Here is a 115343-nt window from a genome sequence, read left to right as displayed (position 1 = left end):
GTGGCCTCCTCTACTCTGCCCTGCTGCAGATAAGCATAGTGTAACCAGGCATATGAATGATATCCTCTGGCTTCATCGGTCAGTCCTAAACGCTCCATTCTTCTGACACTTGCAGCATATGACTCCTCATTAGAGGCTACAACATCAGGCCACATTCCCTGAGCCAGAAAAATGTGTGATGGCATATGTAAAGCATGTGAAGCATCTGGTGCAACTTTAGAATAATCCCTCGCCTGATCCATCGCCTTATGGGCATTAATCGGATTATCGTATGCATGTATGGTGTAGTGGAGAGCACCAGGGTGCAATGGATTTTCCTCCAGAATTCCTTGAGCTACAGCTGCTGCTCTTTTTCCTTTTTCAATGTCCTTCTCTTCTGAATCGTCATCCCACATGGTACTCAAAGCAAAGAAAGCTCTCGCCTCCTGATTTCCAGGGTATTTTTTACTAAGCATTTCCATATGATCATTGAATGCAGCATTTCTGTATTTCAAACTTCCATCACCATAGAGAATTTCTACACCTTCCCAAAAATCCTTCTCCAATGGATCCTCAATACTAGCCATACGCTCTTCCCTACTCAGACCCAATTGTTCTATTACAGCATAGCCAGCCCTCTTGTCCTGTAATCCCCACAAAGCTTTATAATGGGACATGGCCTCACCCCAATAGGCCATAACTTCTGTAGAATCTTTTTCTTTCGCAGCTTGAAAAGCCGTCAACGCATCATCATATTCAAAGCTATGGATCAACAGTAACCCTTTTTCAAAATCCTCTTGAGCTGCTGCACTGATATCAAAATCATGCTCCAGGACGCCAAGAGAGGAATCCGAGTTTTCCAGTGCTTTCTGATTTTGCTGGTTGCAAGCGCTGAATGTGAATGCAATGATGGTCAGGAGTAGAAGATGTTTCATAACAAAAATTTCTCCTAAATTACAAAAATTTAAACAGTTGCTAGGATTGATTTAAAGCTTCCTTGTATACTTTAAGACATCGTTCTCTGGCCGCTTTGTGCTCAACGATCTCCTTCGGGTAATCATCAGTATCATGTTCAGGCACCCACTGATTCACGTATTCCAGGTTCTTATCAAACTTCTTGATTTGAGTATAAGGATTAAAAATCCTAAAATACGGCGCAGCATCGGTGCCACTTCCCGCTGCCCACTGCCAACCTCCATTATTACTCGCGAGATCATAGTCCAATAGCTTTTTAGCAAAATAGGCCTCGCCCCATCTCCAATCAATCAGTAGATGTTTTGTCAAAAAACTGGCCGTAATCATTCTGACCCTGTTATGCATATATCCAGTTTCATTTAACTCTCTCATTCCCGCATCCACGATCTTATAACCTGTTCTCCCTTCGCACCATGCAGCAAATTCCTCCTCATTATTTCTCCATTCAATGCGATCATATTTTTTTCGAAAAGCTTCCTCTTCTACGTGCGGGAATTCATTCAGAATCTGCGAATAAAAGTCCCTCCAGATTAATTCACTCAGGTAAACTTCATTGAGGTCCCAGGCCTTTCGCGCCTTATCCCGAATACTTATCGTACCAAACCGATAGTGTATTCCAAGACGTGAAGTACCATCGATTGCAGGGAAGTTTCTTTTCTTGTCATATTCCTTGATGGTGGACTGATTTACAGTTTTGGGTGGTATGTCAATGTTGCTTTTTTGAAAACCCATTTCTTCGAGAGTGATCATTTTGAAATCAATGTTCTTTTTAAAACCGTCATAGTATTTTTCACAAGGATAAGACTTTAGAAAAAAATCATCTTTTCCATTGTCAATTTTAGAAAGCCAGGTTTTCTTGTAGGGAGAAAAAACAATGTAAGGATCACCGTCATCCTTCCTGACTTCAGTGCTTTCAAATAGTACATGATCTTTATAATCGTTGAAAATACCACCTTTAGACTCAATAAGCTCTTTTACCTGCTTGTCCCTATCTTTAGCATAGGTTTCATAATCTCTATTGGTATAAATAGAATGGACATCAAATTCTTCTAACAGGTCTTTCCAAATTTCAAGCGGGTAACCGTATTTTACAATAATATCTGAGTTTAGCTCCCTTAATTCCGCTTTAATTTGGGAAATGGTATTGTAGATAAATTCTACTCTTGCATCCCTCTTGTCTTCCAGTTTGTCCAGAATTTCCTTGTCAAAAATGAATACAGGGATGACCTCTTTTTCCATTTTTAAAATACGGTATAATCCTGCATTGTCTTGAAGTCTGAGATCCCTTCGAAACCAGAAAAAATTCACTTTGGCCATCTATTAATTTTAGTATTATTATTCAATGGAAGCATTACTTGTTCGTAATATATGAGTAAAATGAAAAATGTATTGGATAGTTGAGTAACTAAGTCTATTTTTGCGGCTTGAATATAAATTTAAGGATGAAAAGGATAATTTATCAATGTTTGTTTTTTGCATTATTGGGTTTGTTCAGCTGTAATTCTGACTCAAATACCAAGGGGAGTGATTTTGATGAGCTGTATGCCATGGCTCAGGATCTGGAAAATAGGAATAAGCCACAAGTTGCAAATGTGATCTACGGTAATCTGCTCAAAAATTATCCCGATCACGCTAAGGCTGATGAATTAAAATCTAAAATGGGTACACAAAGCCCAGCTCAAATCATTGAAAATTTAAAGCAAACAAGGCTGGAGAACCCTGATCAATACGGAATTAATAGAACCGAAGCTTTTAAATTTGTCGATGCTTGTGAAGCATATGCGGCATCAGCCCCTGATGATCCAAAGACGCCCGAATATCTATTTGATGCTGCTGAGATTGCCAAGTTGCTAAAGACTTATGATAAAGCTTTGAGTATTTATGATAAGCTTATTACCGACTATCCTGACTATCAAAAAACTCCATCTGCTCTCTTTATCAAAGCATTTACACTAGAAAATGAATTGGGAAGAATGGAAGAAGCAAAAGAAGCTTACGAGTTGTTTTTGGAAAGATATCCCAACAATGATTTTGCAGATGATGCCCAATTTTCTTTGGAAAACCTAGGCAAAAGTCCAGAAGAAGTATTGAAAGCCATCGAGGAAAAAAACAAGTTGAATCAATAAAAATTGATCTCCTTTCTGGCTATTGGATTTAGTGCGGTACCGGGCACTTTAGCTTCTACCTCTAGTCGATACTGTGATTTTGCTCCTTTGATAAGTTTGGCTAAAGCTACAGGGCCCTTAAGCAAAAGATTCCTACCCATGTCATCCATTTCAGATGTTTTAGGAGCAAATAAGAGCTTAAAGTCTAATCTTAACTGACCATTGGCCTTGATTTCTAATTCATCATTGACCTCCAGTGAGCCGAGATGATACTCGTTTATCAATTTACTTTTTCCTCTTCCCCGGGTATATTTTTCGATGAGTTCAATTTTCACTTTGGTGACCTTTTTATCAGTCATGCTCTGAAACAAAATAGCCCCTTTCACAACGCCATCTCTGAGCTTTATCCTCTCAGGTGTTTCGATTTCCATCTTGACACCTTCTATACCTAACCAGTTCTTTACTTTACCTAACATATACTATTAAACTCCGCGAAAGTATAATCTGTTCCATTGGGAAGATAAAAATCGATTAAACCATTCTTTTCATCCAGCTATCTCCGAGTGGAACCAACCAATGATCTATAAACTCACCTTTATTTTTCACCAGAGGATTAAAAAAAAGCGTCTGGTCGTTAATATTGCCGTTATCGTACAAAGACTTTAATTCCAGTCGCCTTGCGGTATGTACTTCATCATTCTTAATATAAGAGAAAATCATGCGATCGAAAAAATCGACCTTGTAGTGTTCCCCCAAATTCTTGATAAACCTAACTGAACTATCAATGCTACAACCGCTTGCACCTGCTTGTGTTTCATCTACAAATAAGCAAAGAAAACGATTGTGAAATATGTTTCCGTAGGCCTTTAATGCCTGGTTATGACTGACCCATTGACTTACGAAATTAAAGATGTACTTCTTCATTTCAGGAATCTTTTCATCCGGAATGATATCAGAGCAATGGTAAACCCAAACTTTCGATGATTCGTCAAGTGCTATCAGATCGGTCATATCTCTACCAATTATTGTTTTGTACGATTAGTTCAGCAAGATCGTAAACCATGATTTCTTCCTCTTTGTCTTTGGCAGTCACTCCATCTTGAAGCATGGTCAGGCAAAATGGGCAGTTGGCCGCAACAATACTTGCACCCGATTCAATAATTTCCTCCGTCCTTTCCATATTGATCCGCTTTTCTCCCGGTTCATCTTCCTTGAACATCTGAGCACCTCCAGCACCACAACATAGCCCTTTTGTTTTGCATCTTTTCAGCTCTACCAGGTCCGTATCCAATGCCTCAATGACTTCGCGAGGCGCCGTATATTCGCCATTGACTCTTCCCATGTAGCACGAATCATGATAAGTGATTTTTTTTCCTTTGAAGCTACCTCCTTCCACTTTCAATTTTCCAGCCTCTATCAATTCCTGAAGAAGTTGGGAATGGTGAATCACCTTGTAATTTCCTCCTAAGGCTGGATATTCATTCTTCAAGGTGTTAAAGCAATGAGGACAGGCCGTCACGATTCTCTCAACACCATACATATTTAGCGTTTCAATGTTTTGAAGGGCAGACATCTGAAAGACAAATTCATTTCCCGCTCTTCTAGCCGGATCTCCTGTACATGATTCTTCGTTGCCAAGGATAGCAAAGTCAACCCCTACATTATTCAGTATAGTGGCCAATGATTTTGTCACTTTTTGAGCCCTTGCATCAAAGCTGCCAGCGCATCCCACCCAGAACAGAATTTCTGGTTTCTTTCCCTCGGCGGCCAAATCGGCCATAATCGGTACGTTCATTTACTTTTTTTCTTGTTTTTGATCCTTTTCAACTACGAAAATACTTTTTCGCTTTTAGTAATCTGTCCGCTTGATCTGGCAAATGGAAGTTGCCAGTCCCAACTCCGAACCTCCAGCCGTGAATCCCTCACCCCTCTCTCGTCCATGCATCCCTATCATCCGGCACCTGCCACACCGCTCCCCCATTTTCAATAGCCGTAAACATCGGCGTCCACTCCGCAGGTCCAGCAGATTCCGTCAATATCTCATATCTCCTCATCTTTAGAATCGGCTCAAGCGGGTCTATTAAAATAGGACACGCTTCCACACATGCGTTACAAGTAGTACAAGCATGTAATTCCTCCCTGGTAATGTAGTCAAATAATGACTTACCATCATCATAATTCTCCGGCGCCAACTTGACCCCTTCTCCCCTCTTTTCCTCAGCAATATATTTGATATCTCCGGTTTCCAAATTGTTTCTCACTTCAGTTACCCTATCCCGGATATCCATCAATATCTTTCTAGGTGACAATTTTTTTCCCGTAATGTTTGCCGGACATTCCGCCGTGCATCTTCCGCATTCCGTACACGAATAAGCGCCCAGAATATTCTTCCATGAAAAATCAAAAATATCGTTAGCCCCAAATTCCGGAATCTCTTCAGAAATTTCTCCCTCGGGAGCTAATCCCATCATCGATTTAACCTCATTCATAATCTCCGGCATGTTTTCCATTTCTCCTCTCGGCTTTAGCTTTGCGTAGTAGGTATTGGGGAATGCAAACATAATGTGCAGATGCTTAGACTTAGGCAAATAGTTCAAAAAAGCGTATACTGTTAATATATGTAACCACCAACCTGCGCGCTCAAGGGTGACCAAAAGTCCCTTAGGCAGTCCGTCAAATATAAAAGAAGAGAAAGTACTGCTGATCGCAAGATAACCGGTATCGGGATAGTGTTCCGGGTCAATTTTCTGTAGTGCAACATCCGCTCCATTCATTGTAAAAATCCCAATCAAAAGTACCAACTCGCCTATCAAGATCAAATTGGCGTCGAGCTTCGGCCACCAGGTCATTTCAGATTTTACAAATCTTGGTATCTTTAGTAAGTTTCTTCTTGCTAGAAAAACAATGGTTGCAACAAAGGCCAGGACAGATAGGATCTCAATAAAATTAATAATAAACGTATAAAGTCCGCCGAGGATAGGAGCAAAGAAGCGGTGCACCCCAAAGATCCCATCAATCAAAATTTCGATCAGTTCAACCTGGGTAAATAGAAAGGCGACATAGATAAACAAATGCATAACCGCCGGAATCAGCCTCTTAAACATCTTCTTTTGTCCAAAAGCCACCAATAAAACATTTTTCCAGCGCTGACCAGTCGGCCCTTCAGTAGCATCTGGCTTTCCAAGAAAAACATTGGCACGCAACTTTGAAAATTGCTTGTAAGCAAAGTAAAAAGCTACCAGGGTGATCATTACAAATATAACCTGCTCTAGTCCCATAGTGTAAATCTAAAATTTGACTCAAAGTCAAAAATGCACATTAAATCTTTCATTAAGAAAATTTTCATATTAAAGTTAAAAGAATTTTTCTACATTCACCCACGCTGAATATTCGACAGACTAAGAATAGCAAAGTCACATGAAAGTACTAAATCACGATCAGATAAAGCAGAAAATAACCAGATTGGCCATTGAAATTCTGGAGCATAACTTCGATGAAAAAGAGATCGTTTTGTTGGGAATGAACAATACCGGCTATTCATTTGCCACACTTTTGGAATCAGAACTAAAGAAAATTTATGATCAAAAACTGACCATCAAACGCATTTCGATCAACCCTAAATCACCTTTGAAGAATGATGCGACCATCGAGGATGGCGAGGATTATCTAAAAGGTAAAACTGTGATTATCGTCGATGATGTTGCCAATACTGGAAGAACGATATTTTACGCATTCAAGCCTATCTTAAATGTATTGCCTAAAAAAGTAGAAGTAGCCGTTCTAGTTAACAGAAAGCATAAAAACTTCCCTGTTAAAGTTGACTACATGGGGCTGGAATTGGCTACGACGGTAAAGGAAAGCATCAAAGTGGACATCTCTGAAGAGGGCAATTTCGAGGTTAATCTGGTGTAAAAAATGCGGGTCCACCATATAAAGCAGACCCGCATATAGGCCCTATAATTTAATAAATTCTTTGATCACGACACCTTCTTCAGCAATGAAGTGAGCAATGTAAGTTCCTGGAGCCAATTGAGCCATGTTGATTCTAGGAGAAGGTTGGGTAACAAATTCCAATCTTCTGCCTTCAGCATTGTAAATCGAAATACTTTTTAACTTCAATTCGGTATCGATCATCAAATAGTCCTGCACTGGATTTGGAAAAATGCGCAGTGATTGACCATCAAGGTAAGTATCCTTAACATCACTCACCATCACTACATCTCCTTCAAAACTTGGTAAAATCTGATATCCTTCGAAATATGGCTCAGAATTATCAAACTGACCGCCGATTCCCGTAATCATTACCGTTGTACCAGGCAGTGGTTGGTCTGAAAGTTCTGTGTCTGAGTCAATTCTCATATCGAAAATCGCACCAGAAGCAGTTTCTATCTGAACATTGAAACTACTGCCATCTCCTGCCCACTGACTTGGGTCTATAATTTTAGCAGACTCTATTTTAATATACTTGGATTCTGTTTCTTCACCCAATACTTCGACTACCAGCGGATCCTGAAGCTCAATACCACTACTTATGACATTGATTGAATCCGGATTAATCTGTGTTAATCCATTAAACTGACTGATGGTGCCCTTTATGCTGATCAAGTCACCTTCTGCATAACTGTATTCAAATGGGTTATCGGAAGAAAATAATCCGATTCCATCTCCTGTGTCATCTATGATGGTAAATTGCAATCCCGAAGGTCTGAAGTTAGTTCCATGAGTCACTCCAATGATTTCTACCTGCTCACCTTCGGATATGGCATTGCCCATGTCATCTTCTTCAATGACATCAGCGATATCTACCAAAGGATAAGCCTCTACAAACGGGACATAAGGTTCAATATCAGCAGCATATCTCGGTAACAACTGGTACCCATCCAGGTAAGGTTCAGAGTTATCAAACTGACCTCCTATTCCAGTAACATTGAAAACACCTGTTGGATAAGCACCGTCATACAAATCTTCAACGTCAGCATCTATCCGCAATTGGAAAGTATCACTGCCATTACTAACAGAGACATTGAACCCAGAACCCGATCCGGTCCATTCAGAAGGATCTAGCAATACCACATCTTTGAGTGTGACCAAACTTGATTCAGTAGCCTCTCCGAGCGTTGTCACCGTATCAGCTGCTATTAAATTATTATTAGTACTTAACAATTCTACACTATCCGCATAAATCTGAGTCAAACCATTAAATTGTCCAATTTCTCCCATCAACCTGACTTCATCACCCTCATTGACCTCGTAGCCTAAATCATCAGATGCACTAAAGACCGCAATGCCCTCATTTTCATCATCAATCACTGTAAACTGCAGACCGCCCGGTCGAAGATTGACCCCATATACAATTCCGTCGAGAATGACATTCTGTCCGTCATTTACAGCAGTTCCGTTCTCGTCGACTTCACTGGCATCTGCAATAGAAATCAGGCAGGCATTCAAGGCACCGGGATTTGCAAAAATAAACATGCCCTCTTCGTACTCTCTTTCTGTAATGGTACTGCTGGCCTGCCAATTGCTTCCTATGTTGTTATCAGCTGTAATATCACATAGGGATATAGAACTACCTTGCCCATCTCCTTCTTCCGGCCATTCATCACCGTCCATATAGATGACCTGATCTATAATTGAACCATTCTGGGATTTTAAAGTCACAGAATCAGAGTTATTGCCTAATCCACCATTTTGAAAAGCTACAGTCATCACATCAGATTGAGCAAAAAACGCCGTCTCAAATTTGCTGACGATCAAAAAATCACCAGCAGGTAGCGTCATATCAGGTAGAGTGAAATTGATCACATTAGTGGTCAGCGTCACGTCTCCTAGGAAGACATCATCTCCATTATTATATATTTCTATGAACTCAAGACTATCGACATCATCACTAGATGGATCATTGTACATGATCTCTGTAATGACCAATTGAGGAATATCATTAATAACCGTTACCGTTCCATTCATGCCCAGCGAAGCATGTGGATCACACTGATAGTTATAGACACCCTCCTGGGTAAATGTGAATTCGTACTCCCATGGAGCCGAAGAAGCGGCACCATTTCCAAAGCCCTCAGGATTTTGTGGAAAGGTTGCAATGCTGCCATTTACATTGTGAAAGCCTTGCTCATTTCGCCATAAAACTTTCTCACCTATATTGATCGTGACGTCCGAAGGTGTGAAAACATTGCTTGTGGCAATTACAGTTGCAGCTGGGGGAACCGTACACACCGCACTATTTGCAGTTCCCGGAGTTCCTTTCACTTCAGCTGAATTAATGGTCACACCTGAACCCGTAGTTGCTGCCATCCAATTCGCACCATCAGCGTTGTCTTCCTGATCAATGCAAAGCTCTATGGAAGCACCTCCACCTGCAGCACCATCCGAAAATAAAGGCCATGGCGAAGTTGTACCGTATTCCAGGGAATCTACAATATTTCCATCTGCATCCGCCAGACGAATAAGCTCACCACTGTTATTCAATGCCCCTGCAGCCCATTGAAGCGAAGCGACACCCATAACCGACCTTAATGCTACGGAATCTATTGACAATACCAAATAGGCATCGGCCTCCAATTCCATCATACTGAAAGTATGATTTATACCGCTTACAAAAGCATAACCATCGAGATTGACGGCTGCCTCAGACTGATTGTATATTTCAATATATTCTAAGGAGTCTCCGCCACTTTCCGGGGGGTTATACATAATTTCTGTGATGACAATTTGGGATTGTGCCAATGTAATCGCAGTAAAAACAAAGGCAATCATGGTAATCATTCTATTCATAGTACAATAATTTTATAGAAGTGCTAAAGATAAAAATTCATTGAAAGGAGTGAATCAATCATTACAGCTTTAAATAAAAAAGTCCGTCAAACACAAAGACTTGACGGACTTTTCTTCAGTACTTAATACTAGAAGATATATTTTAAGCTCAAATTCCAAGTTCTACCATTACCATTTAAAAATCCAAATGGATCCGTTTGATTGATATAGAAACTATCCAGAACATTATATACGTTGGCTCTTAATTCTAAACCGCTTTCGCCAATGTTAAATCTGTATCCCACACCAGCGTCTATCAAGCTGTATGGATCAAGAGTTCCAATTTCTTCTCTAAGGAAAGTTTCAGAACTGTTAAAGTTATTTCTCTGAAACAATCTATCATAATAGTTATAATCAGCGAAGAATGAAATTCCATTCCATCTATAAGAAGCACCTATACCAAATGATGTCTGAGGTGCATTGGGAACATGTACGTCTGACAAATCTGAACCGTCTTCTTCTCCAATCAAGGCACCTGTATCGTCATTAAACACAGTGACTCTATCAATGGCTGTGTATTTCCAGTCTCCGAAGGAAGCATATCCTTTTAATAGAAATCCATTTAGGAAATCATATCTCATATCGATTTCAATTCCTCTGTGAACTTGTGAAATACCTCTCTCGATGTTCCTTTGAGCAAAATCATCTGATTCATCATCAGGCGTTCCTGCATCATTATTGAAAGTACTAACATTCGTTCTATTACCCCAGTTCGTATTATAGAGATTAATGTTAGCTGCAAAGCTTTCCAGGAACAACTTGTAACCTAACTCTAGTCCTATCACATTTTCATTTTCGATTTCAGGTTCAATGAAGTCATTAGAGTATCTGATATTTTCAAAAATGTTATCCAGGAAAGGTTGTCTTGAATAAAACCCTGCATTGAAGAAAATAATGTTAGACAGATCGAAAGAGTAAGAAGCTCCCGCTTTAACATTATATCCCAACTTGTTTACGCTGTCTGATTTCCCAATGTCAGACCATCTTCCCTCTCTTTGATAGAACTGGTTTGAAACAGAACCCTGAATGAACGTTGAAGCATTTCCAGGTGTATATTCCAACTGACCAAATGCCCCTTGGTAATTGATATTCTCTGAATAGTCATAAGCGATTCTTTGACCTTCAGGTGCAAAGTTTGTCAATGCAGCCCAAGGATTAACGGAATAGCTTTCATTAACCACATAGTCACTAGGTCTGGTTGCATGTCTAAACGATTCATTCCAACCTGACAGACCAAAGTAGTTAACGATTTGTCTGAAGTGATCTCCTCTGTAAAATCTGACATCAGCTCCAACACTTACATCAACATCTGGTGACAAATTTTTCTTAAATGTAGTTACATTACCATACCACTGGTGGTTATTTACAGAAGCTCTTCTTGCGTAGTTATCTCCAAAGCTACCGATACCGGACTGAGATGCTTCAATTGCAGCAAAATCAACCTGTCCTTCCTCCGTTCTGATTCTTCCTCTTCCGTAATCTCCAGTTCCCCCACCTCTACCGAAAGAAGCATACAAAACTGAGGATAAAGTGGTCCTTTCATCAATATCAAAATCCCAAATCAGGTTCATCACCGGCTTGTGATAGTAATTGTATCTTTCAGATAGGATATTACCGTCACTATCCAGTCCCCAATGTTGATTAAACTTAGGATCTTCCTCTAGAGTTTCAAGGCTTTGAGACCATCTCTGACCATGATTCTGAGGTGCTCCAGTTACGAGAAAGTTAAAAGTGTTTCTCTCATTTGGCTTAAATCCAACTGAAAGAAAATAAGATTGACCTTGACCAAAAGTACCTTCAGCCCACTTTCTATCCGCTTGCCAATGGTCTACTAAAGCGGAAACTGCCCATTTGCCTACAAGACCTGAATTATATGCCAAAGTTCCTTTCAAATAGCCATCGTTACCAACCATAAATCTTGCAAATCCTCCTTGTTGATTCTCAACAGTTTTTGTTACTATGTTAACGGTTCCACCAACAGAAGAAATGGCCAGCTTAGAAGAACCAAGACCTCTTTGTACCTGAACAGCTGTAGCTACATCAGACATACCTGACCAGTTTGACCAGTACATTCTTCCATCCTCCATACCATTAATAGGTTGGCCATTTAAAAGAAATGCAGTGTTGATCTGATCAAAACCTCTCATCCACATTTGAGAATCTCCAAAACCGGTTTGGCTTGAAACATATACCGAAGGCGTATTTTTCATCACTTCAGGAAACTCCACGTTTCCAACAGCCTTCGCCTGAATTTCACGAACTCCAATGGTTGAAACTGCCACAGGCGTTTTACGATCTCTGACGATGTCCATCGTTCCAGTAATGACTACTTCATCAAGACCTAGACCATCTGGCGCTAATTCGATGTTACCCAAACTAACATTACCGTCACCCATTACGGAAACTTCTTGTGGGTTGTATCCCAAAAAAGACACCAATAAAACAGGCTCACCTGGTTCGGTAATGACGATTGAAAATTTTCCATCAATGTCAGTGATGGTTCCATTAGTAGTCCCCTTTTCAATTACAGTTGCTCCAATAAGCGGATCACCAGAAGATGGATCGACCACCACTCCTGTTACCGTCTGGGCACTGACGAAAAGCGTCATACATGCTAAAATAGTAAGTGTAAATAATTTTTTCATTTTAATTACTTTGGTTAAATTTTCTGCAAAAGTACTTTTATTTTCCCGACATATCGAGAAAACTTATATTAATAAATTGTAAATCTTTAAGGATGAGATATGTTCGTTTTTGAAAATCCTATACACCACCTATCAGGCTGATAGATAGTACACTAAAAATGTAAAATTACTATAATCTTATGCAAATATCTCTGCAATCATGCATCTGGCACTACCACCTCCATACTTTTCAATGGTGTATAATGGAGAATGCAAAATTTGTGCGTAGTGCTCGATTTTGGTAATTTGATCCTGATTCAATGATTTGTAGGCTTGTTCAGACATGACCATATACCGATAACCATCTTTATTTTTGACCTCTAACATATTACCAGCGAAGTGATTCATTTGCTCGATGCTGATTTCAATAATTTCTTTACCACTTTGTTCCAATGAGTCAATCACCTCAGCCCTTTCCTTTTCATCCGTGATGCTGTCCTTACAAAGAATGCATAATTCTTCCCCTAAAGCCATCATGACATTAGTATGGTATATCGGTATTCCATCAGCATCTTCGGCGTGGAAAAAGATTTTATTATAATTCATTAGGATGGAAAACTTTTCCAAGATCTCTACATCTGTCCTATCACTCAAACACGCATATATAATTCTGTTGTCTCGATCCAGAATCATACTGCCTGTTCCTTCTAGAAATTTAGATTCTCCCTCGTAGTGCTCAAAAAAATACTGCCTTTCAAAACCAAACCGTTCTTTCAGATCATCGACAATGTCTTCTCTTCTCTCCATTCTTCTGCTTTCCGCAAATATGGGATAAGTAATGATGACATTGTTTTGATGCGTTGTTATCCAATTATTGGGAAAAACAGAATCCTTTACCATTCGATCAGGCAAGTCTTCGTAAACAATCACCTCGATGCCTTTATCTCTTAAATTTTCAACCATCCCATCAAATTCCACCTTGGCCATTTCACTTATCTGCTCCTTGGTCTCATTACCAGAATTGTCCTGAAAAGCATTGTTTTCTGCTGTTTCATGATTGTAGCCAAAATTGGATGGTCTCACCATGAATATTGTATCCGTTGTCGTCGCCATTGATCTGAAATTTTTGCAAAAGTAAGCTTTTCTTTTAATTACCCATGGCTTGTTTTTTCAGCCGATGCGCTGTTTTTCCTCCTAGGTAACTGTCAATGGCATAGTGTGCGAAATATATGGCGGGTGTCAATGCAATCGCCATGATAAATTTGTATATATAGTTAACAGTACCAATCGCTAAAACTCTTACCAGATCCCAATCGCTACCGATATAAAAGGCGATCAACAAAACCACAAAGCTGTCAATAAATTGAGATACAAGCGTAGAACCGGTCGCCCTCAGCCAAACTTTTTTTTCTCCTGTCCACTTCTTAATGCGATGAAAGACGAGCACATCAACAATTTGACCCACTAAAAAAGCTACAAGAGATCCTACGATGATCCACAGGCCCTGGCCAAAAACTTTACTAAAAGCCAAATCCATATCAGCAATATCTCCACCACTTAAATTTTGCCACCAATCATCGGGACTAATCCATATCGCAAGAAAAACCATGACAAAAGCGTAGCTGATCAAACCTACCGTGAGATAAGAGAGAAAGCGAACCCCTTTGGAGCCGTAATATTCATTAATGACATCGGTCATCACAAAAACCACAGGCCAGAGCAATACACCTGCCGTCAAACTAAAACCCAGACCTTCCACACCAAAAAACGTAAAATTCATGGGATCAAACCCCAGTGTCCTTTCCAATGAGAAGATCTTAATACCGATAAATTCTGCAACCAGGGCATTGGCCACAAAAAAACCACCAAGGATTAAGAATAATTTGTTGACTTTATTACTAAGAAAATGTGACATAGTGAAGCAATATAAAAAGAAAAGGGACAATCAATACTGACCATCCCTTCGTATATTTTAGGCCGTTACTTATCCTGCAATGATCACTTTGCGGGTTGCAATTTCATGGTCAGTGACTACATTTAAAAAATAAGTGCCAGCAGAATAGTTGCGTACGTCAATTTGTTCTGTAGCTTAAAAAAATATTTAAATGTCATTCAAACAATATTAGGTTTATATATTCTATTTTCTCTAATTATGTCTGAATATTATAGTTTAAATCTATTTCTAAGACATAAACCTGTCGAATCTTAATCACATGGTAGAGCTACCAACTGGTGTAATGACACAAGTACTTCCACTTTGGTAAAAATTTTCATCAAACCAACCTAATCCGCCAGTTTGCCAGTTATAAATATGTGTGTATGAACCTCCAGTACCAGGATTTGCATAATCACACCAAATCTTTACCCAAAATCCACCAGCGGGATAAGTTGGATGTGGTTCATATGCAGCCTCCAGATCGATTGCATTATCTGGATTAAATGAGACTTGCTGTGGCTCACCAAATGTATTGCCTGGTAAACCTAATAATCTTATTTGCGTATTTCCATTTTGCTTATATCTAACAAGAACTAAAGCGTAGTCATACTCTGGATTACTATTAAGTGAAGTTGTTACTCTGGTTATGGCTACGTTACAAGTACAAGATCTATTTAAAACTTCGTATTCATCAGCAACTTCAATGGAATCTCTAAGTATTGGATCTTTAAGGATGTCCTTGGCTGATATTTTGTAATTTGAATCTTGCTCAACAATTTTCTTTTCATTGGTGTGTTCTATTTTTGAACAGGAAGTTAACAAAAATATAAAAAGCAAAGTAATGTGAAAGGCATAGTTCCAAAAATTAAAATTTTTCATAATTATGATATTTTTTTTCAACTTAATCATATTCTATAAAATCCACATAATTCAATATAAATATTCCATCAAAAATGTCGTAAAAAATTACTAATACTTATTTAATTTTGAATTATAAACTTCCTACAAATATATCCACTACTAAAAGATGCTTTTATGAAATATAGTCCTGAATCAAATTCATGCACGTCAATCATATAGTTTTGATAATAATTATTTTTTATAGAAATCTTTTTTAACAATTCACCATTAGAATTGAATAGACAGAATTTTGCATTGTCTACAAAATTTAAATCATTGACACTAAAATTTAGAATACCGTTTAACACTGGATTATTGATCAAATCTAGTGAGAATTCAGAATTATGATATTCATCGGTATTAACAACATGGCCTTTAGTGTGCAATCGCGTAATCATAGTTGATGATCTATCCCAACCATTAAATAATTGTCCATTTGTCTGTAGAGGAGTAATAAGACTGTTGTTATAATCAACATGTTTAGAAACTGAGAATCTTGGCGCTATTCCAGTTCCTGCATCTTCACCACTATATGCAACAGTAGCGTAATATAAACGATCCTTTTCAAGCAAAACTGGGTTTTCTAGCTCAACTGTTACCAATTTATCAAAGACTTCAGTCCCATCTATCTGGTAAATACCTATCTCTAGTGGTTGACCCAAATCTTCAAAAGTTGAAATTATGTCAAGATCAAGAATATTGTTTCCATCTTGATCTGCATTATAAACTGCTACAACGACAATATCTGAATTCTCATCTCTTGTATACAATTCCTCTCCATTTGCCAATCCAAAAGTGATATGAGTAGCCATTTCATCGGCGCCAGCAATCACCAGTGAACCACTTTGTTGAAAAAAATCTGATGTGGCAAAATCATCATTTGTTAGTCCTCTAGAGCCTACAGGAATCCCATCGTCAGTAGCGAAGGTATTCTCAGTAATTTCAAATTTGCGTTCGATGGTTGCTACATCATGATCACTTGAATAAACCATGGTATACTCGCCCAATTCCTTGGGAAGATAATGTTCGAAGTGATAAGTAATTACTTCATTGACAGGAAGATCATTGGTTGCTATTAAAGTAGTAGTCTCACCTAAGGGAGAGATTATTTCTACCCGACCTTCAACATTTGACATGGCTTGTCCCGTTCTATTGATCAATTGAACACTGATATTCTCCAAAGGTACAATTTGTGCCCGTGGAGTCGAATAGGAATATGGACCGAAAGAATTTTGGATCGTAGGTAGGCGAAAACAGACTTCTACCGTTCCGCTATTTACAGCCGGGACGATTATTTCGCTGGTAAGGAATGAAAGGATAATTGCAGGTATATTTACTTCATCAGCCATATCACCTCCCAACATATCGACAGGCTCATTCACTGCATTTTGTCCTTGTCCATGGTCAACAATCACTACTGCTATGGCACCTGCTTCTTGAGCATGCCAGATTTTAAGGCTGAAATCACAGGTACCTCGTCTGATCAACGCAATTTTACCCGTAAGGTCTGCACTTATCGGTTCACACGAGAGATTTTCTGCGGGACCTCCCCATACCAGCTCTCCACAAAAATTCTCAGTGATATCGGGTCCGAAATTAGAGGTTCCTCCATAATCATATTCTCCTGCCGCTTCCGGCGGTGATTCAACGACAAAATCAAAATCTCCGCCAATCGTCTGTCCTGATAGGGATACTGTTACCAGTAATAATAATGCTATTAAATGAAATGATTTCGTGTTCATAATTCTTTTCAAATTCAAATTCAAAGGGCTCAAGATAGAACAAAGTCAGCTTCTCACAAAGTATTCTAAAAATCTTACCTATTTTTGTCGACATGGAGTGGAAAGTTCTCAAGTCGAGATATATATCAAGAGATAAGCCCTGGTTTACAGCGAGAGTAGACACGGTCAAGTTACCCAATGGGGAGGTGCTGGAGAATTATTACGTACTGGAATATCCCGACTGGGTGACTGTTATTGCCATTACAGAAGAAGATCAATTTGTATTCATTGAGCAATATCGTCATGCTTATGGAGTGACGGCCTTCGAGCTCTCAGCGGGAGTGATCGATGAGGACGACGAAAGTCCCTTAGTGGCGGGTCAAAGAGAATTGTTGGAAGAAACAGGTTTTGGCGGGGGCCAATGGTCACATCTAACTAATCTATGCGCTAATCCGGGAACGCACACCAATACGGTCCATACCTACGTGGCTAAGGGTGTGCAGAAAATAGAGGAGCAAAGTTTGGACCGAACCGAAGATATTAATGTCAGATTATTCAGCAGAGAAGAAGTACTTCAAATGATCAAGAAAGATGAGTTGGTGCAAGCCCTGCACGTCGCAGCCTTGCTCAAGTATTTCCACTTCTCCGCTTAGCTCTGATGATCAGACTTTTCTTCGAGCTTCAAACTGCCCTAGGACTGGCAAATTCCATTTGCCAGCTTCGCCACTACTCTAATCATTGCATTACTCTAGTGCCTTGGAACTTGCAACTTCCATTTGCCTGCACTCAATCAACAAACTTTACTTTCCTACCTAGCTTGCCACTAAAGTGACAAGTCCTAAAGCAGTGTAAAGTTCCAAACTGCCCTGGGACCAGTAACTTGCCCTGAGACTCGCAAATTCCATTTGCCAGATATCACCACTACAAACTCTTCAAACTCTCCTCAATGATCCTGATCCGCTCTTTACCATCCAGTAGCTTCTTCCTTTCCAGCGCCACCACTTGCTCAGGCGCGTTACTCACAAACCGCTCATTTGCTAATTTTTTCTCTACAGACCTCACAAAACCTCTCGCATGATCCAAATCCTTCTCCAATTTTTCACGCTCAGCCTCCACATCGATCTCCAGCTCTAACTCTACATAGTATTTCTCCGTTCCCGATAAAAATCCGATCGTCCCCTCCGGCTCAGTCGTGGTCCAGATCAGATCCTCCAAAACACCAATCTTCAAAATCATCGCTCTTATTCCCTCCACCGAAAGCAGCTCCCTGGCGCCTTCACTTTCTTCAACATATACTTTTAATGGCTCACTTTTTTTCAATCCATACTTGTTCCTAACATCTCTGATCTTCGAAACGACATCTTTAGCCTTCTCAACTGACTTGACAAAACCTTTATCGAACTGTCCTGCCTCCGGCCAACTACCAGCCATACAATCTTCACCCTTTCCTCTTTTCTTCAATTTGTGCCATATTTCCTCTGTGATAAATGGCATGAAAGGATGCAAAATCAAACACAATTCCTCAAAGAGATCCATGGACTTTTGATACGTGTGTGGGTCAATGGGTTGCTCATAATCTGGCTTGACAATTTCCAGGTACCAGCTGCAGAAATCACCCCAAATAAAACTGTAGATCGTAACTAGCGCTTCTGACAGACGATAAGCCTTAAAATTTCCTTCTAATTCCTCTAGCATCATGGACTTCTTTTGCTCTAACCAGCTGATAGCCAATTTATTTTCCTGAGGCGTCTCAAGCGATGAATCAATCTCCAGATTTTTGAACATCCGCAAGGCATTCCACAGTTTATTGCAGAACTTTTTACCCTGGTCTACCAATTTTTCGTCAAACAAGAGGTCTCCTCCCGCAGGCGAGCTGGACAGCATACCATATCTGACACCATCCGCTCCAAATTCCTCCATCAGTTTGATGGCATCTGGTGAATTGCCCAATTGCTTACTCATCTTCCTCCTCTGCTTGTCCCTGACCATACCTGTAAAATATACATGCTCGAATGGTTTTTCATCCTTCCATTCGTATCCTGACATGATCATTCTGGCCACCCACAGAAATATAATATCCCAGCCCGTGACTAAAACACTGGTCGGATAGTAATAGTCGATCTCTTCCTGATCACCAAACTCGTCAAAAACAGACATTGGCCACAACCAGGAAGAAAACCAGGTATCTAATACGTCTTCATCCTGGCGAAGATCATCCAATTCTAAATCATGATCTCCCGTATGAGCCCTTGCCTGATACAATGCTTCTTCAGCTGTCTCAGCTACATAAACATCATCTTTATAATACCAGGCCGGTATCTGATGTCCCCACCATAATTGTCTGGAAATACACCAATCACGTATATTCTCCATCCAGTGCTTGTAGACGTTTTTTTGATTCTTTGGAAAGAATTCGACCTCGTCTGTCATGACCGCTTTCAATGCCGGCTCTGCTAACTTCTTCATATCCACGTACCACTGCAAACTGAGCTTGGGTTCGACTACAGCATTGGTCCGCTCCGATCTTCCAACATTATGGGTGTAGGGTTTTACTTCGACCAGGTTGGCTGAGGCTTCTAATTCTTTTACAATTTCCGTTCTGACTTTGAATCTCGACTGTCCAACATAATGGTTCACTTCACCCTTTTCATTCAGCGTTCCATCATCGTTTAAGACCTCTATAACCTCTAAATCATGTCTTTTTCCTATTTCATAGTCATTCACATCATGAGCCGGTGTTACTTTGAGCGCTCCTGTTCCAAACTCCCGATCTACATAATCATCGAATATGATCGGGATAGATCTATTAATTAAAGGAACCAAGGCTCGTTTACCTTTTAAATGCTGATATCTTGGATCCTCAGGATGAACTGCGATGGCTGAATCACCCAAAATCGTTTCTGGTCTCGTAGTTGCAATCGTGACAAACTCCTCAGAACCCTCTATTTGATATCTGACATGATAAATATGGCTTGACTCATCTTTATAAATCACTTCTTCATTAGACAAAACGGTCAGGGCTTCAGGATCCCAATTTACCATTCTGAGCCCACGATACAATTTACCCTTATGATAGAGGTCCACGAAAGTTTTGTATACCGCCGCTGATCGCTCTTCGTCCATAGTGAAAGCGGTTCTTTCCCAGTCACATGCAGCACCTAGCTTCCTCAATTGCTTTAAGATGATTCCACCGTATTTTTCCTTCCATTCCCATGCATAAGCCAGAAACTCATCTCGGGTGAGGTCCGATTTTTTGATCCCTTTCTCCCTGAGCATTTTGACCACTTTGGCCTCAGTAGCAATCGAAGCGTGATCCATGCCCGGCACCCAACAAGCATTTTTGCCATCTAAAAGCGCTTTACGGATCAATATATCCTGGATGGTATTGTTGAGCATATGGCCCATGTGCAATACACCCGTAACATTGGGTGGCGGAATAACGATGGAAAATGCTTCACGCTCATCAGGTTCAGAGTGAAAATATCCTTTTGATTCCCAGTGTGCATACCACTTTTCTTCAACTTCAGCCGGATTGTATGTGGGTGAGATCATTCTTTGTCTGTATTTTATAATTTAACCTGCAAAGGTAAGTCTTTCAGATGAAACAAATCCAATTGACAAAAGGATTAATCTCGATGTTGAAATCAATCATAATTAATTTCTCTACGATTTTTGACTTCAATTGCATTTACTTAATTTGCTGAAAACTAATTTTTATGAGAATACACTTCACTTTACTATTTGCACTAACTCTTTTTTTATATGACTTTAACAGCCTTTATGCACAACAGCTGAGCAACGTTGATGAAGAAGCAATCAACACGGTTCAATGGAGGCAAGTCGGTCCTTTTCGCGGCGGGCGGGCTGGAACAATTGTAGGTAATCCGAAAAAGACCAATGAATATATCATGGGTACGGCCGGCGGCGGAGTATGGAGGACTAAGGATGGCGGAAATACGTGGTCATGCATTTCTGATGGTTTTTTTGGGGGATCTATAGGCGCTGTAGCCATGGCTCCTTCGGACCCTAATGTTTTATATGTAGGTGAGGGAGAGCAAACCCTCAGAGGAAATGTTTCGTCAGGTAATGGCATGTGGAAATCCACAGATGGCGGAACGACCTGGACACACATTGGCCTGAAAGGAACAGAGCACATTGCCAGGGTCAGGGTCCATCCCACCAATCCGGATATTGTATATGTTGCTGCCATTGGCAATTTGTGGAAACCCAACAAAGAGAGAGGTGTATATAAAACGACTGATGGAGGGACCACCTGGGAAAAGATTCTCTATGAAAGCGATAAAGCAGGAGCCGGTGATTTGATTCTCGATCCTAACAATCCGAGGATCATCTACGCCTCTACCTGGGAAATGAAAAGAAATGGCTACCGCATGGACAGCGGTGGACCAGGAAGCAAACTTTGGAAAAGTACTGATTCCGGAGAAAGCTGGACAGATATCACCGCAAGCGAAGGTCTTCCTAAAGGTACACTCGGCATCATTGGAATCACTGTCTCGCCTTTGAATTCTGACAGAATATGGACCATTATCGAAGCCAACGATGGTGGTGTATTTAGGAGTGACGATGCTGGTAAAACCTGGACTAAGACCAGTGCCAACCGAGAGCTAAGACAAAGGGCCTGGTACTATTCAAGAATATATGCAGATACGCAATTGGAAGATCGGGTGTATGTTTTGAATGTGGGCTTTTGGCGATCTAATGATGGTGGAAAGACTTATGAAAGAATTCAAACACCACATGGTGATCATCACGACCTATGGATCAATCCGGGAGATAATGAAATTATGGCTATCGCAGATGATGGTGGCGGTCAGGTAAGTTATGATGCCGGTGAAAATTGGACTACCTATCACAATCAGCCAACCGCTCAATTCTATCGGGTCACAACAGACAATCACTTTCCCTTCCGGATATATGGAGCGCAGCAAGATAACAGTGCTATTCGAATCAGCCACAGATCGTCCGAAAATGCGATCACAGAGCAAGACTGGGAATCTACCGCTGGTGGTGAAAGTGCGCACCTGGCACCGGACCCGGATGACCCTGACATCGTTTATGGTGGCACGTACAAAGGTTATATGATGCGAAAAGATCATTCCAATGGCCAAACGAGATCGACTAATGTATGGCCAGATAATCCAGCAGGGTCTGGTGCAGAAATCATGAAATACCGGTTCAACTGGAATTTTCCGGTCATGTTTAGCCCTCATAATTCTGAAAAGTTATACGCTGGTTCTAATTACTTGCATGTTTCAACAAATGAAGGCCAATCCTGGAAGACCATTAGTCCGGATTTGACTCGCAATGACCCCGAAACCATTAAATCCTCAGGCGGTCCGATTACGCAGGACAATACGGGAGCTGAATTTTATGCTAACATATTTGCAATGGCCGAATCTCCTCTTGAAGAAGGTGTGATTTGGGTTGGAAGTGATGATGGCCTGGTTCATATAACACGAGACGGAGGTGAAAACTGGGAGGAGGTCACACCTAAAGGGTCACCCAAGCTCAACATGATGAATTGTATTGATGTTCATCCATTTAAGAAAGGAGCGGCTTACCTCGCTGCTACACATTATAAATTTGGTGATTATACACCTTATCTTTACAAAACAGAGGATTACGGTAAAAATTGGACCTTAATAACAGATGGCATTCCTTCGAATTACTATACCAGAGCCATACGGGCTGATCAGGTCAGAGAAGGACTGTTGTATGCAGGAACAGAATGGGGGATGTTTGTGAGTTGGGATGATGGAGAAAACTGGCAACCTTTACAACTTAATTTGCCCATTACCTCCATTCGGGATCTGCACGTAAAAGACAATATGCTAATTGCTGCTACCCATGGCAGGAGCTTCTGGATGATTGATGACCTTGGTCCCCTCCAACAAATTGATGAAAAAATCTTACAATCCTCGCACCATTTGTATCAACCAAAGCCTGCTTACAGAATGGCACAAGGAGGTTGGGGAAGTCCTAATAGTAAATTGGAAGGCACAAATCATCCAAATGGTGTATTGTTCAATTATTTTATTCAAGACTATAATGATTCTATGGATGTGGAACTTCGAATTGAGGAGGTTGATGGTCAATTGATCCGTAGCTTCACCAATCATGCTAAGGATAAGGACAATAAATTGGAAGTTGATGGTCGATTTATTTGGGATATGAGATATGAAGGATTTAAGGAATTTGATGGCATGGTACTTTATTCCTCTCCTAATAACGGTCCGAAAGCTGTACCAGGTCAATATGTCGCGAAATTGATCGTAGACGATATGGCTAAAGACCAGGAATTTGAAATTACAAAGGATCCAAGACTTGAAAGTACTCAGGAGGATTTGGAGGAGCAGTTTGAGTACCTGAGTAATGTTCGAGATAAAGTAAGTGAGGCACATCAAGCGATCATCGACATCAGAAGTATCAAAAGTGATATTGATTACTTTGAGAAGAAATTGGCTGATAATCCAGATTATAAGGAATTTCTTGAAACTGCTGACCGACTAGTAGATGAGTTAGAAGTCATTGAAAACAACATTCATATGACGAAGAATCAAGCCCGACAAGATCCCTTGAATTACGGAATCAGAATCAATAACAGGCTGGCATTTTTACTTGCAGATCAGCAGCGAGGTGACTATAAACCTACAGATCAGGCAGTCGCTTTTTATAAAGAAGTCAGTGCAGAACTAGATAAAGAACTCTCTGATCTTGACCAATTAATCAATGAAGGATTAGTAGAATTAAACAAAATAGGTCAACCACTGGGAGTGCGTATCATGAGCGATCGAATTCATGTAAGACCATAAAAATCAATCATAATGATAAAATACATAAGCTTTTTAGTTTGTTTACTAACGCTGTTGATGGAGATCAATGGGCAGGAAATTAACCTGGCATACATGCAGGAAATTGCCATTGTGGATCAAAAGGTCATGATGCCTATGCGAGACGGAATCAGATTGGCCACCGACATTTATCGGCCTAAAACTGACGATCCTGTCCCCATTATATTCTCCAGAACACCTTACAATTTCAATACCTGGAGAGACGGAGAGGAATCTACGAGAACCCTTCAACGAGCTTATGAAGCTGTAAAAAGGGGCTATGCTTATGTAGTGCAAAATGAAAGAGGCAGATTCTTTTCAGAAGGGGAATGGGACATTTTAGGTACTCCGCTGACTGATGGCTATGATGCCTTTCAATGGATGGCGGATCAATCGTGGTCAAATGGGAAGATAGGTACATTGGGATGTTCTTCCACTGCGGAATGGCAAATGGCGGTGGCTGCCCTCGACCACCCTTCGCACGCGGCTATGGTTCCTCAGGGTTTTGGAGCCGGAGTAGGAACAGTGGGCCGGTTTTACGAGCAGGGTAATTGGTATCGAGGCGGAGCAGAGCAAATGTTATTTTTTGCATGGCTTTACGGAGTTCAGCACGATCCAAAAGCTCCGAGACTTGAGCAAGGTATTTCTCAGGAAGATCTTTTAAGGTTACAGCGCTTTTATGATATGGCTCCGGAGTATCCAAGGGTGGATTGGTCTGAAAAGCTTTGGCACCTTCCCGTTCAGGATCTCATCAAAAATGTCAATGGTCCTCAAGGGATATTTGAGGAAATGATTACCCGAAAGCCCAATGATCCAAAATGGTTTGAAGGGGGTTTGTATCATGAAGATATGGAAATCGAAATACCCGGGTACTGGTTTGTCTCGTGGTATGACGTATCTACTGCCCCTAATATTGAGTTGTACAACCATGTTAGTAAAGGCAGAGATGACCAGTACCTGGTCATTGCACCTACTCTTCATTGCAGGTATACACGCGCTACTGAAAATACCATTGTAGGAGAAAGAAGTGTCGGAGACGCACGCCTGGATTATGACGAATTGGTGTACGGATGGTTCGATTACTGGCTGAAAGATCAATCTAATGCTATTTTACAAAAACCGAAGGTTCACTATTATCTGATGGGCAAAAATATCTGGAAAACGAGTGAAGTTTTTCCTCCGGCCGCCGCTGAAATGACTACCTATTTTCTGGATAGTGAGGGAGATGCTAACAGCCTATTTGGAGGTGGTAAGCTGGTCGGTGAAGCACCAGACGATAATCAAGCCGATGAGTTTGTCTATGATCCTATGAACCCTGTAACCAGCTATGGGGGCAATGTTTGTTGCACTGGTAATGCCATCGAAGGTGGAGCCTTCGATCAACGACAAATGGAGACCAGAAATGATATCCTGGTATATACTAGTGAACCGCTTAGCAAAGGTATGGAAGTGAGTGGATTTATCGAATCCACCCTTTATGTTTCATCAGATGCGAGGGACACGGATTTTACCATCAAATTGATCGATGTCTATCCAGATGGAACCGCGTATAACTTAGATGAAACGATACAGCGCGCCAGATATCGAGAGGGCTACGATCAGGAGGTTTTTATGGAAGATGGGGAGGTGTATAAAATCGAAATGAGTCCAATGTCGACCAGCAATTATTTTGAAAAAGGACATAGGATCAGGATCGAGGTATCAAGTAGCAACTTTCCAAGATTTGTCAGAAACCTCAATACAGGTGGCAATAATTATGATGAATCTGAAGGAGTGATTGCGAGGAATAAGATTCATCATTCTAAAGAATACCCTAGTAATATAACTCTGCCGATCGTAAAAGAGGAAGGAGAATAACTTTAGGGTCCTTTGAATACCGTTACACGACATTGAATAGGTTACAGAATGAGAAAGTGTAGCACATATATCGCTGTTTAGATATACAAATTGGTATTTTCATTCGTTATTTGTCTAGAGTCTAAAAATGAAAGTAACCCTTTGCTATGAAAACAACTTTATTGATTTGCATTTGTCTTCTTCCATTATTTACTTTAGCACAAATAGATGAAACTCGAAATCATGAATTGAGAATCTCTTTTTTGGGGAATGTCACCGGCCTTCCCAATATTGCGCCTGAAATTCAACATCTTGGTAAAAACTCTAAATTGTCCTTAACCTACTTAAAAAGACACAAGGAAACCAGGTTCTTTTACGTGGGTGAAGTCAATGGCTTAGTCAACAGAATGAATCATTCCTGGTATGATAATAATATTGGCAACACATTGTGGTACAACCTAGGGGGATTTCTTGGTGTAGAACATCAGTATCAATTCAAACACTTTGGTACTTTTCTTTCTGCGGGACTGGTAGGTAGCTTTCTAAACTACAAAGGAGATTTCACACTTCCTGATCGTCCTGTGATTAGAGATTTCTCTTATCGTAATTTTCAGGTAGGACCTTCAGGCAGATTAGTGTTATATACCAACATTTTATCCAATGCGTATATTTTTCTAAATACATCTTTAGATTTTATTTTAGAATCTTCCACTGCTAACCAATCCATTAATGAGATTCCTCTAGATGAAACCTTTATCAATACTAGAATGAATCTTAACGCTTTGGGAGTCGCATTTAAGTTTTAAAGGATCAAAGTGGCCTGATAGTGTTTGTCTGACACCTTATTTTTCATATTTTTAAGGATGAAAAGATTTGTACTATTTATCCTGATTTGCACACCCCTATTTTCCTTTACCCAATCCTTGGAAAGAGTGGAGCCCCCTAATTGGTGGGTAGACATGAAACATCATGAAATCGAAATCATGATGTATGGGAAAGATCTCGCGACTTTGACACCTAAAATCAAGTATGAAGGTGTGAAATTGTTGTCGCACAAAGCCTATGAGAATCCCAATTATCTTTTCATTACCATTGATATATTAGAAAATGCTGCAGCAGGAAATGTCGATATCATGTTGTACAGTGGTGATGACCTTGTCATCACTCACTCCTACCCCATTCTGGAAAGAAATCCTCAACGTGCTAATATCCAAGGTTTTAACAGTTCTGATGTCATGTATTTGATTACACCCGACCGTTTCTCGAACGGTAACCCTGAAAATGACAATGTGCCGGGTTTGAAAGAAGAAGTCGATCGAGAGTTGTTAGGTGGCAGACATGGCGGAGATATCCAGGGAATCATCAATCATCTGGATTACATCAAAGACATGGGTTTTACGTCCATTTGGCTCAATCCCATATTGGAAAATGACATGGAAACGTATTCCTATCACGGCTATTCCACCACGGATTACTACAAAGTAGATCCACGCTATGGCACCAATGAAGATTACCTGAAGCTTTGTGATCTCGCTCGTGATAAAGGGATCAAAGTGATTATGGATATGATTGCCAATCATTGTGGCCTAGAACATTGGTGGATGAAAGATTTGCCATCGGAAGACTGGATCAATCAATGGCCGGAGTATACCAACACCAATCATCGAAAAACCGTCATATTGGACCCCTATGCTACCGAAGAGGACAGACGTCAGTTTTTCAAAGGGTGGTTTGTGCCTTCTATGCCGGATCTCAATCAGGAAAACCCCAGCATGGCCAAATACCTAATTCAAAATACCATATGGTGGATTGAATTTGCGGGAATTTCAGGGATCAGACAAGATACTTACCCCTATCCCAATATGTATTTCATGGCGGACTGGACCAAGGCTGTAATGACTGAATACCCCAATTTTAATATCGTTGCTGAAGAATGGTATCTCAATCCTGTAGTAGTCAGTTATTGGCAAAAAGGTAAGGATAACCCCAATGATTATACCTCTGATTTGAAGAGTCTCATGGACTTTCCGATTCAAAATGCACTCGTTAAGTCATTGACAGAAGAAGAAAATTGGCACTCATCCTGGAACCATGTCTATGAAAAATTAGGACTGGATTATCTCTACCCTGACCCTATGAACATGGTCATATTTCCTGACAATCATGATATGAGCAGAATTCATGCACAACTGGGAGAGGATGTTGCTAAAACCAGAATGGCCATCGCCTATTTTGCCACGATGAGGGGAATTCCACAATTTTACTATGGAACGGAGGTCTTGATGGCAGATAGCACTGGAGATCACGGCGAAATTAGGTCTGATTTTCCAGGTGGATGGCCGAATGAAGATCCTGAGCTGACACAGGAAGAGGAAGATTTCCGGTCCTATATGCGAAAAATTCTACGATGGCGCAGAGATAATGAAGTCATTCACAACGGTGAACTGGTACATTTTGCACCAGAAATCAATGACGTTTATGTTTACATAAGACACAGCGGTGACGATCGGGTCATGGTGGTTCTCAATAAAAATGAAGAGACAGTATCACTATCCCTCGATCGCTATAAAAAGTATTTTCCACAACAAACCGCCAGAGATGTCATCAGCGGCACCGAGATGGATCTGAGAAATACCATCACATTAATGCCTAAGACGGCCTATATTCTTGAATAGAACAAAAAACGCTTTACCGACATTAGGCTTGTAAAAATTAGTCTATGTTACGAAATCTGCGCTCGAAAATCAACAAGAAAGATCCTTTAATGATTCAACCCTACTATGGTTACGCATCACCTAATAGTTTGTGGATCAAAGGCAGGGTATTGGAGAATGAAGGCATTTTCGAAGGAGAAACGGAAGGTGCCATCCGAAACCTGATTCAAAATTTCAAACGTTTCGAGACCGATGAAGTACCAGGTGTCAAAGTTAACATAGAAATCAAAGGCAGAGAGTATGAAGTAGTAACCGATCGAGAGGGGTATTTTACCTTGGATGTAGAATGGGATTATCAACACAATTACAAATCGAATTGGATTCAGGCCATTGTGACATCACATGGAATAGAATCAGCTGTTGCAGAAGTTTTCTTCGCGGCTAAGGATGCTCAATATGGAATCATTACCGATATCGATGATACAGTTCTGAAAACCAATGTGACCTCAATTTTCAAATTGAAAATGCTGTATGCCACTTTTTTCAAAGATGCACATCAAAGGTTACCGATGGAGGGAATAGTGGAACTCTTCAGCAAGTTTGCAGATGATCAGCATCCCATATTTTACATCTCACACAGTCCCTGGAATATTTTTGATACCCTAAGTGAGTTTATGGATCTTCAGGGACTTCCGAAAGGACCTATCTTGTTGCGTGACTATGGTTTAAATCCCGTTGGAAATTTTCATGATCACAAATTGGTCTCCATCAAGCGTGTACTGGACAATCATCCAAATCTTAAATTTATCATGCTAGGAGATACAGCAGCAGAGGATGCGGATTTTTACACCGAACTTGCCCATGAATATGAAGGTCAAATTGCCGCCATTTATATTAGACAAACCAGAAGAAATAAGAATGCAAAAAGAGTCGAAAAATTAGTGGAAGAACACTCTGATCATGAAACTGAAGTGATATTAACAGATTCTTCATCAGTCATGTTGGAACATGCTAAGGCAAATGGTTACATCTCTTAATCCGCTTTAATCTACGAATAGTATTCTATCAGTTATCAGTTGACCATTGGCTTATCCAAACGGAGCCTCATTTTTAATCACTAATGTGAGCTTATGAATTGCTTTAAAGTCTTTAGAAGTTGATTTCCTTCATTAATACTGATTACTACATACTGAGGCTGCTTAAGATCGATCGGTATATACTGAAGCTGACTGGAGATCCTTCCTTGCAGCAAAAGTCTTCCCGTGAGATCTGTGATTCTATATGCATAAGAATCTCTAGGTTCCGATGGAAGTGATACTACCAAGTTATGGTTGATGGTGTCATAGCTGATCTGGATAGAAGTTCCAACTACTTTTTCCTCGATAGATACACTGTTTTCCTTCATCCATTCAACACCCCCCGGAATGAGTAAATTAGAATTGAAATCAAAAAAAGTCGCATGCTCCTGATGCGAACCTTTACCCCAAAGAGTCCGACACTCCGAAGACACCCATGAAGGCTCCCAATAGATCATCCCTAAACCTCCTGAGTTCTGAACTTCATTTTTCAAATCTATCAGCCAAGCCTTTTGACTTGCCGGAGAAGCTGCACCATAATTTTCATCAATTTCCGAAATAATATTATTGGCTGAATCATTAGATGCTGTGGTCCAAATATAACCCGTTTCTACTACCATAACTTCCTTGTCGTATTTTGTTCTGAACATGTCAATGATGTCGCCTGCCCGCTTTATGGTAGTAGGTTTATGCCATGCCCAGTAGTAGGACAGACCAATGATATCAAAATCTTGCACGCCATTGCTCCAAAACTGCTCCATCAACCAAATGGCATCTTCAGGTCCGGCGAAATGAACCATGACTTGTATCTCTTTACCCAGATCTCGCGCTATATCTCTTACCGCCTTAATGCCATGATTGAATAGCTCAGCATTTCTTGGCCATTCCAGTTTCCACTCCTGATTGTCCTCTTTAGTTTGCAAAATTCCTTTATTCGTTTCATTGCCCACCTGCACCATGTCAGGCAGCAATCCATCATTATGCAGACTGCTAAGTGTACTGTAAATATAGTTGTACAAGGAATCCTTTAATACTTCAAGGTCATTCGCAACTCCTTCCCACGCTTTCGGAATGATTTGCTTTCCCGGATCGGCCCATTCATCGGAAAGGTGAAAATCCAATAAGACCGACATGTCATGCTCCTTAGCTCTCTGAATTGATTTCTTGACATCTTGAAGATCGGAATATCGCTTGCCATCGTTTAACTGGTCATACCATTCCGGTGTGTGCCACAATCGCAATCGAACGAGATTACTCCCGTAATCCTGAAAAATATCGTAGACATCCTTGGTTTCGCCATTTTCTTTGTAGACGACACCACAATCTTCCATTTCATTGACGTAGGACTGATCGGCGCCGTAGTAAAATTCCTGTGCCTGCCCAAAGATGCAAAACATTAAACATAAATAACTTAAAATCAGATATTTCCAGATCACCATTTTTTTTAGTATCCCGGATTTTGCTCCAGATTTGGATTGCCACTGATGTCAGACGCCGGGATTGGAAATATCGCGCGATAAGGCTCGACTTTCTTTCCTTCCTTAACGCCACCTTTCCATGCCCACAAATAATCACCATCCGTAAACTGTCCGAATCTAATCAAGTCTGTTCTTCTGTGACACTCCCAATATAATTCTCTTGCTCTCTCATCCAGAATAAAGTCTAAAGTCAGCTCAGCATCTGAAATATTAGAGGACTCACCTTGAAAGGCTCTTGTCCTGACCCTATTGACATAATCTAACGCCAGGGACCTGTCTCTACCCGTTTTCAATATCGATTCAGCCGCCATTAAATAAATGTCTGCCAGCCTGAATACAGGGAAGTCCGTGTCCGGATGCGAATTATCAGAACCAGGTGTACCGTCTCGGTTGATGTTTTTGAACTTTCGAATGGCATAACCATCTGTAAATAGTCCGACGTCTTCTATCTCTAAGGATTGACCTTGCGTGTAAAACAGCTTCCTTCGATCAAAGTCAAGAAAGTTGATCTGATAAGTATAGTCTGGTTTATCTAAATAGAGTATGATTTCATAATTACCGCCTTTTTCGATCACAATATCATCACCATCTAATTCAAGAATGGCGTCCGCACCTGTATCGCCATAATTGATATCCCAGGCATCATTTGCTCTGAATTTCATTCCACCCGCAGATAGATTAACACTGATTTTTAAGGCTTCCAAGTCAGCATCCCACTCCAGATCTAAATCCTCGCCTTCCCATCCTGCAGATGTCGCATCTCCAATTACTCCAAATTCCTGCTTCTCAATGACATAAGTATTGTCGTTCAGATTCACCCTGATATAATAAAAGCCAGATTCTGGTACTACGATATTGGCACCATTTGATTCCAGAACTCCATCGCCTTCGTTATCACCTAATTTAAGTGCTAATGAGGGAATGGTTGTAACTACAAACTCTGTATTGTCTTCAGCAAAATATCGGTAACCTTCAAATATCTTATTGCTATTCTTAGAGGAAAGTGAGTTTTCTGTATCAGAAGCATTGAAATCATTAAAAGATCCCGGTATATAGACTTTCGGATACTGCCTGGTACTACCTTGGCTAGGTTCAACAAGCACTTGATCTTCATTAGGAAATTTTTGGACAAACTCCTTAGTTGTTCTTACACCGCCCCAACCATTGGCCACGCCAGAAGCCCTTGGGTCCATAGAACCTCCGATACCTGCACTGACGATAAACGTTGTTCCTCCCCAGGTTCTGGTATTGATTCCATCAAAAGTGATCGGGAAAATTACCTCAGAAGATAAATGATTATCCGCAAGGAAGAGGTGCTGGTATTGATCATCCAATTCATAACCTGCATTGATCAATTTCGTACAATATTCCAGGCAGTCTGCATATCTTTCAGTTCCGGTATAGATTTCTGCATTTAAATACAGCTTGGCCAGGAGTGCCCAAACCGCTCCCTGATCTGCACGACCATAAGGATTGGTCCTAACAGTAGCGATCTCTGTTTCAATTTCTTTCAGATCAGCCTCTATAAAATTAAAGAGTTCAGGTCCTTGGATCTGCTCAGGAAAGAATGAACCCACAATATCATTTTCAGTAACGAAAGGCACATTCCTGAACAAGTCAAGGGCATGGTAATAACTCAGTGCCCTCAAAAATCTGGCTTCCGCTCTATACCCTTGAATGTCAGATTCTAGTGCAGGATCAACGCCTCTTTCTGCCAATTTTTCATCTGTAGTTTCCCTCAGGTATTCATTAGCCAGGGCAATTTGATAAAATATCCTGGAGTAATGTGCGAAAATAAATCCATCAGAAGAAGTCCACGATTGTGCATGAAAATCTGCGATGGTTTGATCATTCCAACCTATAAGCGCTTCGTCCGTGGTCAGTTCCTGATGATACCAGTAGCCACGTAAATATTGCCCAAAACCTTCATCAATTCCTTCTATATCAGCTTGACCCGCTGGACCTTGTTGACCTGATACTGCTAATCCAGCATACAACTTGGCCAAGACTCTAAGATAGGATTCCGGGTCTTCGAAAACCACATTGGCAGTCACCACATCCTCATCCAATGGCACTGTATCCAGGTCCTTAAAACAACCTACACTCACCATTAATAAGCCTAATGAAAAAATTATCTTTATATATTTCATGATCTTTTTTTAAAAATTAGCACTAATTCCAAACAAAATGGTCCTTGGTCTAGGATAGACATTATTGTCAATTCCATTTCCTAGCTCCGGGTCTAGTCCTTCGTAATTGGTTAACACAAATGGATTCTGTACAGTTGAGTAAATTCTGATATTTTGGCCAATAATCTTATCTAGATTGTAACCTGCGGTGATGTGATCCAGTCTGAAAAATGAAGCATCCACCACATAAGCATCGCTAAAAGTGACACTGGATTGTTTGACAATATTATTGTCAATAGCAGCCTGATGAATATTCCATATCACATTGTTCGAATTATATAGACGATCCAGCCATCCCTGATCCGTGGCAACATTGTTATAAACGTAGTTGCCTATATTAGCCCGGCCTGCAAATGACAGATCAAAATCACCAATAGTCAGATTACTGGTCAGTCCTATCGCATAATCCGGAGCAGCTTTCTCAAACCTGTACTTATCGTCATCATTGACCACTCCATCTTCATTTCGATCTGCAAACTGACCTTCTAAAATGTTCCCGTCTTCATCGTATAATTGCTCATAAACATAAAACGAACTAGGAGCAAAACCCACGCTGTGAATTTGAATATTACTTCCTACACCACCGGCAATTCCTCCTGTCAAAATCCCAACATAGGTCGGATCTTCAGTGGCCGTCAATTTCGTAATTTCGTTTCTATTGATCGCCAAATTAGCTGCAAAATCCCATACCACTTTATCTGTCAAAATGGGAGTGGTATTTAAGGCTATTTCTATTCCTCTGTTTTGCATATTTCCCACATTGGTGGTGATGAAGTTCGTGAGATTTGTGCCAGCAGGAACTGGAATCCGGTTCAAAAGATCTTTAGTATCTCTTTGATAGACGTCAATGGAACCTGTAAGTCGATCGCGAATCACAGAAAAATCAACTCCTATGTTATAAGTAGACGTTTCCTCCCATCGGATTCCGCCGTCATACCCATTTGGCCGTAAAGTGGTCACAAATTGATCCCCAAATTGATAGGCTGCATTGCTCAGACCTACCTGATATCTTGCTAGATAAGCATAGTAATCACCGATTTCCTGCTGACCTGTAACACCCCAACCTGCTCTGGCTTTTACCGTATTTAAATAAGTATTGTCATTCTCTATGACCTTCACTGCCAATGCTGCCGCAGGGAAGAGTCCCCATCGCTCCTCAGGAGAGAATCTGGAAGTCCCATCTCTTCTCAAAGTTCCGGTCACCAAAACCCTGTCATTGTAATTATAATTGATTCTACCATACAATGACACCAGGTAAAATTCACCAGGGTCGCTACCCGTCTGAGTCTCTGAAGGCGTCCCGGCCGCGTCTGAAGTTGTAAAGCTATTATTGACAAAAAAGTGCTGCCATGAGTATCCTCCCAGAACATCGAAAGTATGTCGATCAAGGCTCTTCTTATAATTCAAGTAAAATTCCAAGAGTTCATTCTCCTTGGTTTGCTCATAAATATTTTCCACACCCCCGCCAGTAATGGCATTGAAGGCGAAGGAAGCAAAGGTGGGCACGGAGACACTTCCGCTTCCCAGTGAATAATCATAAGCCAGGTTTAGATTCGCCCTGAGATCAGGCAAAAATGGAATTCTATAGTCTGCACTTACATTGGTCAGATATCGTCTTACGGTGGATTGGTCATCCCTTAATTCCAGTAGTGCCAAGGGGTTAGTAGGTGCAATTGCATTGGGTTCTCCATTGACATTGGTCCAGGTGGTAAAGCCGCCATATGGGCTGTCCGGATCCAATGGATCTCTTGTAGGATCAAAGCCCAATGCATTTCCTATCGCACCCCGGTCCGCAAATTGATTTTGGGTCAACATCCCCTTGAAATGTAATTTAAGTTGAAGGGCATTATTCAGCAAGCCTGGAGTTAAATTTACTCCGGCTGTATATCTGTTAAAATGATCTGTTTTAAGGAGACCCTGCATATCCGTATAACCAATGGAAACTCTGTAAGGCACCACTCCTATTCCACCTGAAACGTTGAGGTTGTGGTCTGTTCCAATGGCTTGTTGGTATACCTCATCTTGCCAATTGGTCGAAGCCTCTCCGGTTAAGCCCGTAGCTGGATGAGGCTCAGGGTATCTTTCTGAAAGTATGGCCCTGAATTCGTCTGCGGTCAACACATCCACCTGATTGACTGCGTTACCAAAAGAAACATTACCATTGTATCCTACTCGTACTTTCTTGCCCAACTCTCCTTGCTTTGTCGTGATAAGAATGACACCGCCTGCCGCTCTGTTACCATAAATGGCTGACGCAGAAGCATCTTTCAGAACAGTCATCGATTCGATATCGTTGGGATTGATGATATTAAGAGGGTTTCGATTTCCTGACACCCCGCCGTTGTCAAGTGGCACGCCATCTATAACAATCAGAGGGTCATTAGAGGCAGAAAGTGAAGATTCCCCTCTAATCCTTATTTTCGATCCACCTCCTGGTGAACCATCAGTAGTAATTGCAACACCTGCTACCTTACCTGACAACAATTGCTGAGGTCCAGTGATAGCTCCTTTGTTAAAGTCCTTTGAGCTTACGGACTGAATAGATCCTGTCGCATCCTCTCTTTTAACCGTACCATATCCCACCACGACTACCTCGTCCAGTAATTCACCAAATGCAAGAGTAATACTTCCAAGTTCATTTGAGGTCAATGCTACTTCCTTGTCCCTGTATCCGGTATAAGAAATAATTATGGCATCTTCTGCTTCATCCACCTGTAGTTGAAAACTGCCATCGATATCTGTGGTTGTCCCATTACCGATATCGTTTTTAGCAACGACGGTAGCACCGATTAAGGGATCTTGAGTTTCCTCATCAACGACAATTCCGGTAATCATTTTCTGGCTGTATGCGAAGAAAATGGAGCAGATGGCCAGGAGTATGGCGAGACTGCTTCTGAGCAAATATAATTTAGTCAACCTCATTGAAAATAATTTAATGTTTTTTGTGATGAAGTACCGCGAAAATATAAAACTTTTAGTACTTTGTGTCAAATTGACATTAAGAACTTTAAAATTTAAAATTTAAATTAAAGAATTATGAAATTACGATTACTGTATGCTTTTATTTTATGCATGATGGCATTAGGAGTGAGTGCACAGGATACCGTGGGTATTGTGGGAAGTGCGACTCCGAATGGCTGGGAGGGTCCGGACATTATAATGGAAGAAGTAGCCGATACGATGGGCTTATTTTACGTAAATACAGATCTAACAGATGGCCTTGTAAAGTTTAGATTGAATAATGATCCCGATTGGACAGTAAACTGGGGTTCTCCAGATTTCCCAACTGGGACAGGCACTCAGGGCGGGGCTGACATTCCCGTTTTTGCTGGAAACTACGATATTTATTTAGATACAGTCACTGGTAACTATTCTTTTGAGATACAATCTCGTGTTGGATTGATAGGAAATGCAGTCCCTGGTACAGGTTGGGCTGAGGATGTAAATATGTATGAAGATACTAATGGACTCTTTTTCTTAGACATTGAATTACTTGATTCTTTAGTGAAATTCAGACTTGATGATGACTGGGCAGTAAATTGGGGCGCGGATAGCTTTCCTAGTGGAATTGGATCACAAGGTGGAGCTGATATTCCTGTTTCTACTGCGGGAACATATCATGTAACTTTTGACACCACCACTGGTTTTTATAATTTCGAAGAATTAGTGTTGTTTGAGACCATAAGTTTGATAGGTGAAGCAACCCCAGGTGGATGGGATGAGGCTTCTGAAACTTTTTTAACAAGACAATCAGATGGAGTAACTTGGGTTGGTGAAATTGAAATGACAGATGGTGCTTTCTTATTCCGAGCGAATAGTGACTGGAACATGAAGTATGGTAGTGGTGAATTCCCTATGGACACTGCTGTTCTTGGTGGTGCTGATATGATAGCTACAGCTGGACTCTACTACGTTACCTTCAATACAGAAACCTTAATTTTTAATTTTAGAGCGTTTGAAAATCTTGAAACAGCTGGGATCATTGGAAATGCCACAGAAGGACTATTTGAAACAGTAACTCCACTTAATAGAAGTTCTAGTGATACCACTTTATGGACATTGAGAACAATACTAGATGATGGTGAACTATATTTTGTACATAATGGAGATATTGGAAGTCCCTACAGCGCAGGTGAATTTCCTTCTGGAACAGCTGAATTAGGTGGAGCACTAGTACCTATTACTGCTGGTGAATACTTCATTACCTATAACAATAAGACTGGTGAGTATAATTTTGAGGAATTGGTAATATTTGATAGAGTTGGTATCGTAGGAACAGCTACCGGTGTAGAAGATGGTTGGAATGTAGACATTTTCTTAACTAAGGATGAAACTGATGAGCAGTTGTGGACCATTTCTCCATTGACATTACAGGATGGTGAGGCTAAATTCCGCGCGGATAGTATGTGGACAGTGAATTGGGGTGCAGATTCTTGGCCAACTGGTATTGGTACGCAAGACGGACCTAACATCCCTGTTACAGCGGGAACGTACATGATTTCTATTAGAACGGACAATGGAGCTTATGGTTTCCAGCCTCCTTCTTCAGTATATAATGAGTCGATCTTGAATGAGATCAAGGTGTATCCGAATCCGACAGATGGCATCATCAATATTGAACTAGATTCAGAATTAATTACTGGAAGAGTAAATATTGAGGTCATTGATATAACTGGCAGAACTTTGATGACTAAAGTTCAGCAGGGAAACGGATTTGTGACGTTAGATGTATCTGGTTTGAATCAAGGCAATTACTTTGTAAAACTTTACAATAAGTCGTTTTTGGTTGCAAAGCCAATAGTGGTAAAATAATCGAGAAATTTGAAATAGAAAAAGCCGGTGAGTACTCTCATCGGCTTTTTTAATGTCTGATGCAAATCAACCATTGCTTGCAGGGTGCAATCTACCACAGGCCCGGCAATTCCATTGGCCCGGCATATTTATTCACCGATAATTTTTGCTAACCATTGGCCCGCAAATTCATTTGCCGTCTATCCTCTATTCATTAAATACTCACTCAACTATTTCCACAAAACTGATCACATTAGCACTTCCATTGGCCCGGCAAATTCATTTGCCGTCTCCTCTCAACAGTTTTATCACTTTATATCCAACTCCCCTATCCAGATCTAATTCTCTATAAAATTTCAAAAAGAACACAGTAAATGGTAACGCAAATCACTTGCGACACACTAATACATAAAACAAAGTGTATGCAAGAGCTTAAACAATACTACAAACAGCGTCTACCTCACATTCAACCTATCGGAGCGACTTTCTTCGTAACCTTTCGCCTACACGGAAGCATCCACAATTCAGTTATCAGGGAACTAAGTCGAAATTACCAACAAGCTATCAGCAAAGCCATGATCAAATATTCCAATCCTCGCGATACTAATAGCAGAAAGTATTATTTAAAAAGAAGACTTGTGGTAAGTTATGATCGCATATTGGACAATAGAGAAGCGGGGCCAAGATATTTACAAGAACACAAAATTGCCAAAATCTGCATGCGTGAAATCCTTAAACACAATGATCAGCTCTATCATCTGATCGCCTGCACGATTATGAGTAATCATATTCACCTGTTGATAGACACCAGTGTTCAAATACCGCCAGATGGTCAAATATCTGCAAATGCAGAAAACTTTACTACACTGGACCAAATAATGAAGAAAATCAAAGGTTCCTCAGCCTTTTATGCGAATAAACAGTTGAGCCGGTCTGGCAAATTTTGGGGTAAAGAAAGTTTTGATATATACATTCGCAATGAAAAAATGCTGAGCAATGTCATTCGCTATATCCTTCAAAATCCGGTCAAGGCAGGAATTGTAGAAAAAGCGAGTGATTTTGAACATAGCTATTTAAGTCCGGAGTATGGAGAGATGGAATCGTATTAGAGCTACGGATTGAAATCCGTGGTTCTGTTAGTCATAAAGGCAAGGATTAAAATCCGTGGTTCTGCTAGTCATAAAAGCACGGATTAAAATCCGTGGTCCTATATTCTCGGGTTGAAACCCGAGGTCCTGTGCAATCTACTCCACCACCAACCGACTCACTCCTACCCTTTCTCCATCTGAAATTCTAAGATAGTAGACACCACTCGGCATATCCGTAGGCACTCTAAATCCACTCACATGGTCACTGTACAACACATTCCGTCCCAACTGATCAACCATCCACAATTCTTGTACATCGATATCACCAGAAATGTACAATCGCTGACCAGCTCTAGCCGGATTAGGCCAAATCTCAATATTGGCCTCAGCCAAATCCTCAACTGAAGATGTAAAACCTCTCACAGGAGTTATCCTCTCAGAAGTATAAATCCGATATTCTCCAGATTGCAATGGTATTTTCTCCTGTGTATCTTCTACAACCAATGAATCTCCACTGAAATACTCATACCAAACTCCTTCATATTGAAATTTGGGATTCAGGTTTCCGGTCACATCTCGAAAGTTAGCCATGACCACAGCATCCATTTCCTCGTGATTAAAATGAATGGTCTTCAAGTACAGATTTCCATCATTGAACTCATAATCATCGCTCGAAAAAGTGGGATAGTTCTTTTTCAGATCAAGAATATTAGCTACAACATCACGTAATTCCAATCGCTCCTCATCTTCTAAATAATTCCAAACCACCGGCTTTGGATCTAATCGACAGTTGTTATTCACCGATCCATTGACACACCAATTGATGCTGTAGTCAAAACCTAATTCTCCAAACTGCCAAAACATCTTCGGTCCTGGTACCAGGTAAAGAATCGTGGACGCCGTTTCTACTTTCTCCAATGCCTCATCCAGCGAAAATCCAGTATTCTCAAGATCTACGACGATCCTCTCTTCATCATGACTTTCCATGTATCCTACCACATGCGGATGGTCCCATTCCCTTACTTTATAATCCAACCATTCAAGGTCAGAAGATTGCTCTTTGGTTGCTCTGAGAAATTGAAAATGCATATTGCCCCACAGCATCATGCCGTAATTGGCCAATTCTTTTTCCTCGTCATTATCTGCAAAGTGCTCCAGAATCACATACACATCAGGGTTTATGCTCCATATGTAATCCGCATAATCTTTCAAGATTGCAATCCTGCCGGCATCATACCTTGACATCAATCCAGCATCGTTGCCCGAATTAGTTTGAGTAAATCCCTTAGATAAATCAAAGCGGAAACCATCGATATGAAACTCTGTCATCCAATAACCCAGGGTTTGCTTGACCCAGGCTTTCGTAGCAGCACTCTCATGATTGACATCATAACCCACATTAAAAGGATGTCTGGCAGTGACATTCAAATAAGGACTATCTTCGGTTGGTCTGAAATTCGCACCATCCCAGTACATCTGAGCAAGAGGGCTCTGGCTGAATACATGATTATAAACGACATCCAGAATCACTGCAATCCCTCTGGAATGAGCTTCATTGACCACCATCTTGAGCTGGCGTCTGCTGCCATAATATTTATCTAAGGCCATGTGATAGGAGGGATTGTAACCCCAACTTTGATTTCCTTCAAACTCATTGACAGGCATCAGTTCAATAGCTGTAACGCCCAAATCTTCAAGATAATCCAGGGTATCCAGCAAGGAAGCGTAGTTTTTGTCATCCAAAAAATCTCTCATTAACAGCTCATATACCACAATGTTAGTCTGTTCGGGTATTTCATACATTGCAAAATCTGTCCAAGGAAAATCATCATTATCAAGGTCGAAAGCTGTCACAATTCCATTCGTCTTGCCTTCAGGGTAAGGTGGTAGCTCTCTTAACACTTCTTCGGGCACAAATGGGTCGTTTGCTGGATCAAGCACAACGGTCGAAAAAGGGTCAGCAATTTTAATTCTGCCATCAATCAGATACTGATAGGTATTTCTGCCTCCTGTAAATAAAGAGGTATCCAATTCAATCCAGAAAGTTGAGCGATCACTCGATCTGTTCATCTTGTATTCCAGATCTACATTATAGCTGTTCGAAGGTGTCAGTAAGAATACATGTTCCTTTTCAGGTGCGAAAAGTTGGAAGTAGTAAGTGCTGTCTGTAAAATAGCTCAGTCCCATTGGCATTTCAAGAGGAGGGTCGATGGCCTCCTCGTTTCTTTGCAAAACGAAATAGTTTCTAAATAGAGATAGACTATCTATTTCATTCGTCACGATAAATTCAAGTTGATGGGCGCCTGCCAATGGTTCCTTTATGAAAAAGCTGACACTTTCGGTGCTGTCACTATAGACCACTATGTCATTGTCCAGTACAGAAACCATCGCCTTAGTATTGAGCGCAAACTGAACAAAGAGACTATCATCTTCGTAGATGATGGCTCCCGCTTGTTCTGGTGAAAAAACAGTCAGTAGTAATCCTTCATCCGGCGGGTAGACTGGCGTAAAAATATCACCTCCTCCTTCAGCTCTACCTGTCACGCTGCCATCTACATTTCTAAACACAAAAGCCAGTTGTTCCACGGTTGTGCCATCTGAAATACCATAAAAATCCATAATGTTAAAAGAGATGGAATAAATATCATTTCCTTCCGCCGTCATCAGTGTTTTTGGAAACTCAATACCCCATTGACCCTGTACATTCTTCCAGTCGGTAGGGCTGTTGCTTTCGTTGGTGATCACACCGGTATGGGCGTAGACATCACCCGTGAAACCGGCTAGTCCTCCGTCCCCTTTGCTGGCATCAAAATATACGGTCACATCATCAAATTGTGAAGGGAAGGCAGGTTCCGTTCTGATCAATTGCGCTTCCGCTTTCCAAATAACGAAGGTTAATAACAGTATTAGTAGTTTATTCATATTTCAAATTTCAATCCATTCGATCGCTTCTTTTCAAAACTCTTATCGTCAAATTTGTAAAGCTTGGCAGGTCGATGATTCACTTCTCGCTGCTGTTCTTCCAGATCAATAAGAATATTTAATGAGCGCAGTTTTCGTCTAAAATTTCTTTTATCCAATTCAATGTCAAGTACTACTTCATATAGAGTCTGAAGTTGTTTAAGGCTGAATTTCTTGGGTAGTAAATTGAAGCCAATCGGCTTTTCTCTCAGGCTGTGTCGTAGCTGTTTGAGGCAAGTATCCAAAATTTCCTTATGGTCAAATGCCATACAAGTTATCTCATCCACCGAACGCCAGTTCAAATGTTTGCCAGCAGCATCCGTCAAAATGGTCTGGGGAATAGACACTAGTGAATAATAGGCAATGGTGATCACTCTGCCGAATGGATGTCGATCCGGTTTACTAAAACATTTTACTTCTTCGAGATAGATTTCATCATTGCCGGTGCAATACTTCAAAATCCTCTTAGCAGCAGAGTCAGCGTCCTCGTCTTGCGCGACAAAATCACCTAGAAGTGATGGCATGCCTCTGAAAGGCTCCATGTTACATTCTATGGTCAATACCTTTAGGTCTTCCTGGTCATAGCCAAAAATGACACAATCTACTGTACACCGAAGTTTTACTTCCTCATCTAATGGCCCTAACGCCTGAACTATTCTACTTGTGCTTTCCATCTTTCAACAAAAATTGGGATAGGGAACAAGATAGTGTTAATTTAACACTTTCTATAAAATTACCTGATCATATTAAATTTCTCCTGCATACAAACTGTCCCTAAAATGCAGATTTTACCCTATCTTTCGACCTGATAATGAAGAATTGACCAACCATTTAAAGTTAGTGAGCGTAAAAAATAAAAATGAAGTTTGAGTTTTGGGTAATCGGTAAAACAAAGGAAAAATACTTTAATGCTGCAGAGCAAGAGTACCTCAAGCGATTAAAGCGGTATACAAAGCTCAAATACCAGATTATACCTGAAATTAAAAAGTTCGGCGGAGATCCTGAGGTTTTGAAACTGCTGGAGGCTGATTTAATTTTAGGCCAATGTGAACCTACTGATTATATGATTCTTCTCGATGAAAAGGGAACGCAATACACATCTGTACAATTTTCTGAAAAGATGAATAAACTACAAATTTCAACCTATAAAAGAGTGCTTTTTATCATCGGTGGTGCGTTCGGATTTCACGAAACTGTATACGAGCGAGCTCAGGAGAAAGTCTCACTTTCAGAAATGACCTTTTCTCATCAAATGATCAGGACTTTTTTCCTGGAACAAATGTACCGGGCATTTACCATCTTGAGGGGAGAAAACTATCACAATGAAAAGAAATAATATATTTATTTAAACTGACGTATCTTTACACCATGAATGATATTCAAATCAATCTAACACTCGGCATCATCGTTTTAACCGCATTGATATCTTACAAAGGATTTTCAGATAGAGGTTTTTTCGAAAAATTTAAGCACTACCCATACGCAGAATATAAAAACAAGGAGTATTACAGAATGCTCAGTTCAGGCTTCCTACACGGAGGTTGGGCACACCTGATTTTCAATGTCTATGTTTTGCTGATGTTTGGAAATATTGTAGAAGAATACTTTGTGTTCCAATTTGGAATATTGCCTGGCAGATTGCTATATCTGGCCATGTACCTGACATGCATTATCGCGGCTAATTTGCCTTCCTTTTTTAAACACCGTGACAACCCGGGATACGGCGCCATAGGAGCATCCGGTGCAGTGTCAGGAGTCATTTTTATCAGTATTTTGTTTAGGCCAATGTCGGGTATTGGGATCATATTTATTCCGGTATATATTCCGGCTTTCATATTCGGAATTTTGTATTTGGCTTATTCCTCCTGGGCAGCAAGGAAACAGGACACCAGGATTGGGCATGATGCTCACTTCTACGGTGCACTTTATGGCATGCTGTTTATTATCTTATTTAATCCAGGGATTGTACCCGAATTTATCAGTAAAATAGCTTCTGCTTTCTGATCATTTAAAATCATATATTTTACTGGATTTGCCTGCGAAAACACCCAACCCACTATTGATGTTCGTATAAACTGACACCGGTTCGCCGAAAATATTGAAATCACTGGCCGAGTCGTAAGCGTTGACTGAGGTGACATATAAGAAGGAATCCTCAGAATGTGTGGTGAACCTGAAATTTAATGACTTTTTAATCAATTCCTCAAAATTGTCAGAACTGGTCCAGTAATTCAAAACAAATCGGAGTTTTATTTCTTTCTTTTGGCCATCAAATGTGTCATCACTGATGATGAATGCATTAGAGAAGCCTGATGTACTCACACTAGGGTCCAACTGTGTTGGAGCCGGATAGACGCCAAAAAACCTTTCTTCTATGATGGTATCTATACCGTTAAAAAAAGTATCCTGGCCCAAAAAAATATCATTGACCTCTACGGTGTAATAGTCTTTGCCTTCAGGATCATCAATGGTAAAACTTATCTCACTGATCGGACTCATATCTAAGGGATCGGTCCCAGCCTGAAACTTAAACTTGAGATTACTAATGACAACGTCTTCAGGTACTATGGTCATAGCACTTGCATCTTCAAATGGCGTATCTGACACCCTGATTTCGTATGCACCTCTATCCGTAATGGGTTGGCCTAAAAAAACATAATATCTGCCGTCGGCCTCCTGCGATAATTTGGCAAATTCTTGCCCATCATGAAAAATACGTACATCTGCATTCTCTAAATATTTTATATCGTCTATTGGTGTTAGTATGGATTCGTTCTCTGAGATCAAAGCTACTATAGAGTCCGTATTGGCTTCGATAAAAGATTGCACAACCAATTGCTTTTCGAAACCGGTATCTTCTACTTCAAGATCCTTAATGATAAGGCTTTCGCATGAGTATAGAAATAAAATTGCCAGTAGTAATATAATGGTGTTTTTCATCTTAAAAATCTAGTTTTAAACTTAACGATGGGATGATGGGGAACAAACTATATTGCCTTAAAACCTCTTCTGTTTCAAAACTTCCATCGGGGTTATCGATAAACTTGGTTTCTCTATTGATAAAGAAAGGATTTCTTCTACTATAGGCATTGTACGCCCCTACGGACCAGGTTCTGGTATATCTTTTCCGCTCTCTTGTAAAATCAAATCCGATATCCAACCGATGGTAATCACCCATTCGAAAATTATTTCTCTCTTTAAAGTATTCGATGAATCTGGTAGAATTGCCACCAAACCTCGACATATTGAAAGAAGGCACCAGTGACTCGGCAAAAGTTATGGCATTTCCTGTTCCATAAACCCAGGTGGCAGCAAAGCTTATCCTTTTTGTAATCTCATATATTCCTACGATGGAAATATCGTGTCTTCTATCAAACTTGAAAGGATACCATTTGCCAAAATTCTTATCATCAAATTGCCTGTTGGACCATGAAAGTGTATATCCCAGCCATCCGGTCAGTCGTCCTTTTTTCTTTTGAACAAATACTTCAGCACCATAGGAATTTCCCTGACCTTGGGTGACCTGATCCTGCCAATCTCCAAGATTAAAAAGGGACGCACCTTCTTTATATCCAATCAGGTTCTTCATTTCTTTATAATACCCTTCGACGCTAAATTCATATTGAGCGCCAAAGGTCTTGGCGATCCCAAGGGCCACCTGCCATGAATCCTGAGGCTTGATTCTGTCGGTTGTCGGCAACCACTGGTCCGATGGCAACCCCAGATTTTCATTGGTCAAATACTGCACATATTGTCGCATGGTAGCAAAGGACGCTTTTAAAGCATAGGAATCGGGTAATCTGAAATTAAGGGAAATTCTGGGTTGCAAAGAGGTATAATGTGTGTTGGCCAATGAAAATCCACTAAAATGCAAACCACCATTGACCTTCATAAAATCATTGACCTTGTAATCATCCTCTACAAATAGATTATATTCCGTAGACCTTACAATTTCTTGACCGAATGCTGTATCTATGGCAATACCCTGTGTGCCTTCTGAGACAAAAGATGCATCTATATCAAAGATTCCCGGATTGAATTGATGCCAAATCCCTTGAGCTCCAAACTTGACAAAGTGATTCGGAAGAGGTATAAAGTCAAAATCGTACCTCAACGATATGTCGTCAATACCTGAATCGTAACCTGCACTTAAGCTTTCTCCATTCCACACGTCACCCTCGCTATTAATATCTTCAGACCTATTGCCAATCAAGGTGTTGAAATTGTACCTGGTATAAGTTGCTGTTAGGTTGCTAAATAACTTATTGGTCCACCTGTGGTTCCACCTGGCTGCAGTCGTGATATTCCCCCATCCCAGATTGAATCTGGTCTCTTGTTCACTGGAAAAATCTTGCCCTAATTCAAAATCTTCCAAAGTCGAAACATAAAAACGATCATCGCCTGTATATGCGCTTAGAAAAACACGATCGCGATCTGATATCCTATAATTTAATTTTGCATTTAAGTCATAAAAGTAGTATCCGAATTTTCCTTTTACTCCTTCCTGGCTGAGGGCATATGTTATTAAAGGTCTTGCTAAAATATCGATATAAGTCCTTCTGCCTGAAATGATAAATGAAGCCTTATTTTTGACAATGGGTCCTTCGAATGTGAATTTAGACGAAATGATACCAGCTGTAACAGAACCATGATATTCTTTGTCATTACCTTCTTTCATATTGATTTCAAGTACTGACGACAATCTGCCACCGTACCTTGCCGGAAATCCACCTTTGGTCAGTTTGACATCCTTAATGGCATCTGCGTTGAAAACCGAAAAGAAGCCAAAAAGGTGATTGGCATTGTAGACCGGTACTCCATCCAGTAAGATCAAATTCTGATCCGGGCTGCCACCTCTGACATATAATCCGGACTGCCCTTCCCCACCCGACTGAACACCAGGCAACAATTGAAGGGTTTTCAGCACATCAACTTCACCCAATAAAGCAGGAATTTTTTTGATTTGAGCTATGGGTACATCTATGACACTCATCTCCGTCTTATCTTCAATTTTCTGCGCATTCTCAGCTACAATTTCCACGGTTTCAAGTGCTATGGACTCACCTAATTCGATATTCAGGTCAATGTCCTGATTCAGATACACTCCAATGGTTTGAGGTTGATAACCTATATAGGAGAAAGTTAGGTAGACCGAATCTTCAGGCAGTGTAATACTATAGAATCCGTAAAGATTTGAAACCGTTCCTACTTGATTGCCGGACTCATATAGGTTTGCTGAAATCAGTTCTTCACCGGTGGAGGCATCTCTTATGTATCCTGAAATGGTGTGTTTTTCCTGAGCGTCAAGACCAAAGGAAATGGTAATGCTCAGAAATAAAAGTAGTTTTTTAAGCATTCGGAAAGATTTTCTGAACGTTAGAACGAATATTATTGTGAGATGTTACCTGGTTTAAGCATTTCTTAACCTAATTTTATCAGTACTGGGAACGAACTGGTCCGCTGAATAACTTTTAAGCTATCTTTTAATGTAAAGCAATGTGGAATCCAAACATTAATTATCTAGAATCTGTTATAAGGTCAAATAATTTAAAGATGAAAATTTATAGAATACTTCTTCCATTCATTCTTACGATGGGTTTATTGAGTTGCAATACACAAACGGCGGTAAAATCAGCTAAGCAGGAGAAATCTTCCATAGAAAAACCGGAAGATTTGGAAACAGCATACTTTGCGAGCGGTTGTTTCTGGTGTGTGGAGGCCATATTTGAATCTGTGAAAGGTGTAGGAGAGGTGGTTTCAGGATACTCTGGAGGTGAAGCAAGCAATGCTACTTATCCGGAAGTAAGTGCCGGTAGAACAGATCATGCTGAAGCAGTGGAGGTTTTTTACGATCCGGAAGTGGTCAGCTATGAAACCTTACTAAAAGTGTTTTTTGGTTCTCATGACCCTACTACACTTAATCAACAAGGTCCTGACAAAGGTAGACAGTATCGATCAGCTATTTTCTACCAAAATGAAGAAGAAAAAGCAGCCATCGATCAATATATTGCCATGTTAAAAGAGAAAAATGTCTTTGATGGGCCAATCACAACTGAAGTGGTACCATTTGAAGCATTCTATGATGCCGAAGAGTATCATCAGGATTTTGAACGCAAGAATCCCAATCAGTCTTATATCAGGGCTGTCAGCATACCACGATTGAAACGCTTTCAAAGTAAGTATCCAGAATTGCTAAAAGAAAACCATCAATAATTTTCCAGGCTCGATGAATTTCGGGCCTTTTTTTAATAACTTTTATTATGTCGGATTTTGAGACCATAACCCGGATTATACAAGAGAGAAGATCAGTATTTCCTCCAATGTACGAGGACAAAGAAATTGAAGACGAAGTGATTCGTGATATTCTAAATAATGCCAATTGGGCACCCACACATAGAAAAACAGAACCTTGGAGATTTAAAATACTGAAAGGACAGAAGAAGTCAGAACTTGCAGAGTTTTTAGTCGATCACTATAAAAGCCATACACCTTCCGAGGACTTTTCATCCATGAAGCTGAAGAAAACAAAAAAGAAAGTTCTAAAATCCGCTGCTGTGATTGCGATTTGCATGAAAAGAGATCCTAATGAATCGGTACCGGAATGGGAAGAAATCGCCGCAGTGGCTTGCGCCGTACAAAATATGTGGCTGACTTGCACAACTCTTGGAATTGGATCTTATTGGTCAACACCAAAATCTATTGAGGACCTGGGTGGTTTTTTAAATTTAAAAGAAGGAGAAAAATGTCTGGGTTTATTTTATATGGGTTTCATGAAGGATGCGGTTTATACCTCTGAAAGAACATCAATTGAAAATAAGGTGGAGTGGCTGTAGAGAGAAAAAGATGCGGTTGGGTATCGGAGGATCCATTATACATCGAGTATCACGATAAGGAATGGGGCGTTCCTGTCCACGATGATCGGCTTCTATTCGAAATGCTTAATCTGGAAGGAGCACAAGCAGGATTAAGTTGGATTACCGTCTTGAAAAAAAGGAAACGGTATCAAGAAGTTTTTGACCATTTTGATGCTGAAAAAATCATCACTTATGACGATGAAAAAATTGGCCAACTTCTAAATGATCCCGGAATCATAAGAAACAAGCTCAAAGTCAACGCTGTGATCAGCAATGCACTTGCTTTTCTTGATGTTCAAAAAGAGTTTGGAAGTTTTGATGCTTACATTTGGCAGTTTGTAGATCATAAACCTATTCTTAATCAGTGGATTTGCCTTTCACAAGTTCCTGCAAAAACTGAAATAAGCGATCAAATGTCTAAAGATTTGAAAAAAAGAGGATTCAAATTTGTAGGTAGCACCATCTGTTATGCATACATGCAGGCTTGTGGCATGGTAAACGATCACACCACCAACTGCTTTCGCCATTAAATTTTGATAAACTTAATGGTTTGCCTAAAGTCACCGTCCGCAATATTCAGAAAGTATGTTCCACTTCTTAGATCACTAACGTTCACATGTTTGTAGCTGTCAGTTCTCAAAACTACCCTTCCACTTAAATCTATTATGCTGACCATTGGTTGCAGAAGCTTCTGCTGGACCTCCAAATTTAAAACAGTTGAAACAGGATTGGGAAAAATGGATACTTTCTTCACTGTATAAACATCACTGACATTTGAGGTTACATCGCCAATCTCAAGGTCGTCAATCGCCCATCCCCATCCGGTTAAAAACTGATCTGCATGCAAACGAAAACGCACTAGAATGGTATCGCCAATCTCATAAGTGTTTTCTAATCTAATGTTCCGAATTCTGTAAAGATCATCTGTGATCGCTTCTTCATTATTAAATGCTGATAACCAGGCCTCATCGGCTCTGGAATCATATCCGCGTGAAAGCGCAGTCCACTGTTGACCGTCCTGGCTGCCTTCTACAACCACGTAATCCCAAAAATCAGTATCCCCGAAAACTGAACCTTCTTCACCGGGTTCAATAATGGCAACCTCTCTGAATTGTAATTCATTGTTGGTTTCAGAAGATAGCAGGAAAGGGATGGTTAATGTATGAATATAATCTGTGGCATTCACATAGGGATGGTCAGAATGTAGTGCTGGTTCAGCAAAACCGTCAATAAGGGCAAACCTAAAATTACCTCCAACAAATTCATCAGCTCTATTCAGATTAGAAAAATCATTTTCATATTGTTTTGTCACTTCGCCGGGGATGAAAACTTGAATGATATATGGCATTGAGCTTCTTACCTCGTCACCTATAAATGACTCGATTTCAATAACGACTTCGCCTTCTAATCCACTAATAAGTACTCTTTCTTCAAAGCCCCCTTTCTCATTAGGCCCGACCGTTTTCACCAAACTTTCATTGACTATAATTCTTGACGAATCATATTCAGTAGGTAAATAGTAATCTATGGTCAGCCCTTCTGTCAGGTCCTGTGTAGCTCTGGTCACGGAAGGATCTAAGATATAATTTTGTTCAATTCCATCTATTTCCACTGTCCAGATGCCTCTTCCATAAGTAGCCATCACTATCTGGTCATCCTGTATTTTAAACTCGTGGACATATACAGGAGGCATATTGCTTTGTAGTAGATTCCAACTCAGGCCATCATCCAATGATTCAATGATTCCGATCTCTGAACCCACCCAAATGCGGTTTGTATCATTAGGGAAGACCAGCAAAGATTGAATTGCCACATCCGGAAAGCCTCTGCTTGAGACACCGTCATTCTCTGCAAAACCTGAAATATCGGTCCATGTCTCACCAAAGTCGGAAGTCTTTAAAACTTTGGGTCTACCTGAAAATGAAAAAAGCAAATAGGCTATAGAGGGATCGCTTGCGTGTGTCCCTATTCCTGAGACCGAACCCAATGTAACCCCATCATAGTTACTGACCGGGTTAAAACTCAGGCCATTATCGCGGGATACAAAAACCCTGCGTTCCTCACCTAAGAAACCTCCGGCCCATATGACACTCGAATCCGCATGAGAAACTTCAACATCCGCAGAATTACTAAAACTCCATCCCTCCGGTATTTCTGTCAATTGCCACTCTCCTCCAAAGTTTTCACTTCTCCACACACCAGATGGTCCTACTGTAAACAGTCGATTAGGATATCTCTTTGAGTTTGCAAGTCTGGAAATGAAAGGTCCACCCTCAGTTAAACTGTCCAGTGCTCTGATCCAAGTTTTACCGTTATCCAATGATCGTTGAAAACTATTGAATTGTGCCCCACCTATAATCAGATTTGGATTGGCATTATTCCATATCGATTCAAATCCATCACCACCAAAAGCCAATAGATATTTACTTGTGGTATTAGCTTCCACACCCTGAGGTGTGAACCATGTGGAATTGTCCTGCATACCTCCGATGTAACGATTTTCTCCCGGAGCTTTATCTGCCCCGTAAAACTGGGAAGTAATGTATCCGAAACTTCCATAAATAAAGTCACCCTCATTGGATCCCGGATCTTCACTCACTTTTGTTATGTATACACCACCATCGTTCGCGGATAACAATCTAAAGGTTTGCTCTTCCTCACTTTCAATTATGATTAAGAGGTTATGGTGATCTGGATGTAAACCCTCATGATTGATAAAATTTTCTGCTGAAAAATTATTGATGCCATTAAAGCTCCCATAAGCGTCGGCCAGCACGGTTGTTGCTGATTCAAAAGCAGTAGCTTCGAAAACTGTAATTTTAAGTTCGGATTCAGGGTAATTGTTTTGTTCAATGTCAGCATCATCTTGCAACGCAGGCCAAATAAAGTACATCAAACGAAACTCCGTTCCTCCAACCTGTGCTATTTCTGGAATGGGGTCCTCCGTATATGGAGCATCGTGGATAAAAATATAATCTCTTGAATCATCAGAGGGATCATCAGAAGTGTTGGATGGAAGCAAGTTCCATTCACCATCGTCTTGTTGGTCCCTGAAAGAAACGGCAAGTTGCTCTCCACTCTCCGTATCAAAAACCGTAAATGGTACGTCAACATAATCTTCATAAACATAATTACCGAATGGAACTCCAGCACCTTGACCACCAACGGTAAATCGATAAGCTTTTTGGCTACCCTGTCCAAATCTGACCTCGACTGATTTCCATTCTTCTTCCGGAATGCGAGCTTCTGATTGAAAATTGGTCCCAGTAATAAAGGTCAAAAAAGACCTGGTTCCATCTTGTTCTACCCTCAAGTCCGTATAGACATCACCTGTACCAGTCACCGAGACTTTGAATAAATTGACACCACCTACATAAGCTTCTTCCTTTTTAAAAGGATGCGCTGTAATGATATTATCATACCAACCCTGACCTCCCAGGTAATTAATTTCTTCATTTTCAGCGTTTAACGGTGAATACGTCTGACCACCATCGATACTCAGAAAGACGGTTGAACCAGCAGCTGAGGGTCCACCTTCCGCTGAAGCCCAAACTCTTGAGGTATCCACATGAGAAACATCTATTTCTACTCGTCCAACTCCAGGTAATGGTGGACCAGGCTCAAACCATGTCTCACCACCATTCAAACTCTTAATAACCCCATAACCTCGTAGAGCGGCATAGATGGTATTAAAATTTTCCGGATTAGCATTAAGATCATCCACCCGGCCTAGCTCAGAAGTGTATTTTCGGGTAAAACTTTCACCACCATCTACGCTTTTCCAAATGGCATAATCATTGGTTTCCACCCACCAGCTATTGGAAGTAGCCACGAGGACGACATCATCATCAGAAGGATCGATCACGATTCGGGCAACATTCTTAAATCCATCATACTGTTCTGGCGAGGCAATTTGGCGCCAACTTTGACCACCATCTTCTGACTTCCAAAGGCCGTTTCCATCTGTATCATCAACGAAATGTTCTCCGGTACCTGCATAAATAATATCCGGGTTATTCTGAGACATTGCTAAAGTATTTGTAGATAAGGATGTAAAATCCGAACTGATATTGCTCCAACTTTTGCCGGCATCTTTCGTTTTCCAGGCACCTCCACTTGCAGATCCGGCAATCCATGTATTTTTGGTCTCATCTCTAGGGTCAACCAATATGGCGCGTGTTCTACCACCTATATTAGCGGGTCCTCTAGAAATAAAATTGAGTTCGTTTCTTAAATATTTCTTAGAAGCATTTTTCTTCGCTTTTCTGTATTCTTTGGCTAAGTAATTTTCAGGATACTCCGGCACAACAACGTCAAGTGGTGTTCTCAGTTGTCGATCAATAATACCATACATTTCAGGTGCATCAGCTTTCGGTTGATGGAAATTTTCACCCTTTTTGCCCCTGTTTTTTTTCTCCGTTTCTGTGAGCTCTTGAGTCTCCAATGCTTCAGCATAATGAAAGTCTATGATTTGGTATCCTATCCACAAATTGACGGCTAAAAAGATGATATGAGTCCAATTCTTCATCGTGATGACTGCTTTATGATGTTCAATGTTATTATTATTTACGTCCATATCTTTCCTTTGGTTTTGATCAGGTTAAATTCTGCAAACATTTCTTCCTTGTACCAGCCTTTCTCACGTGTTTCCCTGATCATATTGATGTGGGAGTCATTTTGATAGGCATAAGCATGCATAGATGCCTTGTTTTTCCAAACGGAAATCGTAGCCTGATGGAGCAACGGAACTTCACCCACTCCCTTGGAAAAAACATGTCCTGCAGTATCACGAACATCAGCACTGGCCTTCGGTACTTTCGACCAAAAATAGGGTATGTAATGCTTCTTGATCGTGGCTCGTGTAAGTACTACTAATTCTCCCTTAAGATCCTCCGACATCTCAAAAGGTTGTTTCGCGTCCCAGGTTCCCATTACTTTGACGGCTTTCAAATACAAAGTAAAATTTTGATCACTGCGATTTCGATAGGCCCGCCAATTTTCACTTTTGTCAAAAAACCGGTCACACTCCTGCTCAGAATTCCATTTCATAAGCAAGCAGTATGTGCTTAAATCAGGGATAATGCTGAAACCATTTCCACCTCCGCTGCCCATCAACTTATAAAAGTCACAACCCGTTACCTCACTTAACCACCTATGAGCCCTACCCATTTGAGTCATCGCGAACCACTTATTCCTTCCGGAAAACTTTAAAAAACTGACGGTAACCATGTGATCATTTAAACATTGAGTTGTCCGCTTTGTTTGATTTTAATACAGATTTAAATGACACGGAAGGCAGTAGTGATTGGTTCAGGTATTGGTGGATTATCGTCTGCTATCAGATTAGCTGTAAAAGGTTATGAGGTAGAGGTTTTCGAAAAAAATCAAGAACCCGGTGGAAAATTGGTCGAATTCAAATTGGGACCATATCGCTTTGACTTTGGGCCATCGTTATTTACCATGCCGCAATATGTAGATGAACTATTTGCCATTGCTGGTAGAAATCCGAAAGACTATTTCAGATATAAATCTTTGGATGAGGCTTGTAGATACTTTTATCCAGATGGCTTAGAATTTATAGCGCCAACAGACCCGCAAAAATTCGCAGAAAAGGCTTCAGAGATATTTGATGTTTCTGAAAAACAAATCACAAAATACTTCGACTACAACGAAAAAATTTTAAAAAAATCAGGGCATATTTTCCTGAATGAACCTGTTCATAAACTCAAGACCTTTCTTAACAGTAAAGCCTTAAATGCCGCAGCTCAGTCCTATGTTATCGAATTGTTTCGATCTATGAATACTGCTAATAAGAAAGCATTAAAAGATCCCAAGTTGGTCAAGTTGTTTAACAGATATGCCACTTATAATGGGTCCTCTCCTTTTCAGGCACCTGCCATTTTAAATAGCATTAGTGTTTTAGAACACTTGCATGGAACTTACTATCCAACCGGAGGCATGTCTTCGATTACACAAGCTCTCTACCAATTGGCTTTGAGCTTACAGGTAAAGTTTACGTTTAACGAAAAGGTCGATGAAATTCTTTATGAAAAATCGATTGTTAAAGGTATTAGAATAGGCGACAAGCAAGTAGATGCCAACGTGGTTGTATCCAATATGGATGTAGGTTTAGCCTATAATCAATTACTTCCAAAAATGAACCCGCCTTCTTTTTACGCTAATAGGGAAAAGTCCAGTAGCGCCGTTATTTTTTATTGGGGTGTACGAACTCAGGTCAAAAAGTTAGGACTACACAATATCTTTTTCGCTCAAGACTACTCTGAGGAGTTTGAAGATATCTTTAATCGTAAGCAAATTCATGCTGATCCGACCATCTACATTAACAATACTTCTTTTTACGATTCAGGAGATGCACCGGAAGGTTGTTCGAATTGGTTCGTGATGGTCAATGCTCCAGCTGTGAGGAATATTAATATTGATGCACTTAGAAACAATGTTATTCTCAAATTGGAAAGACTTCTTAAAATTGATCTGGCAGACTTAATCGAGGAGGAACGAGTCGTGACACCACAAATCATTGAGAGTCAGACACTATCGCATCAGGGTGCGCTTTATGGATCCAGTTCTAATTCCTGGATCAATGCCTTTATAAGACACCCGAATTTTTCTGGCAAACTAAAGGGATTGTATTTTGTTGGAGGAAGTGTGCATCCAGGAGGAGGAATTCCTTTATGTTTACTTTCTGCAAAAATTGCAACTGAATTAATAGATGAATAGAAAGAGCTGGGCAATCCTTGTATTAATTGTTCTTCATGTTGTAGGCATATTCGGTATATTGAGTCCTGTTGGAGAATATTTCCTGATACTTACGCCACTCAATCTATTGATCAGTCTAGGTATCCTGGTTTCCTTTCACCATAAAAAGACTAACACCTTTTACTTGTCCATGGCCATTATAATGCTAGCGGGATACGCAATAGAGGTAATCGGCGTTAACACTGGTTGGCCATTTGGAAATTATCAATATGGTGATCCGCTAGGTCCCAAATGGTTGGGGACACCTTTTATGATAGGAGTAAATTGGTTCATCTTGTCTTACTGTGCTGCCATAGTATTTAGAAAAGTAACACCATCAGCATTAATAAATGCTATTTTAGCTGGGCTTTCCATTACTGCCTTCGACATGATATTAGAACCCGTTGCTATTTATTTGGATTTCTGGACCTGGTCTTCAGAGCAGGTTCCTATACAAAACTATATCACCTGGGCAGTTTGTATCACCGCATTTGTTTATTTATATTATAAAATGCAATCAAAGGCTAGTAACCCATTGGCCAAATGGGTTCTCGCTGTCCAATTGGTATTTTTCTCTGGACTTTTAATCGGTTCTCAATTATGATTCTAGGAGCTTTGTATTTAATTCTTGATTTCTTAGCTATTTCGTTTCCATTACTGAGAAGCTGGGACAAACGACTTAATTACTATCAGAAATGGTATGCTTTGTTTCCCGCCATTGCCATTGTTGATGTGATCTATATCATTTGGGATGTTCTCTTTACTAAAGCAGGCATCTGGAGCTTCAATCCCCGATATCTGGTTGGCTGGGACATCATCAATCTGCCGGTCGAAGAGTGGTTGTTCTTCATATTTATACCTTTCTCTTGCATTTTCATTTACGAAGCCACCCTTTTTTACATCAAAAAGAGGCCTTTAAAAAAAATTGCCCGGCCTTTATTTGCTGTAATGGGGGTTTTCTTGTTGATCATTGGATTACTCAATCTTGATAAAACCTATACATCGCTCACCTTCATTCTGACCGCTTGCTATTTGTTTGTTCATCTTCTGTTCTTCAAAAGGGATTTTTTGGACCGATTCATTTTTGGATATCTCTTTTCGCTGATACCCTTTATTTTGTTCAATGGTATATTGACTGGTTCATTTATAGAAGACCAAATTGTTTGGTATAATAACGATGAAAACCTTGGAATAAGGCTTGGGACTATTCCGATTGAAGATTCTGTATACCTCCTACTATACTTATTAAGTATAACCACAATATATGAAGCTATTCTGAAGAGATTTCCGCTAATTGGTATCGATAATAATTAGATCACCATCTTTCACTCCCATACCACTTAAGGTATCATCTCCTCCAACTGCTTCGCCGCTCCGTTTAATGTTAATCGCAAAATTCATATTCTCGTTAAGAACCCCGGCATCAATTAGTTCAGAAATGATATCCATTCCTGTTATATCACCTGGCACTTCAAGTTCAAATTCGTCTCCTTGCGGAATAATAGAAACATTGATGGTCAAACTTTCAGAATCTTCAACGACTGAACTTTCTCGAACGCCTTCCTGAGAGTAGTCATTTTGATGCTCAGAGCTATCAATGTGCTTTGCAGCTGGATTGGTAGGTGATTCGGATGAAACGCTTGCTGCGGCAAGCTTTGTGGCTGTCTGGATTAGTTGTTTGTTCACTTGAGCAAGCTCTAAATTAAGGTCGGCCTTTTCAGTCTTCAATTTATTGATCTCAGCTGCAGAAGTTTCCAGTTGAGCATTAAGTTCCTTCAGTCTTTGATCGTTGCTTTTGACCTTAACTTCTAATGCCTCATTCTCTTTGGCTAAGATTTCTTTCTCTTTAATATTCTTTGCCGCCAACTCTCCTAATTCTTTGGTCTGTTTGGCCAGGTTATCCTTAAATTCTTTCCCTGTATTTAAAGCTTTATCTAATTCTTCCTTCAGGGTATTCAACTGATCTGTATGGAGATGCTTTGCAGTGTTTGATTCGTCTAGCTGTTTCTCTAAATCCTCTATTTTCTTCTTTAATTCTTTTTCCTTTTTCTTAAAGGCTTCAATTTCTGCCTTGGCATCTATATTCTCTTTTATAGACTCTTTGTTAGTAGCTTTAATTTCTGCCAACTTTGACTTAAGCTCCTGATTTACAGTTTCTCGCTTCTCTATTTCTTTATTAAGTTCATCCACTTGTTTGGCAAAAAAGTCAATTTTTTTAACTTCTACTTCCAGCTTACTTACAGTTTCTTTTTGAGCAATACCCTCCTCTTTTTGTTTTTCTAACTGCCCTTTGACTTTTTCAAGTAAAGAACTAGCTGACTGAAGTTCTTTGTCTTTCTTCTCCACCTCTTTTTCTAGCTTTCTGACTTCATTCTGAACTTCCGCTTTGTTCTTTTGCTCCTCTTTTACCTGGCTCAAAATTTCTTTTATTCTGCTGTCCTTTTTCCTTATACTTTCCTTTAAATGTTCAATTTCATTTTGGGCATGCTCCACCAAAGATTGGTCACTATTTTTACCCGCTTCCAGGTCCTTTAACGATTTAAACAAAGCATCTTTTTCTGACTTTAATTGCTTAAGCTCATTAGAAAGGTCTTCAAGCTTCTTTGTCTTAAGATTAGCTTGTTTTTCGATGGCTACTTTTTCGACCATCATATTTTGAAGTTGATCTTCTAACTTCTCTATATTCGCACTGTGTTGATTGGCTTCCTCGAGTGCTTTTTGATATTCAAGCTCTAAGTCATTTAATTTATCTTTGTATGTTGATTCTATATCGGCTTGCTCTCCTTCCAGTCGCTTTACCATGGCCTGGAGAATTTGAATTTCAGACTCAGCCTCCTTCTTTTCCTTATCGACATCCTGACTGGAATCCTTCAGGTGATTGACTTTCTGATCAAGTTCACTTTTCTTTTTCTTCAGTATTTCAACTTCGTCAAGCGCTAGATTGCGCTCTTTCTTCAGTTGATCTATGACCTTAATTTTTTCGCTGAGTTTTTGCGTTAATTCCTCTGTAGTATTTTTTTGATCTTCATTTTCAATTGCCTTGAGTTCATTTGTCAGTTTTTCGTTCTTACTAGACAGTTCACTATTCTCATTATCTTTTTCAGCCAATTGAAGTCTTAGGTCCTGAATGACTTTTTGTGCACTAACCAGTTCAGAATTGAGCTGTTCTTTTTCTGCATCTAGTGTTCCTAATTGTTGCTCTAAATCATTGATATCGTTCAACATAGTAGGATCCTCCTCAACCTCAACTTTCTGAATATTGCCGGGCATAGTGTTTCCACTATCTGAATCCTCTTGACTATCGCTATATTCTGCCCTTGACCCACTGAATTCCTGCGGATCAAATTCCTCAATGTCTGTTTCTACAAATCGCTGCTCTCTTGGATCGAAAGGCTCAGTGGAGGGAACAAAATTCGTTTGTATCTTGGATGGAGTTCTCTTCTTTATGACAATCTTGCCGCTGGGTTTTGGCGACGCGGACTCATTTGGTGCATCAGTTTCTTCCTCTTTCTTTTTTTTATTAGAAAAAAACTTCTTTAACATAAATTTCCAGATTTATATGTACTCAAAGGCAAAAACTATACCCTTAAATAGCCTATTCCAACATACAATATAAGAGAACTATTACAAAGATGCTTGAATATTATAGATTTTACATAAGTTTTACTATTTGAGTATGACCTCTGTTGCGCCGTCATTATTGATCAGATGAAATGCATTGACTTCGTCCATAGTATTAAGATAACTGTGAATATGTGCTCTCAGCACACCCGTACCTTTTCCATGTATAATGGTGATAAATTTGAAATGACTTCTTAAAATTTCATCCATATATTCTTCGAATGCCTTCACTTGAAAATCTGCAATTCTTTCAGGTAGGGCATTTACCAGAGAAGGGTTCAACTTTTCGATGTGCAGGTCTATCTGGGGCACTAAAGATCGACCGCTTAATTTAACTTCTAATTCATTCTGTTTGAGTTGTTTAAGTTTTTCATCATGCTCACTTTCCTTCACACTTTCGAGGTTTTGGGGCCTCACTAAAATCATCTTTTCTCCAACTTTAACCCTAAGTCTTCCATCATCACTTTCTCCCTGATAGCGACCTATTCGTCCACTACGTTTTAACCTAAGAAGATCTCCTATCCACAAATCATTGATATCTATCATTCGAAATACTAAAATTCTATTAATTTAGGAACATATAAAATCATATCATGAGGTCATTAATCTGGTTTTGCCTTTTCACTTTCTTTGTATTTTATGCCAATGGGCAGATAATCTTACAATTAGATGTACCGGAAAATCACCTTCCTAAAGATGGTAGGGTTCTCCTTCTTATTTCTAAAACAGCTGAAATCGAGCCAAGGTTTCAAATCAAGGACAATGACGAGACACAATTGGTTTTTGGCTTAGACCTTGAAGACAATTCAGAATTTGAACTCAACCTTAAACTTGAAGATTTTTATGGGTACCCTATTGCAGAAATCAAGGATGTACCACCTGGCGAGTACTTTGTCCAATTTCTAATTCACAAGTATGAAACATTCTCCCGTTCTGATGGTCATACTGTAAAACTGCCAATGGACAGAGGCGAGGGCCAGCAATGGAATAGGGCACCGGGCAATATCTACTCTGTTCCGGTTAAAATTAATCTCAAGGAATTGACAACACATACATTTGAAATTACGGAAGTAATTCCAGAAATAATAGGGCCTGAAGATAGCAAGTATATAAAGCACATTCAGATTCAAAGTAAATTACTCAGCGATTTCTGGGGCAGGCCTATGTATCTGGGAGCACACGTTTTACTTCCGGAGGGCTATGACGAGCATCCTGAGGTGAAATATCCACTGGCTATTATGCATGGACACTTTCCCAGTGATTTTGGAGGTTTCAGAACGGACCCACCGGACCCGGATTTAAAGCCCATTTATAGTGAAAGATTTGGAATAAATGGTTACAATAATATTGTTCAGGAAGAAGAATATAGATTTTACATGCTATGGACAGGCCCTGACTTCCCAAGGGTGATTGCCATTAAGATTCAACATGCTAATCCTTATTATGACGATTCATATGCTGTTAATTCAGAAAATCTTGGACCGTATGGCGATGCTATCACTTATGAGTTGATACCTTATATCGAAGAGCAATTTAGGGGAATCGGAGAAGGTTGGGCCAGATTTCTATATGGTGGATCCACAGGAGGTTGGGAGGCCCTGGCGGCTCAGGTTCTATATCCCGAAGAGTACAATGGTACTTATGCTGCCTGCCCCGACCCGATAGATTTCAGAGCTTATTGTCTGGTCAATCTTTATGAAGATAACAATGCCTACTATATGCCCGGAGATTTCAAACGCACATTGGTCCCTGGTCATCGAGACTCACTGGGTCAGGTTTCAGCTACACTTCGTGATATGAATTTGAAGGAGTTAGCATTGGGTAGTAATAGTAGATCAGGTCAGCAGTTTGATATTTGGGAAGCAGTCTACTCTCCAGTAGGTGAAAATGGCTATCCGAAACGGATATGGAATAAAGAAACAGGAGAGATTGATAAAGACATCGCTGACTACTGGAAAGAAAATTATGATTTAAGATACATCATGGAACGGGACTGGACCACTATCGGTCCGAAGCTGGAAGGGAAAATTAACATCTATTGCGGTGACATGGATAACTACTATTTAAACAATGCAGTTTATCTGACCGAAACGTTTCTGGAAGGTACGACAAATCCATATTATAAAGGTACCATTGATTATGGCGATCGTGCTGAACATTGTTGGAATGGTGCCCATGATTTACCAAATTATATTTCCAGATTGCGTTACCATGAAATGTTCATCAACAAGTGGGCAGAATCTATTGAATCTCGAGCTCCAGCGGATGCCGATTTAAAATCCTGGAGATATTAATGAAAAGAGCACTTGTCATTTCAGGTGGAGGGAGTAAAGGGGCCTTTGCGGGTGGTGTTGCAGAATACCTGATCAAGGAACAAGGCATAGACTATGACATCTTTGTAGGAACCAGTACGGGCAGTCTGATGATACCTCTGCTGGCATTAGGAGAAATTGAAAGACTCAAGGATGCTTACACCAGCACAACACAAGACGATGTTTTCAACAGTTGTCCATTTATAGTTGAAAAAGTGAATGGCCAAGTAGTGGATACACACATCAATCATCTCAAAATAGCCTTGAACTTCATCAAGGGCAAGAAAACATTCGGAGAAAGTAAAGCACTTAGAAAACTGATTTCACGGTTCTTTACCAAAAAGGAATTTGAAAGACTAAAAGCTACGCGTGAAAAAGTGATCGTAACAGTTTCTAACTTAACCAGGAATGTAGTCGAGTACAAATATGCTAAGGATTACTCTTATGAAGATTTTTGTGATTGGATATGGTTGTCTTGTAACTTCGTACCTTTTATGAGTTTAGCTGAAAAAAATGGATACGAATATGCAGATGGAGGTTTTGGCAATTTGATTCCTATCCAGGAAGCTATAGATGCCGGTGCGGAAGCTATAGATGTTATTGTTTTGAATCCCAGACTACAAATTACCAATAAACCGAAGTCAACTAATGCTTTTAATCTACTGACCAACGCGATCGACTTTATGATCCATCAAATCGCTCAGGATGATATGTATCTCGGCTTATTGGAAAGTAGGCATTCCAATATCAAAACGAGATTCTTTCATACTCCCCATTTGTTAACTGAAAACTCTTTCGTGTTCGAGCCTGAGCAAATGAAAGCCTGGTGGAGAGAAGGGTACGAGTATGCATTCTTGAAATTTGCAAAATAAATAGTGAATATTTTTGATTTGCAAAATTAAAAAGTATTATATTTGAAAGATAAAGATATTAACCCAATAAAATTCCAATGTCTAATGTACGATGAATCATTCGCAAGAATAAGTGTTGTAGATTAGATACGTTAGATCCTTCTAACGGGGGTCTCCTGAGCAATCGGGAGACTTTTTATTTTAGATCATCCTTGAATTTCGTATAACACATGCTTCAGGAGGGGATCTTCTTTGTCTAGTCGAGGAAGATCAAATTGACCTATTTTTTCCATTCCTAATTTTCTCATTACATTTACAAAAAAACACCATGCACTTGACTGCCCCCAGCGGCGTAGCCTTTTCCCCGCTACGTTCTTGCTAATCTCCAGCCGATATCTAATGCAGGGGTAAATAAAGAATCAAACCCTAACCCAAATGCCTCCGGAAAAAAATTCAATACTTCAGGATCTGAGCTGAGCTCAACAAAATAAGGGATGTCGTTATCTCTCCATATACAAAATACTAATCTATTAGAAAAAAATAAATATTTTATTTGCATAATTTAGATAAACATCTTATATTAGTATTACAGTTGCAGAGAACGGACAAAGATTATTTTTTGATTCGCTTTTATTGACAAACAATTGCAAATTCTCTGTTATCCTTAGTGATAGTGCAAAATTGATTAAATATCTGAGTTAATAAAATACGAGTGATTAAGAAACTTCTTTGTTGTGTCTTAACTCATAAATCCAACTTGAGTTGTAAAAGAGACACGGAGCTAAGCCGAATTATTTCGACTTAGCTCTTTTTTTGTTATGCCCTATTGTCCTCGTGAATCTAACGAGTATTTTGCTGTAGCCTTGATTATTTAAGCTTCAGTACGCTACTGATTGCACAAAACATACTGAGCTGCTTGTTCAGTCGCCTTAAATCTCTATACCTTTTAACTTTCTATACAATTCAGTGGCATATGCATCAGTCATTCCAGAAATATGATCCAAGACATTCATGGTCCGAAGATAATAGTCATCACTGTTCAGATGCAGATGATATTGACCTGGGATAAGTGCAACAATGGTTTTATCAAGGTGCGACTTTGTTTCTCGCAAAACAGCCGGTAAATAGATGCTCAATAATTCAGACATGACATGAAAGCCAGCAACTTCTATTTCAAGTACCGACTCATGTCTGTAAATTTGTTCGTATGATACTTTCTCCACCTCTTTAAGTGCACCTGTTTTACGCTCTATTTCGTCAATTAATCCAGAGGAAAATTCACCTTTTAATATGTCTTCTTGATTGTCCATAAACTCCCGTACTGAAGCAATCACTAGTGCACTGATACACTTGGCTCTGAGATAAGCAATCGATTCATTGTCATCGCCAATCCCTTTAAAAGTTGCAAGGACACTTGAAACATTCACTTCCTGCAAATCCAACTTTTTGATGAGGTCGAGAAATAAATCACTCACTATTGCCTTGGATAACAGACCAATTCTGTGAGCATCTTCCATATCAATGATGTTGTAGCAAATATCATCAGCCGCCTCTACCAAATACACAAATGGATGGCGATGATAAGAATAAGCATCTAAATCTTCCTTGAATCCCAGACCTTGAGCCACACTTTTAAAGATCTCCTTCTCACTTTGAAAGTATCCATACTTTTTTCTGTGTCTAAAGCTTTTGTCTTGATGAGATGAGCTGCATGGATATTTAAGAATGGAAGCCAGGGTAGTTAGAGTCAAACCGAGTCCACTGGGAGATTTTCCCCTAAACGACTGGGTTAGTACACGCAATGCATTGGCATTACCTTCGAATAAAGTCAGATCTCTCCACTGTTCTTTTTGATAGAATTCCCTTAATGGCTTACCATCAATCTCCATCTTATCATTGACCTTGAAAAAATTAGATATAGCTTCTTCGCCGGAATGTCCAAAAGCCGGATTGCCAATGTCATGAGCTAGACAACCAGAGGATATGACAGAAGAAAGGTCGCGGGAGTAAAAAGTAATGGCTTCGGGTCCGAGATTGATGTCATCATTTTCTATCAGAAAGTGACCTACAAGCTCACCCAATGAACGGCCTACGGAAGCCACTTCCAGCGAGTGCGTTAGTCTATTGTGTACAAAAGTTGTTCCCGGCAGAGGAAACACTTGCGTCTTGTTCTGCAATCGCCTGAAAGAAGAAGAGAAAATGATCCGATCATAATCCTTTTGAAAGTTTGACCGTCCATCCTTCTTGGGTACAGATTCAGCCAAACTCTTACTAGTGAAACAGGTATTCCAGTTCATAATTGCAGTATCAAGCTGCAATATTACTGATATTATTTAAAATCCAGCCGCCTGACCATCTTTTCTGGATTCCGTAGCACCGAAATATACTTTATTTTCCGCATCCCATTTAATGGCCTGGTAACCTCCGTATATACCATTGGAATACCGTACTCGATGTCCTTTCTCCATTAATGCTCTTATTGCCTGATAGTCAATGCCAGATTCCAAACTCAGCCATCCACTGTCTGTCATTTGTTCTCCGGTGGGTTCCGAAGAACCACTATGGCTGATTCTCGGTGCATCTCCAGCTTCTTGTATATTCATACCAAAGTCCACAATGTTCATAACAATCTGTGCATGTCCCTGCGGTTGCATTGCCCCTCCCATTAGTCCAAAGCTCATGAAAGGTTTACCGTCTTTTGTAATAAATGCCGGTATAATCGTATGGAAAGGCCTTTTACCAGGTTCCAGTACATTATAGTGGCCATCCTCCAGCGCAAATAATTCACCCCTATCCTGAAGAACAAACCCCAGACCCGGAGGGGTAATCCCAGAACCCATTCCTCTGTAGTTAGACTGAATAAGAGAAACCATCATCCCATTTTTGTCCGCTGTCGTTAGATATATGGTTTCACCGGTTTCCAATTTTCCGGCATTAAGCTTTGATGCAGCTCTGTCTGGATCAATCAATTGCGTGCGCTCGATAGCATACTTCTTTGAAATCAACCAATCTACCGGTATATCATTGAAATCAGGATCGGCATAATATTTCGCGCGATCTTCAAAAGCCAGTTTCTTGGCTTCTGTAAAATGATGAATGTATTCACTGGAACCAAACCCCATAGATGCTACATCAAAATTTTCCATAATATTAAGGATTTGCAATGCAGCAATGCCTTGTCCATTAGGTGGAAGCTCCCATACGTCATATCCTCTGTAATTTGTAGAAACTGGCTCTACCCACTCCGACTCATGAGAAGCCAGATCCTCAACGGTTAGAAATCCACCCTCATCTTGAATGTGCTTGGCAATGGTCTGTGCCACCTTTCCCTCGTAAAATCCTTCGCGACCTTCAGTAGCTATGATTTGCAATGTATTCCCCAACGCCGGATTTTTAAATATCTCACCTTTTTGAGGCATCTTGCCATCTTTCATGAATACATCTTCAAAGTTTGGAAATTTGGCCAACCACGAACTTCGATTCATATAGTAAGAAATCAGTTCTGAAACCGGAAATCCATTTTCTGCATACCAGATGGCTGGAGCTAAGATTTCTGTCATCTCTTTACTACCAAATTTCTGGTGTAATTCAAACCAGCCATCGACGCATCCCGGAACAGAAATCGGCAGCACTCCATGGGAAGGAATTGAAGTCATTTTATTTTCTCTGAAGTAGTCCACGGTCAATTTCTTAGGTGACCGACCACTGGCATTTAAGCCGTACAATTTTTCAGTTTGGGGATCCCATACGATGGCAAACAAATCTCCACCTATTCCATTGCCTGTAGGCTCCATAAGTCCCAGACACGCATTTGCTGCTATGGCAGCGTCTATGGCGTTTCCACCTGACTTTAGAATATCCAGAGCAACCTGAGTGCAAAGCGGCTGAGATGTAGCAGCCATGCCATTTTGCGCAATGACTTCAGACCTGGTTGCTCTTACATTTTCAGTTACACGATCCTGTGAATTCAGAGCATAGCTCCACAACACAAGAATTATTGAGACAAAAATTTTATACATAATTTATGATTGAATCCTTAAATTACAAATAACAAATTAATATACGGTGATGAAAAGAACGAAAACAGTCGATGAATATATTGAAAAACATGCTGATCGAAAATTAGAGATTCAAAAGTTAAGATCGATTCTGCAGGAATTACCTTTCGAGGAATGCATCAAATGGGGTATGCCGACCTATACTGTCAAAGGAAAGAATGTATTGGGTATTGGTAGTTTTAAGCATTGGTCTTGTTTATGGTTTCATCAGGGCTCATTTTTAAAAGATGAAGCTGGAGTACTTGAAAATGCACAGGAGGGAAAAACAAAGGGGATGCGACAATGGAGATTTGCAAATAAAGAAGCCATTGACCCAGACCTGGTTAAAGCCTATGCCATTGAAGCCTATGAAAACCAGATGGCCGGCAAAGAAGTGGACATTGCAAAGCCTGCCTCTGAACTTATCCCATTACCTCAGTTACTGGCTTCACATTTGAATAAAAATGGGAAACATTTGAATACCTTTGAATCTTTCACGGTTTCACAAAAGAATGAATTTTCTAATTATATCAAAGAAGCGAAAAGAGAAAAGACCAAATTAGACAGATTAGAAAAAATCAAAAATCTTTTAGAGGAGGGCAAGACTTTAAAGTCGCTCTGGTCATAAGAATATGAAGATTACATTGTATCACATTACAGGTATCTTTATTCTTTCTCAATAAAGAAAGGTCACTATAGTCTAAACGTAAATACTTGCTACATGATCACAAACGATCAATAATAAGCTGGCATCTTTCCTTCGCCGATGCCAATAAAGCAATTAATGCAAAATAATTTCTATTTAGTGGAGCTGCTGGGATTCGAACCCAGGTCCAGAGAAAGCACCAAAGAGCCTTCTACATGCTTAGCTTATACTTTAATTTTAATCCTCGGGTAGATGTATAAGCAACCTTGCCCTCGGCTTATCTTCTTTAATTTCGCCACTGATCCAAAGCGAGACCAGCCGCTAGTCTGAAACCGTTTGATAGGCATGTGCACTGTGTATCAGACGTCAAGTGCAGTGCCTAAATAGCTTTATAATCCTAGATTATGCCGCTAATGCGAAATTGTTTTCGCCAATTATTGTTTGATTGTCATTTTTAAGGAGTAAACAATCTTTCCCCTGCATGCTTACTAATCGATCAACTTTCCTGTCGATACCATTCAGCCCCATATTTCAAAATACGCTTATAACTTTTTTAAAAGCATCAAGACTAACGACCAAAAAATAAGAATCGTTCACCAATTTTCCGTAAATCTTGAAAAAAAAACAAATTATTTTTAGATCCGCGAACTAATTCATTCATAATCAGGTTATAATAATTGGAACAAATATGTAGCGCTATATCTATTATGATATTTTACATTCTTTCCCTACTTGAGCCATCAGTGCTAAATTTCCTTTAGGGTGAATTTTGTTCTGTCTTTTTTTAACTAATAAAATTTTTGAAATGAAAATTAATGTGAAAATTATTGATGTAAATGAAAATTGGGCGTCTATTAAATATAATAGATCTGCAGCTAAGTCCAGAATAAAGACAGATCGTTTGACTAAGGATTACGAAAAAGGAATACTGAATGTTATAAATAGCGAAATGCTAGAACCTTACATGGAAGCTAAGTAACCATTGGTTTATTTGACTTAACTTAAGAGATTGACAATGTGTTGAACAAGGATAAAAACAATTTTATTTTGTATCTTCGCGAGTCTATTCGTTCACAAAATCAAAAATATGTCAAGAAGAAGTTTAAAGAAATTCGATTTCGGTAAAGGAATTTATTACTTTAATATAAACAAAGGAGCAAATTCCAATATCACCATTAAGAGAGTTGAGAAAGCAAAAGCAATTGATGCTTACAAATCTTACGTTAAATCTTACCAGGATAAAGTGGAATGGTTAGGAAAATGGGATGGAAGTAAATTTATCGAAAGCGATGTTGAGAAATTAAGCAAGGCTAGCTAAGAAAACAATATACAACGACTTATCTTGGGGCCCGGATTCTACTTAGAGTTTCGGGCCTTATGTTTAGGTACGATGCAATATATCTGAGCGGAACATCATACGCGATTTCAGGATAATCATTCACAAATTTTTCATATCGTTCTGTCGCATCTAAAATATGCATGGCAATCTCTTTCTGTTCCTTCATCTTATACGCTTTTACTACACACCTGATTAAGAAGAGAAAAAATTCTGGAACTTTTTTTCCAAAAGCGATAAGCTGATCATAAGTCCACTCAATGACAATCAGGTCTGTTAAAGCTTCACAATGAATGGAGTCCTTTGTCCTCAGAAAAAAATCAGGAATCGATGCCACTACAAAATCCGGGCTTCTCATGAATGTTTTAGTATACTCTTCACCTCTCTTATCCACAACAAAGTGACGTACGATCCCATCAATCAAAAAATACGAATGGTCAATGATTTTACCCGGTTCAGCTAAGAGTGATTTCTTTTCTATGGATTTCATTTTTCCAAGAACCAACAATTCCTTTAACTGCTCGAATTTAATTTTTGTCGCTTTTACTAAAAACTCATTGATTTCCTTTTCATTCATTGTTCTGTAGGGTGGTTTACAAAATTTTGGAGATATTCGAATGGTTCATTTAGATATCCATCATTGGTAGTGATACTTGCCCTTCTGAGCATTTCACTTTCTTCTTTCAACATTTCTGGGAAAACATACTTGAGAAACATATCCCCAAATGCCTCGGAGGCGTCTCGTGGTAGTTCATTAGGCAAATTATCTATGGCCATGACATTGACGACTCCTTCTCCATATGGTTCAGTTTCGACTCCTGTTGCAACCTGATAGCCATAAATTGGATCTTCAATCGTGGAAGGTCGAATGGTAGAAGGTATTGAGCTTTCAGGTGCAATATCACAAGTAATATCGGCTATGGTATTTATCTTAAAATCGTCAGATTTCATATCTTCTTTAGTAAAAAAAGCAGGAGCCCTCTTGTCCCAATAAATGCCATTGATAAATAAATCAGTCATCGGTAAAAAATTTTCAAAGTCAGATTCATAGGCATCCGGTTCATTGTAGAAATCTTCGACATTGTCAAAGACTTGTCCATCCTTGCGCTTGGCATAATAAAAGCTATGTAATTGGGTATATACAGCATGTTCAAATTCATGTGTGGCGTAGTCCAAAGCTGATACTTTCTTAATGCCCATGTCGTCGAGCACACTGGCAGCACCATTCGCTACCCTACCCGTCCCTGTTAAGGCAATCTTCATTTTAGGCAATTTCAAGGTTTTGTAGAATTGTTTGGCCTCCTCATAATTATAAAAATCTTTCATCCTGGGAATAGCACCTTGTAAATAGGTATAGATTCCATTATGGGCACCAACTATTCCTGCAAATTTCCCAAATGCAATGAGCCTTCTGCCACTGTCATCTGTAATTGCTTCATAGTCGATCAGCCTGATTTTTCTTTTTAAAACCTCCTGTAGCAAACCTCTGTTGTAAACCTGTTCTTTAAAGGTATGAGAGAAGAAAAAATAAGTTTTCTCAGCAATCAAAGATTCAATCGGCACTTCTTTTACTCCGACAAGAACATCACAGTCAGAAAGATCTGATCCTAATTCTATTCCTGCATCCCTGTATTCTTCATCAGAAAAGACTCTAACATCTGAAGGTTCTACTATAATTTCAATTCCCTGATCCTTAATATACCTACAATGTGAGGGCGTCAGGCACACTCTACTATCCGTAGGGATTTTCTTTTCACTTATTACACCTATTTTCATCATTTCAAGGTAGCAAGATTTATTCGCACAAAAAAAAATAGGGTCATACTATTTAAAGTATGACCCTAAGTGATTTTTCAATAACATTTGCAAGATTCTTGTAAAAGTATCTCCAAATGCTTTTTCTGAAAACTCAACCTCATTATGCTAAATATTGAACTAAACAATATATTTAATATTACTCGTCCTCAGTCAATGGGAACATTTTCAATATCCTTTAATTAGGAGGTCATGTTTCGATATTTTTGTATTTCAATTTCTTGTTGGATCTTATCATCCCTTGATTATAAACGAAACAGATTTCCAGAAAAGTCGGAAATTATTGGCAAAGAAAAATCTAAAATTGCCGTACGAACGTATGGCGGCTCCATATTTTAAAATTTTCTTCTCATCGTTTAGAGAATCTATTAATTTCTTATCTAACTGACTCGTTCAGTATTAGCCTTATTCTAAAAAGTTTAAACGGAAAAGTCTGGCGTGTTGCAATCTTGAAGAATTTAAGATTATAGAAACAAAAAGGCAATTCGAGATGGATAAGCCATCAATAAAATCTCTACTTTCAAAGAACATTAATTAATACATGCAAAATAACAATAATTCTTATTCTTGTCAATTATTTGCACTATAATTTTTTACATTGATTAAAAGACCTCTTCAATACTCTTTAATATTGCTTTTTATGCATATATAATTCTGTATAATGAAATATCAATTGGTTGTTCCGAATTTTATACTAAAAAAAATAGCCAGCATTAAAATGCCGGCTACTTTTTTTCTTGTTAATCTAGACCCAATTTATAGTCAGTTCCTTATCTCGGGTTACCTCTCTTCCATAAATGGATATCCATAATCTCTTGGTGGGACGAAAGTTTCCTTTATGGTTCTAGGTGAAACCCATCTGTATAAATTCAATATCGATCCAGCCTTATCGTTGGTACCACTTGCTCTGCCTCCTCCAAATGGTTGTTGACCCACTACCGCACCTGTTGGCTTGTCATTGATATAAAAATTACCCGCTGCATGCTCAAGCTTTTTCGTAGCGAGGCTGATGGCATATCTGTCCAATGCCAAAATAGAACCCGTTAAGGCATAAGGTGATGTGGTATCACAAATTTCCAAAATCTCTTCAAAACTTTCCTCTTCATAAACATAGATGGTCAATACCGGTCCAAAAATCTCTTCACACATAGTAGTAGTTCGAGGACTGTTGGCTACAATCACTGTAGGCTCAATGAAGTAACCTACCGACTTATCATAACCACCTCCAATGATGATTTCTGCATCATCTGAATCCTTCACGCCATCTATATATTTGGCTATTTTATCAAATGCGCGCTCATCAATAACTGCATTGATGAAATTTGTAAAATCCTCAGGACTACCCATTTTAAAAGAGTTAACCTGACTTTCCAGTTCTTCTTTGACTTCATCCCATATTTTTGCAGGAATATATGCCCTGGAAGCTGCAGAACACTTTTGTCCCTGAAATTCAAAAGCACCTCTGGCAAGGGCAGTTGCCACCTCAAGTGGATTGGCAGATTCATGGGCGACTACAAAGTCTTTTCCTCCAGTCTCACCAACGATTCTTGGATAAGACTTGTATTTACTGATATTTACGCCGATGGTTTTCCAAAGATGTTGGAAAACTCCCGTGCTTCCGGTAAAATGCAGTCCAGCAAAATCCTTGTGATTAAAAACCACTTCTCCTGCTTCAGGACCGTCCACTAAAATCAAATTGATCACTCCATCAGGCAAACCTGCCTCTCTAAAAATTTCCATAATCAAGGCAGCTGAATAGACCTGTGACTCCGCGGGCTTCCATACTATTGTATTTCCAAGCATGGCGGGAGCAGCACATAAGTTTCCAGCGATTGCAGTGAAATTGAATGGAGTAATGGCAAATATGAAACCTTCTAAAGGCCTGTATTCTAATCGATTCCAAATTCCATCAGCACTTTCTGGTTGTCCGGAATAAAGCTCGGCCATATATTGCACATTGAACCGCAGGAAATCTATCAACTCACATACCGCATCAATTTCAGATTGAAAAGCATTTTTCGACTGGCAAAGCATGGTCGCCGCATTCATTCTGGCTCTGTAAGGACCGGCTATCAGATCTGCAGCTTTCAGGAAAATGGCTGCTCTCTCCTGCCACGGAAGATCTGACCAGGCTTGCTTAGCCTGTAGGGCTGCATCGATCGCTTTCTCCACATGACTTTTATCTCCCATATGAAATACCCCTAATTTGTGTTGATGGTCATACGGTGGATGCATCGAAACCGTTTTACCGGTTCTGACCTCTTGTCCTCCGATGAACATAGGCACATCCACTTCCGCAGACTTCATGATCTTAATGGCTTGCTTCAATTCTTTTTTACTCTCCGATCCCGGCGCGTAATCAAAAATGGGTTCATTTATCGCTAATGGTGGCTCAAAAAATGCGTTTGACATATATTTTTCTCTTTTATATTTTTTGCAAATGTATAAAAACTTCTCTGGGTAGAAAATGAGACACATCTCCTCCACCCTTAATGATTTCTCGAACGATCGTCGACGAAATATGTGAAAATTCTGGTTTGCTGATCAAAAATAAGGTCTCCAGATCATCGCCAACGATGCTGTTAAGTTGTGAAATGGTTTTCTCATAGTCAAAATCTGAAGCGTTCCTCAAACCACGTAGCAAATATTTCGCATTGATGGATTTACAATAGTGCGCAGTAAGACCCTCAAACTGAGCGATTTCAACTTTATTATAATCCTTAAAAACCTCACGGAGCCAATCAAGCCTTTGGTCCAAATCAAACAAATACTTTTTTTGAGAATTCACACCGATGGCCACGATAATTTTATCAAATAATGGTAGGGCACGTTTGACTAAATCTAAATGTCCAGAGGTTATTGGATCAAAAGATCCCGGAAATACAGCAATATTCATCTCTTATCTATTATAGGTCAATGATTTTATTCTGGTTTTGAATCATTTCAATTATAAAAGTACAGCTAATAACGTAAACAGTTTATTTTTGGCCTCCGAAAGAAATATAGATGGTTGAACTTAGAGATAAGCTTTTAGAGCTTGAAAAAAGAACTGCACTACTAGAACCCGATGCCAAAAGTAGACAAATACTACTTAAACACTTAGAGGCCTATTCTGATGATTTCATCTCTGGCCTTGAAAATGGTTTAAGCTTTAAGCCTGATCAAACCAACAATCGACAGGATCTGCAAATCGATGGAAAATCAACGCATAGCTTTGAAGATATTCTGAAAATATACAGGGAAGAAGTTGATCAACCAGGGTTGAATCCAGCTTCTGGCGGGCACCTGGGCTATATTCCGGGAGGTGGAATTTTTGCAACTGCAGTAAGTGATTTTATCGCAGCTGTCTCTAATCGATATGCTGGTCTCTATTTTGGAAGCCCCGGAGCTGTGCGGCTTGAAAATAGAGTGATCGATTGGATGAAAAAAGTCTGCTTCTATCCAGATTCCAGCTTGGGTAATCTGACTTCGGGTGGATCCATTGCCAATTTAATCGCCATTACTGCTGCCAGAGATCATCATCAAATACTAGGGGCGAAAGTTGAAAAATCGGTGATTTACCTCTCAGAACAAACACATCACTGCGTGCATAAGGCTGTTAGAATAGCAGGATTAAGTCAATGTATTTTGAGAAATGTTCCACTGGATGAACAATATAAGATCGATACCTTAATGTTAAGACAGCTGCTTGAGGATGACGTCGATAATGGTTTGAACCCATTTATGGTAGTGGCATCTGCTGGTACTACAAACATCGGCAATATTGATCCTCTAGATGATATCGCAGATATCGCTGAGGAATTTAATCTTTGGTTTCATGTAGATGCTGCCTATGGAGGCTTTTTTATTCTGCTGGATGAACTGAAACCTAAGTTCAAAGGCCTGGAAAGATCTGATTCGTTGGTCATCGACCCCCATAAAGGACTATTTCTTGCTTATGGACTGGGCGCGGTTCTTATCAAGAATCAAAAAGCTATGTTGAATTCACACCATTACAGAGCCAGTTACCTGCAAGATGCCAGCAAGAATGACCAAGAATTCTCGCCGGCTGATCTTTCGCCTGAATTAACAAAGCACTTTAGAGGCTTACGGCTTTGGATTCCACTTAAACTGTATGGAATCGATGTGTTTGTAGATGCACTCAGAGAAAAAAGAGGGCTGTGTCTATACTTTTTACAAGGTGTCAGGAAAATGGGCTTCGAAGTAGGGCCCGATCCGGATTTATCAGTCGGCATCTTCAGATATGTGCCTGAAAAGGGTGATGCCAATGAATTCAATCGTGAATTAATGAATCAAATCCACGAGGATGGAAGGGTTTTTCTATCGTCCACAATCATTAATGAAGAAATATGGATCAGAGTTGCAGTTCTTTGCTTTCGAACGCACGTATCCACCATTGAAAAAAGTTTCGAAATGCTGGAAGATTGCCTTGACAGAACTAGGAAGGTCTTAAAGTAAAAGATTCCAGAAAACGATCGACATCGTTGTTCAGAGACTTTCGGGGAATCGAGAATACCTGAAGCATGTAGAACTTATTGTTAATAACATAGGCTCTACTTTTCACGATTTGCTTTTCTGATTTACTTCTCCATAATAAGCCCGGATGTTTACCCAAAGAAATTTCCTTATTGTACTGTACGTCTCCGCCGATATCGGAAACAGCCTGGTCCATTGTATTCAGTAAAAACTCCATGGCGAGATCCGTTGAATCCGGAGGAATGGTCTCTTCGGGTAATTCATAAAAGTTGATGAGATACAAAAAATTCCCAGACGTATCCGTTTGATGATAGTAGAGCGTATTTAACTCAATTTCTCCAATTTCCGTAGTGAGAAAAGCCCTTTTCTTTTCCATCATTCCCGGTGACATGACTGAAAACTCGCCTTCTTCCGAATTGAAAATTTTCCATTCCTGGCCATTTGCAATGGTTAGCACAAAAATGAGTGTCAACGTGTAAAAAAACCTTGATATCATATTACAATGAACGATGACAAATTCAAAATCGTTTTATTTCCATTATTATATTTGCAAAAATTTCGTGAATGAAAAACTGGATTCCTATTCTAGTATCCATGATAGTTGTTCTATGTGCTTGCAAATCTGACCAGACTGCTATTGACGAAGCAGAAAACCAGATGAATGCAGAGGAACTCTACTATCAGGATTACGAAGCACCTGTTGATAAGTGGGGTTTTATTGATACCAACGGTGTGAAAGCCATTTCAGATCGATTCGATGCTGCAAGGCCATTCCATGACGGATTAGCAGTGGTCAATCATCAAGGTAAATGGGGAATGATCAATAAGAATGATGAAGAAATCATTGGATTTAAGTACCGATCCTTGTTTCCTTTCCAGGATGGTATGGCTCGGTTTCAAAACTTCGAGCAGAAATATGGATTTATTGACGAAAAAGGGGTAGAAATTATTCCTGCCAGCTTTGAGGCTGCGGACGATTTTCATGAAGGACTTGCCAAAGTAAGTATTAATGGCCTGTTTCGATATATTGATAAAAGTGGCGAGCCCGTATTCGAATCTATGTTCACGAAAGCAGGTCCTTTTAAAGATGGAATGGCTAAAGTTAAACCCTTTGAAAACTATGGCATGATCGATAAGCAAGGGAATGAAATTATTCCAACGGAGTTTGACGAAGTGTATGAACCTTCTGAGGGCATCATTAGGGTGCGAAAGGATAAGCTCTATGGATTTTATGTCAATGGTCAACTGAAGATCCCACCGCAATATGAGTTAGCCACAGATTTTCATCAAGGTTTAGCAGCAGTGATGTTGAAAAATCAATGGTCTTTCATTGACACCAACGGCAAAAATCTAAAAGTACTAGACTACGATCAGGTAGAATATGGAAATGAGGGTTTCTGGATGGTTAATAAAGATCGAAAGTTTGGTATGATTAACCAGAAAGGAAATGAAATTATTCCTTGTCAATACAAATTACTTTACAAATTTAAAGAAGGCAAATGTGCTTACAGCGTAAATGGCTATTGGGGATTTTTTAACAGTGATGGACAGGCGTTAACAGAACCGATCTTTGGATTGGTTTGGGATTACAATAACGGTTATGCTCGCGCTCTTGCGAGGGAAGGATTGCTGATTTTGGATGAAAATGCTAATGTAGAATTCATAGCTCCCTCTTCGGAAATGCGAGATTTTGAAGAAGGTCTGGCTCCCATTCAATATATAAATTAGTTTAATTATCTTTGGCGTCTCAAAAAAATAAGGACAAATGGATTTTGATATTATTATAGTAGGTAGTGGACCAGGCGGATATGTTGCGGCAATTAGAGCTTCACAATTAGGAAAGAAAGTGGCAGTGGTAGAAAGAGAAAACTTAGGTGGCATCTGCCTCAATTGGGGATGCATTCCTACCAAAGCTTTGCTCAAAAGTGCACAAGTCTTTAATTACATCAGTCATAGCGAGGATTACGGGATAAAGGTAGAAAAAGTAAGTGCTGATTTTGGTGCGATGATAGGAAGAAGCAGAAATGTTGCAGATGGCATGAGCAAGGGTGTGCAGTTCCTTATGAAGAAGAACAAGATAACGGTGATTGATGGCGAAGGAAAGTTACTAAGAGGTAAGAAAGTGGAGGTAACAGATGCAGATGGCAATAAAAAAGAGTATTCTGCTGAGAGCATCATCATTGCAACCGGTGCCAGAGCTCGCTCACTTCCAGGAATACAAATTGACGGAGAGAAAATTATAGGTTACAGGGAAGCAATGACTTTGACAAAGCAACCTAAACGAATGGTCGTCATCGGTGCGGGAGCCATAGGTACTGAGTTTGCATTTTTCTACAATTCAATCGGTACTGAAGTGACCATTGTAGAGTATATGGAGCAAGGACTCGTCCCAAGAGAGGATGCTGACGTTTCTAAAGAATTGGGCAAAGTTTTCAAAAAGCAGGGAATCAATGTGATGGGCAATACTTCTGTTGAAAAGGTAGACACAAAGGGTAAAACCATAAAGGTGACCACCAAAAACAGGAAGAAAGGAGACGAAGAAGTGATTGAGTGTGATGTAGTGTTATCTGCAGCTGGCGTCAGTGCCAACACGGAAGGTATCGGACTGGAAGCCTTAGGTGTTAAAACGGATAAGGGCCTGATTCAGGTCGATGAGTATTACCAGACCAATGTGCCTGGAATTTATGCTATAGGTGATGTGGTACCAGGACCTGCCCTAGCACATGTTGCTTCTGCTGAGGGAATCATTTGTGTTGAAAAAATCGCCGGACATTCTCCGGAGCCCATGGATTATAATAATATACCTGGCTGTACCTATTGTGTGCCTGAAGTAGCGTCAGTCGGCTATACAGAGCAAGCAGCGAAAGATGCAGGATACAAGGTGAAAGTTGGAAAATTCCCATTCTCTGCATCAGGAAAAGCCAAAGCGGGAGGTGTGCCTGAAGGTTTCGTTAAAGTGATTTTTGATGAAAAGTATGGTGAATTTCTCGGCGCTCATATGATTGGTAACAATGTCACTGAAATGATTGCTGAAGTAGTTGCTGCAAGGAAACTTGAGACCACTGGGCATGAAATCATAAAAACAGTGCATCCACACCCAACCATGAGTGAGGCAGTGATGGAAGCAGCCGCTGCTGCTTACGACGAAGTCATTCATCTTTAATTAAGCGCATTTTTCTGTCATAAAGAAGGTCTCTTATTGGTGGAATTCATACTTTAGTAGTATGAGTACAATTTCAATAAGTTCTGAAAAGCCCAAGCTTAGTTTTTGGCAAATATGGAATATGAGTTTTGGCTTTTTAGGTATCCAGTTTGGATTTGCCTTACAGAATGCCAATGTCAGTAGGATTTTCGAAACGCTGGGCGCCTCCAAGGATGAATTGCCCATTCTGTGGCTAGCAGCTCCAGTTACAGGATTGTTGGTGCAACCCATCATTGGATATTATAGCGACAGGACCTGGTCAGAAAGATGGGGTCGGCGCAGACCGTTCTTTATGGCAGGAGCCATTCTGGCTACCATTGCGCTTTTCCTCATGCCTAATTCAACAGCCCTGTGGGTCGCGGTACTCATGCTTTGGTTAATGGATGCTTCTATCAATGTAAGCATGGAGCCTTTCAGAGCTTTTGTGGGAGATATGTTGCCGAATGAGCAAAGAACCAGTGGTTTTGCCATGCAAAGTTTTTTTATCGGCATCGGAGCCGTAGTCGCTTCAGTACTGCCCTGGATCTTTACAAACTGGTTTGGCGTGAGCAACACCGCTTCCGATGGTGTAATCCCTGATTCAGTTAAATGGTCTTTTTATGTGGGTGGTATCGCTTACTTTCTGGCTGTGCTTTGGACCGTCATAAAAACCAAAGAGTATCCTCCAGAGGATTTGGAAAAATTGCGATCTGAAAATGCAGCCATGGGTATATTTGGAGGTCTCGCAGAATCATTCATGGGAATTTTCAAAATGCCCAAAACAATGGTGCAACTGGCTTTCGTCCAGTTTTTTTCCTGGTTCGCATTATTTGCCATGTGGATTTATACCACTTCTGCAGTAACAAGTCATATTTATGGTACCAGTGATTCCTCATCTACTGCATATAACGAAGGTGCCGATTGGGTAGGTGTATGTTTTGGTATGTACAATGGTTTTGCAGCCTTGGTCGCATTTCTACTTCCTGTTCTTGCCAAATATACCAGCAGAAAGGTGACCCATTTAATCGCCTTGTTCTGTGGAGGTATTGGATTAATTTCTATATTCTTTATTTCTGATCCGACTTTGCTGTTGTTATCCATGGTGGGTGTGGGAATAGCCTGGGCCAGTATTCTCTCCATGCCTTATGCTATGTTGTCAGGATCACTACCTGCGGAGAAAATGGGTTATTTTATGGGGGTGTTTAATTTTTTCATTGTGATTCCACAGATTGTAGCCGCCGGAATGCTAGGTTTTATTTTAAAGACTTTTCTTGGGAATGAATCCATTAATGCAATGATTGTGGGAGGTATAAGCTTCTTTGTGGCAGGGTTACTCTGTTTGTTGGTCAAGGACGAGGTTAAATAAAATAGGCTGCCTGTACTATTACACGCAGCCTAAATAATCATAACTTAACTTAAAAAACCTTTTTGTATAGAGGAACTTCAAATCATTACATCTCGTATTCTTTCCCCTGTATGGTAAATTTATGCAATTAAAATCAAAAATGAATAAAATTGTTCACAATTTTTTCGATTTTAATGAACTTTGAATGATAAAAAATTGGCTATCAATATTTTGAGCTTTTAATTCCCTTAGAAAATGACTGCTACTGATACACAAAAAAGCTCAAATAGAGGTTATAGCGCACCATATTGAGTTTAAATTAATCAAAATAAAGATCCTAAATATTGAGTTCTTCAATGATGAATTCTCCTACATTTTCGCCCTGGGCCACGCCATAATCTATAGCCGGACGATAGTGTATACCTCCATATAATCTACTGATAGCTGCTTCTTCAGAAGCTTCTTTAAAGGAAGCAAATGATCGAATCGGCAACCCATATTGTAATTCTGTGTCATCGTCAAATGAAAAGTTCTCTCCAAAAATTTCCGTAAGTACTACTGCTGCCGCCCTTGAAATTACAGAGTGACCACTGGTGTGCTCTGGGAAAGGAGGTGTCTGCAGTATAGGTAACCAATCTTCATCAACGTGCTCATTAATCACCGTTTCTGGACGGATCAACTTCGAACGATATTTTTCGTCCCAGCAGCTTATAAATCCATCAAACAAAGCAATCGAACACAAGGCATAAACCTCCATGGTTTTCTCCATAGATAAGTTCGCCTTTTGAGATGCAATTTTGGCAATACCTATCCAATGTCCACCAGGAGTTATTTTTTTGGTGGCAAACATTACGTGACCGGTCTGGTTCATTTTATAAGGATTACAATCCCAAAAATTTGCAATTTCTGTTTGTTCTTCATCGGCATCCTTTACAGCTGTATAAACCTCCATCATTTCCTTATAAAATCTTGAATCTTTATCTAGATTAAATTCAGTGGGAGGATCCGGCACAAATTGGGTAGCAGAATCCAGGACCATTGGTCTGATTTTATTCCAGTGCGGTTCAATGCTGGACATGTAGGCTGGAGGTGTCGGCTTCCAGGTATGGGGCTCATAATCTACAGTGTATTTAGGGTAGGATCGAGTCTCCTTATAATTATCTTCATTTGCCCATTCAAGGATAGAAGTTGCAACCGCATTACCAAAATCCTGAGATGCCATCAAGACCTTTTCAGGAAAACCTTTTTGTTTCAGATCTTCAAGAAAAGTATGATGAAACTGTGCCAATGTGTCCTCCGAGAAAATCAAGGCCTTACTGACCACGTGAAATGCCTGAATGGAAGCTAATGGAAACGATATCTCCAGACTTGTATCCGGTTGTGCAACATTTTCAAACCCATTCAATCGACCAACAAAACTCTCTAAATCTTTGCTAGAATGAAGGATTGCCTCGTATCCCGCTATACTGGGATAGACGTAGTTTCTTGATGCAACAGGAGGTGAAAAAATATCATGTACAATCACATCCGATAATTTATCCATATAATCATGGACGATTTCTGCATCATTTATCAAATGATCATAGTCCTTAACTTCTTGTTGGCATGAAGCAAAAATCAATGTGACTAAGATTATATTAAGTAAGTATCTCATACTCTGCAAATTTATTCAAAACGTTCTAATATTTGAGAAAAGTACCTCATTTCCTGATCAGTGCCAATGGAGATTCTAACTCCTTCTGGCATTCCAAAACTGTCCAGTTTCCTCAATAAAACGCCTTTACCATCCATATAATTCACAAATCTCTGAGATTCTTGCTCATCCTGATATATGGAACAAATAAAATTGGCATAGCTCTTAAGGTATTTGATCCCTTTTTTATTAAGCTGCTCCTCTAGCTTTTGCATCCACTTGTTGTTATTATCCAAAGTGATCTTCCGATGGTTATGATCGTCAAGAGCCGCAAATGCAGCAACTTGGGCAAGGGAATTCGGATTAAACACTAATTTCACTTTTTTGAGCGCCTGAATGACTGGTTTGCTTCCCATTCCATAACCAATTCTTACACCCGCTATGCCATATAGCTTTGAGAAAGTCCTTAATGTTAATATATTAGAAATATTCATAGTGGATGTATCAGGAAAAGATGGAAGTAGGTTTTTAGCATATTGAAAATAAGCTTCATCTACAACGACAAGAATATGACTTGGAATACTACTCACCAGGTCTTTTATCTCATCCTGAGTAATCATTGTACCTGTGGGATTATTGGGATTACATATGTAAATCATTTTAGTTTTTGAAGTAATCCTGTGTTTTATTGATTGCAGGTCAAATTGATATTCTATATTCTCAACTTTTGTTACATTGACATTATGCATGGCAGCAAACTTGTTAAAAGCAACGAAAGAACGATCATTGGTAATCACATGGTCGCCTTCATTGGTAAAAGCTTTAAACATCGAGTATAAAAGCCCATCCAGACCATTTGATAGGATAATTTCATCACCAGGACGCTGATGAATTTCACTTAGCTTTTGTGTCAGAGCGAAAGCTTGTGGATCCGGATATAGGTGAATGCTGCTTAGATGATCTTTAATGGCATTCATCGCCAATGGTGATGGACCATAATTATTCTCATTCGAGCTTAGGATTGCTTTATAGCGAGAATAAGCTGATGGGTCACTAGATTTTCCAGGTTTGTATGGTTGTAAATCCTGAATATTTTGAGGAATTTGAATCATAATACTTGTATATGCAATTATTGTGTATGCAATAATATTGAATTAATCTGTATGCTTAAAGTAGGATGAATAAAAAAAGTTTTACATTTACATCATTATATGGACTTAAACGTCCGAATTAAATAACAATGAGATGAAATATTTTGGATTTCTTTTGATATCAATGCTTTTTTTGGCCAGTTGTGCTGAGACTCCTCCAAGGCCTGAGCCGGTGATGACACAGGCTCAACATGATGCCATTAATGCTGAATCTGCTGCACTTCAGGCGCAGAAAGCAGCTCAGTCCGCTGCAGTTTCAACAAGCGCAAGTGCTTTACATTACTACTGTCCAGCGCATCCAACTAAAGGAGGTGATGCCCAGGGCTCATGTCCTGATTGCGGACAAGCATTGGTTCACAACGCCGCATTTCACAATGCTGGTGCTGGTGTGACCACCACCCCATCGGGTGCTGTGACTCCACCAACTCCTTCAACGGAACCAGCTGTTAATGCTGCCGGAGTTTACCACTACACTTGTTCTAATGGTTGTCCTGGCGGAGCGGGATCACAAGCAAATTGTGCTACATGCGGCAATCCGCTGGTTCACAATGCCGCTTATCATAACTAGGTATTGTCTATAGATGGGGTCACTTCAGCTTTGATGTCGAGAAGAGGACTGCGAGAACTTGGTTGGGTAAGATGAGAGAAGAGCTTGCAAATCGAATTGGAATTTGCCAGTCCTGTTGTAAAATACGAGTAATAATTGAAAAGGTTTTCAGTTTGCTTGCAAATGGAATTTGCAAGTGCCAGAGGAATTTTGCAAGTTCCAAATAAAGTTATGAGTCCCAATGCAATTTGCAAAGTTAGAAGGATGTGGCTATTCTATGACACTTTTGTGTTCCTGAGGACTATTTAAACTTACTTGCCAACTGCTCCCCTACCGCAATGTCAGACATGCCCCTTTCTCCTCGATTGGAGGATAACCATAAACCATTGTAATCTTTATAATCCTTCCATGGAGTGGAAAAGCGCGGCTCTTCATCAGTATAATTGGTGTAAAAATCCCACTGATTGATCAAATTGCTCTCTTTGTCAACATAAACGACATATTTATTGTCAGGAGTAACACCTACCTCCTCGAAAGTCAATTCCAGTTTTTCACTTGGAGCACCATCACTGCTTTGACCTTCACCTAGATACTTCAACGTAACGCCAGAATCTTTCAATTTAAAAGGAAGAAATATCCAATACGAATCATTAATCCAGAATTCCTTGCCTTTCTTCAAATGTTCTTGAGCCTCCTCTGAATCCAGAGTATCACCTTTCATGACAACGGTACCTTCCATCGAGTTTAAATTCATTTCATAGGTAAAGCTGTCTTTTTCACTCTCTATAATAAGATCACCTGTTCCCTTATTCCAGGTATGCAGTCGGTTCCCAAAAAATCTCCATTGGAAATAATCAGTGTTGTCCCAGGTTTGTCTACCACCAGAAGCTTCCATCACTCTATCCGCTATTTCGATGGCTTTTGGATCGCTTGCTTCAAGATTAAAGCCCGATGCAGCTGGATTAACTTCTTCGGTTTCGGAATTTTCACAAGCCAACATTGACATACCTAAAAAAAGGATTAAGAAATATTTCATTTTGCAGTAATTGTTAAAAGTGATTGGGCATCTCGCCAAACGACAAAGATAATAATATCGTTTACTACTAAGGATTAAGTTGGCTATCTAGCGTTTGTTAATGAATATTGATTGTGACAGTCTTTCATACCCTGTTTATATTTTTATCTTCACTTAAAATATTTATTCTATGAGAGAATATCACCAATTCTTTTTGTTTTTAGCACTGCTTTTCCTCTACACTAGTATAAGTGCACAACCAGCTCAGGATGATAGAATGTACGAAATTATTGAGTCCAGTTCTGCTGAAAGAATAGAGAATGATATCCAAAAGCTCGTCAGCTTCGGCACCAGACATACACTATCGGACACTATCTCAGATACGAGAGGTATTGGCGCAGCCAGGAGGTGGATCAAATCTGAATTCGATCAAATTTCAAAAGATTGTGGTGGATGTCTTGAGGTCAGCTACCTTAGCGGAGATGTTGAACCCGGAGAATCTCGTAGAATTCCTGAAGGCGTTCATATTGTTAATGTGATGGCGATCAAAAGAGGTACAGTTTATCCTGATAGATATATCATTATGTCTGGTGATATTGATTCCAGAGTCTCCGATGCACTTGATGCCACATCTGACTCTCCCGGAGCCAATGATAATGCTTCTGGAATCGCAGGCGTTTTGGAAGCAAGTCGAATTCTTTCAAAATATGACTTCGCGAGTTCTATCATTTTTGTCGGTTTATCTGGTGAAGAACAAGGTTTATTTGGTGGAAAAATAATGGCTGAACGCGCTCAAGAGGAGGACTGGGACATTATTGGCGTGTTGAATAATGATATGATAGGAAACATACATGGAATAGATGGCGTGATTGACAATACTACTTTCCGCGTTTTTTCGGAGGCGGCTCCTCCTAATGAGGATGAGCAAAAGAGAATCTGGAAACGCTTCTATGGAGGCGAAGTGGACGGCCCTTCTCGACAATTGGCCAGATATGTAGCCAGAATGACTTCTCAATACATGACTAATTTGGAGGCTATTATGATCTACAGATTAGACAGATTTGGCAGAGGAGGTCATCACAAACCTTTTAATGATGCGGGTTTCCCTGGCGTGCGAATTATGGAGACTCATGAAAATTACAATATGCAACATCAGGACCTGAGAACAGAAAATGGAATTGAGTATGGCGATGTCATAGAAGGAGTAGACTTTGACTATGCTTCAAAATTGACAGCAGTTAACGCCATCAGCCTGGCCGGTATTGCATGGGCTCCTGAACCACCAACTGGCTTAATGATCGGAGGAGCTGTAAGACCCTCCACGAGATTAAAATGGGAAGAATCGAATGATCCACATGTAAAAGGATATAAAATCTATTGGCGTGACACCACGTCACCTCAATGGCAGTATTCTCGATATGTTGGAAAGGTGCATGAATTTACATTAGAAGGAATCGTCATTGATAATTACCTTTTTGGCGTAGCCGCGGTTTCGGACGATGGAAATGAAAGTGTGGTTGCTTATCCTACCACCTTGATTCCCAGAAGGTAATTTTTAAATTTGATCAGCAAAGGCATCTAATCTCTTCATACTCTCTGCGCTTAATAGCCCCGATTTTCCGTAGAGGTGGCAGTATGTTCCAAATGTCCATCCCAGATATTCTGCCGACATCCTAAAAGGGTTTGAAAATTCCTGAGGTACATCATCATGTTCTGAAACGCTTATGATATGCATCTCCAACCCTCTCAATTGCCGCCCTAAATCCTTATTCCACTTCAGCAGGTCAGAGATTCTATCCAACAAAACTTTCATCATTCCACTCATCGTATACCAGTAAACCGGAGTTGCCCACACTACCTTTCTATGTTTAATCATCTTTTGTATGACCTGAACAAAATCATCGTCCGTAGTACCTGCATATGAAAATTGTGCAAGCTTCAAGTCTGCCAGATGAATGGTCTGCGCATCCAATCTCTCAGCCAGCGCTTTCACTGCGGCAGCAGTATTACCTGTTTTTCGGTGACTACCTTGAATAATAAGCATAAGTGAGTATTCATCAAAAAAAAGAACCCACTTAGATAGTTATATCTAAGTGAGCCCTACATTCATAGTGAAACGAATGTAAAAAAACATTTAAGGATGTTAATTCATGGTGTCTTGCATTTGTATGATAAAAGAACGTATTAATTTTTGATTTGTTGGAAACCGAACAAAAATTTAACATTCTGTCACGCATTTTAGCATTAATAGGTCTTGATCATGTCCTCATCCACCATAATGATATAGTCTGCAACCCCTTTTTCCGGTACTTCTCCTTCCATGATCGTAGTAATGGTAAGTATCTTTAAGTCTGGTCGATATTTTCTAAGATACCAAATAATGCCCTCCTTATGATCAGAATGATATCGACCATTTGCATGAAAAAAGATTTTACCCTCTTTTATATTTTCTGAAATACTGTGTGCCATTGTCGCATCCTTGATGGCTTGTGCTTTAGGGAAATTCTCACCGCCATGTCCTTCTACCATGTTGAGCATTTTTTGGTATCCCGGAAGGTCGATATCAAACTCAATGGGTAGAGGAGCGATATATGCTTTTTCCTCTGCAACGAGGGATTCAATGGCACCAAATCCTTGCTTGTAAACCATCGAGGCATAGCGCCTGGGGATATTGGTCGCAACCACATTAATTCCTTTCTCTCTGGCATAATTGATCAGTGGTGCATAATCTGTCTTGTAATTATTCCATAATCTCGCCTCTTTTTCGAAGGTTGCAAGATCGATTTCATCATTCAGGTATTGATCTAATTCTGATTGATTGTCACGCTCAAACATTTCCAGTCCCAAAATCAAATTATTTTTCTCATCTAAAGCTTTGATAAGTTTTAATTGTAGCCAGTGACTTATAGGGTCATCATGCATTTCACCAAAAAAGATTACATCGGCTTTCTGGGCAGACTTAATCAGTTTTTTAAAAGATGATTTTTTCAGTTTGTCATTAAGAAGTTGATGCGATTGTGCTTTCTGTGCCAAAGCTGGAAATTGTAAAGTGATCAATACGAGTACAAAAATTAAGGATACATTCTTAAATTTGAACATGTTGAAATATAGTTTATTCATTATTATATTATGCTCGCTCAGCTTTAAGGCTGAGAGTCAGCAAGATATCAAAGAATTTCGAAGTCATATCGATTCTTTGGTTCAGAATGCGATTGATTCCTCTGCCTTTCCAGGGGCTCAGGTCTTAATAAAGCATCGCGATTCTATCTTATTACACAAAGCTTATGGTCACCATACCTATCAAAAAAAGAGAAAGACGGATACACTGGACCTGTATGACCTGGCCTCTGTCACTAAAATTATGGCAGGTGGACTGGCTTTAATGAAGCTGGAACAAATGGGACTATTTGATCCGAAAGAAAAACTGGGAGAAACCCATCCTTATTTCAAAAATTCAGATAAATCAGATATCACCTGGAAGGAAATTCTGGCGCATCAATCTGGCCTTCAACCTTATATCGTCTTTTGGCAAACAGCAAAGAACAGAAAAGACCGCTTTAAATGGCGGACCTTTTCAAGAAAATACAACAAATGGAATCCAATCGTAATTGATGATGATATATTTCTTCATCGACGATACCCCAGAAAAATGAGAAAGATCATCAGGTCTTCTCCATTAAATTCAGAGAAAAAGTATCTCTATTCAGGACTTGCTTTTCTTTTAATCCCAGATTTAATTTATCAACGATCAGGATTATGCTTAGACGAATTTCTAAGAGATCAGATATACCATCCGCTTCATGCAGATAGAATAACTTTTAAACCCTCTGAATATTTCCCTTTGGAAGACATAGTACCCACCGAAAGTGATACGTTTTTTAGAAAGAAAACTGTCCATGGTTATGTTCATGATGAAAATGCATCGATGCTGGATGGCGTTTCTGCTAATGCTGGCCTATTTGCCAATGCTTCTTCTCTCATGACCATATGCGATCGACTTTTGAAGCCTGATAATGAAGTTTTTATGACAAACATTGTAGAGAAATATACCTCAGTACAATTCCCGGAGAATGACAATAGAAGGGGACTTGCGTTTGACAAACCACTTTTGGACTATGACGCATCTGCAAGTTATGTGGCTGAGTCTGCAAGTCCATCATCCTATGGACACAGCGGATTTACAGGAACATTTATTTGGATAGACCCTGAACACGAGCTGACTGTTATTTTTCTTAGCAATCGAGTACATCCATATCGCAGCAATCGCAAGTTGTATTCGATGAACTTTCGACCGAAACTACACCAGGCTGCATATGATTTTATAGAAGTACAAAATGATAAGTCATGAGATTTGCTGTCCTTATGGTGTTGTTCCTGAGCAATCATGCCATGGGACAAAATGACAGCAACTATATTGATTTTAGTGCCTTTGTGCGACTGGACAGTGTCACGATCACTGCAAAAAAAGAAGGATTTAGTGTGGAAGAGTTCATTAGAATCATTCAGAACGATAATACGCTGGAATTATCATTCAATCAATTGAGAACACTCAATTATAAATACCACAACAACATCACCTTCTATAATAACAATGGAAAGACAAAGGCTTTTTACGAAAGTGTGAATATCCAGCATTTCAATGGTATTTGTCAATGGATGGAAGTCCTCACAGAAAAAAGCTCAGGAAACTATGACCGCTATTATACCATGGATCTGTATGATCGGGTATTTTATCAACCTACTACACCTTGTTCAGAAAGACCAGAACGCTCTAAGCCCTCTCGATCAAAGCGAATTCTCGAAAACAGGATTGATGAATTAAAAAAGCTGATTTACAGACCGGGCCAACCTGCTTCAGTTCCATTGATTGGCGATAAGACTGCTATTTTTTCAGAAGCCATGATTGAAAATTATGATTTTTCGATCGAGTCCAAAGCGAACTCCTATGTTTTCAGAGCAAGTATCAAACCTTTCTATAATATCAAACATCCAAATGGTTCGGTCGTCAAATTTTTAGAAGTAGAAATGTCCAAAGAAAGCCTACAAGTCCTCCAGCGCAATTATAAACTCCAATATGATGCAGGAATTTATCATTTCGATATCTTAATTTTAGTTGATCTCGAAAGATTTGGTGAACAGTATTTAACATCGGATATTCAGTATAAGGGTTATTGGAAAGTTTGGGGCAAGCCAAAGGAAATCTGTACATTTCATTTCAAGATCTTAGAATTATTGTAATTATGATTTTGCTAGTAGATAGTGGTGCAACCAATTCAAACTGGAAATTTATGACTTCAGAACATGAATTTGTACTCCACCGCAAAGAAGGTATCAATCTTTCTACAGGTACCCTGGAGGACCACGATCTTGATTTTGATGATGTGCAGGAGGATTTAGTAGAGCAAATCTTTTTTTTTGGCGCTGGAACGGGGCAGCGAGAGCGAGAGTTATTATTGGATACCAAGCTGAAAAACAAATTCGTAAATGTAAAATCTATTTACATTGGTTCGGACCTGGAAACTGCCGGTTTGGCTCTTTCACAAGGAGAAAAATGCATTATTTCTATACTGGGTACGGGATCAAATTGTTGTGTATTTGCAGATCAATCAATTATCAAAAAAGTACAAAACCTGGGATATTTATTGGGGGATGAAGGCAGTGGTTTCAGAATGGGACGAGATATTTTAAAAATGTATTTCTACGGTTTGATGGAAGCTCAAGATGCCAGGTTGTTTGAGCATACTTACAAACTTACGAGAGATGATCTCATCAGAAAGGTATACCATAGAGGCAAAAAACCCAATACCTATGTAGCAAGCTTTTGCAGTTTCTTGGGTGTAAGTAGCCAAGACCTTAGAAATAAGATAGCGAGGCAAAACCTTGAAGATTTTTTTAAGGACCAGATTGGCTATTTTAAAGAGTCCAGTCAATGTCCACTACATTTTTCAGGCTCAATTTCCTGGCATTTTAAAGATATCATTCAAGATTTATGTACAAAATATGGTTATAAACTTGGAAACATTATCCAAAATCCCATAGATTCGCTCACTTATTCTAAATTGATTGAATTATAGAAATACTTGACATGTCAGATATTAAAAAAATTGCAGTTTTTACATCTGGTGGAGATGCTCCTGGTATGAACGCAGCGGTTAGAGCAGTCGTTCGGACCGCCTCGTATCATGGACTGGAATGCTACGGCATATACAGAGGCTATGAGGGAATGATCAATGGTCGAATCAGACCTTTGGCTACCCGAGATGTCGGGAACATTATACAACGGGGTGGTACCATTCTAAAAACGGCCAGGAGCATGCGGTTTATGACTGCGGAAGGAAGACAATTGGCTTACGAAAACCTAAAAGCAGCTGGCATAGATGCCATGGTGGCTATCGGTGGTGATGGTACTTTTACTGGTGCCCACGTCTTCAATCAGGAGTACGACATACCTATTGTGGGATTGCCGGGAACTATTGATAATGACATCTGTGGTACGGACTATACCATTGGCTTTGATACGGCCATCAATACCGCTATAGAGGCTGTAGATAAAATCAGAGATACCGCCGATTCTCACTCGAGATTGTTTTTTGTTGAGGTGATGGGAAGACATTCGGGTTACATCGCATTGCACTGTGGAATCGGAAGTGGAGCAGGTTGCATTTTCCTGCCTGAGTATGATACGCCCCTGGATGAATTGGTAGATGTCCTTAAGAAGGCCAATGAGCAGGACAAAAAGTTTAATATGGTCATTGTAGCAGAGGGCAATGCAAGTGGTAATGCTATGGAGATTGCCAACCGGTTGAACGAAAAATATGATGGATACGAATCGAAGGTGACCATCCTCGGTCACATGCAGCGAGGTGGAGCCCCATCTTGCCATGACAGGGTATTGGCCAGTCGATTAGGTTACAGTGCAGTAGTGGAGTTGTTGAAAGGAACCCGAAACATGGCGCTGGGAATAGTCAATGACGAATTATGTCTGACTCCTTTCGAAGAAGCGATTTCTCAGACGAAACAACCTAAGAGTTCACTGCTGGAAATGGCCAGGATTTTATCGATTTAAGTAAATTGATTTAACTTTTTGTTTGAAAATCATTTTCTAGAAACCAATCTTTAAATCGAGTTACGCCCTCTTCAAACTCTATTTTAGGTTCATATCCTAGCAGTTTTTGCGCTTTGCTCAAGTCTGCATAAGTTATGGTTACATCACCTGGTTGCATCGGTAATATCTTGACTTTAGCAGGTCGATTAAAAACCTTAGAAACAGTTCCAATCATTTCAGAAAGCGCAACCGTTTTATGATTTCCTAAATTTATAATTTCATATAAAGAACCTTTATAGTTTATAGCACTTACTACACCTGCTATCAAATCATCAATATAGGTATAGTCTCGGCTCGATGTTCCATCTCCATATTGTGTAATTTCCATATCATTCTTGATCATGCGAGCAAACTTTGAAATTGCTAAATCCGGACGTTGTCTAGGGCCATAAACTGTAAAAAACCGCAAACCAATAAATCTGATTTTGTAGAGATTACTGTATACGTGACCTAGCATTTCTGAACTTAGTTTACTACAAGCATAAGGACTAATGGGTAAAAGCTTAGCTTCATCCTCCTTCCAGGGTATATTTGGATTAATACCATATACAGAACTAGAAGAGGCAAAAATAAACTGACTTACGTCTAAAATTTTTGCTAACTCTAGCATATTCTGAGTTCCTATAACATTAACTCTTTGAGTAGGAATGGGATTTTTCACACTAGCATGTACCCCAGCTTTTGCAGCGATATGAATAATGACATCAATTGGCTCACAGATCATGTTTTTTAACTTTCCATAATCTAGGATATCTAATTCGAAAAATTTATAATTATCCTGAAGAAGGAGCCATTTAATATTCTTTTCTTTAATAGAACGATGGTAGAAAGTATCAAAATTATCAATCGCAAGTACCTGATGGCCTAAATTAATTAGCTTTTCAGACAAATTACTACCAATGAAACCAGCACCACCTGTTATCAAAATATGTTTACTCACAACATTCTCACTTTAAAAGGATATTATTCTTTTTCTCAAATATTTATTCATTCAAATTATGCATTTGTTGTAACCCTACAATTTCTGGCTCAACCTTAAAGCTGCATGATCATCCAGAGTTGGTGATTGACCTGAAAGACACCTTGCAACTCAGAGTTCATCTTGTTGGCCAAACCCTTATTCATTACTTCACGAAAGAAAGTTTCATCGAAGAATCCCGGTAAGCTAAAAATGTTTTCAAAATCTTTACAAATACAATCTCTTATACGGATATTAACCAACTTAAAGAATCACGATTCTTTCCTACGTAATAAACTTAAATGAAAAAGATACAGAAAGTGATCAAATAATCACAAATAAATGCACTTGAAAAAAATACCATTAAAAACTTCAACTGATTAATCCAGCTTCAAGACATCTAAAAATGCCTTCTGAGGTACACTGACCGAACCAATCTGTCGCATCTTCTTCTTCCCCTTTTTCTGCTTTTCCAATAATTTACGTTTCCTCGTAATATCACCACCATAGCATTTTGCCGTTACATCCTTTCTCAATGCAGAAATGGTTTCCCTGGCAATAATCTTTGCACCAACTGCCGCCTGAATAGCAATCATAAACTGTTGGCGAGGCAAAAGATCCTTTAATTTCAAACAAATTTTTCTACCGAATGAAGCTGCTTTATCACGGTGGACCAAAGAAGAGAGCGCATCGACAGAATCTCCATTTAGTTTCAAATCTAATTTTACAAGATCTGACGCTCGATAGTCTATCGGCGCATAATCAAAAGACGCATATCCCCGAGTAATGGACTTTAATTTATCATAAAAATCAAAAACGATCTCTGCCAGCGGCATCTCAAAACTAAGCTCTACCCTTTCGGTTGTCAAGTAGGTTTGCTTCGTTAATTCCCCTCTTTTCTCCATGCAAAGCGTCATAATGGGACCAATGTATTCCGGCTTAGTGATAATCTGAGCACTAATGTAGGGCTCCTCTACCCGATCTAGTAATGTCTGATCTGGTAAATCAGTAGGCGTATTAATCAATAATTTTTCTCCCTTTGTCGTATAAGCATAGTAAGAAACATTCGGAATGGTTGTAATCACTTCTTGCTCGAATTCCCGGGACAATCGCTCCTGAATTATTTCCAGGTGAAGCATACCCAAAAATCCACATCTGAAGCCGAATCCCAAGGCTACTGAGGTCTCAGGTTCAAAAACCAAACTGGCGTCATTCAATTGTAGCTTTTCCAATGAGTCTCTCAGATCTTCAAAATCTTCATTTTCGATAGGAAAAATTCCAGCGAAAACCATGGGCTTTACATCCTCGAAACCTTCGATTGCTTTTGCACATGGCCTTTCTACTTTGGTTATGGTATCCCCGACTTTGATTTCCTTGGATTCCTTTATTCCGGTGATGATGTACCCTACATTGCCTGCTTTAAGCTCTTTACGAGGTGACATTTCCATTTTCAAAATACCAATCTCATCCGCTTCATATTCCTTGCCAGTATTGACGAATCTCACCATATCACCTTGCTTGAAGGATCCATTGACGATCTTAAAGTAAGCAATCACTCCTCTGTATTGATTGAATATGGAGTCAAATATTAGGGCTTGTAATGGTGCCTCTTCATCTCCTTTAGGGGCTGGTATCTTATTAACGACAGCATTCATGATATCCTGAATGCCAATACCGGTTTTTCCACTAGCCAGAATGATGTCTTCCAGATCACATCCAATTAAATCAATGATTTGGTCTGATACTTCTTCGATCATGGCACTTTCCATATCCACCTTATTTAACACCGGAATGATTTCCAGATCATGCTCTATGGCAAGATAAAGGTTAGAAATGGTTTGAGCCTGTATCCCTTGTGAGGCGTCAACCAGTAGCAGAGCTCCTTCACAAGCTGCGATTGATCTTGATACTTCATAGGAAAAATCGACATGACCAGGGGTGTCAATCATGTTAAAAGTATAGAGTGTCCCATCCAGGTGCTTGTAGTCCATCTGAATGGCATGACTCTTAATGGTGATCCCTCTTTCTCTCTCCAAATCCATGTCATCCAATGCCTGACTCTTCATATCTCTCGCAGAAATCGTCTGGGTAAATTCCAGTAAACGATCTGACAGCGTAGACTTTCCATGGTCTATATGGGCAATAACACAGAAATTTCTAATATTCTTCATGGGCGCAAAGATAGTAGTTTAGTTTATTAATTACTGAACAATTGCGTCTTTCATTCTTTAGGTATATTTACACTGAAAATAGAGACTATGGCAAAAATACCTATCAATTTATCGACAGGAACAATAGAGCAGAACAGTGAAATAATTGTGGGAATAGATCTGGGAACCACTAATAGCCTGGTCGCTTACATTAAGGACGGAAAAGCAGTGGCAGTAAAAGATGAAAATGGTAAAAGAACATTGGTACCTTCTGTCATTCATTTCGGACCGGATGAAGTTATCGTCGGTGATCCGGCCAGAAAGAAATTGATTACCCATCCAGAGAAAACCATTTATTCTGTGAAAAGACTAATGGGAAAGTCTTACAAAGATGTGAATTCGTTCGAAAATTACCTTTCTTATAAAATCATAGATGAAGACCAGGACGCCTTGGTAAAAATTCAAGTAGATGAAAAGTTCTATTCTCCCATCGAATTATCCGCAGAAATACTCAAAGCCCTCAAGAAAAGGATAGAAACCAGATTAAATAAGTCTATTCAGAAGGCAGTGATTACCGTTCCTGCTTATTTTAATGATACCCAAAGACAAGCCACTAGAGATGCGGGAAAACTGGCTGGTCTGGACGTATTAAGGATCATTAACGAACCTACTGCGGCATCATTAGCATATGGGATTGGCTTAGATCAGAATGAAGACCGAAAAATTGTGGTGTATGATTTAGGTGGAGGAACTTTTGATGTATCAATTTTGCAGATTCAGCAGGGCATTTTTGAAGTTTTGTCCACCAATGGTGACACTTTTTTAGGAGGTGATGATTTCGATAAAAAAATCATCGATTACTGGATAGAAGATCGCCAGGTCGATCGTGTAAAATTTAAAGAAAACAAAAGTTATAGGCAACGTGTGAGATTGTCTGCTGAGGAAGCAAAAAAGATTTTGAGCTCTGCTGAACTATACAAAGCTGATGATTTGAGCATATCTTTATCGAAGTTCAATGAACTCATTAAGCCTCTGATCGACAGGACCATAGAAGCATGTGAAATAGCACTCAAGGATTCTAATTTGAAAAAAGAGGAAATCTCTAATGTCATCATGGTCGGAGGGTCAACACGGGTTCCTTTAATCAAGTCCTCCGTATCATCGTTTTTTGATCAGCAAGTCAATGATAAAATAGATCCAGATGAGGTAGTCGCACTGGGGGCAGCAATCCAGGGTGATATTCTTGCAGGAAATCAAAAGGGAATGCTTTTATTGGATGTCACACCGCTTTCTCTGGGTATAGAAACAGTAGGAGGACTCATGGATGTCATCATACCAAGAAACAATAAAGTGCCAGCAAGAGTAGGCAGAAATTACACAACTTCCGTTGATGGTCAGAAAAATTTAAAAGTCAGTGTTTATCAAGGCGAGAGAGACATGGTGTCCGACAATAGAAAATTGGGTGAATTTATTCTAAGTGGGATTCCACCTATGCCAGCTGGTATTCCTAAAATTGAGATTCAATTCATCTTGGACGCAGATGGTATTCTGGTTGTTAAAGCCTCAGAGCTAAGATCTGGAATTTCACAGAATATTGAAATAAGATCGCAATATGGCTTGAGTGAGGAAGAAATGGGTAAAATGCTTTTGGATTCCTTTAAGCATGCAGAGGAGGATCTGGCTAAACGGGCCCTACTTGAAGCTCGCAATGAAGCCAATAATGTCATTCTCTCTTCTAAAAAGTTTATCGATCATAATAAGACCTTATTGACAAAGGAAGAAACAGCAACGCTCATCGAAATGACGAAGGATTTGGAAATGGCCGCCAAAAGTGAAGATAAAGATGCTATAAATCATAAAATGGAAACACTTAACAATTACTCCAGACCTTTGGCAGAAAGAGCGCTAGACCACGCCATTAGTGATGCCTTAAAGGGAAAAGAGTTGTAGAAGAAAATACGTTTTAGTAGTAAAATGTGGTTTTCCATTTATAACCATTGATCTTTATTCAAGATAAGTATTGAAACTGACTTCTTCGTCTAAAGTCCTGTGGACAGGACATTTGTTGGCAATTTCAAGCAGGCGTTCCCTTTGTTCCTGACTCAGATTTCCCTCCAGATTGATGCATACATCAAAGTGGCTAATTTTAGATTTAGGATCTTCACAAGAGGCACAATCCTCAATGTATCTGCGATCGAATGACAAATGTACCTTCACGGTATCTAGTGGCCATTTCTTGCGACGCGCATACATTTGTAGTGTCATAGCCGTGCAGGCTCCCAGAGAAGCATTCAAAAGCTCGTATGGAGAAGGTCCAAAATCATTACCTCCTATATCCTCAGGTTCATCTGCGACCAGTCCATGATTACCAGCCATTATTTCTGTGGTAAATCCGTCATTTTCTAACTTTACCATGACTTGTTTCGTAGTCCTCAACTTCTCTTTTTCAGGAAGTTCGACATATCTTTTAACCCATGAGGCAATGACACCACCAGTGTAAAATGCATCATCTTTATTGTTCAGCATGTGATTGGCTCCATTGAGTGTGACAAAACTCTTCGGATGTTTGGCAGCATGATATATTTTGGCAGCGTTTTCAATTTCTACGACCATATCCTGTGGGGAATGTAGGATCAATAATGCTTTCCGGAAGTCCTTGATGATCTCCATGGTGTCTTTCCTGGAAAGATCATCGATAAATTGCTTTCTGATGGTAAACTCCCGATTGTCCACAGTAATGATTGCTGCACCTTTGTCATGGATTTCCTGGATGCTGTCCCCTATCAGATGTTTGACATGTTCCGGTTGAAATGGTGCACCTATAGTGGCTACTGCCTTTACACCATTCATTTCAGAACCTGCGTACAATGCAGCTGCACCACCTAAAGAATGACCTATAATGATAGATGGCTCGTCGTAATGCTTTGATAAAAAATGAGCCGCTGCTTTGATATCATCAACATTAGAGGAAAAATTAGTGTTGCTAAAATCGCCTTCACTTTCTCCTAATCCTGTAAAATCAAACCTCAACACAGCGATGCCTTGTAAATTCAAAGCCCGACTAATGTGCCTGGCTGCTTTAAGATTTTTGTTTCCTGTGAAAACATGTGCAAATATGGCAAAAGGGTAAGGACCTTTCTTTAATGGTAACTCTAGTTTACCTACTAGCTGATGTCCGTGAGAATTATGAAAAGTAACTTTATGAGAAGGCATTGAATGGAAATTTATCTCCACTCAATATACAATTATAAAAGACCTATAGATCTTAAAACCGATTTGAAAATTCGTGAAAAAGGTCCGCCAGCGTGCCTTTTCCTGATTTTAATGGGAGGACGCTTGTGAATTGCCGTTATTTTAATTTCAGACTGAGACATATTATCTTAATATTAAATCTATAACTACTTATAATTGCCTTTTGTTCTATGACACGATATCATTAGGAGTTCCTTAACTATAAAGTCGAAGTGGAAGTTATTTGTCAAATTCTATGCTTTCAAATCAAATTTTATCGCTAAAATCCAGAAGGAACAATAGCTTTTAAATGACGTCAATTTTATGTCAGTTATCTGCGAAATTAAGGTGGGGTTCTGGACTTAATCGTGTAATCCTTGTATATTGTATTGAAATTCAAACCTAATGATCTCTTATATTCATTTATGAAACCTAATGGCAGCATATTATCCTTTACATCCTTCTGCATGTCAATGATACTTTTGCTCATTGGAGGTTGTCAATTGGAACAGCAAGAAGTGAGTGAAAATGCTAACATTAGGGTCATTGAATTAGAACCTGAACCCCGGGAGGTGGCCGAGTATGAATTAACTGCCAACAGAGAAGAATTATTAGAATACGACTGTGACTTAAATTGGATTTTATTTGATTACAATTCAGCGGATCTAAGTAATACTGCTAAGTTAGAGCTAGAAAAAGTAGCCATGATTATCAACCAAAACAATAATTTCAAGGCAAGGATACGTGCTTATACCGATAGCAAAGGAAGACCCGAGTACAATCAAAAACTTAGTGCACGAAGAGCGGATAATGCAAAAAAGTACCTAATGGCAGAGGGAATTCAAGCTCGCAATATTAGTATCGATGCCTATTCTGAAGCGAAACCCATTGCGCTTAATACAGAAGATGATTCGGGTAGAAAATACAATAGAAGAATAGAATTGTTTGTTTTAGATAAACTAAACAATACTGTTTGTCGCTCCCACCCACCACAAATTCCGGAGTCATTAAAAGTTGACGTTCAATAAGTTATCTATTTGTTAATTTATCAATGATTTAGGCGATAAAGTAACACCAACCTGGAAAAAAAGCGTAATTTCGCGGGCTAATTTGAATGAAATTATGAAGAACATCAGAAATGTGGCAGTCATTGCCCATGTCGACCACGGTAAAACAACGCTCACTGATAAAATGATTCATTTCTGTCAGGGCATGGGCGAAAAGCTTCCTGAAGGTGATTTGATACTCGATAGCAATGACCAGGAAAGAGAACGAGGTATCACCATTTTTGCTAAAAATATATCCGTTAATTACAAAGGCGTTAAAATAAACCTGATCGATACTCCGGGACACGCCGATTTTGGAGGAGAAGTTGAAAGGGTTTTAAATATGGCAGATGGAGTTTTACTGCTTGTCGATGCTTTCGAAGGAGCTATGCCACAGACAAGGTATGTTACTCAAAAAGCACTGGAATTAGGGCTTAAGCCTATCGTAGTAGTGAATAAGGTGGATAAAGAAAATTGCAGACCGGACGAAGTGCAGGAGGATGTCTTTGAACTGATGTTCAATTTAGATGCCACTGAAGAACAACTTGATTTTGAAACCATTTTCGGTTCAGCTAAACATAATTGGATGGGGCCGGACTGGAAAGAGCCTACCCAAGATATCTCCTATCTCTTAGATAGAATTGTAGAAGGCATTCCTGAACCAGCAATCAATGAGGGACCTTTACAAATGCAAATCACCACCATTGACTATTCTTCGTATGTCGGGCGTATTGCAATCGGAAGAGTTCATAGAGGTGAAATTACCACTTCAACTCCTATCTCCCTGGTGAAGCGGGATGGCAACATAGTCAGGACAAAGATCAAAGAACTTTTTGTTTTTAATGGTCTTGGAAAACAGAAAGTCGAAAAAGTGGAGTGCGGTGACCTTTGTGCAATTACTGGAATAGCTGAATTTGAAATCGGGGATACGATTTGCCACTTTGAACATCCGGAAGCCATGCCTGCTATCACTATAGATGAACCAACCATGAGCATGCTGTTTACCATTAACAACAGCCCCATGTTCGGCAAAGAAGGAGAATACGTTACTTCCAGACACATTAAGGAAAGATTAGAAAAGGAAACTGAACGAAATCTTGCATTGAGGGTGGAACAAGGAGAAACACCAGAGGCCTTTATCGTTTTTGGAAGAGGAATCATGCACTTATCTGTGGTCATAGAAACCATGAGAAGAGAAGGGTACGAACTACAGGTAGGTAAACCTAAAGTCATCATAAAAGAGATCGATGGTATTAAACATGAACCTATCGAGGCATTAACGATTGACGTTCCGGAACAATACAGCGGTAAGGTCATTGAAGCGATCACACGTAGAAAAGGAGATTTATTAATTATGGAGCCCAAAGGTGATTTGACCCACCTGGAGTTTGAAATTCCTTCTCGTGGCTTGATCGGAGTGCGAACCGTATTGATGAATTTATCTGCAGGAGAAGCCATTATTGCTCACAGATTTGAGCGATTCGAACCTTGGAAAGGTGATATCCCAAGTCGAAATAAAGGAGTTCTGGTTTCGATGGAAGCTGGAAATGCTTTTGCCTACGCCATCGACAAACTTCAGGACAGAGGTAAGTTTTTTATCGCTCCTCAAACTGAGGTATACGAAGGTCAAATTGTAGGGGAGCATACCAGGGATAATGACCTGGTGGTCAACCTTACCAAGGCTAAGAAGATGACCAATATGAGATCCTCTGGAGCAGACGACAAAGCCAAATTGGCGCCGCCTACTATCTTTTCTTTGGAGGAATGTATGGAATACATCGATGACGACGAATATGTTGAGGTTACACCTAAGTCTATACGACTTAGAAAAATACTTTTGAAAGAGCACGAAAGAAAAAGAGCTTCTAACGCAAGTATGGCAATAAGTTAAAAATTACTATATTTAGATAAATTAAGACGAAGTTGAAGGGCTGTGCAACGGGGATTGCATGGCCCTTCTTTGTTTCTGAAAGACCTTTGAACAACATGAATACTATAATTTTTTGCGTTATAGTATTTATGCACTTTTTTCGCAGTATGAAATATATATTATGTCTTCTTGTTCTACTTGAATGTCAATGTCTTACAGGACAAAGCGAGGAGCTCTATCAAGAGATCGACAAAATTATTAGATATGACACAGAGATTACTTACCCTTTAGAAAAGAGTTTTATCGTTGGCATTATCTACGAGGACACTACCTATATTGTTAATTTCGGACCTACGCATATAGATACCTTCGATCTTTTCGAAGTGGGTGGGCTGACCAAGGTATTTACCTCAATCCTTGCAACCAAATTAGCTTCTAATGAACTCATCGATCTTGATGCTCCCATCAATCATTACTTGCCTACTCAATGGAAAAATAAAAATCTTTCTCAGTACACGGTTTCAGACCTCATGATGCATCAAATCAAGTTTCCCAAGAGGCCTTCTGACCTTAGTCGTAAGGAATATAACATTAGCAACCCATATGCATATTATACCAAAGTGGACCTTCTCACCTACTACAGTACTTTTCAGGAACCACTAATGGGTGGCTGGTTAAACAAAACAGTGGACTATTCGCACATCAATTACGCCTTACTGGAAGTCATCATTGAGCAAAAAATGAAAATGCCTTTGGAAGATTTGTTTCAGCTCTATTTATTTCAAGAATTGGGAATGTTGCAGACATCATTAGATTTTACTAAGGAAGCACTTGCCATGGGGTTTGATCGCTCAAATATGATCCCTGAACCCTGGGAGTATGCAAGTTTCGCCGGATCTGAAGGATTAATCACATGCATGTATGATTTGTTGAAATTTGTAAAGCTATCTATGGAGAGTCCGGAAGATTACATCCTCACATCTCAACAAATCAAAGAAGATTCGAAAATCACCAGAAACCTTTACCATACTGGTACATGGTACATCATGAAATCCAGAAAAGCCGGAGATATTTATACGCATTCGGGCGTCACCGAGCGACACAAAGCTTACGTACATTTCAAAAAAGATAGCAAAACGGGTGTCGTGATACTTTGTCAGTCAAGCATAGGAGTTGAAAACTTAGGTTTATTAATTTTACGAATGATTAATAATAATTGGAAAAAATGAAATGGATACTGCCTGTTGTCATAACCATATTGATTTTCTCTTTATGGGCGGGTTTTGCATTGACAGTGATTAATCCATACTTAAGAGAGCATGTTCCGGGTTACGTTATGGGCAGGTTGTGTATATGGGAGTTGATTGCTTTTTTAGTTGCGATGACTTTAGCTAAACTTATGGTCAAACAATGGGGAAACTTATCGTTAGTTGAGGTCAACGGTCGTCGACAACTATCTTTGAATTTTAAATATGGAATATTTTTTTTAATTTATCTTTTTATAGGATTGCTGGTAGCAATATGGCAATTCTGGTTATTTAGTCAAAACTTTTGAAGATGGGAAAAAAAGATAAAGGCAAAGCGCCTAAGATTGGAAGTTTGGTATTCACCACAGGAACAGAAGGCAATAGTTTTTTTGACGACATAAGAGTTGAAGAAACCCATGGAGACGAATTAGCACCTCAAAGCTTGAATCTACGTGTCTACCGAGATAAGAAAATGAGGCGCGGCAAAGTGGCAACGATTGTCACCGGATGGAGAGGTAATCTCAACACCTTGAAGGAGTTAGGCAAAGAATTAAAAGTAGCATGCGGTGTTGGTGGGTCTGTTAAAGACAATGAGATTTTGATTCAGGGTGACTTTCGGGATAAAGTGGTGGACTTATTAAAGGAGAAGGGATACACCGGAACAAAACCTACGGGTGGCTAAATGGTGAAGTCTTATATCCACAAGAGGTGGTACTTTCGTTTTAACCTACTATAATCATTCTATTTTTTCCTTGAAGATCTTGCTCGATTTCCACCTTTTCGTAGCCATTTTCTTGAAAGAGTGCTTTCACTTCAAGGGCATTGAATTCATTACACTCCAAGTAAATCTTCCCACCGGGTAGTATGTGATCTTTACCAAAAGCAGCGATTTTCTTATAAAAGATCAACACATCTTCATCTTCAGGGAATAGGGCAACTGCAGGTTCATGTTCCAAAGTCGAAATAGACATCTCAGAGATCTCATCCCGAGAAATATAGGGAGGATTGCTGATGATGACATCATACCTTTCCAACGAAAACCACGATTTTTCATCTAGAAAATCAAGATTTTGAAATTTTATGGTGGCATCATGCTTTTCAGCATTTCTTTTGGCTACCTCAATGGCTCGAGAAGAAACATCTATCGCTTCCACATCACAATTTGGCCTTCTACATTTTATTGTAACTGCAATACAACCGGAACCTGTTCCTATATCCAAAACTTTTCCCTCTACCCTATCGCTCAGCATTTTGTACACCAGCTCTTCAGTCTCAGGTCGTGGGATTAACACGGCCTCATTGACCTCAAACCTGTAATTGTAGAAAAAAGCGATTTCAGTAACATATTGAATCGGTAGCCCCCTTTCCAGCTTACGCATCGCATCTCTGAATACGATCATTTCCCTGGTATGCAACGCTCTATCGATGCCGCCTTTGTAGTTAAAGAGATCCTCCCAAAAGATCTTCTTAATGTTGACAGCTTCTCGCTCATCATGCCCTCTACTCAGGATCTCATCAAGTTCTCTGTCTGCTTCAGAAATTTTCATATTCTAAACATTACTGGGTATTTCGATAACTTATTGGGGTAGCCTTTTACGATTCTTAGGAAATGATCTCTGGCTTTATCAATATTTAATTGAAATATATTCATAAATCCACCATCATCGTAATGCTGATAGCCAAGCAATCTGCAAATAGATGGAATATCTACAATATCACAGCCATATCTCTTTATATAGTAAGGCGTAAGTCGAAACGAATTTACGGTGTAAATGATTTGTTCTTGTACAAACCTTGATGCGCTTTCAAAACTTCCAACACTACGCTCTGCTATCACTCCATGTTCACTAAGCCCCCACGAATCAATATCGTGATCAAATCCCATCTCAGTGGGTTGTAACATGGTCGCGTCGTACTTTATTCCTAATCTGTCACATATATCATTCATCACTGAGTCTGGATTCTTTACCATGTCCTCATAAATGATTGGTATGTATTTATCATAATTACGCATCGCCAGTCCCACACACGTATTGACCATATACATGCAAGTGGAATAATAAATGCTGAATCCTCTTCTATTCAACGAAGCTATGGTATCATAAGGATTACGAATGGTCTGCATTAAAAAGCAATTTGGGAAATGTGCAGTTAAATCCTTAAATCCATAAACATTCGACGGAGTTTTTTCAATCCAATAGCGCTTGCCATAAGACCTGGCCGCACTTGTAAAAAATTCGTCAGAAAACTCTTCAATGAAATGTGCATATTCAATCAGGTCATTTAGTTTTTTTGTAGTCCAACCATAATTTTTATTAAGCACCTCTGTGCGACTGTACATATGCCATGCATAAGATTTCAATTTGTCCTCAATGATTTTGTGTTTATTCTCCTCCCATTGCTTAAAGAGTTGGTGTTTGGTAAATAGGTGAGTTTCCGGTCCGCAAAAGAGATCTGGATGACGATTTAGGACATTGGCCACCAATGAACTACCTGTACTACCTGAACCTCCGATAAAGCCATTCATATCATAATCAATAAAATGTGGAAATGTAATAACTTGAGACCAATAACAAGAGCCAACCTCCGTAAACTTTGATATTAAGATACACGCCTGGCTGAATCTTATATTTTCTCCATGCAAACACCATCAAAATGATTTTATTAATGAGATAGGCAAGTACCGTCGCCCATGCTATCCCAATAATACCAAAATAACGCAGGAATAAAAGGCTAAAGATGAAATTGACCAACAGTTCTACTCCAGCACTAAGCATCAGAATCATGTTATGATGTCTGGAGAAAACGATGACCTGAGGCATCAATATCCTCGAACTGATAACGAGAAGATAAACATTAAAAATACGGGCCGATAGCTTGTAGGATTCACTATAAAAAAAAGAAAATAAAAAGGTGCTCGTCAGCATCAAAACAACGCTTATCGGAAAAATAAAATTAGACAAACGTGTTATCTTTTTTTTAACCTGCGACAAAGCACCACTCATGTCATTGACGGCTATTGGAATCAATGCTGTAGAAATTGCACCAACCAGAACAGTGAGTAACGGAAGCTCTCTTGCACCATATCTGAATTGTGCAAATACTTCACTGTCAAAGAAATAAGTGACGAGAAAGCCATCAACATATTCCATCCCGTTTCCTAATAACATATGAAATATCAATGGAAATGAAAAGGACAAAAAAACCATTTGCAACTTAAAATCCAAGGATGGTCTGCCGTATCTCAATGCTATTACCCAAAACCATATAAATTTTATGGCAGCCCAAAGGACCATCAACTGAAGTAAACCCAATATCGTATAACCATTATGAACGCCATAACCAATGAGAACTATTTGCAATCCGAATAGAATCAAACCATAGCGTAGGATCCTAACAGGCTTATTTTTCAGAAGTAAGTAGTATTCTGTAAAATTTCCAGGAGCAGAAAGTACCATATAAGCTATAATCCAGTGCATATACTGAATATCACCACTATTACTTCCAGCTAGTCGCGCAATTAATGGTTCAAATAGCAATAGAGCTGTGCTTGCAATCAAAGCTAATGATACCAACAATAGGCCAAGGTTGAATAATAGCGATTTCTGTTTTTCTCTGGAAAGCTTCGGATAATAGCTCATCAATCCATTATTTAATCCCATGACCCAGAAAAAACTAACGACATTTGAAATGAAAAAGAAGAGTTCATATAATCCGATCTCAGACGGCTCGAAGCCAGATTTTACCAGGATAATTCCAATCAGAATCAGGGTGCCAAAACGCATGGTATGGAAGAATTGTAAAGCACTGACATTCTCTAGCCACTTCATCCCAACATTGTTTTGTGCCAAAGGGCGAAGCTTAAGAATCTGAAAGCCTTGTAATTTTCCTGCATTCCTGCACCTTCAATCTCTTCAGAAAGTTGTGATTTCATCTGTTCCACCTGAAAATATTCATCAAGATCCGGCGTGATAAAAGATAGTAAAAATTCCTTGTGGTCTTTCATCCACTTGTTATTAGGTGCAACCAGACCCATTTTGTTACGTCGAGTGAGGACCGATTTTGGCAAATATTCCTTATAAGCATTTCTCAATACAAATTTAGTTAGACCTTGATGGACTTTATATTGTGAAGGAATGCCCAATGCATGTTGATAAAGCTCAGGGCTCTGACAGAAAATAGGTTGACTCATCACGCCAAAGTATTTACCTATTCTGTCCGTAAATCTTAAAAGCTCTGTCACTGCTCCATCGAAAAAATCATTTTTTAAAAAAGTGTTTAAGTTTCGAAGGTTAATTTCTGGCTTTTTGTCCAACGATGATGCTTGCTCATATATAAAATCTCTGTTGAGGCTCTTTAAAAGGGGATTGTTTTTTAAATGGAATTTCAATTTGGATGCCATTCGAAACCTTGGAATATAATAGTAAAGCATCAAATTCTTAGCGTAATATTTTAGCCAATGACCCTTCATATAGTAATGCTTCAGCTCGGTGCGTAACTTTGAAAACTTCTTTTGAAGGATCAACTCGTTCCAGTATATGGCATTATAGTAATTGTGTCCTCCGTATAGAGCATCAGCTCCAGTTCCATCCAGTACATTTCTGATTCCTTTGAATTGGCAAAAGCGCATCAATTCGTATTGCATGAAACTTCCAAGCGAAGTTGTAGGCAATTCCATAGCGTGGTGAAGGTTGATCAACTCCTGCTCCACATTTCCAACTTGAATTTGATGCCATTCTGAAATTTCTAGCTGACCTACTACATCCTGAGCGTACGCTACCTCATCCAATGCATCAATACCGGTCATTGCCGTCAAGTAAGGAATGGATCTTCCTGAAGAAATCACTGCACTGGCGATGACAGAGCTGTCAATACCACCGCTAAGAAATGCCGCAGGTTGATCGACATGTTCTAAAACGGTTTGTACAGATTGATTGATTAAATTTCTGGTTTGGATACTAGCCTCCTCCAGGCTTACATCAAGAGATTCAATGCTGATTTTTTCAGCGCCATGAATTTCATACTCCAATGTATTTAGGTTATATTTTAGATACGCTCCGGCCTTTAATTCCTGAACTCCTGCAAACATACCATCAGTTCGACCGTGAAAAAAAAAGGCAAAGGCCCCTTCTTTGGAGGCCTCCAGCTTTAGAAAAGGCAGTTTTTTCAGCGAAGAGATAGCGTTCGAAAAGCAAAAATAATCATCATGGTCAACGTAATAGATGGTTCGTATACCAATGCGGTCCCTCGAAAGTGTAAGTACTTCTCCCTTTAATGATGCTGCAGCCCATGATCCATAATGACCAAGTTGAAACCCATCAAATACTTCTTCGTGCTCTGATTCAACATAGTAAGTGGGGGCCATCATTTGAAAACTTCTAGGCAAACGCTGCTCGAAGGCTGGTCGCTTTAGCACAATTCCACAAAATCTATTCAACTGCATCATATAATGCCGTACTATTTTGGCTTAATATTAGCAGTAAATGTAATACAATATCCCACTAGATGAAAATAAAGACAATTCATCAAGATCTTAAGGTATACTCTAGCATTGATGAGCTGGAAGCCTACGAGAGAGACTTGATTTCAAAGGCGATTTCTTTTTTAGATCTTTCCTATGCTCCTTATTCTAAGTTCCATGTTGCTACTGCACTGCTTTTAGAAAATGATGAGGTGATTTCTGGTGCGAACCAGGAAAATGCTTCATATCCATTATGCTTATGTGCGGAACGCGTTGCACTCCACCATGCTGCTATGAGGCACCCAGGAGTGAAAATAAAATTGATGGCACTAACCGCAAGAAATGAAGATCGGACTGATTTGGGACCTATTCCCCCTTGTGGTGCATGTAGACAGGTGATTGCTGAATACCAGGAAATTCTCGATTGTAAAATTCGTATTCTGATGAAAGGAGACCAACCAGAAATTCTTGAGCTTTCCTCGATAGAGCAGGTCCTCCCACTGGGATTCAATAGTGATTTTTTACAAAGTTCCTAGCTCGTATTAAGTCTTCAGGAGTATCTATTCCCATGGTAGAAGCATTGATTTCTAAACCATAAATATCATATCCATTTTCAAGCCACCGCAGTTGTTCCAGCCCCTCGGACTGTTCAAGTGTAGAAACAGATAATTGCGAAATCTCAAGTAGAGTCGATTTCCTGAAGGCATAAATGCCTACGTGCTTATAGATTGATGGACCGACATCATCTTTATCATGTGGTATAGCTGACCGGGAAAAATAAAGGATTTTATCGTTTAGTGTTTTCACTAGCTTAACCTTTGAATGGTCATCGACCTCCTCCTTTGGAAGTTGGTGAAAAAGGGTACAGATCTCAATATTTGGATGATCAATAAGATGCTTGATCAGTTTTTCTAATTGCATCGGATCTATAAAAGGTTCATCTCCTTGCACATTGATAATGAATTCGACATCTAATTTTTCGGCTACTTCTGCGCATCGGTCTGTTCCACTTTGATGTTCCGGCGAAGTCATGTAGACTTCTGCTCCGAAGTCTTTCGCAGCTTTTTTGATCATTTCGTGGTCAGTTGCCACAATCACGCTTTCAGCATTTCTGACTTTTTTGCATGCCTGATAAACCCACACTACCAAAGGCTTTCCGGCAATATCCGCCAAGGCTTTTGCTGGGAGCCTCTTACTGGCGTATCTAGATGGTATGATTATTGCAGCCTTCATTTTATATATTAAAAGTAATCGTAATTTGTATATTATTTATTAAACGATGTTTATATATTACGCAAATTCATTATATTTTTGTTTAACCGATTTTATCAGCAAATTTAAGAAACCATGAACAGGTTTACAGCGATTTTAGCTTTTTGTATGCTTTTTACAGTGGCACTACAAGCACAGGCAAACTTATTTAATTCAGGTGACAAGGTCATCGTTCAGATTTCGTCGACATATGGAAAGGTTTATGTTCACGAAATGCAAGCCCAACAAACGGTATATTCTCTCTCTAAAGCTTTTGATCAACGGATGAAAGATGTTGAATCTGTAAATCCCGGTGTCAATTTCAATGCCATGAAAATAGGACAGAAAATAAGAGTCCCATTTTTAGCGGCTTCAATGGTGAAGTCTCCGAATGATATCGTTAAAGGAGGAGAGTATGTCAATGTATATTATAAGATCCGACCTAAAGACAATTTATATCGAATTGCTAAGATATATTTTGATACCAGTATTGAAAATCTGATGGCGATTAATCAGAAACAAACCATGGACCTACAAGCTGATGAACTGATCAAAGTTGGTTGGATGCCCATTGGACATACACCTAAGGCTACCCCGCCTACCTATGATTATTCAGCAGTTGTTAATTCTGGCCAATCAGATGTTTCAGGCGTCACTGATGCAGCTCCGATTGTTCTTTCAAAACAGGAATCAGTTAATGCTCCAGTACAGTCCAGTAAAAAGGAAGAATCTACTCGATCAAGAACCGTACAAAAAGAGAAACCAAAGAAACAAGGATTTTTTGCTCGTGTTTTTGGATCTAAAAAGAAAAAGAAACGAAGAGAGGAGAAAGACATCAAAGAGGTGGTTAGCCTTTCTGATCAACTCGAAGAAGCCCCTGTAACTACTCAAAGCGTTAAAGTTCAGGAAGCCGAATCGCCTGGGGTTGTAAACGAGTTACCTCGTCATGAGCCACTTAAGGACTCAGCTCCTCAATTTGAAACCATTGTCGAGTCAGATGAAAAGGAAATCGACATTAACAAGACAAACCCGACAGAGCCCAAATTTGTGTACAAAAGCGACAAAGGAATAGCGATCTGGAATCAATCGTCAACAAATTCAAAAAATATGTTTGCGCTACACCCAACTGCTAAGGTGGGCTCTTACATAGAGATTACCAATCCTATGATGAATAAAACAGTCCAAGCGAAGGTAATTGGAAACATACCTCCAAGAACCTATACAGATGACGTTTCGATCGTCGTTTCACCAATGGTGGCAAAATCTTTAGGAGTTGTAGATCGTCGCTTCGCAGTCCGAGTGAAATTTCGAGAAGAATAAACAAGCAGACCAAAATTCTGGTTAAATTTGCATAAAAATTAGAATTTTGGACATTTACAATAATATATTAGAGACCATTGGTAACACTCCATTGGTCAAGTTAAATAAAATTACAGCTGACGTACCGGCCTTAGTTCTTGCTAAGGTCGAGTCATTTAATCCAGGGAATTCCATTAAGGATCGAATGGCATTAAAGATGGTCGAGGATGCCGAAAAAAGCGGCCTTCTGAAACCAGGAGGAACGATTATAGAATGTACTTCCGGAAACACCGGAATGGGCATCGCATTGGCAGCAGTAGTGAAAGGTTACAAATGTATATTCACTTCCAGTGACAAGCAGTCTAAAGAAAAATTTGATATTCTCCGAGCTATGGGCGCAGAAGTCATCGTCTGCCCTACCAATGTTTCGCCTGAAGATCCCAGGTCCTATTATTCCGTTGCAGAAAGACTGAGTAAAGAAATTCCAAATTCCTTCTGGTGTAATCAATACGACAATCTCTCTAATACTCAAGCCCATTATGAATCTACTGGACCTGAAATCTGGCAACAGACAGACGGTAAAATTACGCACCTGGTCGTAGGAGTAGGTACAGGTGGCACAGTAAGTGGCACTGCCAAGTATTTAAAAGAACAGAATCCAGACATACAAATTTGGGGTGTTGATACTTATGGCTCAGTTTTTAAAAAATATCACGAAACCGGAGAGTTTGACGAAAAGGAAATCTACCCGTATATTACTGAAGGTATCGGAGAGGATATTTTGCCCAAAAATGTAGACTTCGAAATGATCGATCTTTTTGAAAAAGTTTCAGACAAAGACGCTGCCATACTTGCCCGTAGACTGGCAAGGGAGGAAGGCTTATTTATGGGATATTCTGCAGGGTCTGCGATAGGAGGTGTTCTTCAATTGAAAGATAAATTGAAGAAAGATGATGTCGTCGTGGTCATCCTCCACGATCATGGTAGCCGGTATGTCGGAAAAATCTATAATGATGACTGGATGAGAGACAGGGGCTTTCTGGAATCAGATGTGAAAGTAGCAGATTTAATCCGAATGAAACAAGCGGAGCCATTTATCGCCATTCAGGCCAATGATACTGTAAGAACAGCTATGAACATCATGAAAGAGAATGATATTTCTCAAATGCCGGTCATGAAGGAAAATGAAATTGTTGGCTCTATCAATGAAAGTCAGGTGTTAAACTTCATCCTTGAAAATCCAATGAACAACGCAGATAAAGCGGTAGAAACCATAATGGGCCAGGCTTTTCCGGTAGTGGATGGACAGCTTTCAGCAAGGGAGTTAAACAAATATATTTCTAAAGAAGTACCTGCGGTTGTCAGCAAATCAAATTCAGGAGATTTTCATGTAGTAACACAGTATGATTTGATTCAGGCTTTGTAGGACAGTGAGATAGTATGCCCCACTCTTTCCGTGCATTTCTTTCGGAACTAGGTTTTATGACTCCTCAATCTGAGTCAACTCCAAGCCTTTTTTTGCAGAGCTAGGATGTACGAACCAAGCGCTATCATACGTCGCCTCCAAATCAAAGAGATGGGTGTAAAATGTTTTTCGATGATGACTATAAAATTTTTAAATTTAGTGATCATTTACCCTAAAATAGAAAATTTACAATGACTGAACAAAGCCCCAATGTGACTGATGCTGTTTCTCCAGACGCTCACGAACAAAAGATTGCAAAGTTCAAAAAGGAACAGGCAGAGAAGTACCTACTCCAAATGGAACGCCATTTGAAAAGAATCAGTTCGCTTCATTTGTATGGTTCTAATGTTGAAGAAGTTAATGAATACAAAACAGATTCCTATTTTTCTTCCTGGTTTAAAGACGCAGAAAATGGAGACATCCATGCCATGCACAGCATTTTAGATCATTTTGAGCCACTTCAGATCATTACCAATATGGGACATAATTATCGTTCCAGATTTGCCAATAACTCAGCCGAAATCATTCTGGACTTCAGACCTGGAACTTTGATTCCCAATAAATCTTATTCTTTGGAAGATGCCAAACTGAAAATAAAACTCCTTGAAGAAGACGAAAAAGAACAGGTCATCAAATCGTATTTATACAGCACCATACTTAGAATTGCTAAAGAGTTGATGCTTTTTTTCCCTCTGCAGAAGATCTCTTTTAGCGTTAACTGCAAAACCTTAAAAATGAGAGCGCGGACTTTTCAAATAACGAAATCTCAGGTTTCAGACTTCGCAGATCATGCTATTAATGAGAAGTTATTACCTTTTTTCGAAGATAAAATCCTTGTCAATTGAGGATGGACTAGTCACTGAAAATAAAAAAACCAAGACCACCGGGGTCCCGAATGATAATGTTATCCACAAGATGGTCTTTATTGAAATAAGTGATTTCTTCTGTTACAGATATATCCAGCTCTTTTATTTTATCAATGACTTTTAAATTGTCTTTTCCATTAAAGTAGGTCAATGAAGGATTGTAAAATTGATGGGGACAAGAATCAAAATCCATTAAACTGATGGTAAATCCTTCTTCATTCGAAATACTTATCCATCCACTATTTTCATCACCCATGATCGTTTTAAAACCAATGAGCTCATAGATACTCAACATTTGAGAAATTGACATTCCCTCCAAACTTACTCCTGCAAAGTTTCCAAGATAAGAGGGTCCAGATCCATCGGTAGAAATATATGACAACCCTTCCTTCAACTCTATACGCACTCCGCTGAAATCATTGAAATAGTAACTTTGGCTTTTCTTTTTTACCTCTGTCAGTCGCATTAGTGCCTTGACTTCCTTTTCCCATGTATCCTTATAGAATCTCAATCCCGTTCTGGCTTTTCTATCGTCGTTAACCTCTAAAATCATTTGATGATCCTGAAATAAATATCGCTCTTGCGAGGGAAGAGCAGTATAATTGAGTTTTTGATAAAAATTCAAGGATTTCTTTAAATGAGGTGTGGCTGCTACTACTATACTGTTGACCATGGTATCATTTATATTTTAGGAATTTAATCAATTTTACAGGGCTTTTTAAGAAAACTCTCAGCTAGATGGATTCTTATCACTCATCAAAGATTTCTACTTTTAAATTATTAATTTCAATGCGCTTATGTCCACCAGCGTTCCAGAATTTGACTTGAAGTTCACTGATAGGCTTCTTAAGATTCGGAATGTCAATATAAAGTTTTTTGCTTTCCTGATCGTTCATATGTCTTTGCACCCGAATCATATAGTTTCCGATTTTTTGATCCTGGTGATATACCTCCACAATAAATTGAGTCATGGTCCAAAAAAACCATTCCTTTTGATCGATTTTGAAATCAGCTGACACTCGTAGCCAATCATATGAGGAATCTACCACAACAGGTATTCTAAATAAAGGACTGAATTGATTTTCAGAATTTAAGATTGTAATCGAAGTGGAATCTCGATAAATAGTAAAAGCGTCTTTGACCTCACCTTCATATAATTCATTGACATCGTCTAATAACTTTAAATTCTCTGGTTTTGACTTATTGGTCAATAAAACTTTCCAGAAATAGGCCTTCCGCATTTGTCCAACATGAAGCATACCTCCCAAATGCGCCTGATGAGTCCACCAGAGATTCGTGTAGACAAACAATCCAATGAGTAAACCAAGAGTGACCTGTACCCATTTAGTAGCATTTAATAAATAAGTAAAAAAAGCTGCGAGAGGAAAGGCGAATACTGCATAGGACTGCACCATGGCCCGCTGGCCAAGAGCACCTCCATACCACCATTCATCCCAGGCAAAAGCTATGTAAATAAAGAGTATACAAAATAGGGTGGTTGCAAAAAATATACTTCTTTGCTGTCCATACAAATGATAAAAACCAATTAAAGCAAAGACCATAAATGGCGTGTAGGTTAGCCATCCGCTTTTGTAGCTAAAAATGCCATCGATCAGATGTGGCTTAAGCCAACTAAAACCTTGATCTCCATAGGAATATACGATCCAATCTCCCGACACATATTTCCAATAAACCAACTGAATGGCTCCAACCATTACACAGGTAATAACAGCGAAGATTAACAATTTAAAATACTCTTGAAAAAAATGTAGCCGCAGTTTGACTTGTTTCTTGCTTAACAGGTTTACTCCCCACAACACAGGTATGATCATAGCAATGATTTCGGTAGGTCGAGTTAATGCTGCGAGTCCCACTAAAAACCCGATCAAAAAGGCTTTAAAAAGAGTTGGATTATCGTAAAATCTGATGGTCGTGTAACTAAGCAATGCATAAACGGTAAAAAGGGTATTATGCGTCATGGCACCGTCGATAGCACCGTAATTCAGATAGTTGCTTCCGAGGACTAGTCCCAGTATACTTAGACCAGTGGCTATTTCATTGAAATATGTTAAGAGTGCCTTCCGCAGTACAACTAAACCTACCATTGTAATAAGAAGTACCCACATTGAAATTGAAAACTGATAAGGAAAAGAAAATCCATCCGCAAGGTAAGATGCACTCCAGGTAGCCCAAAGATGCGCAATGAAAAAGCCTGGTGATAAAATGATGGCCTGACCTATGGAATATTTCATGACGTAATTTCCCGACGCTTCATGAACATAAGCTTGCTGTAGATCAGGTGTAGGATGGTACGTTTTGAGGATCTCATTTGCAAAACCAAGATTTCTCAAATCTTTGTATATGAAGGTGGCGGGCAAATATAAATAATAGCCTGAAACGTCCCATGAAAGTGTTGCTTCCGTGCCAGATTTATCCCATTTCGGATAATATAATAAGTGGGTTCCGATCATTACAGCGATAGAAATCACCAGAAAAATTTTTGAGAAGGACATCCTTTAACCTTTGAAAATCAAGGTAAGATACTTTTCTAAAACTTGATCACTTTATCTCTTATTATTATATGTCCATACTTTATATGACCAAATATAGCCACCTTCATAGCACAGAACAGAACAGTGCAAAAACAGTTTGTATTTAGTTTTATCGTACGACGGTATGTCCAAATGAAGATTGATTGAAATTACTGTAAGCAGAATTAAATTTTGAATTTTTCATCAACGCTTTTTTTGCGACAAACTAAACTTATGAAAAAATTATTGGGAATTGCTATTCTAATAGCATTCGGCTGGACAGGCTCTCTTTTGGCTCAGTCCATGGTCAAAGGAACTGTTCTGTCTTCAGACGGTACGGCTCTACCGGGAGTTAACATTACTCAGAAAGGAACCACGAATGGTACAGCAACCGATTTTGACGGTAATTATTCGCTGGAATTAATAGGAGGACAAAATATCTTGGTTTTTTCCTACATCGGGTTTGAAACCTTGGAGGAACCTGTCAATAGCAGGGAAAATGTTAGTGTTACACTTGCTGAATCATCGAGTACTTTGGATGAAGTTGTTGTAGTTGGCTACGGAACTCAGAAAAAAGTGAATCTTACAGGTGCTGTAGATGTGGTTAGGGCAGAACAATTGGCAGACCGACCGATTGTAAGCACAGGAGAGGGATTGCAAGGACTAGTCCCTAATCTCAACGTCACCATTACAAGTGGTGATCCTACCGATGATATCGATTTTAATGTCAGGGGCTTTGAATCTATTAACGGAGGCGCTCCATTGGTTCTCGTTGATAATGTCCCTATGGATCTCAATAGAATTAATCCAGAAGATATCAAAAGTATATCTGTCTTGAAAGATGGCGCTGCATCAGCGATATATGGCGCCAGAGCTGCTTTTGGTGTTATTCTAGTAGAAACCAAAACCGGTAGTTCTGGTGTAAATGTTAGTCTGGGTACTCAACTCTCCTGGAACAAGGCTATTTTTCATGTTGATCCCATCGAAAATGGCTACGTGTATGCCTTAGAACGAAACGCTATCTGGGAACGCGAAGGAGATGCGCCGGTTTATAACGATGATTATCTTGCCGGTTTGGAGAGATACTGGTCTGATCCTGAGAATAACCCAGCATGGGCTTTGGTCGATGGGGCTTTCCAGCACTATGGATATAATAATCTGGCCAATGACCTGGTAAGCGGCGTCTCACCCAGACAGAAATATGATATTTCAGTATCGGGAGCAACAGATCGTTCCAATTTCTACACCTCTTTTGGACACCTAAACACTGATGGATTTTACAACCATCCTGGAAA

The 115343-nt window shown here is 39.6% G+C and carries 91 protein-coding genes and 1 other RNA gene (2 of these 92 cut by a window edge); 44 read left to right on the top strand and 48 right to left on the bottom strand.

Annotation, left to right across the window (positions count from 1 at the left end; all coding sequences use genetic code 11):
- Both L2567_RS13640 and L2567_RS13635 read right to left on the bottom strand, forming a co-directional pair.
- Window positions 1-914 carry the 5' portion of a tetratricopeptide repeat protein gene (locus L2567_RS13640; protein WP_235298347.1) on the bottom strand. It extends 712 nt beyond the left edge of the window, so only the first 914 of its 1626 coding nucleotides appear in the window; it begins with the start codon at window positions 912-914; its stop codon lies off the left edge, out of view.
- A gap of 40 nt (window positions 915-954) precedes the next feature.
- Window positions 955-2271 carry a cryptochrome/photolyase family protein gene (locus L2567_RS13635; protein ID WP_235298346.1) on the bottom strand — a complete coding sequence of 439 codons (1317 nt, stop codon included), beginning with the start codon at window positions 2269-2271 and terminating at the stop codon, window positions 955-957.
- Between the two features lie 125 nt (window positions 2272-2396).
- Here L2567_RS13635 and L2567_RS13630 point away from each other — a divergent pair, with 125 nt between their 5' ends.
- Entirely contained in the window at window positions 2397-3080 is a 684-nt protein-coding gene (locus L2567_RS13630; protein WP_235298345.1) for a tetratricopeptide repeat protein, read from the top strand.
- Here L2567_RS13630 and L2567_RS13625 read toward each other — a convergent pair.
- The 4 genes from L2567_RS13625 to L2567_RS13610 form a co-directional block, all read right to left on the bottom strand.
- Window positions 3074-3535, bottom strand: coding sequence for a hypothetical protein (locus tag L2567_RS13625; RefSeq protein ID WP_235298344.1), 462 nt, complete (start codon window positions 3533-3535; stop codon window positions 3074-3076). The two genes, L2567_RS13630 and L2567_RS13625, sit on opposite strands and share 7 nt — an antisense overlap.
- A gap of 55 nt (window positions 3536-3590) precedes the next feature.
- Complete coding sequence (locus L2567_RS13620; RefSeq protein ID WP_235298343.1) at window positions 3591-4070, bottom strand: hypothetical protein; 480 nt, start codon at window positions 4068-4070, stop codon at window positions 3591-3593.
- Between the two features lie 4 nt (window positions 4071-4074).
- On the bottom strand, window positions 4075-4854 hold the full coding sequence (locus L2567_RS13615; protein WP_235298342.1) for a (Fe-S)-binding protein: 780 nt from the start codon (window positions 4852-4854) through the stop codon (window positions 4075-4077).
- A gap of 127 nt (window positions 4855-4981) precedes the next feature.
- Complete coding sequence (locus tag L2567_RS13610) at window positions 4982-6337, bottom strand: (Fe-S)-binding protein (protein WP_235298341.1); 1356 nt, start codon at window positions 6335-6337, stop codon at window positions 4982-4984.
- Between the two features lie 139 nt (window positions 6338-6476).
- Here L2567_RS13610 and L2567_RS13605 point away from each other — a divergent pair, with 139 nt between their 5' ends.
- Window positions 6477-6971, top strand: a complete 495-nt coding sequence (locus L2567_RS13605) for a phosphoribosyltransferase family protein (protein ID WP_235298340.1) — start codon at window positions 6477-6479, stop codon at window positions 6969-6971.
- A gap of 42 nt (window positions 6972-7013) precedes the next feature.
- On the opposite strand, the gene L2567_RS13600 is transcribed toward L2567_RS13605, so the two are convergent.
- The 7 genes from L2567_RS13600 to L2567_RS13575 form a co-directional block, all read right to left on the bottom strand.
- Entirely contained in the window at window positions 7014-9848 is a 2835-nt protein-coding gene (locus tag L2567_RS13600; protein WP_235298339.1) for a lamin tail domain-containing protein, read from the bottom strand.
- Between the two features lie 128 nt (window positions 9849-9976).
- The gene (locus tag L2567_RS13595; protein WP_235298338.1) at window positions 9977-12532 is read right to left on the bottom strand and encodes a TonB-dependent receptor; all 2556 of its coding nucleotides are present in this window, start codon (window positions 12530-12532) and stop codon (window positions 9977-9979) included.
- 177 nt (window positions 12533-12709) lie between these two features.
- On the bottom strand, window positions 12710-13624 hold the full coding sequence (ctlX, locus tag L2567_RS13590; protein WP_235298337.1) for a citrulline utilization hydrolase CtlX: 915 nt from the start codon (window positions 13622-13624) through the stop codon (window positions 12710-12712).
- A 34-nt stretch (window positions 13625-13658) separates the two neighbouring features.
- Window positions 13659-14426 carry a queuosine precursor transporter gene (locus L2567_RS13585; protein ID WP_235298336.1) on the bottom strand — a complete coding sequence of 256 codons (768 nt, stop codon included), beginning with the start codon at window positions 14424-14426 and terminating at the stop codon, window positions 13659-13661.
- A gap of 69 nt (window positions 14427-14495) precedes the next feature.
- A complete protein-coding gene (locus tag L2567_RS21330; RefSeq protein ID WP_406626694.1) occupies window positions 14496-14588 on the bottom strand; it encodes a hypothetical protein in 93 nt (30 codons plus the stop codon).
- Window positions 14589-14720: 132 nt separating this feature from the next.
- Window positions 14721-15326, bottom strand: coding sequence for a hypothetical protein (locus tag L2567_RS13580; protein ID WP_235298335.1), 606 nt, complete (start codon window positions 15324-15326; stop codon window positions 14721-14723).
- 101 nt (window positions 15327-15427) lie between these two features.
- Window positions 15428-17089, bottom strand: a complete 1662-nt coding sequence (locus L2567_RS13575; RefSeq protein WP_235298334.1) for a PA domain-containing protein — start codon at window positions 17087-17089, stop codon at window positions 15428-15430.
- Window positions 17090-17181: 92 nt separating this feature from the next.
- Here L2567_RS13575 and L2567_RS13570 point away from each other — a divergent pair, with 92 nt between their 5' ends.
- Window positions 17182-17721, top strand: a complete 540-nt coding sequence (locus L2567_RS13570) for an NUDIX hydrolase (protein ID WP_235298333.1) — start codon at window positions 17182-17184, stop codon at window positions 17719-17721.
- A gap of 268 nt (window positions 17722-17989) precedes the next feature.
- Here the strand turns inward: L2567_RS13570 and L2567_RS13565 are convergent, their stop codons facing one another.
- Window positions 17990-20620: a valine--tRNA ligase gene (locus tag L2567_RS13565; protein WP_235298332.1), complete on the bottom strand. Its 2631-nt coding sequence runs from the start codon at window positions 20618-20620 to the stop codon at window positions 17990-17992.
- Window positions 20621-20784: 164 nt separating this feature from the next.
- Here L2567_RS13565 and L2567_RS13560 point away from each other — a divergent pair, with 164 nt between their 5' ends.
- The 5 genes from L2567_RS13560 to L2567_RS13540 all read left to right on the top strand — a co-directional run bounded on the left by L2567_RS13560 (window position 20785) and on the right by L2567_RS13540 (window position 29446).
- On the top strand, window positions 20785-23901 hold the full coding sequence (locus L2567_RS13560) for a VPS10 domain-containing protein (protein ID WP_235298331.1): 3117 nt from the start codon (window positions 20785-20787) through the stop codon (window positions 23899-23901).
- Between the two features lie 57 nt (window positions 23902-23958).
- Window positions 23959-25776, top strand: coding sequence for a CocE/NonD family hydrolase (locus L2567_RS13555; protein ID WP_406626693.1), 1818 nt, complete (start codon window positions 23959-23961; stop codon window positions 25774-25776).
- 146 nt (window positions 25777-25922) lie between these two features.
- Window positions 25923-26561 (top strand): hypothetical protein, encoded by a 639-nt coding sequence (locus L2567_RS13550; protein ID WP_235298329.1) that lies wholly within the window; start codon window positions 25923-25925, stop codon window positions 26559-26561.
- Between the two features lie 57 nt (window positions 26562-26618).
- Window positions 26619-28430 (top strand): glycoside hydrolase family 13 protein, encoded by a 1812-nt coding sequence (locus tag L2567_RS13545; RefSeq protein WP_235298328.1) that lies wholly within the window; start codon window positions 26619-26621, stop codon window positions 28428-28430.
- A 44-nt stretch (window positions 28431-28474) separates the two neighbouring features.
- Window positions 28475-29446 (top strand): App1 family protein, encoded by a 972-nt coding sequence (locus tag L2567_RS13540; protein ID WP_235298327.1) that lies wholly within the window; start codon window positions 28475-28477, stop codon window positions 29444-29446.
- A gap of 80 nt (window positions 29447-29526) precedes the next feature.
- Here the strand turns inward: L2567_RS13540 and L2567_RS13535 are convergent, their stop codons facing one another.
- The 3 genes from L2567_RS13535 to L2567_RS13525 are packed head-to-tail and all read right to left on the bottom strand — an operon-like array spanning window position 29527 to window position 36074.
- Window positions 29527-30882 (bottom strand): glycoside hydrolase family 53 protein, encoded by a 1356-nt coding sequence (locus tag L2567_RS13535; protein WP_235298326.1) that lies wholly within the window; start codon window positions 30880-30882, stop codon window positions 29527-29529.
- Window positions 30883-30929: 47 nt separating this feature from the next.
- A complete protein-coding gene (locus L2567_RS13530) occupies window positions 30930-33113 on the bottom strand; it encodes a RagB/SusD family nutrient uptake outer membrane protein (RefSeq protein ID WP_235298325.1) in 2184 nt (727 codons plus the stop codon).
- Between the two features lie 9 nt (window positions 33114-33122).
- Window positions 33123-36074 (bottom strand): SusC/RagA family TonB-linked outer membrane protein, encoded by a 2952-nt coding sequence (locus tag L2567_RS13525; protein WP_235298324.1) that lies wholly within the window; start codon window positions 36072-36074, stop codon window positions 33123-33125.
- A 114-nt stretch (window positions 36075-36188) separates the two neighbouring features.
- Here L2567_RS13525 and L2567_RS13520 point away from each other — a divergent pair, with 114 nt between their 5' ends.
- Entirely contained in the window at window positions 36189-37964 is a 1776-nt protein-coding gene (locus L2567_RS13520) for a SusF/SusE family outer membrane protein (protein ID WP_235298323.1), read from the top strand.
- Between the two features lie 401 nt (window positions 37965-38365).
- Window positions 38366-39052 carry a transposase gene (locus L2567_RS13515; RefSeq protein WP_235298322.1) on the top strand — a complete coding sequence of 229 codons (687 nt, stop codon included), beginning with the start codon at window positions 38366-38368 and terminating at the stop codon, window positions 39050-39052.
- 135 nt (window positions 39053-39187) lie between these two features.
- Here L2567_RS13515 and L2567_RS13510 read toward each other — a convergent pair whose 3' ends face one another.
- Both L2567_RS13510 and L2567_RS13505 read right to left on the bottom strand, forming a co-directional pair.
- Window positions 39188-41953 (bottom strand): alpha-amylase family glycosyl hydrolase, encoded by a 2766-nt coding sequence (locus L2567_RS13510; RefSeq protein ID WP_235298321.1) that lies wholly within the window; start codon window positions 41951-41953, stop codon window positions 39188-39190.
- Window positions 41950-42666, bottom strand: a complete 717-nt coding sequence (locus L2567_RS13505) for an NUDIX hydrolase (protein ID WP_235298320.1) — start codon at window positions 42664-42666, stop codon at window positions 41950-41952. Before L2567_RS13505 ends, L2567_RS13510 begins: the two co-directional genes overlap by 4 nt.
- A 185-nt stretch (window positions 42667-42851) precedes the next feature.
- On the opposite strand from L2567_RS13505, the gene L2567_RS13500 reads away from it, so the two are divergent.
- Entirely contained in the window at window positions 42852-43328 is a 477-nt protein-coding gene (locus L2567_RS13500) for a 23S rRNA (pseudouridine(1915)-N(3))-methyltransferase RlmH (RefSeq protein WP_235298319.1), read from the top strand.
- 32 nt (window positions 43329-43360) lie between these two features.
- On the top strand, window positions 43361-43996 hold the full coding sequence (locus tag L2567_RS13495) for a rhomboid family intramembrane serine protease (protein WP_235298318.1): 636 nt from the start codon (window positions 43361-43363) through the stop codon (window positions 43994-43996).
- Here L2567_RS13495 and L2567_RS13490 read toward each other — a convergent pair whose 3' ends face one another.
- Window positions 43997-44932 (bottom strand): DUF4249 domain-containing protein, encoded by a 936-nt coding sequence (locus L2567_RS13490; protein ID WP_235298317.1) that lies wholly within the window; start codon window positions 44930-44932, stop codon window positions 43997-43999.
- A 1-nt stretch (window position 44933) separates the two neighbouring features.
- Window positions 44934-47348, bottom strand: a complete 2415-nt coding sequence (locus L2567_RS13485; protein ID WP_235298316.1) for a TonB-dependent receptor — start codon at window positions 47346-47348, stop codon at window positions 44934-44936.
- Between the two features lie 197 nt (window positions 47349-47545).
- Between L2567_RS13485 and msrA the strand changes: the two genes are divergently transcribed.
- Genes msrA through L2567_RS13470 form a run of 3 tightly spaced genes read left to right on the top strand, consistent with a single transcriptional unit; the run spans window position 47546 to window position 49376 of the window.
- Window positions 47546-48205, top strand: coding sequence for a peptide-methionine (S)-S-oxide reductase MsrA (gene msrA / locus L2567_RS13480; RefSeq protein WP_235298315.1), 660 nt, complete (start codon window positions 47546-47548; stop codon window positions 48203-48205).
- Between the two features lie 47 nt (window positions 48206-48252).
- A complete protein-coding gene (locus L2567_RS13475) occupies window positions 48253-48825 on the top strand; it encodes a nitroreductase family protein (protein ID WP_235298314.1) in 573 nt (190 codons plus the stop codon).
- Window positions 48816-49376: a DNA-3-methyladenine glycosylase I gene (locus tag L2567_RS13470; protein ID WP_235298313.1), complete on the top strand. Its 561-nt coding sequence runs from the start codon at window positions 48816-48818 to the stop codon at window positions 49374-49376. Before L2567_RS13475 ends, L2567_RS13470 begins: the two co-directional genes overlap by 10 nt.
- Here the strand turns inward: L2567_RS13470 and L2567_RS13465 are convergent.
- Together L2567_RS13465 and L2567_RS13460 are read right to left on the bottom strand one after the other, a co-directional pair.
- A complete protein-coding gene (locus L2567_RS13465; RefSeq protein ID WP_235298312.1) occupies window positions 49373-53422 on the bottom strand; it encodes a T9SS type A sorting domain-containing protein in 4050 nt (1349 codons plus the stop codon). The genes L2567_RS13470 and L2567_RS13465 overlap by 4 nt on opposite strands.
- The gene (locus tag L2567_RS13460) at window positions 53413-54075 is read right to left on the bottom strand and encodes a hypothetical protein (RefSeq protein WP_235298311.1); all 663 of its coding nucleotides are present in this window, start codon (window positions 54073-54075) and stop codon (window positions 53413-53415) included. Before L2567_RS13460 ends, L2567_RS13465 begins: the two co-directional genes overlap by 10 nt.
- Before the next feature lie 54 nt (window positions 54076-54129).
- Here L2567_RS13460 and crtD point away from each other — a divergent pair, with 54 nt between their 5' ends.
- Genes crtD through L2567_RS13445 form a run of 3 tightly spaced genes read left to right on the top strand, consistent with a single transcriptional unit; the run spans window position 54130 to window position 56916 of the window.
- Entirely contained in the window at window positions 54130-55584 is a 1455-nt protein-coding gene (gene crtD, locus L2567_RS13455) for a 1-hydroxycarotenoid 3,4-desaturase CrtD (RefSeq protein ID WP_235298310.1), read from the top strand.
- Window positions 55577-56206: a carotenoid biosynthesis protein gene (locus L2567_RS13450; protein ID WP_235298309.1), complete on the top strand. Its 630-nt coding sequence runs from the start codon at window positions 55577-55579 to the stop codon at window positions 56204-56206. Before crtD ends, L2567_RS13450 begins: the two co-directional genes overlap by 8 nt.
- On the top strand, window positions 56203-56916 hold the full coding sequence (locus L2567_RS13445) for a lycopene cyclase domain-containing protein (protein ID WP_235298308.1): 714 nt from the start codon (window positions 56203-56205) through the stop codon (window positions 56914-56916). The genes L2567_RS13450 and L2567_RS13445 overlap by 4 nt, the downstream gene beginning before the upstream one ends.
- Here the strand turns inward: L2567_RS13445 and L2567_RS13440 are convergent.
- A complete protein-coding gene (locus L2567_RS13440) occupies window positions 56893-59145 on the bottom strand; it encodes a hypothetical protein (protein WP_235298307.1) in 2253 nt (750 codons plus the stop codon). The genes L2567_RS13445 and L2567_RS13440 overlap by 24 nt on opposite strands.
- 123 nt (window positions 59146-59268) lie before the next feature.
- Window positions 59269-59769 (bottom strand): Smr/MutS family protein, encoded by a 501-nt coding sequence (locus L2567_RS13435; RefSeq protein WP_235298306.1) that lies wholly within the window; start codon window positions 59767-59769, stop codon window positions 59269-59271.
- Between the two features lie 47 nt (window positions 59770-59816).
- Here L2567_RS13435 and L2567_RS13430 point away from each other — a divergent pair, with 47 nt between their 5' ends.
- Both L2567_RS13430 and L2567_RS13425 read left to right on the top strand, forming a co-directional pair.
- Entirely contained in the window at window positions 59817-61517 is a 1701-nt protein-coding gene (locus L2567_RS13430; RefSeq protein ID WP_235298305.1) for a hypothetical protein, read from the top strand.
- A complete protein-coding gene (locus L2567_RS13425) occupies window positions 61517-62407 on the top strand; it encodes a patatin-like phospholipase family protein (protein ID WP_235298304.1) in 891 nt (296 codons plus the stop codon). Before L2567_RS13430 ends, L2567_RS13425 begins: the two co-directional genes overlap by 1 nt.
- Window positions 62408-63315: 908 nt before the next feature.
- On the opposite strand, the gene dgt is transcribed toward L2567_RS13425, so the two are convergent.
- Both dgt and ggt read right to left on the bottom strand, forming a co-directional pair.
- Window positions 63316-64683: a dGTP triphosphohydrolase gene (gene dgt / locus L2567_RS13420; RefSeq protein WP_235298303.1), complete on the bottom strand. Its 1368-nt coding sequence runs from the start codon at window positions 64681-64683 to the stop codon at window positions 63316-63318.
- Window positions 64684-64719: 36 nt separating this feature from the next.
- Window positions 64720-66405, bottom strand: a complete 1686-nt coding sequence (gene ggt, locus L2567_RS13415; RefSeq protein ID WP_235298302.1) for a gamma-glutamyltransferase — start codon at window positions 66403-66405, stop codon at window positions 64720-64722.
- A 49-nt stretch (window positions 66406-66454) separates the two neighbouring features.
- On the opposite strand from ggt, the gene L2567_RS13410 reads away from it, so the two are divergent.
- Window positions 66455-67051: a YdeI/OmpD-associated family protein gene (locus L2567_RS13410; RefSeq protein ID WP_235298301.1), complete on the top strand. Its 597-nt coding sequence runs from the start codon at window positions 66455-66457 to the stop codon at window positions 67049-67051.
- Window positions 67052-67226: 175 nt separating this feature from the next.
- Here the strand turns inward: L2567_RS13410 and ssrA are convergent.
- Window positions 67227-67595: a transfer-messenger RNA gene (ssrA, locus tag L2567_RS13405) on the bottom strand.
- Between the two features lie 279 nt (window positions 67596-67874).
- Between ssrA and L2567_RS13400 the strand changes: the two genes are divergently transcribed.
- Window positions 67875-68048 carry a hypothetical protein gene (locus tag L2567_RS13400; protein WP_235298300.1) on the top strand — a complete coding sequence of 58 codons (174 nt, stop codon included), beginning with the start codon at window positions 67875-67877 and terminating at the stop codon, window positions 68046-68048.
- Window positions 68049-68156: 108 nt separating this feature from the next.
- Window positions 68157-68387 carry a hypothetical protein gene (locus L2567_RS13395; RefSeq protein WP_235298299.1) on the top strand — a complete coding sequence of 77 codons (231 nt, stop codon included), beginning with the start codon at window positions 68157-68159 and terminating at the stop codon, window positions 68385-68387.
- 19 nt (window positions 68388-68406) lie between these two features.
- On the opposite strand, the gene L2567_RS13390 is transcribed toward L2567_RS13395, so the two are convergent.
- The 4 genes from L2567_RS13390 to coaD form a co-directional block, all read right to left on the bottom strand.
- Window positions 68407-68982 (bottom strand): Crp/Fnr family transcriptional regulator, encoded by a 576-nt coding sequence (locus L2567_RS13390; RefSeq protein WP_235298298.1) that lies wholly within the window; start codon window positions 68980-68982, stop codon window positions 68407-68409.
- Window positions 68979-70181, bottom strand: coding sequence for an NAD(P)-dependent oxidoreductase (locus tag L2567_RS13385; protein WP_235298297.1), 1203 nt, complete (start codon window positions 70179-70181; stop codon window positions 68979-68981). Before L2567_RS13385 ends, L2567_RS13390 begins: the two co-directional genes overlap by 4 nt.
- A gap of 819 nt (window positions 70182-71000) precedes the next feature.
- The gene (gene pruA, locus L2567_RS13380; RefSeq protein WP_235298296.1) at window positions 71001-72632 is read right to left on the bottom strand and encodes an L-glutamate gamma-semialdehyde dehydrogenase; all 1632 of its coding nucleotides are present in this window, start codon (window positions 72630-72632) and stop codon (window positions 71001-71003) included.
- 13 nt (window positions 72633-72645) lie between these two features.
- Window positions 72646-73116, bottom strand: coding sequence for a pantetheine-phosphate adenylyltransferase (gene coaD / locus L2567_RS13375; protein WP_235298295.1), 471 nt, complete (start codon window positions 73114-73116; stop codon window positions 72646-72648).
- A gap of 110 nt (window positions 73117-73226) precedes the next feature.
- On the opposite strand from coaD, the gene L2567_RS13370 reads away from it, so the two are divergent.
- The gene (locus tag L2567_RS13370) at window positions 73227-74678 is read left to right on the top strand and encodes a pyridoxal phosphate-dependent decarboxylase family protein (RefSeq protein ID WP_235298294.1); all 1452 of its coding nucleotides are present in this window, start codon (window positions 73227-73229) and stop codon (window positions 74676-74678) included.
- On the opposite strand, the gene L2567_RS13365 is transcribed toward L2567_RS13370, so the two are convergent.
- Window positions 74659-75153, bottom strand: coding sequence for a hypothetical protein (locus tag L2567_RS13365; RefSeq protein ID WP_235298293.1), 495 nt, complete (start codon window positions 75151-75153; stop codon window positions 74659-74661). The two genes, L2567_RS13370 and L2567_RS13365, sit on opposite strands and share 20 nt — an antisense overlap.
- 107 nt (window positions 75154-75260) lie before the next feature.
- On the opposite strand from L2567_RS13365, the gene L2567_RS13360 reads away from it, so the two are divergent.
- The 3 genes from L2567_RS13360 to L2567_RS13350 all read left to right on the top strand — a co-directional run bounded on the left by L2567_RS13360 (window position 75261) and on the right by L2567_RS13350 (window position 79243).
- Window positions 75261-76424, top strand: coding sequence for a WG repeat-containing protein (locus tag L2567_RS13360; protein ID WP_235298292.1), 1164 nt, complete (start codon window positions 75261-75263; stop codon window positions 76422-76424).
- Window positions 76425-76461: 37 nt separating this feature from the next.
- Window positions 76462-77859, top strand: coding sequence for a dihydrolipoyl dehydrogenase (gene lpdA / locus L2567_RS13355; protein WP_235298291.1), 1398 nt, complete (start codon window positions 76462-76464; stop codon window positions 77857-77859).
- A gap of 61 nt (window positions 77860-77920) precedes the next feature.
- Entirely contained in the window at window positions 77921-79243 is a 1323-nt protein-coding gene (locus tag L2567_RS13350; RefSeq protein ID WP_235298290.1) for an MFS transporter, read from the top strand.
- A 316-nt stretch (window positions 79244-79559) separates the two neighbouring features.
- Here L2567_RS13350 and L2567_RS13345 read toward each other — a convergent pair whose 3' ends face one another.
- On the bottom strand, window positions 79560-80876 hold the full coding sequence (locus L2567_RS13345) for a vanadium-dependent haloperoxidase (protein WP_235298289.1): 1317 nt from the start codon (window positions 80874-80876) through the stop codon (window positions 79560-79562).
- An 11-nt stretch (window positions 80877-80887) separates the two neighbouring features.
- On the bottom strand, window positions 80888-81967 hold the full coding sequence (gene hisC / locus L2567_RS13340) for a histidinol-phosphate transaminase (RefSeq protein ID WP_235298288.1): 1080 nt from the start codon (window positions 81965-81967) through the stop codon (window positions 80888-80890).
- Window positions 81968-82100: 133 nt separating this feature from the next.
- Here hisC and L2567_RS13335 point away from each other — a divergent pair, with 133 nt between their 5' ends.
- Window positions 82101-82574, top strand: a complete 474-nt coding sequence (locus L2567_RS13335) for a heavy metal-binding domain-containing protein (protein WP_235298287.1) — start codon at window positions 82101-82103, stop codon at window positions 82572-82574.
- Window positions 82575-82854: 280 nt separating this feature from the next.
- Here L2567_RS13335 and L2567_RS13330 read toward each other — a convergent pair whose 3' ends face one another.
- On the bottom strand, window positions 82855-83589 hold the full coding sequence (locus L2567_RS13330; protein WP_235298286.1) for a hypothetical protein: 735 nt from the start codon (window positions 83587-83589) through the stop codon (window positions 82855-82857).
- Window positions 83590-83758: 169 nt separating this feature from the next.
- Here L2567_RS13330 and L2567_RS13325 point away from each other — a divergent pair, with 169 nt between their 5' ends.
- Entirely contained in the window at window positions 83759-85120 is a 1362-nt protein-coding gene (locus L2567_RS13325; RefSeq protein ID WP_235298285.1) for a M28 family metallopeptidase, read from the top strand.
- A 3-nt stretch (window positions 85121-85123) separates the two neighbouring features.
- On the opposite strand, the gene L2567_RS13320 is transcribed toward L2567_RS13325, so the two are convergent.
- Window positions 85124-85612, bottom strand: a complete 489-nt coding sequence (locus L2567_RS13320; RefSeq protein WP_235298284.1) for a flavodoxin family protein — start codon at window positions 85610-85612, stop codon at window positions 85124-85126.
- A 200-nt stretch (window positions 85613-85812) separates the two neighbouring features.
- Window positions 85813-86667, bottom strand: a complete 855-nt coding sequence (locus L2567_RS13315) for a ChaN family lipoprotein (protein WP_235298283.1) — start codon at window positions 86665-86667, stop codon at window positions 85813-85815.
- Between L2567_RS13315 and L2567_RS13310 the strand changes: the two genes are divergently transcribed.
- Genes L2567_RS13310 through pfkA form a run of 4 tightly spaced genes read left to right on the top strand, consistent with a single transcriptional unit; the run spans window position 86666 to window position 90634 of the window.
- Window positions 86666-87916: a serine hydrolase domain-containing protein gene (locus L2567_RS13310; protein ID WP_235298282.1), complete on the top strand. Its 1251-nt coding sequence runs from the start codon at window positions 86666-86668 to the stop codon at window positions 87914-87916. The two genes, L2567_RS13315 and L2567_RS13310, sit on opposite strands and share 2 nt — an antisense overlap.
- Window positions 87913-88806 (top strand): hypothetical protein, encoded by an 894-nt coding sequence (locus L2567_RS13305; protein ID WP_235298281.1) that lies wholly within the window; start codon window positions 87913-87915, stop codon window positions 88804-88806. Before L2567_RS13310 ends, L2567_RS13305 begins: the two co-directional genes overlap by 4 nt.
- 2 nt (window positions 88807-88808) lie before the next feature.
- Complete coding sequence (locus tag L2567_RS13300; protein WP_235298280.1) at window positions 88809-89642, top strand: hypothetical protein; 834 nt, start codon at window positions 88809-88811, stop codon at window positions 89640-89642.
- 11 nt (window positions 89643-89653) lie between these two features.
- The gene (gene pfkA / locus L2567_RS13295) at window positions 89654-90634 is read left to right on the top strand and encodes a 6-phosphofructokinase (RefSeq protein WP_235298279.1); all 981 of its coding nucleotides are present in this window, start codon (window positions 89654-89656) and stop codon (window positions 90632-90634) included.
- Between the two features lie 10 nt (window positions 90635-90644).
- On the opposite strand, the gene L2567_RS13290 is transcribed toward pfkA, so the two are convergent.
- Window positions 90645-91613 (bottom strand): GDP-mannose 4,6-dehydratase, encoded by a 969-nt coding sequence (locus L2567_RS13290; protein ID WP_235298278.1) that lies wholly within the window; start codon window positions 91611-91613, stop codon window positions 90645-90647.
- Between the two features lie 398 nt (window positions 91614-92011).
- Window positions 92012-93802, bottom strand: a complete 1791-nt coding sequence (gene lepA / locus L2567_RS13285) for a translation elongation factor 4 (protein ID WP_235298277.1) — start codon at window positions 93800-93802, stop codon at window positions 92012-92014.
- Between the two features lie 87 nt (window positions 93803-93889).
- On the opposite strand from lepA, the gene dnaK reads away from it, so the two are divergent.
- Entirely contained in the window at window positions 93890-95731 is a 1842-nt protein-coding gene (gene dnaK, locus L2567_RS13280) for a molecular chaperone DnaK (protein WP_235298276.1), read from the top strand.
- A 54-nt stretch (window positions 95732-95785) separates the two neighbouring features.
- Here dnaK and L2567_RS13275 read toward each other — a convergent pair whose 3' ends face one another.
- Window positions 95786-96994, bottom strand: coding sequence for a bifunctional alpha/beta hydrolase/OsmC family protein (locus L2567_RS13275; RefSeq protein WP_235298275.1), 1209 nt, complete (start codon window positions 96992-96994; stop codon window positions 95786-95788).
- Window positions 96995-97479: 485 nt separating this feature from the next.
- Between L2567_RS13275 and L2567_RS13270 the strand changes: the two genes are divergently transcribed.
- From L2567_RS13270 to L2567_RS13250, 5 genes are all read left to right on the top strand, one after another.
- Window positions 97480-98040 carry an OmpA family protein gene (locus tag L2567_RS13270; protein WP_235298274.1) on the top strand — a complete coding sequence of 187 codons (561 nt, stop codon included), beginning with the start codon at window positions 97480-97482 and terminating at the stop codon, window positions 98038-98040.
- 94 nt (window positions 98041-98134) lie between these two features.
- Window positions 98135-99949, top strand: a complete 1815-nt coding sequence (typA, locus tag L2567_RS13265; protein ID WP_235298273.1) for a translational GTPase TypA — start codon at window positions 98135-98137, stop codon at window positions 99947-99949.
- 146 nt (window positions 99950-100095) lie between these two features.
- The gene (locus tag L2567_RS13260) at window positions 100096-101157 is read left to right on the top strand and encodes a serine hydrolase domain-containing protein (protein WP_235298272.1); all 1062 of its coding nucleotides are present in this window, start codon (window positions 100096-100098) and stop codon (window positions 101155-101157) included.
- A complete protein-coding gene (locus L2567_RS13255) occupies window positions 101154-101483 on the top strand; it encodes a hypothetical protein (protein ID WP_235298271.1) in 330 nt (109 codons plus the stop codon). The genes L2567_RS13260 and L2567_RS13255 overlap by 4 nt, the downstream gene beginning before the upstream one ends.
- Window positions 101484-101485: 2 nt before the next feature.
- Entirely contained in the window at window positions 101486-101857 is a 372-nt protein-coding gene (locus L2567_RS13250) for a translation initiation factor (RefSeq protein ID WP_235298270.1), read from the top strand.
- 40 nt (window positions 101858-101897) lie between these two features.
- Here the strand turns inward: L2567_RS13250 and prmC are convergent, their stop codons facing one another.
- From prmC to L2567_RS13230, 4 genes are read right to left on the bottom strand one after another with little or no spacing between them, the layout of a single operon-like run.
- Window positions 101898-102722, bottom strand: coding sequence for a peptide chain release factor N(5)-glutamine methyltransferase (gene prmC, locus L2567_RS13245; RefSeq protein ID WP_235298269.1), 825 nt, complete (start codon window positions 102720-102722; stop codon window positions 101898-101900).
- The gene (locus L2567_RS13240; RefSeq protein WP_235298268.1) at window positions 102719-103702 is read right to left on the bottom strand and encodes a sulfotransferase family protein; all 984 of its coding nucleotides are present in this window, start codon (window positions 103700-103702) and stop codon (window positions 102719-102721) included. The genes prmC and L2567_RS13240 overlap by 4 nt, the downstream gene beginning before the upstream one ends.
- Before the next feature lie 7 nt (window positions 103703-103709).
- Window positions 103710-105005 carry an MATE family efflux transporter gene (locus L2567_RS13235; RefSeq protein WP_235298267.1) on the bottom strand — a complete coding sequence of 432 codons (1296 nt, stop codon included), beginning with the start codon at window positions 105003-105005 and terminating at the stop codon, window positions 103710-103712.
- Window positions 105002-106612: an asparagine synthase-related protein gene (locus L2567_RS13230; RefSeq protein WP_235298266.1), complete on the bottom strand. Its 1611-nt coding sequence runs from the start codon at window positions 106610-106612 to the stop codon at window positions 105002-105004. Before L2567_RS13230 ends, L2567_RS13235 begins: the two co-directional genes overlap by 4 nt.
- 68 nt (window positions 106613-106680) lie before the next feature.
- Between L2567_RS13230 and L2567_RS13225 the strand changes: the two genes are divergently transcribed.
- Window positions 106681-107172, top strand: a complete 492-nt coding sequence (locus L2567_RS13225) for a cytidine deaminase (RefSeq protein WP_235298265.1) — start codon at window positions 106681-106683, stop codon at window positions 107170-107172.
- Here L2567_RS13225 and kdsB read toward each other — a convergent pair.
- Window positions 107144-107869, bottom strand: a complete 726-nt coding sequence (kdsB, locus tag L2567_RS13220; protein WP_235298264.1) for a 3-deoxy-manno-octulosonate cytidylyltransferase — start codon at window positions 107867-107869, stop codon at window positions 107144-107146. The two genes, L2567_RS13225 and kdsB, sit on opposite strands and share 29 nt — an antisense overlap.
- A gap of 114 nt (window positions 107870-107983) precedes the next feature.
- Here kdsB and L2567_RS13215 point away from each other — a divergent pair, with 114 nt between their 5' ends.
- From L2567_RS13215 to L2567_RS13205, 3 genes are all read left to right on the top strand, one after another.
- Complete coding sequence (locus L2567_RS13215) at window positions 107984-109207, top strand: LysM peptidoglycan-binding domain-containing protein (protein ID WP_235298263.1); 1224 nt, start codon at window positions 107984-107986, stop codon at window positions 109205-109207.
- 46 nt (window positions 109208-109253) lie between these two features.
- Window positions 109254-110612 carry a pyridoxal-phosphate dependent enzyme gene (locus tag L2567_RS13210; RefSeq protein WP_235298262.1) on the top strand — a complete coding sequence of 453 codons (1359 nt, stop codon included), beginning with the start codon at window positions 109254-109256 and terminating at the stop codon, window positions 110610-110612.
- A 230-nt stretch (window positions 110613-110842) separates the two neighbouring features.
- The gene (locus L2567_RS13205) at window positions 110843-111496 is read left to right on the top strand and encodes a hypothetical protein (protein WP_235298261.1); all 654 of its coding nucleotides are present in this window, start codon (window positions 110843-110845) and stop codon (window positions 111494-111496) included.
- A gap of 7 nt (window positions 111497-111503) precedes the next feature.
- On the opposite strand, the gene L2567_RS13200 is transcribed toward L2567_RS13205, so the two are convergent.
- Both L2567_RS13200 and L2567_RS13195 read right to left on the bottom strand, forming a co-directional pair.
- A complete protein-coding gene (locus tag L2567_RS13200; RefSeq protein ID WP_235298260.1) occupies window positions 111504-112190 on the bottom strand; it encodes a hypothetical protein in 687 nt (228 codons plus the stop codon).
- Window positions 112191-112266: 76 nt separating this feature from the next.
- Window positions 112267-114006, bottom strand: coding sequence for a hypothetical protein (locus tag L2567_RS13195; RefSeq protein WP_235298259.1), 1740 nt, complete (start codon window positions 114004-114006; stop codon window positions 112267-112269).
- A 276-nt stretch (window positions 114007-114282) separates the two neighbouring features.
- On the opposite strand from L2567_RS13195, the gene L2567_RS13190 reads away from it, so the two are divergent.
- Window positions 114283-115343, top strand: partial view of a SusC/RagA family TonB-linked outer membrane protein gene (locus L2567_RS13190; RefSeq protein WP_235298258.1) — the 5' end (the start) only. Its footprint extends 2032 nt past the window's final position; only the first 1061 of its 3093 coding nucleotides appear in the window; it begins with the start codon at window positions 114283-114285; its stop codon lies beyond the right edge, outside the window.

This window comes from Portibacter marinus (assembly GCF_021533195.1).
GTDB lineage: Bacteria > Bacteroidota > Bacteroidia > Chitinophagales > Saprospiraceae > Portibacter > Portibacter marinus.
This window is presented reverse-complemented; position numbering and strand designations above follow the sequence as displayed.

What these genes read in the sequence shown, in the direction of transcription:
- L2567_RS13565 (WP_235298332.1), bottom strand. Translation starts at nt 20,620, where the DNA reads ATGATCTCACCCACATACAATCCGGCTGAAGTTGAAGAAAAGTGGTAT.
- L2567_RS13615 (WP_235298342.1), bottom strand. Translation starts at nt 4,854, where the DNA reads ATGAACGTACCGATTATGGCCGATTTGGCCGCCGAGGGAAAGAAACCA.
- L2567_RS13555 (WP_406626693.1), top strand. Translation starts at nt 23,959, where the DNA reads ATGGAGATCAATGGGCAGGAAATTAACCTGGCATACATGCAGGAAATT.
- L2567_RS13275 (WP_235298275.1), bottom strand. Translation starts at nt 96,994, where the DNA reads ATGCCTTCTCATAAAGTTACTTTTCATAATTCTCACGGACATCAGCTA.
- lpdA (WP_235298291.1), top strand. Translation starts at nt 76,462, where the DNA reads ATGGATTTTGATATTATTATAGTAGGTAGTGGACCAGGCGGATATGTT.
- L2567_RS13570 (WP_235298333.1), top strand. Translation starts at nt 17,182, where the DNA reads ATGGAGTGGAAAGTTCTCAAGTCGAGATATATATCAAGAGATAAGCCC.
- kdsB (WP_235298264.1), bottom strand. Translation starts at nt 107,869, where the DNA reads ATGAAGGCTGCAATAATCATACCATCTAGATACGCCAGTAAGAGGCTC.
- L2567_RS13575 (WP_235298334.1), bottom strand. Translation starts at nt 17,089, where the DNA reads ATGAACACGAAATCATTTCATTTAATAGCATTATTATTACTGGTAACA.
- L2567_RS13305 (WP_235298281.1), top strand. Translation starts at nt 87,913, where the DNA reads ATGAGATTTGCTGTCCTTATGGTGTTGTTCCTGAGCAATCATGCCATG.
- L2567_RS13595 (WP_235298338.1), bottom strand. Translation starts at nt 12,532, where the DNA reads ATGAAAAAATTATTTACACTTACTATTTTAGCATGTATGACGCTTTTC.
- dgt (WP_235298303.1), bottom strand. Translation starts at nt 64,683, where the DNA reads ATGAACTGGAATACCTGTTTCACTAGTAAGAGTTTGGCTGAATCTGTA.
- L2567_RS13255 (WP_235298271.1), top strand. Translation starts at nt 101,154, where the DNA reads ATGAAATGGATACTGCCTGTTGTCATAACCATATTGATTTTCTCTTTA.
- L2567_RS13505 (WP_235298320.1), bottom strand. Translation starts at nt 42,666, where the DNA reads ATGGAAAGCACAAGTAGAATAGTTCAGGCGTTAGGGCCATTAGATGAG.
- L2567_RS13205 (WP_235298261.1), top strand. Translation starts at nt 110,843, where the DNA reads ATGACTGAACAAAGCCCCAATGTGACTGATGCTGTTTCTCCAGACGCT.
- L2567_RS13345 (WP_235298289.1), bottom strand. Translation starts at nt 80,876, where the DNA reads ATGAGATACTTACTTAATATAATCTTAGTCACATTGATTTTTGCTTCA.
- L2567_RS13435 (WP_235298306.1), bottom strand. Translation starts at nt 59,769, where the DNA reads ATGATAGATATCAATGATTTGTGGATAGGAGATCTTCTTAGGTTAAAA.
- lepA (WP_235298277.1), bottom strand. Translation starts at nt 93,802, where the DNA reads ATGAAGAATATTAGAAATTTCTGTGTTATTGCCCATATAGACCATGGA.
- L2567_RS13390 (WP_235298298.1), bottom strand. Translation starts at nt 68,982, where the DNA reads ATGAATGAAAAGGAAATCAATGAGTTTTTAGTAAAAGCGACAAAAATT.
- L2567_RS13330 (WP_235298286.1), bottom strand. Translation starts at nt 83,589, where the DNA reads ATGAAATATTTCTTAATCCTTTTTTTAGGTATGTCAATGTTGGCTTGT.
- L2567_RS13250 (WP_235298270.1), top strand. Translation starts at nt 101,486, where the DNA reads ATGGGAAAAAAAGATAAAGGCAAAGCGCCTAAGATTGGAAGTTTGGTA.
- L2567_RS13240 (WP_235298268.1), bottom strand. Translation starts at nt 103,702, where the DNA reads ATGAATGGCTTTATCGGAGGTTCAGGTAGTACAGGTAGTTCATTGGTG.
- L2567_RS13580 (WP_235298335.1), bottom strand. Translation starts at nt 15,326, where the DNA reads ATGAAAAATTTTAATTTTTGGAACTATGCCTTTCACATTACTTTGCTT.
- ctlX (WP_235298337.1), bottom strand. Translation starts at nt 13,624, where the DNA reads ATGGCGACGACAACGGATACAATATTCATGGTGAGACCATCCAATTTT.
- L2567_RS13335 (WP_235298287.1), top strand. Translation starts at nt 82,101, where the DNA reads ATGAAATATTTTGGATTTCTTTTGATATCAATGCTTTTTTTGGCCAGT.
- L2567_RS13495 (WP_235298318.1), top strand. Translation starts at nt 43,361, where the DNA reads ATGAATGATATTCAAATCAATCTAACACTCGGCATCATCGTTTTAACC.
- L2567_RS13605 (WP_235298340.1), top strand. Translation starts at nt 6,477, where the DNA reads ATGAAAGTACTAAATCACGATCAGATAAAGCAGAAAATAACCAGATTG.
- L2567_RS13540 (WP_235298327.1), top strand. Translation starts at nt 28,475, where the DNA reads ATGTTACGAAATCTGCGCTCGAAAATCAACAAGAAAGATCCTTTAATG.
- L2567_RS13235 (WP_235298267.1), bottom strand. Translation starts at nt 105,005, where the DNA reads ATGAAGTGGCTAGAGAATGTCAGTGCTTTACAATTCTTCCATACCATG.
- L2567_RS13475 (WP_235298314.1), top strand. Translation starts at nt 48,253, where the DNA reads ATGTCGGATTTTGAGACCATAACCCGGATTATACAAGAGAGAAGATCA.
- L2567_RS13515 (WP_235298322.1), top strand. Translation starts at nt 38,366, where the DNA reads ATGCAAGAGCTTAAACAATACTACAAACAGCGTCTACCTCACATTCAA.
- L2567_RS13430 (WP_235298305.1), top strand. Translation starts at nt 59,817, where the DNA reads ATGAGGTCATTAATCTGGTTTTGCCTTTTCACTTTCTTTGTATTTTAT.
- L2567_RS13460 (WP_235298311.1), bottom strand. Translation starts at nt 54,075, where the DNA reads ATGGTTACCGTCAGTTTTTTAAAGTTTTCCGGAAGGAATAAGTGGTTC.
- typA (WP_235298273.1), top strand. Translation starts at nt 98,135, where the DNA reads ATGAAGAACATCAGAAATGTGGCAGTCATTGCCCATGTCGACCACGGT.
- msrA (WP_235298315.1), top strand. Translation starts at nt 47,546, where the DNA reads ATGAAAATTTATAGAATACTTCTTCCATTCATTCTTACGATGGGTTTA.
- L2567_RS13440 (WP_235298307.1), bottom strand. Translation starts at nt 59,145, where the DNA reads ATGTTAAAGAAGTTTTTTTCTAATAAAAAAAAGAAAGAGGAAGAAACT.
- pruA (WP_235298296.1), bottom strand. Translation starts at nt 72,632, where the DNA reads ATGTCAAACGCATTTTTTGAGCCACCATTAGCGATAAATGAACCCATT.
- L2567_RS13630 (WP_235298345.1), top strand. Translation starts at nt 2,397, where the DNA reads ATGAAAAGGATAATTTATCAATGTTTGTTTTTTGCATTATTGGGTTTG.
- L2567_RS13445 (WP_235298308.1), top strand. Translation starts at nt 56,203, where the DNA reads ATGATTCTAGGAGCTTTGTATTTAATTCTTGATTTCTTAGCTATTTCG.
- L2567_RS13385 (WP_235298297.1), bottom strand. Translation starts at nt 70,181, where the DNA reads ATGAAAATAGGTGTAATAAGTGAAAAGAAAATCCCTACGGATAGTAGA.
- L2567_RS13225 (WP_235298265.1), top strand. Translation starts at nt 106,681, where the DNA reads ATGAAAATAAAGACAATTCATCAAGATCTTAAGGTATACTCTAGCATT.
- L2567_RS13485 (WP_235298316.1), bottom strand. Translation starts at nt 47,348, where the DNA reads ATGCTTAAAAAACTACTTTTATTTCTGAGCATTACCATTTCCTTTGGT.
- L2567_RS13425 (WP_235298304.1), top strand. Translation starts at nt 61,517, where the DNA reads ATGAAAAGAGCACTTGTCATTTCAGGTGGAGGGAGTAAAGGGGCCTTT.
- L2567_RS13270 (WP_235298274.1), top strand. Translation starts at nt 97,480, where the DNA reads ATGTCAATGATACTTTTGCTCATTGGAGGTTGTCAATTGGAACAGCAA.
- L2567_RS13490 (WP_235298317.1), bottom strand. Translation starts at nt 44,932, where the DNA reads ATGAAAAACACCATTATATTACTACTGGCAATTTTATTTCTATACTCA.
- L2567_RS13525 (WP_235298324.1), bottom strand. Translation starts at nt 36,074, where the DNA reads ATGAGGTTGACTAAATTATATTTGCTCAGAAGCAGTCTCGCCATACTC.
- L2567_RS13520 (WP_235298323.1), top strand. Translation starts at nt 36,189, where the DNA reads ATGAAATTACGATTACTGTATGCTTTTATTTTATGCATGATGGCATTA.
- pfkA (WP_235298279.1), top strand. Translation starts at nt 89,654, where the DNA reads ATGTCAGATATTAAAAAAATTGCAGTTTTTACATCTGGTGGAGATGCT.
- L2567_RS13530 (WP_235298325.1), bottom strand. Translation starts at nt 33,113, where the DNA reads ATGAAATATATAAAGATAATTTTTTCATTAGGCTTATTAATGGTGAGT.
- L2567_RS13610 (WP_235298341.1), bottom strand. Translation starts at nt 6,337, where the DNA reads ATGGGACTAGAGCAGGTTATATTTGTAATGATCACCCTGGTAGCTTTT.
- L2567_RS13620 (WP_235298343.1), bottom strand. Translation starts at nt 4,070, where the DNA reads ATGACCGATCTGATAGCACTTGACGAATCATCGAAAGTTTGGGTTTAC.
- hisC (WP_235298288.1), bottom strand. Translation starts at nt 81,967, where the DNA reads ATGATTCAAATTCCTCAAAATATTCAGGATTTACAACCATACAAACCT.
- L2567_RS13310 (WP_235298282.1), top strand. Translation starts at nt 86,666, where the DNA reads ATGTTGAAATATAGTTTATTCATTATTATATTATGCTCGCTCAGCTTT.
- L2567_RS13370 (WP_235298294.1), top strand. Translation starts at nt 73,227, where the DNA reads ATGGTTGAACTTAGAGATAAGCTTTTAGAGCTTGAAAAAAGAACTGCA.
- ggt (WP_235298302.1), bottom strand. Translation starts at nt 66,405, where the DNA reads ATGTATAAAATTTTTGTCTCAATAATTCTTGTGTTGTGGAGCTATGCT.
- L2567_RS13395 (WP_235298299.1), top strand. Translation starts at nt 68,157, where the DNA reads ATGTCAAGAAGAAGTTTAAAGAAATTCGATTTCGGTAAAGGAATTTAT.
- L2567_RS13550 (WP_235298329.1), top strand. Translation starts at nt 25,923, where the DNA reads ATGAAAACAACTTTATTGATTTGCATTTGTCTTCTTCCATTATTTACT.
- L2567_RS13500 (WP_235298319.1), top strand. Translation starts at nt 42,852, where the DNA reads ATGAAGTTTGAGTTTTGGGTAATCGGTAAAACAAAGGAAAAATACTTT.
- L2567_RS13510 (WP_235298321.1), bottom strand. Translation starts at nt 41,953, where the DNA reads ATGAATAAACTACTAATACTGTTATTAACCTTCGTTATTTGGAAAGCG.
- L2567_RS13260 (WP_235298272.1), top strand. Translation starts at nt 100,096, where the DNA reads ATGAAATATATATTATGTCTTCTTGTTCTACTTGAATGTCAATGTCTT.
- L2567_RS13450 (WP_235298309.1), top strand. Translation starts at nt 55,577, where the DNA reads ATGAATAGAAAGAGCTGGGCAATCCTTGTATTAATTGTTCTTCATGTT.
- L2567_RS13625 (WP_235298344.1), bottom strand. Translation starts at nt 3,535, where the DNA reads ATGTTAGGTAAAGTAAAGAACTGGTTAGGTATAGAAGGTGTCAAGATG.
- L2567_RS13545 (WP_235298328.1), top strand. Translation starts at nt 26,619, where the DNA reads ATGAAAAGATTTGTACTATTTATCCTGATTTGCACACCCCTATTTTCC.
- L2567_RS13320 (WP_235298284.1), bottom strand. Translation starts at nt 85,612, where the DNA reads ATGCTTATTATTCAAGGTAGTCACCGAAAAACAGGTAATACTGCTGCC.
- L2567_RS13315 (WP_235298283.1), bottom strand. Translation starts at nt 86,667, where the DNA reads ATGTTCAAATTTAAGAATGTATCCTTAATTTTTGTACTCGTATTGATC.
- L2567_RS13300 (WP_235298280.1), top strand. Translation starts at nt 88,809, where the DNA reads ATGATTTTGCTAGTAGATAGTGGTGCAACCAATTCAAACTGGAAATTT.
- L2567_RS13215 (WP_235298263.1), top strand. Translation starts at nt 107,984, where the DNA reads ATGAACAGGTTTACAGCGATTTTAGCTTTTTGTATGCTTTTTACAGTG.
- L2567_RS13360 (WP_235298292.1), top strand. Translation starts at nt 75,261, where the DNA reads ATGAAAAACTGGATTCCTATTCTAGTATCCATGATAGTTGTTCTATGT.
- L2567_RS13600 (WP_235298339.1), bottom strand. Translation starts at nt 9,848, where the DNA reads ATGAATAGAATGATTACCATGATTGCCTTTGTTTTTACTGCGATTACA.
- L2567_RS13410 (WP_235298301.1), top strand. Translation starts at nt 66,455, where the DNA reads ATGAAAAGAACGAAAACAGTCGATGAATATATTGAAAAACATGCTGAT.
- coaD (WP_235298295.1), bottom strand. Translation starts at nt 73,116, where the DNA reads ATGAATATTGCTGTATTTCCGGGATCTTTTGATCCAATAACCTCTGGA.
- L2567_RS13400 (WP_235298300.1), top strand. Translation starts at nt 67,875, where the DNA reads ATGAAAATTAATGTGAAAATTATTGATGTAAATGAAAATTGGGCGTCT.
- crtD (WP_235298310.1), top strand. Translation starts at nt 54,130, where the DNA reads ATGACACGGAAGGCAGTAGTGATTGGTTCAGGTATTGGTGGATTATCG.
- L2567_RS13585 (WP_235298336.1), bottom strand. Translation starts at nt 14,426, where the DNA reads ATGTCACATTTTCTTAGTAATAAAGTCAACAAATTATTCTTAATCCTT.
- L2567_RS13350 (WP_235298290.1), top strand. Translation starts at nt 77,921, where the DNA reads ATGAGTACAATTTCAATAAGTTCTGAAAAGCCCAAGCTTAGTTTTTGG.
- L2567_RS13535 (WP_235298326.1), bottom strand. Translation starts at nt 30,882, where the DNA reads ATGTTTTGCATCTTTGGGCAGGCACAGGAATTTTACTACGGCGCCGAT.
- L2567_RS13325 (WP_235298285.1), top strand. Translation starts at nt 83,759, where the DNA reads ATGAGAGAATATCACCAATTCTTTTTGTTTTTAGCACTGCTTTTCCTC.
- prmC (WP_235298269.1), bottom strand. Translation starts at nt 102,722, where the DNA reads ATGAAAATTTCTGAAGCAGACAGAGAACTTGATGAGATCCTGAGTAGA.
- L2567_RS13465 (WP_235298312.1), bottom strand. Translation starts at nt 53,422, where the DNA reads ATGGACGTAAATAATAATAACATTGAACATCATAAAGCAGTCATCACG.
- dnaK (WP_235298276.1), top strand. Translation starts at nt 93,890, where the DNA reads ATGGCAAAAATACCTATCAATTTATCGACAGGAACAATAGAGCAGAAC.
- L2567_RS13560 (WP_235298331.1), top strand. Translation starts at nt 20,785, where the DNA reads ATGAGAATACACTTCACTTTACTATTTGCACTAACTCTTTTTTTATAT.
- L2567_RS13635 (WP_235298346.1), bottom strand. Translation starts at nt 2,271, where the DNA reads ATGGCCAAAGTGAATTTTTTCTGGTTTCGAAGGGATCTCAGACTTCAA.
- L2567_RS13200 (WP_235298260.1), bottom strand. Translation starts at nt 112,190, where the DNA reads ATGGTCAACAGTATAGTAGTAGCAGCCACACCTCATTTAAAGAAATCC.